The organism is Kluyvera ascorbata, assembly GCF_023195735.1.
GTDB classification, from domain to species: domain Bacteria; phylum Pseudomonadota; class Gammaproteobacteria; order Enterobacterales; family Enterobacteriaceae; genus Kluyvera; species Kluyvera ascorbata.
Genome location: NZ_CP096201.1, coordinates 3,904,034 through 4,019,376 on the forward strand (window position 1 = coordinate 3,904,034; position 115,343 = coordinate 4,019,376).

The 115,343-nt window shown below is 53.2% G+C and carries 101 protein-coding genes, 1 tRNA gene and 3 pseudogenes; 38 read left to right on the forward strand and 67 right to left on the reverse strand.

Going from position 1 to position 115,343, the window contains the following annotated elements:
* Positions 1 to 109: 109 nt before the first annotated feature.
* The 8 genes from hpaA to hpaG form a co-directional block, all read right to left on the reverse strand.
* Positions 110 to 1,000: a 4-hydroxyphenylacetate catabolism regulatory protein HpaA gene (gene hpaA / locus MY052_RS18765; protein ID WP_115074539.1), complete on the reverse strand. Its 891-nt coding sequence runs from the start codon at positions 998 to 1,000 to the stop codon at positions 110 to 112.
* 12 nt (positions 1,001 to 1,012) lie between these two features.
* Positions 1,013 to 2,389, reverse strand: coding sequence for a 4-hydroxyphenylacetate permease (gene hpaX, locus MY052_RS18770; RefSeq protein ID WP_248537613.1), 1,377 nt, complete (start codon positions 2,387 to 2,389; stop codon positions 1,013 to 1,015).
* Between the two features lie 111 nt (positions 2,390 to 2,500).
* Positions 2,501 to 3,292, reverse strand: a complete 792-nt coding sequence (gene hpaI, locus MY052_RS18775; RefSeq protein WP_248538965.1) for a 4-hydroxy-2-oxoheptanedioate aldolase — start codon at positions 3,290 to 3,292, stop codon at positions 2,501 to 2,503.
* 15 nt (positions 3,293 to 3,307) lie between these two features.
* Positions 3,308 to 4,111 (reverse strand): 2-oxo-hept-4-ene-1,7-dioate hydratase, encoded by an 804-nt coding sequence (hpaH, locus tag MY052_RS18780; protein WP_248537614.1) that lies wholly within the window; start codon positions 4,109 to 4,111, stop codon positions 3,308 to 3,310.
* Positions 4,112 to 4,244: 133 nt separating this feature from the next.
* Complete coding sequence (locus tag MY052_RS18785; RefSeq protein WP_035896716.1) at positions 4,245 to 4,625, reverse strand: 5-carboxymethyl-2-hydroxymuconate Delta-isomerase; 381 nt, start codon at positions 4,623 to 4,625, stop codon at positions 4,245 to 4,247.
* 9 nt (positions 4,626 to 4,634) lie between these two features.
* Positions 4,635 to 5,486 carry a 3,4-dihydroxyphenylacetate 2,3-dioxygenase gene (hpaD, locus tag MY052_RS18790; RefSeq protein WP_123649974.1) on the reverse strand — a complete coding sequence of 284 codons (852 nt, stop codon included), beginning with the start codon at positions 5,484 to 5,486 and terminating at the stop codon, positions 4,635 to 4,637.
* Between the two features lies 1 nt (position 5,487).
* On the reverse strand, positions 5,488 to 6,954 hold the full coding sequence (hpaE, locus tag MY052_RS18795; protein ID WP_035896718.1) for a 5-carboxymethyl-2-hydroxymuconate semialdehyde dehydrogenase: 1,467 nt from the start codon (positions 6,952 to 6,954) through the stop codon (positions 5,488 to 5,490).
* Positions 6,951 to 8,228 carry a 4-hydroxyphenylacetate degradation bifunctional isomerase/decarboxylase gene (gene hpaG, locus MY052_RS18800; RefSeq protein WP_248537615.1) on the reverse strand — a complete coding sequence of 426 codons (1,278 nt, stop codon included), beginning with the start codon at positions 8,226 to 8,228 and terminating at the stop codon, positions 6,951 to 6,953. Before hpaG ends, hpaE begins: the two co-directional genes overlap by 4 nt.
* A 264-nt stretch (positions 8,229 to 8,492) precedes the next feature.
* Between hpaG and hpaR the strand changes: the two genes are divergently transcribed.
* Positions 8,493 to 8,906, forward strand: coding sequence for a homoprotocatechuate degradation operon regulator HpaR (gene hpaR, locus MY052_RS18805; protein WP_035896721.1), 414 nt, complete (start codon positions 8,493 to 8,495; stop codon positions 8,904 to 8,906).
* Between the two features lie 400 nt (positions 8,907 to 9,306).
* The gene (locus MY052_RS18810) at positions 9,307 to 10,575 is read left to right on the forward strand and encodes an MFS transporter (protein ID WP_248537616.1); all 1,269 of its coding nucleotides are present in this window, start codon (positions 9,307 to 9,309) and stop codon (positions 10,573 to 10,575) included.
* Positions 10,576 to 10,665: 90 nt separating this feature from the next.
* Here the strand turns inward: MY052_RS18810 and nanQ are convergent, their stop codons facing one another.
* From nanQ to MY052_RS18830, 4 genes and pseudogenes are all read right to left on the reverse strand, one after another.
* Complete coding sequence (gene nanQ / locus MY052_RS18815) at positions 10,666 to 11,133, reverse strand: N-acetylneuraminate anomerase (protein WP_248537617.1); 468 nt, start codon at positions 11,131 to 11,133, stop codon at positions 10,666 to 10,668.
* Positions 11,130 to 12,005 (reverse strand): annotated as a pseudogene (nanK, locus tag MY052_RS18820) (N-acetylmannosamine kinase). The gene nanQ and the pseudogene nanK overlap by 4 nt, the downstream one beginning before the upstream one ends.
* On the reverse strand, positions 12,002 to 12,691 hold the full coding sequence (locus tag MY052_RS18825) for an N-acetylmannosamine-6-phosphate 2-epimerase (RefSeq protein ID WP_248537618.1): 690 nt from the start codon (positions 12,689 to 12,691) through the stop codon (positions 12,002 to 12,004). Before MY052_RS18825 ends, nanK begins: the two are co-directional and overlap by 4 nt.
* Positions 12,692 to 12,743: 52 nt before the next feature.
* Positions 12,744 to 14,234, reverse strand: a pseudogene (locus tag MY052_RS18830) (sialate:H+ symport family MFS transporter).
* Between the two features lie 321 nt (positions 14,235 to 14,555).
* On the opposite strand from MY052_RS18830, the gene MY052_RS18835 reads away from it, so the two are divergent.
* Positions 14,556 to 15,443: a MurR/RpiR family transcriptional regulator gene (locus tag MY052_RS18835; RefSeq protein ID WP_035896732.1), complete on the forward strand. Its 888-nt coding sequence runs from the start codon at positions 14,556 to 14,558 to the stop codon at positions 15,441 to 15,443.
* Positions 15,444 to 15,565: 122 nt separating this feature from the next.
* The gene (locus tag MY052_RS18840; RefSeq protein WP_248537619.1) at positions 15,566 to 16,456 is read left to right on the forward strand and encodes a dihydrodipicolinate synthase family protein; all 891 of its coding nucleotides are present in this window, start codon (positions 15,566 to 15,568) and stop codon (positions 16,454 to 16,456) included.
* A 148-nt stretch (positions 16,457 to 16,604) separates the two neighbouring features.
* Here MY052_RS18840 and MY052_RS18845 read toward each other — a convergent pair whose 3' ends face one another.
* Complete coding sequence (locus MY052_RS18845) at positions 16,605 to 17,786, reverse strand: amidohydrolase (RefSeq protein WP_248537620.1); 1,182 nt, start codon at positions 17,784 to 17,786, stop codon at positions 16,605 to 16,607.
* 12 nt (positions 17,787 to 17,798) lie between these two features.
* Positions 17,799 to 18,992 carry an MFS transporter gene (locus MY052_RS18850; protein ID WP_248537621.1) on the reverse strand — a complete coding sequence of 398 codons (1,194 nt, stop codon included), beginning with the start codon at positions 18,990 to 18,992 and terminating at the stop codon, positions 17,799 to 17,801.
* A 137-nt stretch (positions 18,993 to 19,129) separates the two neighbouring features.
* On the opposite strand from MY052_RS18850, the gene MY052_RS18855 reads away from it, so the two are divergent.
* The gene (locus tag MY052_RS18855) at positions 19,130 to 20,038 is read left to right on the forward strand and encodes a LysR substrate-binding domain-containing protein (protein ID WP_248537622.1); all 909 of its coding nucleotides are present in this window, start codon (positions 19,130 to 19,132) and stop codon (positions 20,036 to 20,038) included.
* Between the two features lie 89 nt (positions 20,039 to 20,127).
* On the opposite strand, the gene urtE is transcribed toward MY052_RS18855, so the two are convergent.
* From urtE to urtB, 4 genes are read right to left on the reverse strand one after another with little or no spacing between them, the layout of a single operon-like run.
* The gene (gene urtE / locus MY052_RS18860; protein ID WP_035896802.1) at positions 20,128 to 20,826 is read right to left on the reverse strand and encodes an urea ABC transporter ATP-binding subunit UrtE; all 699 of its coding nucleotides are present in this window, start codon (positions 20,824 to 20,826) and stop codon (positions 20,128 to 20,130) included.
* A 1-nt stretch (position 20,827) separates the two neighbouring features.
* A complete protein-coding gene (gene urtD / locus MY052_RS18865) occupies positions 20,828 to 21,619 on the reverse strand; it encodes an urea ABC transporter ATP-binding protein UrtD (protein ID WP_248537623.1) in 792 nt (263 codons plus the stop codon).
* A complete protein-coding gene (urtC, locus tag MY052_RS18870; protein ID WP_248537624.1) occupies positions 21,612 to 22,688 on the reverse strand; it encodes an urea ABC transporter permease subunit UrtC in 1,077 nt (358 codons plus the stop codon). The genes urtD and urtC overlap by 8 nt, the downstream gene beginning before the upstream one ends.
* The gene (gene urtB / locus MY052_RS18875) at positions 22,688 to 24,277 is read right to left on the reverse strand and encodes an urea ABC transporter permease subunit UrtB (protein ID WP_248538966.1); all 1,590 of its coding nucleotides are present in this window, start codon (positions 24,275 to 24,277) and stop codon (positions 22,688 to 22,690) included. Before urtB ends, urtC begins: the two co-directional genes overlap by 1 nt.
* 541 nt (positions 24,278 to 24,818) lie before the next feature.
* On the opposite strand from urtB, the gene iutA reads away from it, so the two are divergent.
* Positions 24,819 to 27,020 carry a TonB-dependent receptor gene (gene iutA, locus MY052_RS18880; RefSeq protein ID WP_248538967.1) on the forward strand — a complete coding sequence of 734 codons (2,202 nt, stop codon included), beginning with the start codon at positions 24,819 to 24,821 and terminating at the stop codon, positions 27,018 to 27,020.
* A gap of 669 nt (positions 27,021 to 27,689) precedes the next feature.
* Here iutA and urtA read toward each other — a convergent pair.
* The 4 genes from urtA to atzF all read right to left on the reverse strand — a co-directional run bounded on the left by urtA (position 27,690) and on the right by atzF (position 35,148).
* Entirely contained in the window at positions 27,690 to 28,961 is a 1,272-nt protein-coding gene (gene urtA / locus MY052_RS18885; RefSeq protein WP_248537625.1) for an urea ABC transporter substrate-binding protein, read from the reverse strand.
* Positions 28,962 to 29,026: 65 nt separating this feature from the next.
* Positions 29,027 to 29,725, reverse strand: coding sequence for a GntR family transcriptional regulator (locus tag MY052_RS18890; protein WP_248537626.1), 699 nt, complete (start codon positions 29,723 to 29,725; stop codon positions 29,027 to 29,029).
* Between the two features lie 10 nt (positions 29,726 to 29,735).
* Positions 29,736 to 33,353, reverse strand: coding sequence for an urea carboxylase (gene uca, locus MY052_RS18895; RefSeq protein WP_248537627.1), 3,618 nt, complete (start codon positions 33,351 to 33,353; stop codon positions 29,736 to 29,738).
* On the reverse strand, positions 33,346 to 35,148 hold the full coding sequence (gene atzF, locus MY052_RS18900) for an allophanate hydrolase (RefSeq protein ID WP_248537628.1): 1,803 nt from the start codon (positions 35,146 to 35,148) through the stop codon (positions 33,346 to 33,348). Before atzF ends, uca begins: the two co-directional genes overlap by 8 nt.
* Before the next feature lie 410 nt (positions 35,149 to 35,558).
* Between atzF and MY052_RS18905 the strand changes: the two genes are divergently transcribed.
* Positions 35,559 to 37,022, forward strand: coding sequence for a T6SS phospholipase effector Tle1-like catalytic domain-containing protein (locus MY052_RS18905; RefSeq protein WP_248537629.1), 1,464 nt, complete (start codon positions 35,559 to 35,561; stop codon positions 37,020 to 37,022).
* A gap of 88 nt (positions 37,023 to 37,110) precedes the next feature.
* On the opposite strand, the gene MY052_RS18910 is transcribed toward MY052_RS18905, so the two are convergent.
* Positions 37,111 to 37,845, reverse strand: a complete 735-nt coding sequence (locus MY052_RS18910; RefSeq protein ID WP_248537630.1) for an SDR family oxidoreductase — start codon at positions 37,843 to 37,845, stop codon at positions 37,111 to 37,113.
* A gap of 96 nt (positions 37,846 to 37,941) precedes the next feature.
* Between MY052_RS18910 and MY052_RS18915 the strand changes: the two genes are divergently transcribed.
* Positions 37,942 to 38,778: a LysR family transcriptional regulator gene (locus tag MY052_RS18915; RefSeq protein ID WP_123649956.1), complete on the forward strand. Its 837-nt coding sequence runs from the start codon at positions 37,942 to 37,944 to the stop codon at positions 38,776 to 38,778.
* A 96-nt stretch (positions 38,779 to 38,874) separates the two neighbouring features.
* The gene (locus tag MY052_RS18920) at positions 38,875 to 39,501 is read left to right on the forward strand and encodes a LysE family transporter (protein ID WP_035896736.1); all 627 of its coding nucleotides are present in this window, start codon (positions 38,875 to 38,877) and stop codon (positions 39,499 to 39,501) included.
* Between the two features lie 100 nt (positions 39,502 to 39,601).
* On the opposite strand, the gene MY052_RS18925 is transcribed toward MY052_RS18920, so the two are convergent.
* The 3 genes from MY052_RS18925 to MY052_RS24195 all read right to left on the reverse strand — a co-directional run bounded on the left by MY052_RS18925 (position 39,602) and on the right by MY052_RS24195 (position 48,186).
* Positions 39,602 to 40,942 carry an HlyD family type I secretion periplasmic adaptor subunit gene (locus tag MY052_RS18925; RefSeq protein ID WP_115074533.1) on the reverse strand — a complete coding sequence of 447 codons (1,341 nt, stop codon included), beginning with the start codon at positions 40,940 to 40,942 and terminating at the stop codon, positions 39,602 to 39,604.
* The gene (locus MY052_RS18930) at positions 40,929 to 43,061 is read right to left on the reverse strand and encodes a type I secretion system permease/ATPase (RefSeq protein WP_420828647.1); all 2,133 of its coding nucleotides are present in this window, start codon (positions 43,059 to 43,061) and stop codon (positions 40,929 to 40,931) included. Before MY052_RS18930 ends, MY052_RS18925 begins: the two co-directional genes overlap by 14 nt.
* A 328-nt stretch (positions 43,062 to 43,389) precedes the next feature.
* Positions 43,390 to 48,186: a retention module-containing protein gene (locus MY052_RS24195; RefSeq protein WP_276522978.1), complete on the reverse strand. Its 4,797-nt coding sequence runs from the start codon at positions 48,184 to 48,186 to the stop codon at positions 43,390 to 43,392.
* Positions 48,187 to 49,499: 1,313 nt separating this feature from the next.
* Here MY052_RS24195 and tdcA point away from each other — a divergent pair.
* The 5 genes from tdcA to pflB all read left to right on the forward strand — a co-directional run bounded on the left by tdcA (position 49,500) and on the right by pflB (position 56,448).
* Positions 49,500 to 50,438: a transcriptional regulator TdcA gene (gene tdcA / locus MY052_RS18945; RefSeq protein ID WP_035897037.1), complete on the forward strand. Its 939-nt coding sequence runs from the start codon at positions 49,500 to 49,502 to the stop codon at positions 50,436 to 50,438.
* Positions 50,439 to 50,537: 99 nt separating this feature from the next.
* Positions 50,538 to 51,527, forward strand: a complete 990-nt coding sequence (gene tdcB / locus MY052_RS18950) for a bifunctional threonine ammonia-lyase/L-serine ammonia-lyase TdcB (RefSeq protein WP_123649952.1) — start codon at positions 50,538 to 50,540, stop codon at positions 51,525 to 51,527.
* Between the two features lie 31 nt (positions 51,528 to 51,558).
* Positions 51,559 to 52,890, forward strand: coding sequence for a threonine/serine transporter TdcC (tdcC, locus tag MY052_RS18955; RefSeq protein ID WP_248537632.1), 1,332 nt, complete (start codon positions 51,559 to 51,561; stop codon positions 52,888 to 52,890).
* A 26-nt stretch (positions 52,891 to 52,916) separates the two neighbouring features.
* Complete coding sequence (gene tdcD, locus MY052_RS18960) at positions 52,917 to 54,125, forward strand: propionate kinase (RefSeq protein WP_248537633.1); 1,209 nt, start codon at positions 52,917 to 52,919, stop codon at positions 54,123 to 54,125.
* 28 nt (positions 54,126 to 54,153) lie between these two features.
* Positions 54,154 to 56,448, forward strand: coding sequence for a formate C-acetyltransferase (gene pflB, locus MY052_RS18965; protein ID WP_115074523.1), 2,295 nt, complete (start codon positions 54,154 to 54,156; stop codon positions 56,446 to 56,448).
* 102 nt (positions 56,449 to 56,550) lie between these two features.
* On the opposite strand, the gene MY052_RS18970 is transcribed toward pflB, so the two are convergent.
* The gene (locus MY052_RS18970; protein WP_248537634.1) at positions 56,551 to 57,141 is read right to left on the reverse strand and encodes an NUDIX hydrolase; all 591 of its coding nucleotides are present in this window, start codon (positions 57,139 to 57,141) and stop codon (positions 56,551 to 56,553) included.
* Positions 57,142 to 57,223: 82 nt separating this feature from the next.
* Between MY052_RS18970 and MY052_RS18975 the strand changes: the two genes are divergently transcribed.
* The 6 genes from MY052_RS18975 (at position 57,224) to MY052_RS19000 (ending at position 64,683) form a co-directional block, all read left to right on the forward strand.
* Entirely contained in the window at positions 57,224 to 57,976 is a 753-nt protein-coding gene (locus MY052_RS18975; RefSeq protein WP_115074519.1) for a DeoR/GlpR family DNA-binding transcription regulator, read from the forward strand.
* A gap of 144 nt (positions 57,977 to 58,120) precedes the next feature.
* Positions 58,121 to 59,773: an ATP-binding protein gene (locus MY052_RS18980; RefSeq protein WP_115074517.1), complete on the forward strand. Its 1,653-nt coding sequence runs from the start codon at positions 58,121 to 58,123 to the stop codon at positions 59,771 to 59,773.
* On the forward strand, positions 59,766 to 60,464 hold the full coding sequence (locus tag MY052_RS18985) for a response regulator (RefSeq protein ID WP_115074515.1): 699 nt from the start codon (positions 59,766 to 59,768) through the stop codon (positions 60,462 to 60,464). Before MY052_RS18980 ends, MY052_RS18985 begins: the two co-directional genes overlap by 8 nt.
* Positions 60,465 to 60,684: 220 nt before the next feature.
* Complete coding sequence (locus MY052_RS18990; RefSeq protein ID WP_115074513.1) at positions 60,685 to 61,773, forward strand: ABC transporter substrate-binding protein; 1,089 nt, start codon at positions 60,685 to 60,687, stop codon at positions 61,771 to 61,773.
* Between the two features lie 77 nt (positions 61,774 to 61,850).
* The gene (locus MY052_RS18995) at positions 61,851 to 63,620 is read left to right on the forward strand and encodes an ABC transporter permease (protein WP_115074511.1); all 1,770 of its coding nucleotides are present in this window, start codon (positions 61,851 to 61,853) and stop codon (positions 63,618 to 63,620) included.
* The gene (locus MY052_RS19000; RefSeq protein ID WP_248537635.1) at positions 63,613 to 64,683 is read left to right on the forward strand and encodes an ABC transporter ATP-binding protein; all 1,071 of its coding nucleotides are present in this window, start codon (positions 63,613 to 63,615) and stop codon (positions 64,681 to 64,683) included. The genes MY052_RS18995 and MY052_RS19000 overlap by 8 nt, the downstream gene beginning before the upstream one ends.
* Positions 64,684 to 64,726: 43 nt before the next feature.
* Here the strand turns inward: MY052_RS19000 and MY052_RS19005 are convergent, their stop codons facing one another.
* Both MY052_RS19005 and MY052_RS19010 read right to left on the reverse strand, forming a co-directional pair.
* Entirely contained in the window at positions 64,727 to 65,044 is a 318-nt protein-coding gene (locus MY052_RS19005) for a putative quinol monooxygenase (RefSeq protein ID WP_248537636.1), read from the reverse strand.
* 95 nt (positions 65,045 to 65,139) lie between these two features.
* Positions 65,140 to 65,760, reverse strand: coding sequence for a LysE family translocator (locus MY052_RS19010; RefSeq protein ID WP_115074505.1), 621 nt, complete (start codon positions 65,758 to 65,760; stop codon positions 65,140 to 65,142).
* Positions 65,761 to 66,118: 358 nt separating this feature from the next.
* Between MY052_RS19010 and MY052_RS19015 the strand changes: the two genes are divergently transcribed.
* The 3 genes from MY052_RS19015 (at position 66,119) to MY052_RS19025 (ending at position 67,569) form a co-directional block, all read left to right on the forward strand.
* On the forward strand, positions 66,119 to 66,376 hold the full coding sequence (locus MY052_RS19015) for a YjhX family toxin (protein WP_004131894.1): 258 nt from the start codon (positions 66,119 to 66,121) through the stop codon (positions 66,374 to 66,376).
* A 60-nt stretch (positions 66,377 to 66,436) separates the two neighbouring features.
* Positions 66,437 to 67,183 (forward strand): SAM-dependent methyltransferase, encoded by a 747-nt coding sequence (locus MY052_RS19020; protein ID WP_248537637.1) that lies wholly within the window; start codon positions 66,437 to 66,439, stop codon positions 67,181 to 67,183.
* Positions 67,184 to 67,359: 176 nt separating this feature from the next.
* A complete protein-coding gene (locus MY052_RS19025) occupies positions 67,360 to 67,569 on the forward strand; it encodes a zinc ribbon domain-containing protein (protein WP_276522981.1) in 210 nt (69 codons plus the stop codon).
* Positions 67,570 to 67,786: 217 nt separating this feature from the next.
* Here the strand turns inward: MY052_RS19025 and MY052_RS19030 are convergent, their stop codons facing one another.
* Genes MY052_RS19030 through MY052_RS19040 form a run of 3 tightly spaced genes read right to left on the reverse strand, consistent with a single transcriptional unit; the run spans position 67,787 to position 69,075 of the window.
* A complete protein-coding gene (locus tag MY052_RS19030; protein ID WP_248537638.1) occupies positions 67,787 to 68,272 on the reverse strand; it encodes an Hcp family type VI secretion system effector in 486 nt (161 codons plus the stop codon).
* Positions 68,273 to 68,290: 18 nt separating this feature from the next.
* The gene (locus tag MY052_RS19035; protein ID WP_248537639.1) at positions 68,291 to 68,623 is read right to left on the reverse strand and encodes a DUF1493 family protein; all 333 of its coding nucleotides are present in this window, start codon (positions 68,621 to 68,623) and stop codon (positions 68,291 to 68,293) included.
* Positions 68,617 to 69,075, reverse strand: a complete 459-nt coding sequence (locus MY052_RS19040; protein ID WP_248537640.1) for an STM2901 family protein — start codon at positions 69,073 to 69,075, stop codon at positions 68,617 to 68,619. Before MY052_RS19040 ends, MY052_RS19035 begins: the two co-directional genes overlap by 7 nt.
* A gap of 412 nt (positions 69,076 to 69,487) precedes the next feature.
* Between MY052_RS19040 and MY052_RS19045 the strand changes: the two genes are divergently transcribed.
* Together MY052_RS19045 and MY052_RS19050 are read left to right on the forward strand one after the other, a co-directional pair.
* The gene (locus MY052_RS19045; protein WP_248537641.1) at positions 69,488 to 70,690 is read left to right on the forward strand and encodes a site-specific integrase; all 1,203 of its coding nucleotides are present in this window, start codon (positions 69,488 to 69,490) and stop codon (positions 70,688 to 70,690) included.
* A 58-nt stretch (positions 70,691 to 70,748) separates the two neighbouring features.
* Positions 70,749 to 71,108, forward strand: coding sequence for a hypothetical protein (locus MY052_RS19050; protein WP_097427649.1), 360 nt, complete (start codon positions 70,749 to 70,751; stop codon positions 71,106 to 71,108).
* A 25-nt stretch (positions 71,109 to 71,133) separates the two neighbouring features.
* On the opposite strand, the gene MY052_RS19055 is transcribed toward MY052_RS19050, so the two are convergent.
* A complete protein-coding gene (locus MY052_RS19055) occupies positions 71,134 to 71,346 on the reverse strand; it encodes a hypothetical protein (protein WP_248537642.1) in 213 nt (70 codons plus the stop codon).
* A 42-nt stretch (positions 71,347 to 71,388) separates the two neighbouring features.
* On the opposite strand from MY052_RS19055, the gene MY052_RS19060 reads away from it, so the two are divergent.
* The 3 genes from MY052_RS19060 to MY052_RS19070 are packed head-to-tail and all read left to right on the forward strand — an operon-like array spanning position 71,389 to position 72,580.
* Positions 71,389 to 71,931: a tyrosine-type recombinase/integrase gene (locus MY052_RS19060; RefSeq protein ID WP_248537643.1), complete on the forward strand. Its 543-nt coding sequence runs from the start codon at positions 71,389 to 71,391 to the stop codon at positions 71,929 to 71,931.
* A 24-nt stretch (positions 71,932 to 71,955) separates the two neighbouring features.
* Entirely contained in the window at positions 71,956 to 72,375 is a 420-nt protein-coding gene (locus tag MY052_RS19065; protein ID WP_248537644.1) for a hypothetical protein, read from the forward strand.
* A gap of 10 nt (positions 72,376 to 72,385) precedes the next feature.
* On the forward strand, positions 72,386 to 72,580 hold the full coding sequence (locus MY052_RS19070; RefSeq protein ID WP_248537645.1) for a hypothetical protein: 195 nt from the start codon (positions 72,386 to 72,388) through the stop codon (positions 72,578 to 72,580).
* Here MY052_RS19070 and MY052_RS19075 read toward each other — a convergent pair.
* The 3 genes from MY052_RS19075 to MY052_RS19085 all read right to left on the reverse strand — a co-directional run bounded on the left by MY052_RS19075 (position 72,567) and on the right by MY052_RS19085 (position 74,104).
* Entirely contained in the window at positions 72,567 to 72,998 is a 432-nt protein-coding gene (locus MY052_RS19075) for a hypothetical protein (protein WP_050870422.1), read from the reverse strand. The two genes, MY052_RS19070 and MY052_RS19075, sit on opposite strands and share 14 nt — an antisense overlap.
* Before the next feature lie 3 nt (positions 72,999 to 73,001).
* Positions 73,002 to 73,604: a hypothetical protein gene (locus MY052_RS19080; protein ID WP_248537646.1), complete on the reverse strand. Its 603-nt coding sequence runs from the start codon at positions 73,602 to 73,604 to the stop codon at positions 73,002 to 73,004.
* 221 nt (positions 73,605 to 73,825) lie between these two features.
* Positions 73,826 to 74,104: a hypothetical protein gene (locus MY052_RS19085; protein WP_039695365.1), complete on the reverse strand. Its 279-nt coding sequence runs from the start codon at positions 74,102 to 74,104 to the stop codon at positions 73,826 to 73,828.
* Between the two features lie 917 nt (positions 74,105 to 75,021).
* On the opposite strand from MY052_RS19085, the gene MY052_RS19090 reads away from it, so the two are divergent.
* Positions 75,022 to 75,498 (forward strand): DUF4231 domain-containing protein, encoded by a 477-nt coding sequence (locus MY052_RS19090; protein ID WP_103627064.1) that lies wholly within the window; start codon positions 75,022 to 75,024, stop codon positions 75,496 to 75,498.
* A complete protein-coding gene (locus MY052_RS19095; RefSeq protein WP_248537647.1) occupies positions 75,495 to 76,043 on the forward strand; it encodes a hypothetical protein in 549 nt (182 codons plus the stop codon). The genes MY052_RS19090 and MY052_RS19095 overlap by 4 nt, the downstream gene beginning before the upstream one ends.
* On the opposite strand, the gene MY052_RS19100 is transcribed toward MY052_RS19095, so the two are convergent.
* Positions 75,978 to 76,675 (reverse strand): IS1 family transposase gene (locus MY052_RS19100; protein ID WP_248537139.1). Its coding sequence is split into 2 segments (ribosomal slippage): positions 75,978 to 76,426 and positions 76,426 to 76,675, totalling 699 coding nucleotides; the frame shifts between segments, so codons are not numbered across the junction. The two genes, MY052_RS19095 and MY052_RS19100, sit on opposite strands and share 66 nt — an antisense overlap.
* A gap of 180 nt (positions 76,676 to 76,855) precedes the next feature.
* Here MY052_RS19100 and MY052_RS19105 point away from each other — a divergent pair.
* Both MY052_RS19105 and MY052_RS19110 read left to right on the forward strand, forming a co-directional pair.
* Positions 76,856 to 77,359, forward strand: coding sequence for a nucleoid-associated protein (locus tag MY052_RS19105; protein ID WP_248538969.1), 504 nt, complete (start codon positions 76,856 to 76,858; stop codon positions 77,357 to 77,359).
* The gene (locus MY052_RS19110) at positions 77,359 to 78,348 is read left to right on the forward strand and encodes a GTP pyrophosphokinase (RefSeq protein ID WP_021553250.1); all 990 of its coding nucleotides are present in this window, start codon (positions 77,359 to 77,361) and stop codon (positions 78,346 to 78,348) included. The genes MY052_RS19105 and MY052_RS19110 overlap by 1 nt, the downstream gene beginning before the upstream one ends.
* Before the next feature lie 53 nt (positions 78,349 to 78,401).
* On the opposite strand, the gene MY052_RS19115 is transcribed toward MY052_RS19110, so the two are convergent.
* The 12 genes from MY052_RS19115 to proB all read right to left on the reverse strand — a co-directional run bounded on the left by MY052_RS19115 (position 78,402) and on the right by proB (position 88,093).
* The gene (locus tag MY052_RS19115; RefSeq protein WP_248537648.1) at positions 78,402 to 79,877 is read right to left on the reverse strand and encodes a relaxase/mobilization nuclease domain-containing protein; all 1,476 of its coding nucleotides are present in this window, start codon (positions 79,875 to 79,877) and stop codon (positions 78,402 to 78,404) included.
* Positions 79,858 to 80,247, reverse strand: a complete 390-nt coding sequence (locus tag MY052_RS19120) for a plasmid mobilization protein (RefSeq protein ID WP_103627060.1) — start codon at positions 80,245 to 80,247, stop codon at positions 79,858 to 79,860. The genes MY052_RS19115 and MY052_RS19120 overlap by 20 nt, the downstream gene beginning before the upstream one ends.
* Entirely contained in the window at positions 80,214 to 80,507 is a 294-nt protein-coding gene (locus tag MY052_RS19125; protein WP_052945334.1) for a hypothetical protein, read from the reverse strand. Before MY052_RS19125 ends, MY052_RS19120 begins: the two co-directional genes overlap by 34 nt.
* A 191-nt stretch (positions 80,508 to 80,698) precedes the next feature.
* Positions 80,699 to 80,881: a hypothetical protein gene (locus tag MY052_RS19130; RefSeq protein ID WP_021553256.1), complete on the reverse strand. Its 183-nt coding sequence runs from the start codon at positions 80,879 to 80,881 to the stop codon at positions 80,699 to 80,701.
* A 480-nt stretch (positions 80,882 to 81,361) separates the two neighbouring features.
* On the reverse strand, positions 81,362 to 81,637 hold the full coding sequence (locus MY052_RS19135; RefSeq protein ID WP_071780659.1) for a hypothetical protein: 276 nt from the start codon (positions 81,635 to 81,637) through the stop codon (positions 81,362 to 81,364).
* An 11-nt stretch (positions 81,638 to 81,648) separates the two neighbouring features.
* The gene (locus MY052_RS19140; RefSeq protein ID WP_020231154.1) at positions 81,649 to 81,936 is read right to left on the reverse strand and encodes a hypothetical protein; all 288 of its coding nucleotides are present in this window, start codon (positions 81,934 to 81,936) and stop codon (positions 81,649 to 81,651) included.
* A 1,288-nt stretch (positions 81,937 to 83,224) separates the two neighbouring features.
* Positions 83,225 to 83,500, reverse strand: coding sequence for a hypothetical protein (locus MY052_RS19145; protein ID WP_000711964.1), 276 nt, complete (start codon positions 83,498 to 83,500; stop codon positions 83,225 to 83,227).
* Positions 83,501 to 83,622: 122 nt separating this feature from the next.
* Positions 83,623 to 83,823, reverse strand: a complete 201-nt coding sequence (locus tag MY052_RS19150) for a helix-turn-helix transcriptional regulator (RefSeq protein ID WP_020231157.1) — start codon at positions 83,821 to 83,823, stop codon at positions 83,623 to 83,625.
* A gap of 326 nt (positions 83,824 to 84,149) precedes the next feature.
* Complete coding sequence (locus MY052_RS19155; RefSeq protein WP_241912730.1) at positions 84,150 to 85,364, reverse strand: tyrosine-type recombinase/integrase; 1,215 nt, start codon at positions 85,362 to 85,364, stop codon at positions 84,150 to 84,152.
* Between the two features lie 175 nt (positions 85,365 to 85,539).
* A tRNA-Thr gene (locus tag MY052_RS19160) sits at positions 85,540 to 85,615 on the reverse strand.
* Between the two features lie 113 nt (positions 85,616 to 85,728).
* Positions 85,729 to 86,979 carry a glutamate-5-semialdehyde dehydrogenase gene (gene proA / locus MY052_RS19165; protein ID WP_248537649.1) on the reverse strand — a complete coding sequence of 417 codons (1,251 nt, stop codon included), beginning with the start codon at positions 86,977 to 86,979 and terminating at the stop codon, positions 85,729 to 85,731.
* A 10-nt stretch (positions 86,980 to 86,989) separates the two neighbouring features.
* The gene (gene proB / locus MY052_RS19170) at positions 86,990 to 88,093 is read right to left on the reverse strand and encodes a glutamate 5-kinase (RefSeq protein WP_035896573.1); all 1,104 of its coding nucleotides are present in this window, start codon (positions 88,091 to 88,093) and stop codon (positions 86,990 to 86,992) included.
* A 286-nt stretch (positions 88,094 to 88,379) separates the two neighbouring features.
* Here proB and phoE point away from each other — a divergent pair, with 286 nt between their 5' ends.
* A complete protein-coding gene (gene phoE / locus MY052_RS19175; RefSeq protein ID WP_202216407.1) occupies positions 88,380 to 89,465 on the forward strand; it encodes a phosphoporin PhoE in 1,086 nt (361 codons plus the stop codon).
* Between the two features lie 161 nt (positions 89,466 to 89,626).
* Here phoE and crl read toward each other — a convergent pair whose 3' ends face one another.
* From crl to gpt, 3 genes are all read right to left on the reverse strand, one after another.
* The gene (crl, locus tag MY052_RS19180) at positions 89,627 to 90,028 is read right to left on the reverse strand and encodes a sigma factor-binding protein Crl (protein ID WP_035894438.1); all 402 of its coding nucleotides are present in this window, start codon (positions 90,026 to 90,028) and stop codon (positions 89,627 to 89,629) included.
* A gap of 57 nt (positions 90,029 to 90,085) precedes the next feature.
* Entirely contained in the window at positions 90,086 to 91,330 is a 1,245-nt protein-coding gene (gene frsA / locus MY052_RS19185) for an esterase FrsA (protein ID WP_035894439.1), read from the reverse strand.
* A 105-nt stretch (positions 91,331 to 91,435) separates the two neighbouring features.
* Positions 91,436 to 91,894, reverse strand: coding sequence for a xanthine phosphoribosyltransferase (gene gpt, locus MY052_RS19190; protein WP_035894440.1), 459 nt, complete (start codon positions 91,892 to 91,894; stop codon positions 91,436 to 91,438).
* 257 nt (positions 91,895 to 92,151) lie between these two features.
* Between gpt and pepD the strand changes: the two genes are divergently transcribed.
* The gene (gene pepD / locus MY052_RS19195; protein ID WP_035894442.1) at positions 92,152 to 93,609 is read left to right on the forward strand and encodes a cytosol nonspecific dipeptidase; all 1,458 of its coding nucleotides are present in this window, start codon (positions 92,152 to 92,154) and stop codon (positions 93,607 to 93,609) included.
* Between the two features lie 90 nt (positions 93,610 to 93,699).
* Here pepD and MY052_RS19200 read toward each other — a convergent pair whose 3' ends face one another.
* The 4 genes from MY052_RS19200 to lafU form a co-directional block, all read right to left on the reverse strand.
* On the reverse strand, positions 93,700 to 94,143 hold the full coding sequence (locus MY052_RS19200; protein ID WP_123652794.1) for a GNAT family N-acetyltransferase: 444 nt from the start codon (positions 94,141 to 94,143) through the stop codon (positions 93,700 to 93,702).
* Positions 94,144 to 94,145: 2 nt separating this feature from the next.
* Positions 94,146 to 95,201, reverse strand: a complete 1,056-nt coding sequence (gene dinB / locus MY052_RS19205; protein WP_248537650.1) for a DNA polymerase IV — start codon at positions 95,199 to 95,201, stop codon at positions 94,146 to 94,148.
* 67 nt (positions 95,202 to 95,268) lie between these two features.
* Positions 95,269 to 95,913 carry a DNA primase gene (locus MY052_RS19210; protein ID WP_248537651.1) on the reverse strand — a complete coding sequence of 215 codons (645 nt, stop codon included), beginning with the start codon at positions 95,911 to 95,913 and terminating at the stop codon, positions 95,269 to 95,271.
* Positions 95,914 to 95,973: 60 nt separating this feature from the next.
* Entirely contained in the window at positions 95,974 to 96,816 is an 843-nt protein-coding gene (gene lafU / locus MY052_RS19215) for a putative lateral flagellar export/assembly protein LafU (protein ID WP_051910757.1), read from the reverse strand.
* Here lafU and MY052_RS19220 point away from each other — a divergent pair.
* Together MY052_RS19220 and MY052_RS19225 are read left to right on the forward strand one after the other, a co-directional pair.
* Positions 96,791 to 98,509, forward strand: a pseudogene (locus MY052_RS19220) (flagellar biosynthesis protein FlhA); the annotation flags it as partial. The gene lafU and the pseudogene MY052_RS19220 overlap by 26 nt on opposite strands.
* A gap of 111 nt (positions 98,510 to 98,620) precedes the next feature.
* Positions 98,621 to 98,932: a hypothetical protein gene (locus MY052_RS19225; RefSeq protein WP_147281561.1), complete on the forward strand. Its 312-nt coding sequence runs from the start codon at positions 98,621 to 98,623 to the stop codon at positions 98,930 to 98,932.
* Here MY052_RS19225 and MY052_RS19230 read toward each other — a convergent pair.
* The 8 genes from MY052_RS19230 to MY052_RS19265 form a co-directional block, all read right to left on the reverse strand.
* The gene (locus tag MY052_RS19230) at positions 98,929 to 99,690 is read right to left on the reverse strand and encodes a C40 family peptidase (protein ID WP_248537652.1); all 762 of its coding nucleotides are present in this window, start codon (positions 99,688 to 99,690) and stop codon (positions 98,929 to 98,931) included. The genes MY052_RS19225 and MY052_RS19230 overlap by 4 nt on opposite strands.
* 148 nt (positions 99,691 to 99,838) lie before the next feature.
* Entirely contained in the window at positions 99,839 to 100,054 is a 216-nt protein-coding gene (gene nqrM / locus MY052_RS19235; RefSeq protein WP_185064570.1) for a (Na+)-NQR maturation NqrM, read from the reverse strand.
* A gap of 2 nt (positions 100,055 to 100,056) precedes the next feature.
* Positions 100,057 to 101,280, reverse strand: coding sequence for an NADH:ubiquinone reductase (Na(+)-transporting) subunit F (gene nqrF, locus MY052_RS19240; RefSeq protein ID WP_248537653.1), 1,224 nt, complete (start codon positions 101,278 to 101,280; stop codon positions 100,057 to 100,059).
* Positions 101,281 to 101,292: 12 nt separating this feature from the next.
* Positions 101,293 to 101,889: an NADH:ubiquinone reductase (Na(+)-transporting) subunit E gene (gene nqrE / locus MY052_RS19245; protein WP_185669670.1), complete on the reverse strand. Its 597-nt coding sequence runs from the start codon at positions 101,887 to 101,889 to the stop codon at positions 101,293 to 101,295.
* Between the two features lie 6 nt (positions 101,890 to 101,895).
* Complete coding sequence (locus MY052_RS19250) at positions 101,896 to 102,534, reverse strand: NADH:ubiquinone reductase (Na(+)-transporting) subunit D (RefSeq protein ID WP_035894452.1); 639 nt, start codon at positions 102,532 to 102,534, stop codon at positions 101,896 to 101,898.
* Positions 102,527 to 103,321 carry a Na(+)-translocating NADH-quinone reductase subunit C gene (locus tag MY052_RS19255; RefSeq protein WP_248537654.1) on the reverse strand — a complete coding sequence of 265 codons (795 nt, stop codon included), beginning with the start codon at positions 103,319 to 103,321 and terminating at the stop codon, positions 102,527 to 102,529. Before MY052_RS19255 ends, MY052_RS19250 begins: the two co-directional genes overlap by 8 nt.
* The gene (locus MY052_RS19260) at positions 103,314 to 104,552 is read right to left on the reverse strand and encodes an NADH:ubiquinone reductase (Na(+)-transporting) subunit B (RefSeq protein ID WP_248538970.1); all 1,239 of its coding nucleotides are present in this window, start codon (positions 104,550 to 104,552) and stop codon (positions 103,314 to 103,316) included. Before MY052_RS19260 ends, MY052_RS19255 begins: the two co-directional genes overlap by 8 nt.
* 3 nt (positions 104,553 to 104,555) lie before the next feature.
* Positions 104,556 to 105,899 carry a Na(+)-translocating NADH-quinone reductase subunit A gene (locus MY052_RS19265; protein ID WP_248537655.1) on the reverse strand — a complete coding sequence of 448 codons (1,344 nt, stop codon included), beginning with the start codon at positions 105,897 to 105,899 and terminating at the stop codon, positions 104,556 to 104,558.
* A 559-nt stretch (positions 105,900 to 106,458) separates the two neighbouring features.
* Here MY052_RS19265 and dpaA point away from each other — a divergent pair.
* A complete protein-coding gene (gene dpaA, locus MY052_RS19270) occupies positions 106,459 to 107,199 on the forward strand; it encodes a peptidoglycan meso-diaminopimelic acid protein amidase (RefSeq protein ID WP_035894455.1) in 741 nt (246 codons plus the stop codon).
* On the opposite strand, the gene MY052_RS19275 is transcribed toward dpaA, so the two are convergent.
* Positions 107,170 to 107,937 (reverse strand): class II glutamine amidotransferase, encoded by a 768-nt coding sequence (locus MY052_RS19275; RefSeq protein ID WP_123652784.1) that lies wholly within the window; start codon positions 107,935 to 107,937, stop codon positions 107,170 to 107,172. The genes dpaA and MY052_RS19275 overlap by 30 nt on opposite strands.
* A gap of 41 nt (positions 107,938 to 107,978) precedes the next feature.
* Positions 107,979 to 108,560 (reverse strand): D-sedoheptulose 7-phosphate isomerase, encoded by a 582-nt coding sequence (lpcA, locus tag MY052_RS19280; protein ID WP_035894459.1) that lies wholly within the window; start codon positions 108,558 to 108,560, stop codon positions 107,979 to 107,981.
* A 238-nt stretch (positions 108,561 to 108,798) separates the two neighbouring features.
* Here lpcA and fadE point away from each other — a divergent pair, with 238 nt between their 5' ends.
* The gene (gene fadE, locus MY052_RS19285) at positions 108,799 to 111,243 is read left to right on the forward strand and encodes an acyl-CoA dehydrogenase FadE (RefSeq protein ID WP_035894460.1); all 2,445 of its coding nucleotides are present in this window, start codon (positions 108,799 to 108,801) and stop codon (positions 111,241 to 111,243) included.
* A 147-nt stretch (positions 111,244 to 111,390) separates the two neighbouring features.
* On the opposite strand, the gene MY052_RS19290 is transcribed toward fadE, so the two are convergent.
* A complete protein-coding gene (locus MY052_RS19290) occupies positions 111,391 to 115,203 on the reverse strand; it encodes a calcium-binding protein (protein ID WP_248537656.1) in 3,813 nt (1,270 codons plus the stop codon).
* Between the last annotated feature and the right edge of the window lie 140 nt (positions 115,204 to 115,343).

Consider the following 115,343-nt stretch of genomic DNA (forward strand, 5'->3'; position numbering starts at 1 on the left):
CCCTCTCCCCATAGGGGCGAGGGGGAAAAGCAAAACGGCGGCGCTGTAGGTGAAAACCGCACGGTCGGTCCCCTCTCCCCTATGGGGAGAGGGTTAGGGTGAGGGGCAACTACGACACCGGTACTTTCTGCGCACGAAACGCGCTCGGCGAGCATCCCACTAAGCGGTTAAAAAAACGGGCAAAATAGGCCGGGTCTTTAAACCCAAGCTGCCAGGCAATCTCGCTCACCGCACTATCAGAAAACAGCAGCAGCCGCTTGGCCTCACGCAATTGCCTATCGAAAATCAGCCGCTTCGGCGGACGGTTGGCAAACCGACGGCAGATATCCGTCAGCCGGGATTCCGTCAGGTGCAGTTCGCTGGCGTAGTCCGGCACCGTCCAGTGACGGTGATAGTGGTTATCAATCATCTGGTTAAAGCGCTGGAACAGCTTCAGTTCGCCCCGCACGCCGCTGGCAGCGTGGTCGTCCAGCGGCGCATTACGCAGCAGCAGTGTGAACACCGCCTGCGCGAGCAGCACCAGCGTATGCTCGCGCCCCGGCAGCTCAGACGTCGACTCGCGCTGAATCAGCCGCCAGTAGTGTGCCAGCGCCGCCAGTTCATCGGGCTTATCCGCCAGCGACAGGCACATCCCAGGCAGGCCGAACGCCTCGCGGGTGCCGGGGTACAGCACCTCCAGCAGCGGCCAGACCAAATCTTCCCGCACCGTCAGCACGTGGCCGTCGCTGTCCGACTGAGTAATAAACGCGTGCGGCACCGAAGGCGGCGTCAGCACGAACAGCGGTGCCTGCACCGAATAGCGATGATCGTCGAGCTGCAGCTCAATCTGCCCGGTATCAAGAAAGTGCATCTGGAAAAACTGATCGTGTCGATGCGCCTGCATATCGCGACCAAAAAACGCCGCCATGCGGGCGAATGACTGATAGTGCACGTCTTTACTACCGAGGCTCTCTTCGTACTCGGTACTGATATCGATATTGGTAATCGCACGCTGGCACATGGCGTCGGCTCCTTACGGCGTGGCGCGCGGGCGTGAGGATTTCATCGGGATCGCCCAGATAATCACCGACCCCAGCACCAGCAGCGCGGCGACAAACCACAACCCGCTGTTAAAGCTACCGGTCACATCCTTCAGCCAGCCGATCATAAACGGACTTAATGCCGATCCGATGTTGCCGGTGGCGTTGATCACCGCAATACCGATCGCGCGAGCGCGCAGGCTGATCGATTGATCCGGCGTGGTCCAGAAGATCGCCATCGCACTGAATGAGCCCGTCGATGCCATCACGATCCCCAAAAGTTGGATCAGGCTATGGCTGGTCGCCGAGGCCAGCAGCCAGCCCGCGGCGGCAAACAGGAACGGCAGCGCCGTGTGGTGCTTACGCTCCTGATATTTATCGGAATGGCGGCTCCAGTAAATCATGCCGAGAATGGTGCACACCTGCGGAATAGCCGCCAGCAGGCCGATGGTGATGTTACTGCTGCCCTCGTTAAAACTTTTGAGGATCTGCGGCGTCCAGATGCTGATGGCGCTGAGCGTGTTGGTCAGGCAGAAGTAGGCCAGCGTGTACATCAGGACGATCGGCGTAAATACTTCGCGCCACAGGCTGCGCTTTTGCATGGCGCTGTGGCTAACCGCCCCTTCCGGCTGCACCAGCGTCAGATGGTCTTTATCCATCATCTCCTGTAAGCACTTTTTATCCTCGTCGGTCAGCCATTTGGCCTTCGCCGGGGAATCATCAAACCAGTACCAGACCATCACACCGAGCAGCACCGCCGGGAAACCTTCCAGCAGAAATAGCCACTGCCAGCCGTGCATGTTCAGCAGACCGTCCATCGACAGAATATAGCCCGAGACAATTGAGCCCAGCGCGGTGGTCACCGGCATGGCAATCATAAACAGGGCGTTGGCGCGGGCGCGGAAGAACGCCGGGAACCAGTAGGTTAAATACAGCAGAATGCCAGGCAGGAATCCGGCTTCGGTGATGCCCACCAGCATGCGCAGCACGTAGAGGCTTTTTGGCCCGACGGCGAACATAGTGGCGGTAGAGGCAATGCCCCACAGCACCATAATGGTGGCAATCCAGCGCCGCGCGCCGACGATGCTCAGCATGATGTTGCTGGGAATGCCGAAAATCACATAGGTGGCGTAGAACAGCGTGGTAGCAAGGCCGAACATGGTGGCGTTGAGGCCGAGATCCGCCCCCATCGTCAGCCCGGCAAAGCCGATATTAATACGGTCTAAGAATGAGAAGATAAACAGCACAAACAAAAACAGAACCAGACGACGAAACAGTTTGTTGATAACCGATTGTTGGCCCGCCGTCAGCTGCTTATGCTGGTCGGCCGGGTTGAGTTGCTCCGGAATGGCAGGTGATGTATCGCTCATTATCCTTTCCTCTGATGGGAATTTGCGTAGGGTGAAGCAGGGTTTTCCCGAGGCGCTTTGCTTGCCGGGCCTACGGGTAGGCCAGATAAGCGCAGCGCCATCCGGCAGGGGTTAATACACGCCGGACGAACCCAGCGAGGTTTTCTCCGCGCCAAAGCGCGCCGCCAGCGCTTCTGCGCCGCGGGCCAGCAGCGTGGTATCGACGCCGACGGCGACAAACAACGCCCCCAGCTCCAGATAACGCTTCGCCAGCTGTTCGTTGGCCATCAGAATGCCCGGCGCTTTCCCCGCCGCACGAATCTGCACGATGGCTTTTTCAATGGTCGCCTGCACTTCCGGGTGCTGCGGATTACCGGCAAAGCCCATATCGGCGCTGAGATCCGCCGGGCCGATAAACACGCCGTCCACGCCGTCGACATCGAGGATCTGCGCCAGGTTACTCACCGCTTCGCGGGTTTCAATCTGCACCAGCACGCACATCGCCTCGTTGGCCTGATGGATATAGTCCGGCACGCGGTTCCAGCGGGATGCACGCGCCAGCGCGCTGCCAACACCGCGAACGCCCAGCGGTGGATAGCGCGTCGCTGCCACCGCCGCCCGCGCTTCATCGGCGTTCTGCACCATCGGCACCAGCAGGGTCTGCGCACCCACGTCGAGCAGCTGTTTAATCTGCACCGCATCGTTCCAAGACGGACGCACCACCGGCTGACTGGGGTATGGCGCAATCGCCTGTAGCTGGGTCAGCACCGTCTGGACGTTGTTCGGCGCGTGTTCACCGTCAATCAGCAGCCAGTCAAAGCCCGCCCCCGCCAGCAGTTCAGCGCTGTAGCTGCTGGAAAGCCCTAGCCACAGGCCAATTTGCGGCTGGCCTGCTTTCAGCGCGTCTTTAAAACTGTTCTTCATCATCGTCATTTCCTTTTATACGAACCGGCAGGTGATCGCGCCCATGTTGCCGTAATCGACGTGGAAGGTGTCACCCTTACGCGCCGGAACCGGACGGGTGAACGAGCCACCGAGAATAATCTGCCCCGCTTCCAGCTGAACATCGTACGGTGCCAGCTTGTTCGCCAGCCACGCCACGCCGTTCGCCGGGTGGTTAAGCACGCCCGCAGCGACGCCGGTCTCTTCAATCACGCCATTGCGATACAGCAGCGCAGAGATCCAGCGCAGGTCCAGTTCATCGGGCTTAATCGGGCGGCCGCCAAGGATCACGCCCGCGTTAGCCGCGTTATCGGAGATGGTGTCGAACACCTTACGCGGGCGCTGGGTTTCCGGGTCTACGTTGTGGCTGCGGGCATCAATCAGCTCCAGCGCCGGGATCACGTAGTCGGTGGCGTTATAGACATCGAACAGCGTGCAGTTCGGTCCGCGCAGCGGTTTTGCCAGCACGAACGCCAGCTCCACTTCAATGCGCGGCACGATAAAGCGGTCGGTCGGAATATCGCTGCCGTCGTGGAAGAACATGTCGTCGAGCAGCGCGCCGTAGTCCGGTTCGCTAATCTGCGAGCTGGCCTGCATCGCTTTTGAGGTCAGGCCGATTTTGTGGCCCTTGAGCGTACGCCCTTCGGCAATTTTCATCTCAACCCATTCGCGCTGGACGGCATAGGCGTCTTCAATGGTGATGTCCGGATAATCCAGCGAGACGGCACGGATCTGCTCACGCTGTTTTTCAGCCTGATTCAGCCGCCGGGCAATCAGGGTACGAGTCTGTTTATCGAGCATAGTGATTCCTGTGGCTGTGTTTTCTCCCTCTCCCTGTGGGAGAGGGCCGGGGTGAGGGCATCAGGCCGCAGAGATCTCCCCCTCACCCTAACCCTCTCCCCAAAGGGGCGAGGGGACTGACCGTGCCAATGTTTTATTTAAATAACGCGTGCACGTTGTTCTGTTTGTAATTGAGCGTTGGGTGCAGTTCGTCTATCTCAAACGACAGCGCCAGATAGCGGCTGTCCATCAGCGCGGCGAAGTGGGCTTTAATCAACCCAAACAGCATCTCCCCCACCTCCTGACGGCTTTCCAGACTGCGACCGGTGCCAATTTTCAGCGTCATGTGCACAAACGCGTAATCGTGCTTCCCGTCAGCCATCTGCCAGGTATCCAGCCAGTGGGCGCGGCTGCGGATACCGCCGATCGGGAAAATCCCGGTGGCAGCCAGCGCCTCGTTCACCTTGCTGAACAGGCCCGGTAAATCAGCCTGTTCGCGGATGTTGGTCGTGCATTCAGCAATAAAGTGCGGCATGGTCGTTCCTCACGCAGGCAGCGGGAATACGGCGTTCACCTGCCCGGTTCCTGAGCTGGCAAACAGGTCGGTGATAAACTCCACCTTGCCGTCGTACTTATCCCAGCCCAGCATCCCCAGCAGCATCACGGTGTCGTGCATATTGCCTTCGCCGTAGCAGTAGTCGGCGTACTCCGGCAGCATGGTGCAGAACTCTTTGAACTTGCCTTCGCGCCACAGCTTGACCACACGCTCGTCCATCTGGTGGTCGAACTCGCGGGTGTAGCTGTTCATCCCCTCTTCCGCACGCTGATCATCGATAAAGCGGTGCGACAGCGAGCCGCTGGCAAACACTGCCACCGTTCCGTCGTATTTCTCGATGGCCTTCAAAATGGCTTCACCCAGCCTGCGGCTGTCGGCAAAGTCGTGCACGGTGCAGAACGCCGAGATGGACACGACTTTGAAGTGCTTGTCGGCATTCATATAGCGCATCGGCACCAGCGTGCCGTACTCCAGCTTCAGGCTCGGAATGTTGTGCGCTTTAGCGCGCACGCCCAGCGCGACGGCTTCTTCGGCAATCAACTGACCCAGTTCCGGATTACCGTCATAGTCGTAGGTCATATCGCGGATAAAATGCGGCAGCTCGTTGCTGGTATAGATACCCTTAAAGCTCTCCGCGCAGTTGATGTGGTAGGCGCTGTTGACCAGCCAGTGGGTATCGAACACAATAATGGTGTCGACGCCCATCTCGCGGCAGCGCTTGCCAATCTCTTTGTGACCATCAATGGCTGACTGACGGCAGCCGAAGTTTTTCCCCGGAATTTCAGAAAGGTACATCGACGGCACGTGCGTGATTTTTGCTGCTAACGCTAACTTACCCATATCAGACTCCCCATTTCGGGATTGGATGATCGCCCATCGAGATGCAGACGTTTTTCATTTCCGCAAACACCTCGAAGCTGTACTCTCCGCCTTCACGGCCCGTGCCAGAGGCCTTCACGCCGCCGAACGGCTGGCGCAGGTCGCGCACGTTCTGGGTGTTGACGAATACCATCCCGGCTTCGATACCGCGCGCCAGACGCAGTACTTTGCTGACGTCCTGGGTCCAGATATAAGAGGCCAGACCGTATTCAATGTCGTTCGCCAGACGCAGCCCTTCCGCTTCGTCTTTGAACGGCAGCAGACAGGCTACCGGGCCAAAAATCTCTTCCTGGGCTACGCGCATGCGGTTATCGACGTCCGCCAGCACCGTTGGGCGCAGGAAGTTGCCGTTCTTAAGATGCGCCGGCAGGTCGGTCGGTTTTTCCGGGCCACCGGCCAGCAGGGTCGCGCCCTCTTCAATGCCGAGGCGGATATAGCCGGAGACTTTTTCCCAGTGCTGTTGGCTAATCAGCGCGCCGACCTGGGTATTCGGGTCGTTCGGGTCGCCCACGCGCAGACGGTTGGCGCGTTCGGCAAAGCGTTTAACGAACTCCGGGTAGATGCTCTGCTGGATAAAGATGCGCGAACCGGCGGTGCAGCGTTCGCCGTTGATGGAGAAGATGGTGAACAGCGCAGCGTCCAGGGCGCGTTCAATGTCGGCATCTTCAAAAATCAGCACCGGTGATTTACCGCCCAGCTCCATTGAATATTTCTTCAGCCCGGCGTTTTTCATGATATTGCGTCCGGTGGCGGTGCCGCCGGTAAAGGAGACGGCGCGCACATCGTGATGACGCACCAGCGCATCACCGGCGCTAGCGCCGTAGCCCTGTACCACGTTCAGCACGCCCGCCGGAATGCCGGCTTCCAGCGCCAGCTCGCCCAAGCGGTCGGCGGTCAGCGGCGACAGTTCGGACATCTTCAGCACCGCGGTGTTGCCCAGCGCCAGGCACGGTGCCACCTTCCAGGTCGCCGTCATAAACGGCACGTTCCACGGCGACACCAGCGCGCACACGCCCACCGGCTGTACGAGGGTGTAGTTGAGCATCTTGTCGTCGACCGGGTAGGTTTTGCCGTTCATCTGCTGGCACACTTCGGCGAAGAACTCGAAGTTGTGTGAGGCGCGCGGGATCAGCACGTTTTTGGTCTGGTGAATCGGCAGGCCGGTGTCAGCGGTTTCCATCGCCGCGATTTCCGGCACGTTCTGGTCAATCAGGTCGCCCAGACGACGCATCAGGCGCGCACGCTCTTTCATCGGCAGGTTGGCCCACTTCGGGAAAGCCTCTTTCGCGGCCGCCACGGCCTGGTTCACTTCCGCCTCGCCGCCGGAAGCGACTTCCGCCAGCACGTCACCGGTGGCCGGGTTAGTGGTGTGGAAATAGTCCTGGCTGGCGACGTTTTTGCCGTTGATCCAATGGTTAATTTTTTTCATTTTGCAGACTCCTCGCTGACAATCCGGTTCACCAGGCGACCCACGCCCTCCACTTCCACTACCACTTCATCGCCCGGCACCACGTCGGATAGCCCTTTCGGCGTGCCGGTGGCGATCATGTCGCCCGGTTGCAGGGTCATAAATTCGCTGAGGTAAGAGACGAGGAAAGGCACGCTGAAGATCAGATCCGCCGTGGTGCCTTCCTGACGCAGCTCGCCGTTAACGTAGGTGCGCAGGGTTAAGTTATGCGGGTCGGGAATCGCCGCTTTAGGCACGACGTTAGGGGAAATCGGCGTCAGTCCGTCGCGGCTTTTTACCCGCAGGTTCGGGCGATAGTAGTTTTCCAGATAGTCGCGGATAGCGTAGTCGTTGCAGACCGTATAGCCCGCGACGTAGTCCATTGCATCGGCCTCGCTCACCTTGCGCGCGGTTTTGCCAATCACCACCACCAGCTCAGATTCATAGTGCATGTACTCGACGTTGTCCGGGCGTACTGAAGTTTGGTTGTCGCCGTTGAAAGTGTTAGGCGCTTTGATAAACACCAGCGGCTCTTCCGGCGGTTTAAAGTCCAGCTCGCTGGCGTGGTCAGCGTAGTTCAGCCCCAGCGCGAACAGGGTACCGTGGTCGTGCGGACGCGACACCGGACGGGCATCCGCTTCGGCAACCACCGGGTTTTCCAGCGGCGGGAAGCCTTCCGCCAGCACGCGTACCTGGTCACCGGGGCGCAGTGCGACGTGGTTGTGCGGGGTACCGATCAGAATGGCATCGCCTGGGTTCAGGGTAGCGAAATCGCTCAGGGCGCTCAGCAGCTCGGCGGCGCTGCGCTTGAGGTCGGCGGTGTTCCACTGGTCGGCGTGACGACCGTTAATTTCGGTGATGATGGTCAGGTTGTCGACGTTATCCACGCTCACCACGTCGCCCAGCGGGCAGAAACCATCGCGGCATTTGGCTTTAATCGCCGGGCGGTAGAAGCTCTCTTCCGGCAGGCTGACTTCGTTTGCCAGCGCGTAACCAGCGATATAGTCGGCGGCTTCCTCTACGCGGACTTTACGGGCCGTTTTGCCCACCACCAGCGCTACCGTCGCGCCGCTTAATACCGTCTCACCCTGCGGGAACGGGATCGGCTGACCGCCTTCGGTGACGGTATTGTGCGGTTTGATAAACCAGACGGCGGTCTTAGGCGGTGCCTTATAGGGGGCCTGCTCGAATGCGTCGCGCCAGGCATCAAGCTGGCTGCGGTGGTTGAGCGCCACGGCGAAAACGGTACCTTTCATTTACAGCTCCTCAGGACAGCGAACAGTTCATTAATATGTTAATGATGTGTTTTATGCTTCCGCTACTCATTTAGCAAACGCATGTCATTTTTTTGTGACTCGATTAACAATAATTTCACACACAATAAATGTAGTTATTATTTATCAATAAGTTATAAAAACAACGTTGCGTTAACGGCTGTTTTTAGGTAAAAATCTCCTGTTGATAAAAGCAACATTGCTTTATTGTTCATATATTAATGATGAGAAGGCTTGAGAGGCAGAATGCACGATTCTTTAACCATCGCCCTGATGCAGGCGCGGGAAGTGGCAATGACCTATTTTCGGCCGATCGTAAAGCAGCACAACCTGACGGAGCAGCAGTGGCGCATTGTCCGCGTGCTGGTCGATAACCCGTCGATGGATTTCCACGACCTGGCCGCCGCCACCTGTATTTTGCGCCCCAGCCTGACCGGGATCCTCACGCGCATGGAGCGCGATGGTTTGGTGCTGCGCTTGAAGCCGGTTAACGATCAGCGCAAGCTGTACGTTTCGCTAACCAAAGAAGGGTATGCGCTTTACGAGCGCGCGCAGGCGAAAGTGGAAGAGGCCTATCAACAAATTGAAAAGCAGTTCACGCCAGAAAAAATGAAGCAGCTCACCGCCCTGCTGCACGAATTCATCTCCCTGAGCAAATAATCCGCACGCCCCCTCCGGCAATCTGTGCGCGGTCGTCAGGATGGCGCTTCGCTTACCCGGCCTACCGCTGCAAAAATAATTTCCGAAACCTGCCTGTTTATTGATGTAAATCAGGCAGTACCACGCTCTCTTCACGCCTCATTACGCTATTACTTACCTTGATACACTTAGGTGGTATGCCATCTTAATTATTTTGAATTGGATCACAAAAAATTCTGAAACGTAGGTTTAGTATTCGGAAAAAATGTGACACGGATTCACAAAATCTCATAAATGGACCGCAGTACGTTGCTCCAGCCTCTTTCTGGCCCGGCAAATTATCTTCTCTCTGTATGACCAAAACTGTGCCTGTCCACCCAACACAGGCCGTTTCACATTCTAAGAAGTAAAGGAAAGTTTTATGCGCACCACTGGTCATACGCGCTGGTTTATGGTGGCTCTTGTCACGCTTGGCACGATTCTGTGTTACTTAACCCGCAATACTATTTCTGCCGCAGCGCCAACGCTGCAGAGCGATCTTCACGTTACTACCCAGCAGTACTCCTGGATTGTGGCAACCTTCTCCGCTTGTTACACCATCGCACAGCCTATCGCGGGCTATGTGCTGGATACCCTTGGCACCAAAGTCGGCTACACCCTGTTTGGTGCCATGTGGGGCATTTTCTGCATTGGCGCAGCCTTCACCAATAGCTGGCAGGGTCTGGCGCTGTTCCGCGGCCTGGGCGGTTTTGCCGAGAGTGCGATGATCCCCGCCGGTCTGAAATCCGTCACCGAATGGTTCCCGGATAACGAGCGCTCCGTCGCCGTTGGCTATTTCAACGTTGGTTCTTCCATGGGGGCGATTATTGCGCCGCCGCTGGTTGCATGGGCCATCTTCATTCATAGCTGGCGTCTGGCGTTTATCATCGTCGGTATCGCCAGCATGATCTGGGCGCTGGGTTGGTATCTGGTTTATAACCGCCCGGGGCAGTGCAAAAGCCTGAGCAAAGACGAATTCGACTACATCACCAGCGGACAGCCGGAGCGTAAGGTGGTGGATAAGGTGCACATCGGCCAGCTGCTGCGTCAGCGTAAATTCTGGGGTATCGCCCTGCCGCGCTTCCTGGCTGAACCGGCATGGGGGACGTTTAACGCGTGGATCCCGCTGTTTATGGTGCACACCTACGGTTTTAACCTGAAAGATATCGCCATGTTCGCGTGGATCCCGATGCTGTTCGCCGATATGGGCTGCATCATTGGCGGCTATCTGCCGGGGATTTTCCAGCGCGTCTTTGGCGTGAATATCGTGGTATCCCGCAAACTGGTCGTCACCATGGGCGCGGCGCTGATGATCCTACCGGGTATGGTTGGCCTGTTCAGCAGCCCGTTTGTCGCGATCGCCCTGCTGTGCGTCGGCGGCTTTGCCCACCAGTCGCTGTCTGGCGCGCTGATTACGCTCTCTTCCGATATGTTCGACCCGGGCGAAGTGGCCACCGCCAACGGTTTTACCGGCATGGCAGCATGGACCGCGAGCACGCTGTTCGCCTTAGTGGTTGGCGCACTGGCCGACACCTTAGGCTTCAGCCCGCTGTTTGCGGTACTGGCGGCGTTTGACGTGATTGGGGCGATTATTCTGTGGACGCTGCTGCGTTCGCCAGAGCCTGAGCTGGAAGTGAACCCGGCAAGCTGACCGGCTCCCCCCAGCGGCGCTTCGCTTGGCCGGGCTACTTCTCCTGTAGCCCGGTCGAGGTGCCAGCCGGCCCTGAGGTGGCTCGAAAGCCTACCGCTCAAGCAGCTTTCGATGCACTTTCACCACCGCTTTCTTTATCTCTGCGGGAGCCGTCCCCTGAACGCCCGGCTTATGCGGTTCGCCGGGGAAAAACACCGCAAACATCCCGGCCTGCAACGTGACAGACTGCATCGCCGCAATCTCATCACACAGCTGGTAATCCTCTTCACGGTGCCATTCATCGCACTGCCGGGCGCTGTCGACAAGCCCAAAATCAATGCGTTCTTCTCCCGCCAACAGGATCTGTACATCAATATATTCCGCGTGCAGTTCGGCTCGCTTAGCCTGCGCAGGCTGCGTCATAAACTGCATCACATTCATAAAGATATCATCGCCTTGTAAAACGTGGCAGCCCGGTTCGCACTCTTGAGGATTCGCCTCTAATGCAAACTTCAGCGCCGCCAGCAGCGTGGGAGATAACCCCGCCTTTTCGGGGTTACGGCTATCGCCAATAATCATAATGGAAACTCCTCTGCCCACAGCGCCGCGCCGCGTAAACCAGCATCGTGCTGGTAATGAGCTGCGAAAACAGGGGTGTGAAACGCCGCCGGTTCCTGCGCCAGCCGAGCGCAAACCAACGACAGATAACCGTCGGCCAGACCGACGCTGCCGCCAAGCACCACGCATTCACAGTCGTTGCTGGCCTTAAGATCGGCAATCAGCCGCGCCACGGCGTGGGCCGAACGTTCAATCAGTCTTATTGCCTGCGGATGGCCCTGCTGATAATGCGCGTAGAGGGCTTTGGCATCCAGCCCCTGTAAATCATCTACGGCCTGAGCGGCAATCGCCCGGCCCGATGCCACCGCCTCTACGCAGCCTCTGCGCCCTCAGCCGCACATCGGTCCGTGCGGGTCTGCCAGCGTGTGGCCGATATGCCCCGCCAGCCCCTGACGACCCGAAAGCAGCTTGCCATTGCTGACAATACCCCCTCCCACGCCGGTGGAGACGGTAATAAACGCCATGTCGCGAACCTCGCCCGGCAGCGCACAATACTCCGCCCATGCCGCCGCCTGCGCGTCATTGATTGCCAGACACGGCAGCCCGCTGAGCTGTTCCAGCGTCGCTACCAAAGGAAACTGCGCCAGCCCGCCGAGGTTATCCGGGTTAAGCGCCGTCAGTACGCCGTGGCGAATAATACCGGTTGAGGCGACGGCTACACGCTCAGATCGCCCCACGAGCGGAGCAATCAATGACTGAAGCGCTTCACGCAGCGCGCCCGGTGTCTGGCTAGCTGGTGTCGGTAGCGTCTGACGTTCGACTATCTGCCGCTGTGCGTTGATAAGCGCTGCGGCGAGTTTGGTCCCGCCAATATCAATCGCCAGCGTGTTCATACTGCGCCCTCGTTTATCGCGTCGCGATACCACTGGCAAATGTGCTCAAGGCGAGTAATCGCCGACCCCACGGTCACCGCCCAGGCGCCGCACGCCATTGCCTGCGCCGCCTGCGCCGGAGCGTTAAACCGCCCTTCGGCAATCACCCGATAACCCTTCGCGCTGAGCGCGGCCACCAGCGGTAGATCCGGCTCCTTTGGCACCACGTCGCAGGTATAGCCAGAGAGCGTGGTACCGATAATATCCGCCCCCAGCTGATGACAGAACGCCGCATCCTGCTGCGAGGAGCAGTCGGCCATCGCCACGCGCTGATGGTGGTGGATCCGGGCGATGGTTTCCGCCACGGCAACCGGGCGGACGCGTTCGGTGCCGTCGAAAGCAATAATATCGGCCCCGGCCTGCGCGAGTGCATCGACATCTTCGAGATACGGCGTGATGCGTACCGGGGAATCGTCGAGGTCGCGCTTCACAATCCCGATAATCGGCACCGCAATCAGCGGGCGCGTTGCCTTCAGGTTTTCAATCCCCTCGATTCGCACCGACACGGCACCCGCCTGTACCGCCGCTAGCGCCATTGCCGCGACGATATCGGGTTTATCTAACGGGCTGCCGGACACCGGCTGACAGGAAACGATAAGCCCACCGTGCTGTTTAATTGCTGCATCCATCTTCTCTAACAACGACATAAGTACATCCTTAACTTCAATATGATCGCCCGGCGCGTCCGGGCGCCTTGAATTAATGCTTACCGCAAACCGGAACGGATTTTTCACTCTGGCGCATCACTGCGCCGCTGAACGGCTTACCGTCGATAGCATCATGCGTGCGCAGCGCTTCCGGGCGCAGCCAGCGCTGAACGCGGGACGGCATATCCAGACCAATGAGCAGGATCACCACGAAGGTCAAACCAAAGGAGAGCGAGCAAAGCGCGGAGCCAAGGCTCAGGTGCTGCGCCACCAGCGCACCGATGACCGTTGCCGCTGCGCCGCCGAGCGCACCAACGTTGTAGGTAAAACCCAGCCCCGCCGCACGCTGGTCGGTATCGAAATAACCGCCAATCAGCTTTGGCAAAATCCCGGCAATCCCCTGTCCCAGCATCTGCTGGAAGAACAGCAAGACACCGAGCCCCCAGATGCTGGAGCCGCCAATAGCAAAAACGGGAATAATCAAAACCTGGGAAGCCAGCAGGCTGTATACGTAGGCTTTGCGGGTACCAAGCCAGTCGCCAAGGAAGCCGCCAACGATACAGCCCACCGCCGCGCCAAAGCCGCTAAAGAACAGCACCTGCGCCACGGTCGCCGGGTTGTAGCCCAGTTCGCTTTTCAGATAGGTTGGTAACAGCGCCTGAATAGGCCAGGAATAGAGGAAGGCAAACAGCACCACCACCATCAGCATCACGCCCGTCGGCCAGCGCTTGCCGCTGCTTTGCACCATAAAGCTGACAAAGATGACGGTACATACCAGCGCTAACAGCATAACGATCGCCGGGTTGTGCAAATTACCCGCGAAGCAGAACCACAGCGCCGCGATAGCCATACCGCTCATCACGATATTCAGCACGCGAAGCCGACCGCGATAGAGGATATCGACCATGGTGCGCACCGGGGTTTTACTCGCCTGACGCACCTTCCAGTCGTCGGTTTCGGGGATATTTTTCCGCAGCCACAGCGCGAAGATAATCGGCAGAATGCCAATGAAGAACAGCGCGCGCCAACCCCAGAGCGGCACGATCAGACTGTAAGCCTGCGCCGCCACCACCGCGCCGACGGAAAAGCCAGAAATCAGGAAGCCGCTGGCCTTATTACGTAAATGCTTTGGCCAGCTTTCAATCACATAGGTGGCGCTGGAGCCATATTCCCCCGCCATCCCCATACCGATAACCATACGGGCAATAAACATCGAGGCGTATCCCGGTGCGAGGCCGCAGGCCAGCGTGCCGACCTAGAAGAGAATAATGCTGGTGACCATTGAGAGACGACGGCCATAGCGGTCGCCCATCGCGCCCAGCAGCAGGCCGCCAAACCAGCGAGAGATAAACGCCGCAGAAATAATGCTCGCCGCCTGAACGGTGGTGAGCTGAAACTCGCTTTGTACTTCCGTCAATACCAGGGCAATTAAGACAAAATCAAAACCATCAAGCAAATAGCCAAGCCATGCGGCAGAGAAAGCCCGCCACTGGGATTTATTAAGGTGTTTGTACCATGGAATGGCCTTTGTAATTCCACTCATGTTGCGCTCCTGTGATGAGCAAATTTCACGACCTAAGTGCCAGGAAGAAGAGTGCGTCGCACTCAAATGAAGCAAAACTCCATTTAATTTATTTACAAGAAGCAAAGCACCACAAGTGAGCATAATGAAATGTGTGAACAACGTCATAGGGGTAAGCGTAGATGAGGAGGAAAAGTCGATCTGGGTCACAACATTCCCAATATTCGCCAACGGAGCGGGTAAAATGGCGGCGATTACGCGCTTTTTACGCCGATTTTCTTGCCTGACAACAGGCGCTGCCCCATCATGAATACCCACAGTCAGCGTGAAGAGCAGGAAGCAATGGAGAGTCCGAATTCACCGGTCAAAGCCGGAAAAATACTTGATACTCTGGGGGCCATGCAGAGCAGTCTGACCCGCGTCGGACAACGTATTGCCCACTACATCATGACTTCCCCTCACAAGGTGACACAGCTTTCCATCGCCGATCTCTCACAGGAGATCAACGCCGGTGAAGCTTCGGTGATCCGCTTTTGTCGGCTGCTCGGCTACAAAGGGTTTCAGAACTTCAAAATGGAGCTCGCCATTGAGCTGGCGATGGTCGACAGCGACGACAGCAGCACCCTGCTGGATGCCGAGGTAGTGGAAAATGATGATGCCCATACCATCGGCCTGAAGCTGCAAGGGGTGATTGCCAACGTACTTTCCGAGACGCTAAATCTGCTCGATATGCAGCAGGTCGAGCAGGTCGTTGATGCCCTGTACACCTGCAATAGCACCTATATATTCGGCGTGGGCGCCTCCGGTATCACCGCTGAAGATATGAAGCACAAGCTGATGCGTATTGGCATGCGCGTGGATGCGCTGACCAACAACCACTTCATGTATATGCAGGCCTCCTTACTGAAACCGGGCGACGTCGCCGTCGGCATCAGTCATTCGGGCCACTCGCCGGAAACCACCCACGCGCTGCAGCTGGCCAAAGATGCCGGTGCCACTACCGTTGCGTTGACCCACAACCTCGGTTCTCCGCTGAGTAAAGTGGCTGATTTCACGCTGATTAACGGTAATCGACAAGGGCGGCTGCAGGGCGACTCTATCGGCACCAAAACCGCGCAGCTGTTCGTGCTGGATCTGATCTACACCCTGCTGGTGCAAAAAGATCCGGAACGCGCAAAGGCCAATAAGCTGCGGACCATGGATGCGCTGACGGTGCCTCGCCAGGCCTGATTTAGTGCTATCGATCACACTCTGATACTCTCGCTTTTCGCCATGGGTATCATTTAATCGCAAATTGGAGTTATGCTTCATTTAACTTTTAGTTAAGAAGAAAAACACCAATTGAGGTTTACATGGAAAAGCTAACAGGTCTTATCGCCGCACCGCATACCCCTTTCGATGCCCATGGTGAAGTGAACTATCCGGTCATTGACCAGATTGCCGAGCATCTCATTGGCCAGGGCGTCAAGGGCGTGTACGTTCTTGGCACCACCGGCGAAGGCATCCACTGCTCCGTTGCCGAGCGTAAAAAGGTTGCCGAGCGCTGGGTTGCGGCAAGCCACGGTAAGCTCAGCATTACGCTGCATACCGGCGCACTGAGCATCGCCGACTCGCTGGAGCTAAGCCGTCATGCGGAGACGTTAGATATTTTCGCCACCTCGGTCATTGGTCCTTGCTTCTTCAAACCTTCAAGCGTGGACGACCTGGTGGAATACTGCCGACTCAACGCCGCTGCCGCACCGTCGAAAGGTTTCTATTACTATCACTCGGGGATGTCCGGGCTGAGCCTGGACATGGAGCAGTTCCTGATTGCCGCAGCGGATAAAATCCCGAATCTGTCCGGGATGAAGTTTAACTCCGGCGACATGTACGAATTCCAGCGCTGCCTGCGGGTCAATAACGGCCAGTTTGATATTCCGTTCGGTGTGGATGAGTTTTTACCCGCGGGTCTGGCCTGCGGCGCGGTCGGCGCGGTCGGCAGCACCTATAACTATGCGGCACCGCTGTATCATCGCCTGATCGACAGCTTCAATCAGGGCAATCATCAGGACGTTGCAGCCTGCATGGATAAAGTGATCGCCATTATTCGCGTGCTGGTGCAGTACGGCGGCGTGGCGGCTGGGAAGCTGGCGATGCAGCTGCACGGTATTGACGTTGGCGACCCGCGTCGTCCGCTGCGCCCGATGACGGCGGAGCAGAAGCAGGATGCGCTGGCGAAGTTTCGCGCCGCTGAGTTTATCTAAATGTGAGGGTTCGGCACGTGCACCCTCACCCAGCCCCTCTCCCTGAAAGGGAGAGGGTGAAAGTCCCGCCTGTTTTGAGCACTGTACTTTCTAGCCGCACATTCGGTCCCCTCGCCCCTTTGGGGAGAGGGTTAGGGTGAGGGGAAATTTACTCAATATTCAACAGCTGACTCACCAGCGCAATATGGGTCTTAATCCCCACCGCCAGCGCATCCTCATCAATGCGGAAATGCGGGTTATGCACGTTCCACGTCGCCCCTTTCTCTTTATTACCGCAGCCGATAAACAGGAACGTCCCCGGAATTTTCTCCTGATAGGAGGAGAAATCTTCACTGCCGAACAGCGCCTTCTCTTCCAGCTTCAGCGTACCCGCCGGGAAGTGGTGGCCAATCGCTTCGCGGGCAATCGTGTTGGTCACCTCATGGTTATTACCCACCGCGTAGCCTTTCTGCCACTGGATATCGCAGCCCGCGCCGTGCGCCGCTGCAATGCCGTTCACAATCCGCGACATCAGCCCCGGCACAGTTTCCCGCACCTGCTGATTGTGGGTACGCAGCGTGCCCGCCAGGCGCGCGCTGTCGGGGATAACGTTATAGCTATCACCCGCCTGGAAGGTGGCGATGGTCAGCACCGGCGCGGTGCCGGGGTCGATATTGCGGGCCACAATCTGCTGCAACGCCCCCACCATTTCAGCGCCGATGGTCACCGGGTCGATACAGTGCTGTGGCATTGAACCGTGACCGCCCTTGCCGCGAATGGTGATATCAAAGTTGTCGCTGGAGGCCACATAAACGCCCTCTTTTAAGGCGATCGTCCCTACCGGGCTGGTCGGAAAAACGTGCAGCCCAAAAATATGCTCCACATCGTCCACCACGCCCAGTTCCACCAGTTCACGCGCCCCGCCCGGCGGGACTTCTTCAGCAGGCTGGAAGATAAACTTGATGCTACCGTGCAGCCGATCGCGGAGCTGGCAGAGCACTTTTACCGCCCCCATCAGCATCGCCGCATGGGCATCGTGACCGCAGGCGTGCATCACGCCGGGTACGGTTGAACAGAAACTTTCACCGCTCTCTTCCTGTAGCGGCAGCGCGTCGATATCGGCGCGCAGCGCCCACATTGGGCCAGGATGCGCACCGCGCAGCACGGCAATCACGCAGTTCTCCACCGGGCGACTGATTTCCAGACCGGCAAATGACGCCAGTTCGCGGGCGATATAGTCCGCCGTTGGCTTCTCCTGAAATGATAAATCCGGGTGGGCGTGAATATGGCGACGCCAGCGCAGCGCATCTTCAAAGGCCGCGGAGATTAACTGTTCAGTGGTGTGATTCATCAGATTATCCTTCTACTCAACAACAGGCAGGCTGGCGACGGTGCGGCGCTTCATCAGCGGCAGCACCGCCAGGGCGGAGCAGACCATCGCCAGTGACAGAAACGTAAACGCGCTGGCGTAACCGTGGGTGTTCTCCACCAGGTAGCCAATCACGATAGGTGAGACAAAGCCGCCCAGCGTGCCGCCGGTATTAATCAGGCCAATCGCCGAGCCCATCATATTCTCCGGCAGGCGTTTCATCGGCAGCGTAAAGGCGGTGACAAACGTCGACATCAGGAAGACCTCACCGACAAACAGCAGCAGGCTGGCAGTCAGCGGCGTCGTAGCATGGAAGATAGAAAAAATGGCCGCGGCGCTCAGCAGGGCGCTAATCACAATCACCAGCGGTTCGCGATTGAGGAAGTATTTGCCCACCAGCCAGCCGGTGCCGAGCGAGGAGATCCAGATCCCAAGACCGCCCGCCGCCACCACATAGCCGGAAGCCGACAGCGACATCCCCATATGCTGGACGAAGAATTTCGGCAGCCACGCCATCAGGCCGTAGCTGGGAATATTGACGCAGAAAATCGACAGAAACAGCAAGATAACCGTTGGGTTACGCCACAGCGACGCGCCGGAAACGGCCTGCTTTTTCACGCTCGGCGTTACCTGCTGGCGCGGTACGCGCAGGGCAATCAGCGCGGCAATCACGCAGACCATCACCCCCAGTACGGTAAACGAGGTATGCCAGCCCATCATCGCCAGGGCGTTCACCGCGATAATCGGCCCGATAGTCATCGCCAGCCCCGCGGATGAGAGCAAAATCGACTGGGCGAAGGTGCGCTTCTCAACGCTGAAATTACTGACCACCGCCTTGGCGCACGAGCACGGATAGCCGGAATGGCCCACGCCGGAGAGAAAACGAAACAGCAGCAGCAGGCCAAAACTCGCGCCCAACGCGCCAAAGCAAAGTGCGAAAATGCCCAGCGCCGCCAGCGACATCACCAGCATGGTTTTGTAGCCAATGCGATCGTTCAGCCAGCCAGCAGGCACCTGAAACAATGAATAAGCAAGGAAGAAGATCCCGGTGATATAGCCCAGTTGCTCGGCGTTAAGGCCAAACTCTTTTTCGATAGGCAATAAAGCAAAGCCGGTCACGGTCTTGTCGATGTAGACAAATACGTAGCCAATAAACAGCAAAAAGATCATTTGAGACTGACTTTTCATTATTTTTTCCGCCTTGTGTCTCATTGGAATAGATGTTGTGTGAGGACGATTGCCCCTACGTATCCTGGCGCTTTACCCGAAAGGCGGGAAGATGTAATTTTTCTATAGGTGATGCTTTTTTCTGATAGGGGTAAGCGGTGAAATATTTACCAAAAGTGAACCAGCTACAGGCGCTAAAGCAGGTAGCGCGCAGCGGCAGCATCCGTGCGGCCGCCCGCGAGTTGGGGCAGTCTCAGCCCGCGCTCAGCCGCACGTTGCGTGAGCTGGAGCAAACCCTGGGGACGCAACTTTTATTACGCAGCAAAGAAGGCATCACCCTGACCGAAGCAGGCTGCGCGTTTTCGCAGCGTGCAGAGTGGGTGCTGGAGGAGCTGCGTCGCGCCGCCGATGAGGTGGAGCAGATAAACCATGCGACTCACGGTCGGCTGACCATCGGCTACTCGTCGCTCATTGCGCTGACGGTTTTTCCCGCCGTTGCCGACGCCTTTAAGCAGGCGCTGCCGCAGGTGGCGCTCACGCTGAAGGAAGGGCAGCTTTCTTCGCTGTTGCCCGGCGTACGTAGCGGTGAGATAGACCTGGCCGTTGGCTCCATCGACCCGATGCACCCGCCGGAAGGGGTGATGATTGAGCCGCTGTTCACCACCCCGTTTTGCGTGGTGGCGCGCCAGGGACATCCGCTGGCAAATGAGGGGGATTTAATGGCGCTGCGGCGGGCAAAATGGCTGCTGCCGGAGTCGCCGATGGGCTACTACCAGCAGCTACAGAACGAGCTGTCTCACTTTTATCGCCAGTTGGCGATTGCACCGCTGCGCACCGATTCGGTGATAACCGGGCTGAATATGGTGCTGGAATCCGACTATCTGACCATCGTCGCCCGCGCCATGAGCCAGCCGCTGCAGCTGGAGGGGAAAATCGTCACGCTGCCGGTTTCGACCCTGCCCGCCGCGCAGTATTGCGCGGTCTGGTCGCAGAAATCGGCGCTCACGGCTAATGCCCAGCAGTTTTTATCGCGGCTGCGCGAAGCATGCCAGGGGTATAACTGGTAGGACTGATAAGCGTAGCGCCATCAGGCAATTCGGCGCACATTGCCGGATGGCGGCGTTGCCTTATCCGGCCTACAACGGCCACCCCACTGTTATATCGCGACTAACTGACGCACGCCCTGCGCTTCCATTTCGTTACCGCGCCCGCGCTGCACGATGGTGCCGCGTGACATCACCAGGTAGCTGTCCGCCAGCTCGGCGGCAAAATCATAAAACTGCTCCACCAGCAGAATCGCCATATCGCCCCGGTTGGCGAGGCTGCGAATCACCGCGCCGATCTCTTTGATCACCGACGGCTGGATCCCTTCGGTTGGCTCGTCAAGGATCAACAGCTGCGGCTTGCACGCAAGCGCTCGGCCGATCGCCAGCTGCTGTTGCTGCCCGCCCGAGAGATCCCCACCCCGCCGCTGCTTCATTTCACGCAGTACCGGAAACAGCGCGTAGATCTCCTCCGGTACGCTTTTGGCCTGCGCGCCAGAAAAGCGCGACAGCCCCATCAGCAGGTTCTCTTCGACCGTCAAACGCGGGAAAATCTCGCGCCCCTGCGGTACATAGGCAATCCCCTGCTGCACCCGCTGGTGCGGCTTGCAATGGTTAATCAGCTTACCCTGCCAATGCAACGTGCCAGATTTCGCCGGGATGATGCCCATCAGGCATTTCAGCAGCGTGGTTTTGCCCACGCCGTTGCGCCCTAGCAGACAGGTAATCTCGCCCGGCGTGGTCTCAAACGACAGGCCGCGCAGAATATGGCTGCCGCCGTAATACTGATTTAAATCATTCACCTGTAACATATTAGCGCCCCAGATAGACTTCAATAACCTGCTCATTGGCCTGCACATCACGCAGCGAGCCCTCGGCGAGCACCTGCCCTTGATGCAGAACGGTGACGTGGTCGGCGATGGTCTCGACAAAGCCCATATCGTGCTCCACCACCATCAGCGAATGCTTGCCCGCCAGCCCGCGAAACAGCTCGGCAATATAGTCCGTTTCAGCGTCGGTCAACCCGGCGGCGGGTTCATCAAGCAGCAGCAGATGCGGTTCCTGCACCAGCAGCATGCCAATTTCCAGAAACTGCTTTTGCCCGTGGGAAAGCAGCCCGGACGGGCGATGACGATGCGCGGTCAGCCGCAGCAGCTCCAGCACTTCGTCAATACGATCTCGCTGAGAGCCATTAAGCGTGGCGCGCAGGCAGGTCCAGACCGATTTATCCATTTTCAGCGCAATTTCGAGGTTCTCCATTACGCTCAGCGCCTCAAACACCGTCGGCTTCTGGAATTTGCGGCCAATACCCGCGCGGGCAATCTCCACCGACGACAGCCCCATCAGGTCGACGTTCTGGTCGTAGGTCACTTTGCCGCTGTCCGGCCGGGTTTTACCGGTGATCACATCCATCAGCGTGGTTTTTCCCGCGCCGTTCGGGCCAATGACGCAGCGCAGTTCACCGACGCCAATCGACAGCGATAGGTCGGTCAGCGCACGAAACGAGTCGAAGCTGACGTTGATATTTTCCAGCTGCAGCACCGGGTCGGTGGTATCGCGGTAGCGATCCTGAGGCTGCGGCTGGGTGAACAGGGAATCAGTCATGCTTTCTCCTTTTGAGCAGGCCAATCACGCCTCGCGGCAGGAACAGGGTGACGAGAATAAACATCAGGCCGAGGAAAAAGAGCCAGAAGTCCGGGAAGGCGACGGTGAAGAAGCTTTTCGCACCGTTAACGATCCCCGCGCCGAGGATCGGGCCAATCAGCGTGCCGCGCCCGCCAAGCGCTACCCAGATGGCGGCCTCAATCGAGTTGGTTGGCGACATTTCACTGGGGTTAATAATCCCCACCTGCGGCACGTATAGCGCGCCCGCCAGCCCGCACAGTACGGCGGAGAGCGTCCAGACAAACAGCTTGAAACCTTTCGGGTCGTAGCCGCAGAACATCAGGCGGTTTTCCGCGTCTCGAACCGCAGTCAGCACCCGACCAAACTTGCTGCGGGTGAGCATCAGGCCAATCGCTAGCGACCCCGCCAGCAGCAATACGGTGGCGACAAACAGCGCGATGCGAGTGCCGGTCGCTGACACCGGGAAACCCAGCAGCGTAGTAAAACCGGTAAAGCCGTTATTGCCGCCAAAGCCCGTTTCGTTGCGGAAAAACAGCAGCATCCCGGCGTAGGTCAACGCCTGAGTCATGATGGAGAAGTACACATCTTTAATGCGTGAGCGGAAGGCGAAATAGCCGAACACCAGCGCCAGCAGGCCGGGGACGAGAATAATCAGGCAAAGCGCCCAGGCAAAATGCTGGGTGCCGGCCCAGAACCACGGCAGTTCGGTCCACGACAGGAACGACATAAACGCGGGAAGGGCGTCGCCAGAAGCCTGGCGCATCAGGTACATCCCCATCGCGTAACCGCCAAGGGCAAAGAACAGCCCATGGCCCAGAGACAACAGCCCGGCGTAGCCCCAGACCAGATCCAGCGCCACGGCCACCACCGCATAGCAGAGGATTTTGCCCATCAACGTCAGCGTGTAGGTTGAGATAGCCAGCGGGTTTTCCGCCGGCAGCAATGCCAGAAACGGCAGTACCAGTAGCGCTACCAGCGCCAGCGCCGCCAGCGAGCAGGTCAATCGCGGCGCACGCCGCGCGAGAGTTAACGTAATAGGTTGGCTCATCAGTCAATTACCCGCCCTTTGAATGCGAACAACCCCTGCGGCCGCTTCTGAATAAACAGCACGATCAGGACCAGAATGGCAATTTTGCCCAGCACCGCGCCTATCTGCGGCTCCAACACTTTGTTCAGCACGCCCAGCCCCAGCGCGGCGACTACGGTGCCAGCCAGTTGCCCCACGCCGCCGGTGACCACCACCAGGAAGGAGTCGATGATGTACCCCTGTCCCAGTTCCGGGCCGACGTTGCCAAGCTGCGATAGCGCCACGCCACCCAGCCCGGCAATGCCGGAACCGAGGCCAAACGCCAGCATATCGACACGTCCGGTGGGCACCCCGCAGCAGTCCGCCATGCGGCGGTTCTGCGTCACCGCTCGCACGTTCATGCCAAGGCGGGTTTTGTTGAGCAGCAGCCAGGTCAGCGCCAGCACGCCAATCACAAAGAGGATCACCGCAATACGGTTGTATGGCAGCACCAGGTTTGGCAACACGTTCCAGCCGCCAGAGAGCCAGGAAGGGTTCGCCACTTCAAGGTTCTGCGTGCCGAACAGCACGCGCACCAGTTGGATCAGCATCAAGCTAATCCCCCAGGTTGCCAGCAGCGTCTCCAGCGGGCGGCCGTAGAGGTGGCGGATGATGGTACGTTCCAGCAGCATCCCCACCGCCGCAGTGATAAAGAAGGCTACCGGCAGCGCCACCAGCGGATACAGCGCCAGCCACTCCGGCGCCAGACGTTGAAACGCGTCCTGTACCATCCAGGTGGCGTAGGCGCCGAGCATCAGCATTTCGCCGTGGGCCATATTGATAACGCCCAGCAGGCCGTAGGTGATTGCCAGCCCCAACGCAGCAAGCAGCAAAATGGAGCCGAGCGAAATGCCGCTAAACGCCTGCCCAAGCCAGTCGCCCCACTTCAGGCGCTGCTGTACCTGCTTAAGGCTTTCGGCAGCGGCGGCTCGCACCGCCGGGTCGGGTTCATTTTGCGGCTGAGTCAGTCGGCTGAGGCTCACCTGCACCTGCGGGTCGCTGGCTTCGCCTAAGAGCTTCACGGCGCTAAGGCGCTGCTCGGCCCGGCTATCGGAGAGCTGTAAATTGGCAACGGCGATTGCCAGCGCGGTGTGCACTCCTGCATCAGTTTCCACCGCCAGACGCTGTCTGAGCATCGGTAGCTGGTCCTGCTGAGCGCTATTTTGCAAGGTGAGCGCGGCGTTCAGACGCACTTTTACGTCGTTGCTGACCAGTTGGTGCGAGGCTAACGCACTGGCCACCAGTCCGCGAATGCGGTTATTCATAAACACTTTTTTGGTACTACCAGAAGGTGCAGCGCTCCCTTCCAGCGGCGTTAACTGGCCATTTTTTTCAGTAAACAGTTGGCCCTGCGCATCGCTCACCACCGCTTCCTGGCTCAGCGCCTGCAATAGCGGCAAACGGTCAGCCTGCGGTGCGGCCGCCCACGCCTGAAGCAGCTGCGCCTGCTCGGTGCGGCTAGCATGACCATAATCGGCCGCCGCACCGGCTCGCGCCGGAAGGCTGGTCAACAGACCGCTTAAAAGGAGAAAGAGCAAGGCGGGGAAGTAAAGCGCCGCGCGTTGTCCCATTATTATATTCATCGTTGAATTCCTGTTGGTATACAAGATGGAATTCAATTAGCAATGCCCGTGCCAAATATATAAGAAACTGATTTTAATGAAATTAAAATAAAAACAACGTCATCATTAAATATTCCACCGCACCGCCAAAGCACATCCGCGCACGGTAATAGCGCAGTTCGTCATAGGAAAAATAAATAGGTTAATCAGCGAGTCAAAATAATTATTTATATCCATCCCACCGCTTATTCCATGTTATTTGCATGGTTATTTCAGGACGAAAAAAAATTATTCAAAATGTGAAGGAATATGCAACTATCAAAATCAGTTATTGATAATGAGAAACGTTATCTACAAACTTCCCATTTTCATTTTTCGCCTCACTTGCTGCGTGCCGATCCTCCCCGCTATCGGACGCGGTAGCACCAGTCTCAGGCAATCGCCGTTCCCCTCGAACGCCGCTTGCCGGGAAACATGCAGCACCGCGCTGCTTCTTTAACTCACTACGCGCATCTTTGGGCCGATCGTTGTCTGCCCGTGCGCAGGAATGATGATGATTAATAAGAAATATACTCTCTGGGCGCTTAACCCCTTGCTGCTTGCCATGATGGCGCCCGCCGTCGCCCAACAAAGCGATGACGAAAATATGGTGGTATCTGCCAGCCGTAATAACCGCACCGTAGCCGAGATGGCGCAAACCACCTGGGTTATCGAAAATGCCGAATTGGAACAACAGATTCAGGGCGGTAAAGAGCTGAAAGACGCGCTGGCCCAGTTGATCCCCGGCCTGGACGTCAGCAGCCAGAGCCGCACCAACTACGGCATGAACGTCCGCGGTCGCCCGCTGGTGGTGCTGATTGACGGCGTGCGTCTCAACTCATCGCGCACCGACAGCCGCCAGCTCGACTCCATAGACCCGTTCAATATCGAACACATTGAAGTGATCTCCGGCGCCACTTCGCTGTACGGCGGCGGCAGTACCGGCGGGCTTATCAATATCGTGACCAAAAAAGGCCAGCCGGAAACCCAGGTTGAGTTTGAAGCGGGAACGAAGAGCGGCTTTAACAGCAGTAAAGATCACGACGAGCGTATCGCCAGCGCCGTCTCCGGCGGTAACGAACATATCTCCGGGCGCATGTCGGTGGCCTATCAGAAGTTTGGCGGCTGGTACGACGGCAACGGCGACGCCACCCTGCTGGACAACACCCAGACCGGGCTACAGTATTCCGACCGTCTGGATCTGATGGGCACCGGGACGCTGAATATTGATGAAAACCAGCAGTTACAGCTGGTGACCCAGTACTACAAGAGCCAGGGCGATGATGATTATGGCCTGAATCTGGGGAAAGATTTCTCCGCCATTTCCGGCACCAGCAAGCCGTACGTCAGCAGCGGGATGAACTCCGATCGTATTCCGGGCACCGAACGCCACCTGATGAGCCTACAGTATTCCAACAGTAGCTTCCTTGGTCAGGAGTTGGTCGGGCAGATTTACTATCGCGATGAGTCCCTTAAGTTCTACCCGTTCCCGTCCGTCGACAAGAATATGAAGTTAACCAGCCTCTCGTCATCTCAACAGGAAACCAATCAGTACGGCGCCAAACTGACGCTGAACAGTACGCCGCTGGATGGCTGGCAACTCACCTACGGGCTGGATGCCGATCACGAGCGCTTTACCTCAAACCAGATGTACTTCAATAAAGATCTGGCGAACGCTTCCGGCGGGATGAACAACCAGCAGATTTACACTACCGGGCGCTATCCTTCCTACGACATCAGCAACCTGGCGGCGTTTTTACAGTCAAGCTACGACATCAACGAGATCTTTACCCTCAGCGGCGGCGTGCGCTACCAGTACACCGAAAACAAGGTCGATGATTTCGTCGGTTACGCCGTACAGGAGCAAATTGCGTCTGGCGCTATCAAATCTGCCGATGCGATTCCTGGCGGTTCGACGGACTACGACAACTACTTGTTTAACGCCGGTCTGTTAATGCACATCACCGAGCGCCAGCAAACGTGGTTTAACTTCTCGCAGGGCGTAGAGCTGCCGGATCCGGGCAAGTATTACGGTCGCGGCGATTATGCGGCGGCGGTGAACGGCCATCGGGCTCTGACCAACAGCGTCAACGTCAGTGACAGCAAGCTACAGGGCATCAAAGTTGACTCTTATGAGCTTGGCTGGCGCTACACCGGTGACAACCTGCGTACCCAAATCGCGGCTTACTACTCACTGTCTGATAAGAACGTGAAGGCGAATAAAGATCTGACCATCAGCGTCGTAGACGACAAACGTCGCATTTACGGCGTGGAAGGTGCGGTGGACTACTTTATTCCAGACACCAACTGGAGCACCGGCGGTAACTTCAACGTGCTGAAAACCGAGTCGAAGGTGAACGGCAGTTGGGAAAAATATGACGTGAAGGTCGCGAGTCCGTCGAAAGCCACCGCCTATATCGGCTGGGCGCCAGATCCATGGAGCCTGCGCGTACAGAGCACAACGTCGTTTAAGCTGCGTGATGAAGCGGGCAATGAGATTGATGGTTACACCACTATCGACCTGCTCGGCAGCTACGCTCTGCCGGTTGGTAAGCTGAGCTTTAGCGTTGAAAACCTCTTCGACCGTGATTACACCACCGTGTGGGGTCAGCGTGCGCCGATGTACTACAGCCCTGGCTATGGCCCGGCTTCGCTGTATGACTACAAAGGTCGTGGACGGACGTTTGGGTTGAACTATTCGGTGCTGTTCTGATAGCCGAGTCGTGCAGTTCGCTCTGTCACGATGGAAAAAACCTGATATTTGTTAGTGAGGTGAAGGGTTCCGTTCACTTTACGTCGGGTGGAATATGAAGTTCCATCACCGGTGAACGGGCCAAGGGGGGCGGCCGCGCCCCCCTTCGCAATCCCCGCGGCCCCGCAGGGAAATCGGTGCTTCGCACTGCGCTCACCTACGAACTCCAGCCTGCGGCACGGCGAAACTCGACGTCCTGTCTCGGTTCGCCTCAGTCCGCCATCCATGGCGTCCTGACCTTGCCTTCCATTCTCCGGCTCGCCGATTTCCAGCGGGGACTCATCGGTTTCAGTGACATTCGTGTATTTTTTGCCGTTAACTTAAAGACCGCACGGTTTTTGGTGGCGTCTAAATCGCCGAAGCGTTTCCCGTAGGCCGGGTCAGCCCACAGGGATGTGGGCTGAGGGCGTGGTTCACAGGGATGTGAACTCGCGCCCGACCCGAAGCCGGAGGGAATAAGCTGAGGGAACCGCGAAGCGGCGATTTTGCCGCCAGAGCCCGGGGGTGCAGGGGGCGGCGGCGATTGGCCGCCCCTTGCGCGCTCCCTGCACCCGCGCAATTTATGCGGCTGGAACTTGAAGGGAGCGCAACGGTGCAATCAACCCCAATACATCACCCACTCCCCCCCCCTTACTTCCCACCCGTTTTCACCGGCGTATCCGGCTTCTTATCATTCCCCGGAATGTAAGGGCTCCACGGCTGCGCACGCACCGGCTTATCGGTGTTCCACACCACGTTAAACTGACCGTTCTCTTCAATTTCACCAATCATCACCGGCTTATGCAGATGGTGGTTCATCGCGTCCATAGTCAGCGTAAAACCGCTCGGCGCAGCGAAAGTCTGCCCAGCCATCGCCGCGCGGACTTTATCCACATCGGTCGTCCCCGCCTTCTCTACCGCCTGCGCCCACATATGAATACCCACATAAGTCGCTTCCATCGGATCATTGGTCACCACGGTATCGGCATTCGGCAGCTTGTGCGCTTTGGCGTAAGCGCGGTAATCAGCGACAAACTTCTCATTCACCGGGTTGCTCACCGACTCAAAGTAGTTCCACGCCGCCAGATGCCCCACCAGCGGCTTGGTATCAATACCGCGCAGCTCTTCTTCACCAACGGAGAACGCCACCACCGGTACGTCGGTGGCTTTGATGCCCTGGTTGGCCAGCTCTTTGTAGAACGGCACGTTAGAGTCGCCGTTGATGGTGGAGATCACCGCCGTTTTACCGCCTGCGGAGAATTTTTTGATGTTAGCCACGATGGTCTGGTAGTCGCTATAACCAAACGGCGTGTAGACCTCTTCAATGTCTTTATCCTGAACCCCTTTCGAGTGCAGGAAGGCGCGCAGGATCTTATTGGTGGTGCGCGGATAGACGTAGTCGGTGCCGAGCAGGAAGAAGCGCTTCGCGCCGCCGCCGTCTTCGCTCATCATATATTCCACCGCCGGAATCGCCTGCTGGTTTGGCGCCGCGCCGGTGTAGAAGACGTTTGGCGACATCTCTTCGCCTTCATACTGCACCGGATAGAACAGCAGGCCGTTCAGCTCTTCAAACACCGGCAGCACCGATTTACGTGATACCGAGGTCCAGCAGCCAAACACCGCCGCCACTTTATCCTGCGTCAGCAGCTGACGCGCTTTCTCGGCAAACAGCGGCCAGTTGGAGGCCGGGTCAACCACTACCGGTTCAAGCTTTTTACCCAGCACGCCGCCCTTGGCGTTAATCTCATCGATGGTCATCAGCGCCACGTCCTTCAGCGGCGTTTCGGAAATCGCCATGGTGCCGGAGAGCGAATGCATAATGCCGATTTTAATGGTGTCTGCTGCGTACGCCTGCAAAGAGAAGCCCATGCTCAAAAAGGTGGCCGACAGGGCAAATGCTTTCAGTAAAGAACGTCTTTTCATGACCAAAACCCCTAAACGATATTGAGTGATAAATGTTCCCCACCGGGATGGGGCGGATGCCGCAACTACGGTGAAACGGGTTGTAAACGGGCCTGCTGAAGCCGGTGTAGGGTTATTTTTCTGACCTCGGCCTTACTCTGTGAAATATGCGCAGTGAGGATCCGCTGCGCCTCTTCGGTTTGCTGCTGCTCAATGGCGCGAAGCACCTGCGCGTGTTCGCTGTAGGTCGCGTCCACGCGGTCCTCGCGGGTAAAGTCGAGGTGGCGAATAATGCGCATTTTTTCCGTCAGCTCGACGTGCACCCGCGCCATCTCACCGTTTCCGGTGGCACTCACCAGCGCGGTATGAAACGCCTCGTCGTGACGTGAGAGTTCCTTGCCCGGCGGCATCTGCGGCGCATCGCACCAGAAGGCGAGCAGCGGCGTGAGATGGGCCGCACGCGCAGGTGTCGGCATGGCACACAGGCGCTTCACCGCCTCCATTTCCAGCACGATGCGAAAGTCGTACAACGCTTCGAAATAGGTGAAGTCGAACGGTTTCACCTGCCAGCCGCTGCGCGAATAAACCTGCACATAGCCCTCATGCTCCAGCCAGAACAGCGCCTGACGCACCGGCGTGCGGCTGGCCGCCATACGTTCGGAGATTTCGTTTTCACTAAAGTGCTCGCCGGGCATCAGGCGGAAATCAAAAATGTCGTTTTTCAGCGCCAGATAGATACGCTCCGCCAGCCCCACCGTGCGCTTTTTGCCGTTCGCTTGCGTCATACGCCGCTCCCTATTCCAGCCACAGCAGCGCGTCGCCAGGGCTCACCGGGCGGCCCGGCTGACAGCCGATGCGTTTAACAATGCCCGCCTGCGGGGCGTGAATGGCTAGCTCCATTTTCATCGCTTCCACGATGATGAGTGGCTGACCGGCTTCCACCGCCTCGCCCGGCGTGACCAGCACTTTCCAGATATTGCCGTTCATATCGGCAGCCACCGGCAGCGCACCATCGTCGATGTCCTCTTCCTGCATCGGTAGCAGGCTTTCAACGTCGGCCTCCTGGTCGTCCAGGTGCCAGCGCTCGACCTCCGCTTCAAATGCCGCAGACTGAAGCTGGCGGAAACGAGCGATATCAGCGGCATTGTCATCAAGGAACTGCAGGTGCTCGGCGAAGTCGAACACCGTCTCTTCAATGCGCACCGCCGCGCGGCCTTCGCGGAAATCGTCGCGCAGCACAGAGAGCTCCGCTTCGCTCACCGGATAGAAACGCACCTGGTCGAAGAAGCGCAGCAGCCACGGCTCGCCGTCGTTGAACTGCTCATTTTTGAGGAACTTGTTCCAGATGGGCAGCGTGCGCCCCACCAGCTGATAGCCGCCCGGCGAGTCCATGCCGTAGATGCACATGTACATGCCGCCAATGCCCACCGTGCCTTCAGCGGTGAAGGTGCGCGCCGGGTTGTACTTCGAGCTCAGCAGGCGGTGGCGCGGGTCGATTGGTACCGCACACGGCGCACCGAGATAGACGTCACCCAGCCCCAGAATCAGGTAGCTGGCATCAAACAGGGTCTCCATCACCGCTTCACGGTTCGGCAGGCCGTTAATGCGCTGGATAAAATCGACGTTGTTCGGCAGCCACGGTGCGGTCGCACGCACGGTATCGGCGTAGCGGCTGACAGCATCCAGCGTGGCGCTGTCTTCAAAGGCCATCGGCAGATGGACGATGCGCGACGGCACCTTCATACGGCTGACGTCGCCAATGCGCGCCTCTTGCTCCAGCAGCAGCGCCACCAGCGCGGGCTGGCTGATTTCACGGCTGTCGTAACGCACCTGTAGCGAACGTACGCCAGGGGAAAGCTCTTTAATGCCCGGATGCGCCAGTTCGCGCAAATGCTCCATCAGCACGTGAACGCGCAGTCGCAGCGCCAGATCCAGCACGTTTTCGCCGTACTCAATCAGGATGTAGTTGTCGCCCGCCTGACGATAAACGATCGCCGGGGTGCTGAAGGTGGCGGGCAGCGACACCAGCCCGGCGGCGGAAACGCCGTCACGGTCGGCAAGCGACGGCATGGCAAATTCACGCAGCGCGGTGGTTTGCAGAGTTTCAACGCTGCGGTCCTGGGCGTTTTCCCGCGCCACCGCGTCTTCCACGCTAATCGGGTAGAAGCGAATGCGGTCGCCCGGCTTCACCTGCCCCACTTTCCACAGCTCCGCTTTGGCGATGGTCACCGGGCAGACAAAGCCGCCGAGGCTTGGGCCATCGCGGGTGAGGATCACCGGGAAGTCGCCGGTAAAGTTGATCGCGCCAATAGCGTATTCGCAGTCATGAACGTTCGACGGATGCAACCCCGCTTCGCCGCCGTTCGGCCGCGTCCAGCTTGGTTTTGGGCCCACCAGACGGACGCCGAGACGGTTAGAGTTGTAGTGCACCTGCCAGTCGCTGGCAAAGAACTCGTCGATAGACTCCTGAGTGAAGAAGTCCGGCGCGCCGTGCGGCCCGTAAAGCACGCCAATACGCCAGACGTCGCCGTATTCAGGGATTAATGCCGCAGACAGCGCCTGTGGTTCAGAAACCGGCGCGGGCGTGGTGCAGGCGGCAATATCCGGACGCGAAATAGACAGCAGATCCGCGACCTTCAGCGTGCGCCCCGCGTGACCACCAAACTGACCCAGCGCGAAAGTGGAACGGCTGCCGAGATAGACCGGCACATCAAGGCCGTTACGCACCGCCAGATAGCCACGGCAACCGCTCTGCGCGCGCCCGAGGCTCAGGGTTTGCCCCGCTTTCACCGTCACCGGTTGCCACATCGGCACCTCTTCATCGTCCAGCTTCGCCTGACAATCGGCCCCGGTCAGAGCAATCAGCGCATCAGCGTGGAATTGCAGCACCGGCCCTTGCAGGGTGAATTCCAGCCCAGCCGCCGATTCATGGTTGCCGACAATCCGGTTCGCCAGACGGAAGGCAAAGTCATCCATTGGGCCAGACGGCGGCACGCCGATATCCCAGTAGCCCTGACGGCCCGGATAATCCTGCACGCTGCTCCAGGTGCCGGGTTGCAGTACTTCAATCATTGGCGATTGCGCCACCACGCTATCCAGCATCCGCGTCCAGGCGGTACCGCTGACAAAGGCCTCGCTGGCGGTTATCTGCCGCAGGTAGTCGAGGTTGGTGGCAATGCCGTGCAGCCGCGTGGCGTCGAGCGCTGCCGCCAGTTTTGCCAGCGCCGCGGCGCGGGTCGGTGCATGAACAATCAGCTTGGCGATCATCGGGTCGTAAAACGCGGAAACTTCGCTGCCGGTGGTGACGCCGGTATCAATGCGTACATCGTCAGGGAAGACCACTTCGCTCAGTACGCCGGGGCTCGGCTGGAAGTTTTTCAGCGGGCTTTCGGCATAAATACGCACTTCAATCGCCGCCCCTTGCGGCGCCTGCGCCAGACGCGCCCAGTCGATAGGCTCGTCTGCCGCCACGCGCAGCATGCACTCCACCAGATCCAGCCCGGTCACGCATTCGGTCACCGGGTGCTCAACCTGTAAACGGGTATTCACTTCGAGGAAATAAAACGCGTCCAGCGCGGCATCGTAGATAAATTCCACCGTCCCGGCGCTGCGGTAGTTCACCAGCTTACCGAGCTGCACCGCGGCATCGAGAATCGCTTTGCGGGTCGTCGCCGGGAGGTTCGGCGCCGGCGTCTCTTCCACCACTTTCTGGTTGCGGCGCTGGAGCGAGCAGTCGCGCTCGCCGAGCGCCACCACGTTGCCTTTACCGTCGCCAAATATCTGCACTTCGATATGGCGTGCGCGATCCACGCAGCGCTCAACAAACACTCCGGCATCGCTAAAGAACTGCTCGCCCAGACGGCGTACGCTTTCCCAGCCCTGCGCCAGCGCCTGCGCATCGGCGCATCGCGTTAGGCCAATCCCGCCGCCGCCCGCCGTGCTTTTCAGCATTACCGGATAGCCAATGTTCTGCGCGGCTTCCAGCGCGTCGTCGAGGGAATTGAGCAGCCCGGTCCCCGGCGTCATCGGGACGCCCGCTTCGGCGGCCAGTTCGCGAGCACGGTGCTTCAGGCCAAATTCGCCAATCTGCTGGGCGGTTGGGCCGATAAACACGATGCCCGCCTTGTCACAGGCATCGGCAAACGGCAGGCTTTCTGAGAGAAAACCGTAGCCGGGCCAGATGGCCTGCGCCCCGCTTTCCCGCGCGGCGGCAATAATCGCGTCAATCTTCAGGTAGCTGTCGCTGGCCTTTTCGCCGCCCAGCGCCAGCGCGATATCGGCCTGCTTAACGTGTTCAGCGTTTTTATCCGCGTCGGAGTAAACCGCAACGCTGGTAATACCCAGACGTTTCAGGGTTCGGATCGCGCGGCAGGCAATTTCACCACGGTTGGCAATCAGCACGGTGTTAAACATGATGGTTCTCCTTACGGGCAACCCAATGCCGCCAGCCCTTAAATTCGGTAATATCCACGGCGTCATTCAGCGCCGCCGGTTCACAGATAAAGCCTTTCACCCAGCGGCCATCGCAGAGCTCCAGCGAGCCAATACCCAGCGGCGATGGTATTTCCGCCACGAACTCGCCAAAGCGCGCCAGCGGGATATCCCACAGCTCCACCTCAATCGCCGCGCCGGATGCGTCGCGAGCCAGCCCCGGCTTTTGCGGCTGGGTATTCGCCAGCGCGTAGAGGCGATAGGTCGCCGCCGTCTGCGTGGCTTCGACAAAGACCGCGTTGCGGGTGGTGAGCTGGAAGTTGAGCGGCATACCGCGCAGGTGCGCGCCAACCACGGCAATGCGCACGTGATGCGGCGACGACGGCAGCGCGGCGTCGCCTGGCGTTAACGGCAGCTCGGTCGCCCCCAGCGGTAGCGCAAGCTGCTGCTGCCAGCGGCGGCCAAAATCTGCCAGCGCCCGGTCGTGCCACGCGGGGGCAATCAGGGTGATCCCCGCTGGCAGACCATCGGCGCGGAACGGCGCGGGCAGCGCCAGCGCGCTGAGGTCAGCCAGATTGGTGAAGTTGGTGTAGGTACCAAACTGGGAGTTGAAGCGAATGGGCTCCTGCTCCATCTCCTTTAAGGTGTGGATGGTTGGCGATGTTGGCACCACCAGCGCGTCGACTTCGCCCAGCGTCTGCTGGATTTTTTGCGCCAGCTCGGCGCGCAGGTATTCGGCGTTGTAGGCATCCACTGCGCTGTAGTTGAGGCCCGCAGAGACGATGGTGTAAACGGTCGGGTCCATCAGTTCAGGATGCTGAATCATGTCGCCCACTGCCGCCGTACGCTCGGCCACCCACGGCCCCTGATACAGCTGTTCGGCAAGCTGAGTAAACGCTGAAAAGTCGATAGGTTTCAGCGTGACGCCGCTTTCACACAGCGCATCGATAGCCTGTTCCCAGGCCGCCTGCGCCTGAACGTCGCCGAAAAAGTTCAGCGTTTCCGGTACGGCGAAGGTCGGGGTCGATGGCAGCGCCGCAGGCGTGGTCGCAGGATGTGCGCGCGAGTAGGCGTCTTCACTATCTACGCTGCCCGCCAGCGAGGCGATATAAAACGCGTCGTCCACCGTCAGGGCAAAGACCGACAGCGTGTCGTTGAGGCGACAGGCAGGCACCACGCCTTTAGCTGAGAGCCAGCCTTTGGTCGGTTTGAGGCCGACGATATTGTTAAACCCGGCTGGCACGCGCCCAGAACCGGCGGTGTCGGTGCCAAAGGCGAACGGTACCAGGCCACGCGCCACCACGGAGGCCGAGCCGGAGCTGGAGCCGCCGCTGACGTAATCGGGATTGAATGTGTTGACCACAGCGCCGTAGGGGGAGCGCGTGCCCACCAGCCCGGTAGCGAACTGGTCGAGGTTGGTTTTGCCGATAACAATCGCCCCGGCGGCTTTCAGCCGGGCAACCGCCGTCGCATCCTGCTCCGCAATATATTCAAACGCCGGACAGGCCGCCGTGGTCGGCCATCCGGCCACATCTACGTTGTCTTTAACCGCAAAAGGAATACCGAATAATGGCAGGGCGTCGGGGTTATTCTGATAAAGCGGTGTTAACACCGCTAATTGTGCTTTCAGCTGCGCTTCGTTGGCTATCATCAGCCATGCGTTATCTTCCGCCGGGAAGGTATTAATATGTTCAAGTAAACGAGTAAGAACAGATTCACTGTCCTGACTGATTTGCTGACGCCACGCGGCCAGCGTTTGTCCTGTCATTAATGCCATCGTTGAATCCCTGTTGGTATACAAGATGGAATTCAATTAGCAAGGCACATGCCAAATATTTAACGCACTGATTTAAATTAACTTTTAAATAAAAACGCAAAGTAATAAGAATATTTCGGCGCACCGTAAAAGGACATCAAGCGCAATAATAGTGCAGCAGGTCATAGGAAAAACAAATATAACAAAGGAGGGTCATAATAATTATTTATGAAGATGGCCGCAGCGATAACGCCGACATTGATGTGTCTATTACATTTTATTTCACGGGCAATCGGGAGAACGCTTAGCTGCAAAACCCTGGTTGGTTACGCCTCCTTACAAACAAACGAATGCGCGGTATAGCCCCTTTTTTATCTGTTATGCCATATTGGGCACGATTGACAGAATATCCTTAAGGATAAGGGGGTTTTATGGAACAGGACGAGAAAAAAATGCGGGAAATCACGCTGACCATCGGCGTGTTTTTCGATGGCACGGGCAACAATGCGAACAATAGCTGCAGCCGTCAGACGGCCAGCACGGCAGAACCTTCTGCAACGAACGCCGTTCAGAAACTCTGCGGCACGGCAGCGGGAAGTTATCTCGGTTATTACACCAACATTCACTGGCTCCATACGCTGTACAACCAGGACATAACGCCTGATACAGGGGCCGGTCAATACGCTATTTATATCGAAGGTATCGGAACCGAAGATGGCGCGGGGGACTGCACGTTCGGGATGGGGACTGGCCTCGGCAGAAGCGGTGTAGTGAGTAAAACCGACAAGGCCGTTGCGGCACTCGCGGCCTGTATCCAGAGCTACGTAAGCCAGCATGCTAAAGCGCGTTCCTGCGTCATTAAAGAGGTACAGTTTGATATTTTCGGCTTCAGCCGGGGAGCGGCGGCGGCACGACATTTTGCCAACCGGGTATTCGCCCAGGAAAACGCGATTATCGCAGCCATTAAAGCCGGGCTGAAAGGGCTTGAATTTACCGGCACGCCCGGCGGTAAAACACGCTTTCTGGGGATATTTGATACCGTAGCGGCTATCGGTACGCCGGCTAATGGCCTTAATCCGCATAGCGCCGATACCGGGGATGTTAATCTGCAGCTGCGCCCAGGCGTGGCTCAGCGCGTTTTCCACATCACCGCGCAGCACGAATGTCGGTTTAATTTCGTGTTGAACAGCGTAAAACCGGCGTGGCCGGAACTGGCCCTGCCTGGTGCGCATTCCGACATTGGCGGCGGCTATAACCCTGATGAACACGAAACCTACTTCCTTACCCGCCCTCAGTTTGAAACCGTCCCCCTTTCCACTCCCGATACCAAAACGCGCATTTATCAGCAGACCGGCGAGCAGCTCAGCGCGATGGGGAGCTACCCAACCATTGCGCCGCTATTGCATACGGTGGCGATAAATACGGCGACCTGGTATGACGATCGGATGCCCACCGACCGTTACGGCACATTTCAGAAACGAAGCGCGGCGGCGGCCGTCATCGACCGTCCCACGCGCAATGACTGGTCAAAGGTGGTGCTGCGAGTGATGCTGGACGCGGCGCAGGAGGCGGGCGTGATATTTTATCCAATCGATGAAACCGCTGGTGATTTTGCGTTACAAGCGGAGCTCAGAAACCTGTGTGACAAAGCTATCATGATGGGGCGCGCCGCCCGCAACGGCCGGTCTGCGATGGGCTTTACGACGCCGGAAATTGAGATGCTGGCAGAAAAATATATTCACTGTTCAGCGAACTGGAACAGCGTGGAGCGGGATAGTCGCGGCATGATAACCGGCGCGGTCTGCCCTGCGGAGCTGGTGACCTTCACTAACCGGCCAGATGAACGCTGGCAGCGAACGGTCTACGACATGGATGGAAACAAAAGAGGAAAATAGACGTGAGGAACGGTTAACGGTTCCTCACGTCTGCGTGGCCAAAAATCAGCTTTATTATCCGCTGATTTTTGGCATCAATCCTGACTTATCACGCGCCCTGGCGGGTCGCCGCCAGCACAATTTCACGGATACAAACGTACTGCGGCTGGGAATAGGCGTATTCAATGGCGTGCGCCACATCTTCCGGGCTCAGCACTTTACCGCCCATATCCTGTTTCCAGCTCTGGTAACCGGCTTTGATGTCGTCGCTGGTGGTATGGCTCAGCAGTTCGGTTTCCACCGCACCCGGGGCAATCACCACCACGCGCACGTTGTGCGGCGACAGCTCTTCACGCAGGTTTTCGGACAGGCCGTGCACTGCAAACTTGGTACCAACGTAGACCACGTGGTTCGGGAAGGTTTTGCGCCCGGCAATGGAGCTGATGTTGATGATGGTGCCCACTTTGCGCTCAATCATCCCTTTGGTTACCGCGTGAACGCCGTTCAGCAAACCCTTCACGTTCACGTCGATCATCTGCTCCCATTCGTCTGGGTTTTGGCTGTCGATATTGCCCAGCAGCATCACGCCCGCGTTGTTGACCATCGCGTCAACCGGCCCAAACTGCTGTTCCGCTTCGGCAACAGCGTCGGCCACCGCCTGACGGTTAGTGACGTCCACGGCGCGACACAAGGTGCGCGGCAGGTTCAGCGCCGTCATACGATCCACGCGACGCGCCAGCAGCAGGAGCGCATGTCCACGTTCTGACAGCAGTTTTGCGGTGGCCAGGCCAATCCCGGAGCTGGCGCCGGTAATCACGACTAATGGTTTAGATGCAGCGTTCATTTGACTTCCTCATAAATAAAATTGATGGCGCTACTTTAAATCCGGATAAGAATGGTGAAAAATGGTTTGTTTTTTTCACAGCCATAAAATAAATCTATGGATAAGCGACAGCTCAGCGCCTTCATCTGCGTATTCGAAGAGCGCAACATTACCCGTGCGGCTGAACAGTTAAGTCTGACACAGCCTGCGCTCTCCGCCACCGTGAAAGCGCTGGAAGAGGAACTCGGCACGCAGCTTTTTGTGCGTAAGCCCCGCGGCGTGGAGGTGACGGAAGATGCGCGCGCGCTCTATCCGCACGCCTGCCGGATGCTCCAGGAGATGGCGGCCCTCACCTCACGCTTTCGTAAACGTCAGGATGGCATGCCGCTGAGTATCGGCGTGGAGCAGGACGTTGCTTCGCCGTGTCTGGCATCGCTGCTGGAAAAAATTCATCTTGAAATGCCGGATATGCTGGTGACGCTCGATCCGGGCTGTACCGGGGATATCCGCCTTGGCTGTGAGAGTTTGCGCTGCGAAGACGAGCTGTTTATGCCGCTGTTCGACGAGCACTATATGCTGGCCTTTCCGAGCAGCCACCCGCTGGCGCAGGTGGCGGAGCTGACGCTGGAGCAGCTTTATAGCCACCCGTGGGTGATGTACCCGGCCCACGATTCTCATCAGCGCTTCCTGCCGTTTTACGGCACGGCGGCCGGTGCACCCAGCGCCAATGCGGGCAGCTTTACGCTGGCGCTGGATCTGGTCGAAGCGGGGTTTGGTCTGGCGATTGCGCCGCACTCGCTGATAGAAACCCGCTGCGACCTCAGCGCAAGGCCGCTGCCGGGGTATCCGTTGTTACGACGAATTGGCATTTGTTATGCCGTACAGGCGGTGGAGAATCCGGCGGTTAACCGGCTGCTGGAGCGGCTCAACGAGGTGACAGCGTTGGCGGGATAAAGCCCGGAGGATTACGCGGAAACCTTGATTCTGGTCATAGTGACTTTTGTGATCCCGCTCTAATTTATTCGCCTTCCTGATAAGAGACCACCCCCAATGTTCATACCTTCCATTGGTGCAACGGCCTTCGTTGCATCTATTGCTACGCTCGGCATTTTATCACCCGGCCCGGACTTCTTTATGGTCATTAAAAACGCCGCGCGCTATCGCCGACTGCCCGCCATGATGACCGCCTTTGGCATCACCTGCGGCGTGCTGACGCATATGTCTTACTGCGTGGCGGGTCTGGCGGTGGTCATCACCACCACGCCGTGGCTGTTTGATATTCTGAAATACGCAGGCGCCGCTTACCTTATCTGGGTGGGGCTACTGGCTCTGCTGGCGCGCGGGCATAAGAGTATGGATATGACCGGCGTCACTTTGCAGGAAACCTCGCTGAAAAAGGCGTTTCTCCAGGGCTACTTGTGTAACCTGCTGAACCCGAAAGCGACGCTGTTTTTCCTCTCTATTTTTACTCAGGTACTGAACGTGAATTCCGGTTTCCCGGAGAAACTGTGGTACGCCGGGGTGATCCTCACCGTGTCCGTTATCTGGTGGCCGATGCTGGTGGTGCTGATTCAGAGCGCGCCGGTACGTCGTGGGCTGGCTAAGGCGCAGAAGGTTATCGATAAGATGCTGGGCGGGCTGCTGATTGCGCTGGGGATTAAGGTGGCTCTGAGCTAGCGCCTGACATCGCAGGGACAAATATCACCTATCGCTCCCCTCTCCCTTAAAAAGGGAGAGGGGGCTGATTGTGCTCGTATTTTCGTTTTTTCGTTTAGTCTTAACGTTCCCGGAACGCTTCCGCCTTCGCACGCAGAATTGGCTTCAGCAGATAGCTAAGCACCGTTTTCTGCCCGGTCATGATATCTACCGATACCACCATACCCGGTATAATCAGCAGCGGTTTTTCTTCGCTGCCCAAATAGTTGCGATCCGTGCGCAGCCGAATCTGGTAAAAACTATGCCCCTCTTTATCGGTAATGGTGTCGGCGCTGATGTGCTCCAGCGAACCTTTCAGGCCGCCGTAGATGGTGTAGTCATAGGCGGTGAATTTGATCATCGCTTTCTGCCCAGGATGCAAAAACGCAATATCCTGCGGGCGAATTTTGGCTTCAACCAATAGCGTGTCGTCCAGCGGAACAATCTCCACCAGCTCGCTGCCGGGTTGGATAACCCCGCCGATGGTGTTGACCAGCATCTGCTGGATAATCCCGCGCACCGGCGAGGTCACCAGCGTACGGTGAACCCGGTCCTCGATGGCTTTGCCGGAGGCCTCTATTTTCGCAAGGCTAGTGCGCGCTTCGTTAAGCTGGCCCAGCATTTCGCTACGATAACGGCCTCGCGACTCGGCAATTTTGTTTTCAATTTCCTTAACGGCTGACCGGGCACGAGGAATGGCGAGCACCACCGAGTCAAGCTGCCCGCGCGTGTCCACTTCGGAGCGGCGCAGGCGCAGGATTTCTACTTTAGAAATAGCCCCGGCACTGACCAGCGGCTGGGACATATTAACTTCCTGCTGAATAAGCCCCAGGCTGCGGCTGAACTGCGTTTTTTTCGCTTCAAAATCCAGCAGTTCCTGCTTTTTCTGCGCCAGCTGTTCTTCCAGCCCGGCGATTTCATTACGAAAACGTGCGCCCTGGGATTCAAAGAGCCCCCGCTCCCCGCTGGCGATCCCCGGCGCTTCCTGCTCGATTTCCGGGCTCAGCGATAAGGGCTTGTCGTCTAGTTGCGCCTGCAGGCGTGAGATGCGGGCCATCAGCGCATAGCGGTCAGCTTCGCTTTCACCGACGGTTGACTTAAAGCGCGTATCGTCAAGGCGCAGCAGCGGTTGACCAGCGTCGACAATTTGCCCTTCGTGGACGAAGACTTCGGAGACAATCCCGCCTTCCAGGTTCTGGATTTTTTGCAGCCTGGATGAGGGGATCGCTTTCCCATCGCCGCGGGTGACTTCATCGATGGGGGCGTTCGCCGCCCAGACAATCAGCGCAATAAAAAATCCAAAGCAGGCCCACAGCGTCACGCGTCGCGAGCGCGGCACGTCGCTCATCACCGCGCCGTTAATGCCGTTGACCGTCAGGGAGTCGTCCGTTTTACCGAGACCAAACCATTTAGTTACCCCCATGGATTTGCCCCTTCTTCAGTGCCTCCAGCACACTATCGCGCGGCCCATCGGCCACCACGCGCCCACGTTCGATGATGATAAGCCGGTCAACCAGCGCCAGCATCGAGGCGCGGTGGGTCACCAGCAGCAACGTGCGCCCGCGGGTTGACGCCATCAACGCCCGACGGACGGCATCTTCGGTGGTGTTATCCATCGAGCTGGTCGGCTCATCAAGCAGAAGAATCGGTGGCTCGAGCAGAAGCGCGCGCGCCAGCATCACCGCCTGACGCTGACCGCCAGAGAGGTTAAGCCCACGCTCGCCAACCTGCATGTGATAGCCGTCCGGGTGCTTACGGGCAAAATCATGCACGCCGGCCAGCTGCGCCGCCCGCAGCATGGCGTTGTCGTCGACGTAGGTGGCTCCGCTTATCAGGTTGTCGCGCAGCGTACCGCTGAACAGGTAAATATCCTGCGGCGCGTAGCCGATATTGTGGCGAAGGTCGTTGACGTCGATTTGGTTGGCATCCATGCCGTCAACCAGGATCTCTCCTGAGTCCGGCTGATAGAAACCGATTATCAGCTTCGCCAGCGAGCTTTTTCCCGACCCGCTGCGCCCGATAATCCCCACCCGTTCACCCGGCGTGATGGTAAAGGAGACGTTAGTCAGTGACGGTCGCTTTTGGTCTGGATAGGTAAAGGTGACGTTCTGGAAGGCAATCGCGCCTTCCAGGGTGTCGCGGGCCACCAGCGCCCTGTCATCCTGACGCTCCTGCGGCAGCTCCATCATCTGTTCGGTGGTATTCATGGTCATTCTTGCCTGCTGATAGCGCGTCACCAGACCACTAAGTTGCCCCATCGGCACCAGCGCGCGGCCGTTCAGCATGTAGCAGGCGATAAGTCCGCCCATACTGAGGCTACCGCCGATAATCAGATAAACCCCGGCAACAATCATCGCCACGCCGGAAAACTGCTGGAGCCAGGCGGTAAAGTTCACCGCAAAGGTCGAGAGCGTTTTAACCCGTAACTCTTTTTTGCTTAGCGTCACCAGCGTGCTTTCCCACATAAACTGGCGCTCGCTTTGCGCGTTATTCACCTTCATGGCGTCCAGCCCGCCAAGAGTTTCAATCAGCACCGCCTGACGTTCTGAGGCGAGGCGCATCGTCTCTTTTATCGTGTCGTTGAGCGGCTTCTGAATCGCCCAACTCACCACCAGCGCCACCGGGAAGGCCACCAGCGGGATAAACACCAGCGGGCCGCCGATAATGGCGATCACCAGCAGCATCAGCAAGGTGAACGGAATGTCGATAAGCGTCGCCATGGTGAGCGAAGAGAGAAAATCACGCAGCGACTGGATTTCATGAATATTCTGCGCAAAGCTCCCCAACCGCGCCGGACGCGCTTTCATCGCCACGCCGGTAATGCGCTCGAAGATGGAGGCCGAAACAATCATATCGGTCTTTTTGCCCGCAATATCGAGGCAGCGGGTACGCAGAGTTTTCAGCAGCAGATCAAACAGGAAGGCAACGGTTATCCCTATCGCCAGCACCCATAACGTGGCGGTGGCCTGGTTGGGCACCACGCGGTCGTAGACGTTCATCACGAACAGCGGCGTACACAGCGCGATAAGGTTAATCAGGAAGCTGGCAACGATGGCATCAACGTAGAGAAAGCGCGATAGCTTCAGCGTGTCGCGAAACCAGGTCCGCGTGCGCGGCAGCAGCGAGGATTTGGTGCGTTCGCTTTGATGGATGGGCTGAATAAACAGCGCCGTACCGGAGTACTCTTGCGCCAGCGCGGCTGGGTCGACCAATATTTCCCCGCCGCCGACCTCTCCGGTCTGCGCCCGGGCCTGCCCTTGTTCATTCCAGCCAAAGAGTACGGCAGTGCGATGACTCTCCAGTACCAGTACGGCGGGCAGTGACAGCGCGGTGATATCCTTGAGCTCACGCTTGAGCATTCGCACGCGCAGCCCGGCGCGCGCGGCGGCGCGCGGAAAAACGTCGAGGGTCAGTTGGTTATTTTTAAGCGGTAGGCCTGCGGTCAGCGAAACGCGGGTGGCCGCTTTTCCATAGTGCGAACAGACCGCCAGCAGACTATCGAGCAGCGCGTCGTCCTGAAGCTCGCGCTGATCGACTTTCATCTCTTTTTGCCATTCTACTGCGTCATTGCCACCTGCAGCCGGGGAATGTTGTGCCATATGTTATATCCTTAATAACAGACCCGAATCATAAGTTCATCCTGAATACCGGGTAATTGCGACTGAAGCACAAGCGTGTCAGAAATTTAAATTAGCACAGTCAAATATGACATTCATTAATAATGAGAATTTATAATGCTTTATAATTAGGCATAATAGAAATACCGTAGGATACAATAAAGTAATCACTCGTTTATTTTTGTAAATTTAAATTCAGCGCATTCAAAATAATAAAAAGCACCCTGCCGGTAAGACAGGGTGCGGTTCAGGGTTAAACCAGGGTATCTGGCTTAGCAATCAAACTGTCTATGTTTGTTGAAGTACAACCTTCAACGGTAATCTGTACTAGCGTGTCACTACTGCCATAGTTCAAGCCTTCGGTATTAACAGTTATCACCGTATCTTGACCATGAACAGCAATATCGACGTAATCGGAGAATTTACCCTCAAGCCCTTTGAGCAGGTCGGTTAAATCGATTTTGTCATTTTTGATACTAAAATCTTTAATAATATCCTTACCGTAATCGCCTTGTTCCCATTTAAAGGTGTCGTTACCGTTGCCGCCCCAAAGAATATCATCGCCTTTACCGCCGATAAGAATATCGTTGCCATTGTCACCGTAAAGCGTGTCATTGCCATCACCGCCGTAGAGAATGTCTTTGCCATTTCCACCATAGATGATGTCATCACCATCGGTGCCGATAAGAATGTCATCATGCACGGTTCCTTGAATGGTTTTACCCGGTACTGAAGTCGGCTCATTCTCATCAGCCGTGGTGTCGCTTCCACCCGTCGTTGATTCGTTTCCTCCAGGGATTATTGGGGTATCAGGCCCGTCACCGCTCTCAGCCGCTCCCTCATTGCCAGAGATGCCGCTTTCTGCTGATTGGATCGGGATAACCGCAAAGGAGCCTGAACTGCTGTCACCATCACCGTCAGTTACAGTTATTTTGAAATCAATCTGGTTGTCATCACCAGGCTGCTGCATCTCCTGGTACTGATAGAACTCCCATTTGCCGGTTTCAGGGGTGAACTCCATGCGAAAGACCAGGTCTCCATGTTCATCGGTAGCCAGAACGGTGTTCCCATCTTGTTCAATAACAATTTGCTGGCCCGTGCTGGTTAACAGCCCCAGTTCATATCCCGTCAACGTCATACTGCCCTTGCCATCTGCACCCCAGTCTACGCCCACTTCACCGCTGGCATAGGCGATGGCATCCGGTGTGTCAGGGCCAATAAAGGTCACCTTTTTCACCGTCAGGTCGCTGTTATCTATCTTGTTGGTATTGCCGTTGTTGGTGGCTTTAATCACCATCGTATCAAAGCCGCCTTCCTGAACCGTAAAGTTCGCCGCGTAGTTACCGCTAGCCTCGTTGGAGTTAAACGGCTGACTCGCAATCAGTACGCCATCGCGATAAAACTCAACGATGCCACTTTCCAACTCACCGCCGTACATTTTGCTGAACTCGATATTGACGCCATAAGCCACCAGCCCCTCATTGAGGGTAAAAATCAATTCTTCAGAGGCAGAAGTGCCATTGTCAAAATGGCGGAAGTCGATTTCGTTGTCGATGTTATGGTAGGGGCTCGCAACGCTCTTCACACCCAGCCCTTCCGTCGACTGGTTTACCTCCGCATCAATAAGGTTGGAGTCGGTGGCAGAAGTAAAACCTTTTGCCGTCACCGTGAAATCATTAAACTTCATGCTGTTGGCGTTAGCGACCCCATTCCCCCACAGCGCTTGCTCGCCCACTAAAGGCGTCGGAATGTTGGTGCTTTCGGCCTCGACGGCACCTTGGTTTCCGATGGTAGGAATATCATCTTTGATGGTAATAGGTAACGTCGTTTCCGTCGTAGCCTTGTCATCTGTAACCGTCACCGAGATATCAAGAACAAGGTCATCCTCACCTTGAAGCGGGTGATCAATCGGGCCTTTCAGCGTCACCTCATAGGACCATTCTCCCTTACCGCTGCCGTCTGGAGCAGTGAGCGAAACTTCTACCACCGTTTTCTCGTTTCCGGTGTCACCAATGTAGCCAACCAACTTATTGCTCACCGGATCCCATTTCCAAGTGATGGTCTCACCACCAGATTTCAGCGTACTGCTTGGGCCGCCAAGGGAAACACTGAGCGTATCGCTGGAGTCAATATCACCGACGTTGAATTTACCTACAGCGTGAGCAGAATAATCGGAACTCACCAGACCATGTTCTGACAGACTCGCCTCCACGACACTTTCGATCGTTGGCGCGTCGTTCGTTCCAGTTATCGTAATCGTGACGGTCTCCATAACCGGAGTGCCGTGACCATCATCCACCGTCACCTGATAGGTCAGCGTTACCGTCTCGCCTGCTGCCAGGAACTGCGTTGCGGCGTTCGAAATGGAATATTCCCAGCCCGTTTTCGCGTCATTCAGCGTAAATTCACCGCCGCGCAGCGCTGCTTCTACTCCTTCCGGCAGCGAGTCAGAATGGCTCCATTTAAGATCCAACAGTTCGCCGGTGGTCGACACGATGTGCGAATCTGAAGAGTCCACATCGGTGAAGCTGATAGCGCCCTCGGCCGTCAGGTCAGCCGGGATATCCTGATGCCCTTCCGGCAGCCCGTTATCTTCGGTGAGTGCAGCATTGTCGGCACTGACTACCGGTAAATCGTTGGTCCCGGTGATGGTGATCACCACATCCTTGTTCACCAGCACGCCATGTCCATCGTCCACTGTCACCTGATAGGTCAGCGTTACCATCTCGCCTGCTGCCAGGAACTGCGTCGCGGCGTTCGAAATGGAGTATTCCCAGCCCGTTTTCGCGTCATTCAGCGTGAATTCACCGCTCCGCAGCGCCGCTTCCACTCCCTCCGGCAGCGAGTCAGAATGGCTCCATTTCAGATCCAACAGTTCGCCGGTGGTCGACACGATGTGCGAATCTGAAGAGTCCACATCGGTGAAGCGGATAGCCCCCTCGGCCGTCAGGTCAGCCGGGATATCCTGATGTCCTTCCGGCAGCCCGTTATCTTCGGTGAGTGCAGCATTGTCGGCACTGACTACCGGTAAATCGTTGGTCCCGGTGATGGTGATCACCACATCCTTGTTCACCAGCACGCCGTGTCCGTCATCTACCGTCACCTGATAGGTCAGCGTTACCGTCTCGCCTGCTGCCAGGAACTGCGTCGCGGCGTTCGAAATGGAATATTCCCAGCCCGTTTTCGCGTCATTCAGCGTAAACTCACCGCTCCGCAGCGCCGCTTCCACTCCCTCCGGCAGAGAGTCAGAATGGCTCCATTTGATCCCCATCAGGTCGCCGGAAGCTGACACGACGTGCGAGTCCGAGGCGTCCACGTCGGTAAAGCGGATAGCCCCCTCGGCCGTCAGGTCAGCCGGGATATCCTGATGCCCTTCCGGCAGCCCGTTATCTTCGGTGAGTGCCGCATTGTCGGCACTGACTACCGGTAAATCGTTCGTCCCGGTGATGGTGATCACCACATCCTTGTTCACCAGCACGCCATGTCCGTCGTCCACCGTCACCTGGTAGGTCAGCGTTACCGTCTCGCCGGCTGCCAGGAACTGCGTTGCGGCGTTCGAAATGGAGTATTCCCAGCCCGTTTTCGCGTCATTCAGCGTGAATTCACCGCTCCGCAGCGCCGCTTCCACTCCCTCCGGCAGCGAGTCAGAATGGCTCCATTTGATCCCCATCAGATCGCCGGAAGCTGACACGACGTGCGAGTCCGAGGCGTCCACGTCGGTGAAGCGGATAGCGCCCTCGGCCGTCAGGTCAGCCGGGGTATCCTGATGCCCTTCCGGCAGCCCGTTATCTTCGGTGAGTGCCGCATTGTCGGCCGTAACTACCGGTAAATCGTTGGTCCCGGTGATGGTGAGCACCACGTCCTTGTTCACCAGCACGCCGTGTCCGTCGTCCACCGTGACCTGATAGGTCAGCGTTACCGTCTCGCCTGCTGCCAGGAACTGCGTCGCGGCGTTCGAAATGGAGTATTCCCAGCCCGTTTTCGCGTCATTCAGCGTAAACTCACCGCTCCGCAGCGCCGCTTCCACTCCCTCCGGCAGCGAGTCAGAATGGCTCCATTTCAGATCCATCAGTTCGCCGGTAGTCGACACGACGTGCGAATCTAACGAGTCCACATCGGTGAAGCTTAGCGAGCCTGAAGTCGTTAGCTCTGCCGGGATATCCTGATGCCCTTCCGGCAATCCGTTGTCTTCAGTAACCGAGCCGTCGTCAGCGCTTAGAACGGGCAAATCATTACGCCCGGTAATCGTAATCGTCACCGTGTGTTCGGTGCCGTCGGCGCTTTTTACCACGAAGGTTTCAATTTTCGTTTCGCCTTCGGCGAGATACTGCACATCGGCGTTATTAACCTCATAGCGCCATGAGCCATCTCTAGCGAGGATCAAGTGACCCAGCGCACCGTCGCTGGCTTTGACAGAATTCGTGATAAACCAGGACTGTGCTTCATCGGGATCGTGAATTGACAAACGGCCGCTGTCGGCAAGGGTTGGATCGCTATCGTCTTCGACAACGGAACCTGTATCGTCGCCGCCGATGATGGCGGGGTTATTAAGATCAACGGCATTGGTGCCGAACAGTGAGGTATCTTCTTCCACGCGGTCAGGACGCCCGCTACCCAGCCCATCGGTGGGATAGCCCGCGTTAGGGTCAAGGATTTGTCCAGTCAGTTCCAGCATCACGAAGGAGTGTCGTCCTCCCTCGCCTGCTTCGCCCTGCGCATCGGTGATAATCGGATTCCCAGCGGCGGTTGCTTCCAGTATTTGCGTTGGGTCAGCGCCCTCGGTAATGGCCTGCTGCACGGCAGCAACGTCCTGGGTTGCTGTCGCATCAGCCGTCGCGGTTGCTGCGCCGCTGCCGCCCCACTGGCTCATACGCCCCAGATCCAGATTTTTACCATCCGGCAAGGTGACGGTCACCGCCCCCTGCTCGGTCACGACCTGCTCGCCGCGCATAACCTGCTCACCTTCCATTGCCTGGCGTCGGCTGCCGTCCGCCGCTTCAATCCACGCCTGGCCCATCATGACTTTGATCGTTCCAATTACCGTTGGCATAGCATCTCTCCCTGGTTCGCAAATACCGGAGCGTTTCACAAAACGCTCCAATTAAACTCGTTAGGTAAAAACTGAACTTCTATCCTTATTCATTGAGGCATTGAATTAACACCCACTTTCACCCATTAGCAAAATATATTCATTAATAATCGCATTAGTAATAATAACATTTGGTGATTTTTGTAAAACAAGCCATATATTGAGTGATTGGAATACGTATCTTTCAGTCAATAGCGTGATCCGTCACTCATATGACAAAAGTAATCACAAATATTTCACCACACTTAAAATAAAAAATAACTCATTAAAATCAATAAATTAAACAAATAAAATCCAATGTGAAAACGTTAAAAAACACTCACTTAAATATTTCTAAAGATAACTTATAAATATCACCAAGGAATAAAACAAAAACCAATTAAATATTACTTATTATTCCATTGCTTTTGCTCTAAACGGTAGGTATTAACTATTCATAAACCTTTCTTACCAAATCGATAAATCAATGACCTGCGCTTATTCCAGATACCAACACAGGATTATCGTATGGAGAATCAATTATTTTTTCTGATGCATTGCCGTCGTGGAACGGAGAACAATGCCCTGCGAAGCAGGGTCCCCTGAGCAGAACTGCTTATGATTAGGTCTGGCTGGTATACGCGCAGCATACGGCCCTGCCGTCCTTCAATTACGCAATGCAATAGAGGGTAAGATGACAAGAGTGCAGATCTGTGAACATCAACACAAAACACTACTCTTATTGGTTTTATCAACACAAAACAAAAGAAACCGATTTCTTATACCAAACTAACACCTAAAAAATAGACCAAAAGCCACAGTTAATTAAATGTTAATTATGACAATAAATTGTTGCCGATATTTTTAGCATTAATAACTAATACGTATCTTTCAGAACAATTATGGAAAAAAAGTGTGACCCCAGGCATTCTTTAATAAGGATAATGCTTCATTTAAAATTTAATTTGATAAATTACACATTAAATTTAATCCATTTTCTGGCCGTTAATTACTCGATAATTGCTTGAAAGATCGCCAAATGGCGATTATTAACAACGTCAAAAAATAGTCACCGTTATCGGCATAAAATATTTTTATCCCCCCATTATTTTTTGATAAAAGTCAGATGAAAGCGTTATATATAAAACATAACATATTGATATTAAATGATTTTTAAGAAAACGCATAGCGTGTAATAATTCACCAAAAGGCAATTTGTGAGTACTCGCACAAATCCCCAGTCAATTAATTTGTTACACTTCTTCCCGTCAACGAGGCAATTAACACGGATCGTTATGAACACATTAAATCTCCCAAAAATACAAAATCTGGTGGTTTTTCAGGAGGTGATCCGGAGTGGTTCTATCGGCTCAGCGGCAAAAGAATTAGGATTAACGCAGCCCGCGGTCAGTAAAATCATTAGCGATATTGAAGCTTACTTTGGCGCAGAGGTCATCGTCAGAAAAAATACCGGCGTAACGTTGACTCATCCGGGCCAGGTACTGCTGACCTGGTCTGAGTCCATCACCCGTGAGATGACGAACATGGTGAATGAGATGAACAGCATGACGGACGATGCCGCTATTGATGTCTCCTTCGGTTTCCCTTCGCTGATTGGCTTCACCTTTATGTCTGACATGATTCAGAAGTTTAAAGAGGTGTTCCCGAAGGTACAGATCTCGATGTTCGAAGCGCAGCTCTCCTCGTTCCTGCCTGCGCTGCGCGATGGCCGTCTGGATTTCGCCATCGGCACGTTGAGCGACGAGATGAAGCTACAGGACCTGCACGTCGAACCGCTGTTTGAATCAGAGTTTGTCGTCGTGGCCAATAAGTCCCGAACGTGCGCCGGCAATACCCCGCTGGAATCACTGAAAGAGGCGCAGTGGGTATTGCCACAAACCAATATGGGTTACTACAGTGAGCTACTTATTACGCTACAGCGAAACGGCATCAGCATCGAAAACATTGTTAAAACGGACTCCGTTGTCACCATTTATAATCTTGTTCTCAATGCCGATTTCCTGACGGTTATTCCCTGTGATATGACCGCACCTTTTGGCTCCGACCAGTTTATTACGCTCGAGGTTGAAGAAACATTACCCATTGCGCGCTATGCCGCAATATGGTCAAAGAATTACCGGATTAAAAAAGCCGCATCAATTCTGGTGCAATTAGCGAAGGAATACTCAGCCTGTAATGGACGCAGGCGAAAGCAAATAATAAATTCAAAATAAGCCAGTAATTTTAAATATCTAATACCTATACCGCCGATCGTCATATCGGTCAGCGGTGACGAATATCTATTACCCTAACACTCTGGTTATGAGGTTATAATGCATATTACATACGATCTCCCGGTTGCTATTGAAGATATTATTGAAGCCAAAAAACGCCTCGCGGGTAAAATTTATAAGACCGGCATGCCTCGCTCTAATTACTTTAGCGAACAGTGCAAAGGCGATATTTTCCTTAAATTTGAAAACATGCAGCGTACCGGCTCATTTAAGATTCGCGGTGCCTTTAATAAACTGAGTTCCCTGACTGAAGCCGAAAGACGTAAGGGCGTTGTCGCCTGCTCTGCGGGTAACCATGCACAGGGGGTTTCGCTCTCCTGTGCGATGCTCGGTATTGATGGCAAAGTGGTGATGCCAAAAGGCGCGCCGAAGTCTAAAGTCGCCGCCACCTGCGATTACTCGGCTGAAGTGGTGCTGCACGGCGATAACTTCAACGATACCATCGCTAAGGTTAGCGAAATTGTCGAAATGGAAGGCCGCATTTTTATCCCGCCGTACGACGACCCGAAAGTCATTGCCGGGCAAGGCACCATTGGTCTGGAGATTCTCGAAGACCTGTATGACGTGGATAATGTAATTGTACCTATCGGCGGCGGCGGTTTAATTGCCGGTATTGCTATCGCCATTAAATCAATTAACCCTACCATTAAAGTGATTGGCGTACAGTCAGAGAACGTTCACGGCATGGCCGCCTCTTATTATGCCGGAAATATAACCACGCACCGAACGACCGGCACCCTGGCGGATGGCTGTGACGTTTCCCGCCCGGGTAATTTAACCTACGAAATTGTTCGTGACCTCGTGGATGATATTGTTCTGGTCAACGAAGATGAAATTCGCAAAAGCATGATTGCCCTTATTCAGCGTAATAAAGTCGTCACCGAAGGCGCTGGCGCTTTAGCCTGTGCGGCATTATTAAGCGGCAAATTAGATAGCTATATCAAAAACCGAAAAACGGTCAGCATTATTTCTGGCGGGAATATCGACTTGTCTCGTGTATCGCAAATTACCGGTTTAGTTGACGCTTAATTCTACTATTTAACTTCGTTGAGGATAGGATATGAGTACTACTGAAAGCATTATATCCAGCCAGACCAAACAGTCAGTCTGGCGTAAATCAGATACAACGTGGACACTGGGTTTATTTGGTACCGCTATCGGTGCCGGGGTGCTGTTCTTCCCGATTCGCGCCGGGTTTGGGGGGCTGATTCCCATTCTGCTGATGCTGGTGCTGGCTTACCCCATTGCGTTTTATTGCCACCGTGCGCTGGCGCGCCTGTGCCTGTCGGGGTCAAATCCATCCGGTAACATCACCGAGACGGTAGAAGAGCATTTTGGTAAGACGGGGGGCGTGGTGATCACCTTCCTGTACTTCTTCGCCATCTGCCCACTGCTGTGGATTTATGGCGTCACCATCACCAACACCTTTATGACCTTCTGGGAAAACCAGCTGCAAATGCCGGCGCTGAACCGCGGCTTCGTCGCCCTGTTCTTGCTGCTGCTGATGGCCTTTGTTATCTGGTTTGGTAAAGATCTGATGGTGAAAGTGATGAGCTACCTGGTCTGGCCATTCATTGCCTGCCTGGTGCTGATTTCCCTGTCGCTGATCCCTTACTGGAACTCTGCCGCTATCGATCAGGTCGACCTCAGCAATATCGCGCTGACCGGGCACGACGGCATTCTGGTCACCGTGTGGCTGGGTATCTCCATCATGGTGTTCTCCTTCAACTTTTCGCCAATCGTCTCTTCATTCGTGGTCTCCAAGCGCGAAGAGTATGAGAAAGACTTCGGCCGTGAGTTTACCGAGCAGAAATGTTCGCAGATTATCTCTCGCGCCAGCGTCCTGATGGTGGCCGTGGTGATGTTCTTCGCCTTTAGCTGCCTGTTTACGCTCTCCCCGCAGAACATGGCGGAAGCCAAAGCGCAGAACATTCCGGTGCTCTCTTATCTGGCAAACCACTTCTCTTCCATGGCGGGCACGAAGTCGACCTTCGCCACCACGCTTGAATATGGCGCTTCCATCATCGCACTGGTGGCTATCTTCAAATCCTTCTTCGGCCACTACCTTGGCACGCTGGAAGGGCTGAACGGTCTGGTGCTGAAGTTTGGTTATAAAGGCGATAAAACCAAGGTCTCCTCCGGGAAACTGAACACCATCAGCATGATCTTCATCATGGGCTCCACTTGGGTTGTCGCTTACGCCAACCCGAACATTCTGGACCTGATTGAAGCCATGGGCGCACCGATTATCGCGTCGCTGCTCTGCCTGCTGCCAATGTACGCCATTCGTAAAGCGCCATCGCTGGCGAAATACCGTGGTCGTTTAGATAACGTGTTTGTCACCGCTATTGGTCTGCTGACCATTCTGAACATCGTGTACAAACTGTTTTAATCTGTGAACTCAGGATGAGTCGTAAAATGAATGAATTCCCGGTCGTATTAGTCATTAACTGTGGATCATCTTCAATTAAGTTTTCAGTATTGGATGCAACCAACTGCGATGTATTAATGGCGGGTATTGCTGACGGTATTAACACTGAAAATGCGTTCTTATCCGTAAATGGAGGTGAGCCAGCCACGCTGGCTCACCACCGCTACGAAGGCGCATTAAAGGCGATTGCCTTTGAACTTGAAAAGCGTGATTTAAATGACAGCGTGGCCTTAATTGGCCACCGAATTGCCCACGGCGGAAATATCTTTACCGAGTCGGCCATTATTACCGACGAGGTCATTGATAATATTCGCCGGGTCTCTCCGCTGGCTCCACTCCATAATTATGCCAACCTCAGCGGTATTGAATCAGCGCAGCAACTTTTCCCCGGCGTGACCCAGGTAGCGGTATTTGATACCAGCTTCCACCAGACCATGCCGCCTGAGGCTTACCTGTACGGCCTGCCGTGGAAATATTACGAGGAGCTCGGCGTGCGCCGTTACGGCTTCCACGGGACGTCGCACCGCTACGTTTCCCAGCGTGCTCACGACCTGCTTAGCCTACCGGAGCAGGACTCCGGCCTGGTGGTCGCCCACCTTGGTAATGGCGCCTCTATCTGCGCGGTGCGCAACGGGCAAAGCGTTGATACCTCAATGGGCATGACACCGCTCGAAGGGCTGATGATGGGCACCCGCAGCGGTGATGTCGACTTCGGCGCCATGGCGTGGGTAGCGAGTGAAACCCAGCAGACGCTCGGTGACCTGGAACGCGTGGTGAATAAAGAGTCCGGCCTGCTCGGTATTTCTGGGCTCTCTTCCGACCTACGGGTGCTGGAAAAAGCCTGGCACGAAGGGCATGAACGCGCACAGCTGGCGATTAAAACTTTCGTGCACCGCATCGCCCGCCATATTGCCGGACACGCCGCGTCATTACATCGCCTCGACGGCATTATTTTTACCGGCGGGATTGGCGAAAATTCGGCATTAATTCGTCGACTGGTGATTGAACATCTGGAGGTGCTGGGCGTGAATATCGACAGCGACAGAAATAGCTTACCTAATTCCTATGGTGAGCGAATTATTTCCAGGGAAGATGCACGCGTTATTTGCACCGTCATTCCAACCAATGAAGAAAAGATGATTGCCCTCGATGCGATTTATTTAGGCGAAATGAGCGCCAGCGTCGAATACGCATAATTAACGGTTAGTCAGCAGAGAGAATTCCATGAAGGTAAATATCGATACCGGCGAGAGTCTGTACGCCGACGCGTGGCAGGGATTTAACGGCACGGACTGGAAAGAAGAGATTAACGTCCGTGATTTTATTCAGCATAACTACACGCCATATGAAGGCGATGAGTCTTTCCTGGCCGAAGCAACGTCCGCGACCCTCGCCCTCTGGGAGAAGGTAATGGCCGGTATTCGCATCGAAAACGCCACACATGCGCCGGTCGACTTCGATACCAATGTTGCCACCACCATTACCGCCCATGACGCGGGCTATATCGACCAGAGTCTGGAAAAGATTGTTGGTCTGCAAACCGATAAACCGCTCAAGCGTGCGCTGCACCCTTATGGCGGCGTCAACATGATCAAAAGCTCGTTCGATGCCTACGGTCGCGAGATGGACCCCAGCTTCGAATACCTGTTCACCGAGCTGCGCAAAACCCACAACCAGGGCGTGTTCGATGCTTATTCTCCGGATATGCTGCGCTGTCGTAAATCCGGCGTGCTGACCGGTTTACCGGATGGCTATGGCCGCGGACGTATCATTGGCGACTACCGCCGCGTAGCGCTGTACGGCATTCAGTACCTGGTGCGCGAGCGCGAGCAACAGTTTGCCGACCTCCAGTCTAACCTTGAGTGGGGACAACAGCTTGAGGCCACCATTCGTCTGCGCGAAGAGCTGGCGGAACACCGCCGTGCGCTGCTGCAAATGCAGGAGATGGCCGCAAAATACGGCTGCGATATTTCACGCCCGGCGCGCAACGCACAGGAAGCGGTGCAGTGGCTCTACTTTGCCTACCTCGCGGCGGTGAAATCACAAAATGGCGGTGCCATGTCGTTGGGGCGCACCGCATCGTTCCTCGATATCTACATTGAGCGCGATGTTAAAGCCGGGCTGCTGAACGAGCAGCAGGCGCAGGAGCTTATCGACCACTTTATTATGAAGATCCGCATGGTGCGCTTCCTGCGTACGCCGGAGTTCGACACGCTGTTCTCCGGCGACCCTATCTGGGCCACCGAGGTGATTGGCGGTATGGGGCTGGACGGCCGGACGCTGGTCACCAAAAACTCGTTCCGCTATCTGCATACTCTGCACACCATGGGGCCAGCGCCGGAGCCAAACCTGACGGTGCTGTGGTCAGAAGCGCTGCCGGTGGCGTTTAAAAAGTATGCCGCCCAGGTTTCTATCGTCACCTCTTCCTTGCAGTACGAGAACGACGACCTGATGCGCGCCGACTTTAACAGCGATGATTATGCGATTGCCTGCTGCGTCAGCCCGATGGTTATCGGCAAGCAGATGCAGTTCTTCGGTGCGCGCGCCAACCTCGCCAAAACCTTGCTGTACGCAATCAACGGCGGCGTGGACGAAAAGCTGAAGATTCAGGTGGGGCCAAAAACCGCCCCGCTGATGGACGAGGTACTCGACTACGAGACGGTGATGGATAGCCTGGACCACTTTATGGACTGGCTGGCGGTGCAGTACATCAGCGCGCTGAACATCATCCATTACATGCACGATAAATACAGCTACGAAGCCTCGTTGATGGCGCTGCACGATCGCGACGTTTATCGCACCATGGCCTGCGGCATCGCCGGGCTGTCGGTAGCGGCGGACTCCCTCTCGGCCATTAAATACGCGCAGGTGAAACCGGTGCGCGACCATACCGGGCTGGCGGTCGATTTTGTAATTGAAGGGGAATATCCGCAGTACGGTAACAACGATGAGCGCGTGGACAGCATTGCCTGTGATTTGGTCGAGCGCTTTATGAAGAAAATCCAGGTGCTGCCAACCTACCGCAACGCCGTACCAACGCAGTCCATTTTGACCATCACCTCCAACGTAGTGTACGGCCAGAAAACCGGGAATACGCCGGATGGCCGCCGCGGCGGCACGCCGTTCGCGCCTGGGGCAAACCCAATGCACGGACGCGACCGTAAAGGCGCCGTCGCCTCGCTCACCTCCGTGGCAAAACTGCCGTTCACCTACGCCAAGGACGGGATTTCCTACACCTTCTCCATTGTGCCAGCGGCGCTGGGCAAAGAAGACGCGGTGCGGAAAACCAACCTGGTCGGGTTGCTCGATGGCTACTTCCACCACGAAGCCCACGTCGAAGGCGGGCAGCATCTGAACGTGAACGTGCTCAACCGGGAGATGCTGCTGGATGCCATCCAACATCCGGAGAACTATCCGAACCTGACGATTCGCGTTTCAGGCTATGCGGTGCGCTTTAATGCGCTGACGCGCGAGCAGCAGCAGGATGTTATCTCAAGGACGTTCACCCAGGCGCTGTAACGCAGGAAGTCTCCATTGTAGGCCGGTAAGGCGTTTTTTAGTGAATTGGAGTGTGTTTGTCTCTCCTTTAGGTGCACGGTTGTGCACCTTTTTTTGCTTTGGCTATTCACCCAACGTTCTATTTAACGCCAGATATTGCAGTAGCATAATGGTCTTCGCATCCATTATCTCGCCGCTCGCCACCGCCTGAAGCGCGCGTTCCAGCGGCCACTCCAGCACCTCAATATCTTCGCCCTCTTCTTCCACACCGCCGCCGCGGCTAACGCGATCCTCATCCCGGTACTCCGCAATAAAGAACCACAGTTTTTCCGTCACCGAGCCCGGGCTCATAAAGGCGCGAAAGACCGGCTCGATGTGCGTAATGCGAAACCCAGTTTCCTCTTCCGCTTCGGCGATAATGCGGGTTTCTGGAGAAGCGCTGTCGAGCAACCCCGCCGCCGCTTCGATTAACAGGCCGTTGCCGTCATGGAGGTAAACCGGCATTCTGAACTGACGCGTCAGGACAACCGTTTTTTTGCGGCGATTGTACAGCAGCACCACCGCGCCGTGGCCGCGGTCATAGGCTTCGCGGCTCTGCTGCTGCCAGGTTCCGTCGCGGCGACGCAGTTCAAACGTGTATTTCTTCAGGGTATACCAGTCGTCAGAAAGCAGCTGAGAATGAATATTTCTCACTAACGGCTCAATAGCGCTCATTTTTTCTCTCCTGTAGATGACATTTTGCAAGCTACCATGCACAATCATGCAACATCAAGAAAAAACACGCATGAGAGAAAACATGTTAGCCAGCCAACGAAAACAGCAGATCCTGGCGATTCTGGCCCGGGATAAGCAGGTACACTCCACCGAGTTAAGCCAACAATTTCAGGTATCAGAAGACTCGATTCGCCGTGATTTAAGAGAGCTTGCCGCCGCCGGGCTGTTACAGCGCGTCCATGGTGGAGCGCTGCCGGTTTCTGCCGCCATTGCGCCGTTTGAAGCAAGAAAAAGCGTGCAGATAGACGCAAAAAAAACCATCGCCCAGAAGGCCGTATCGCTTATCGGCGCAGGCCAGGTTGTGATTATTGATGGCGGTACAACCACCACCGAAATGATCAAACTGCTGCCACACGACCTGCCCTTCACCGTTGTCACCCACAGCCCGAGCATTGCGGTTGGGCTGATTGATTACCCGGCCATTGAAGTGATTTTGCTGGGCGGGACGCTATTTAAACACTCCGTTGTCACCACCGGCTCTGCTCTGAGCGAATCAGCGAATCGCATTAACGCCGACCTGTTTTTTATGGGCGTGACCGGGGTCCATCACCGCGCGGGCTTTACCACCGGCAGCTTCGAAGAGGCGGGCGTGAAGCGTCTGCTCAGCGAGCGAGCTTCGGAAACCATCGTCATGGCCTCGCAGGAAAAAATTAACGCCGCTTCGGCCTTTGCCATTGGCGACCTGAACCTGGCAAGTACATTAATTGTCGACTGTGAGCTGGATGCGCCGCTGAAGAGCGCATTAGACAGCCACGGCGTGTCCGTTATCGTGTAGTGCCGTTTCTGTTTCCCGTTTATAGTCTGGCTTTGACCCGGAGAATGTAGGCAGCTCACAACTCTGTGGTCACCCGATTACGGTTCGTATTTTCGCATGATAGGCTTTTCAGATGATCCTCTCTGCTCTGGCCACGGCGACCGTATGAAGCACAGATTGACCTTTCAGATGAAGCTGTTTCTTTCGCTGCTGGCCTTCTCCTGCCTGCTACTGGCGCTGCTCGGCGCGCTGCTGTTTCACTTTATCGACCGCCAGCTACACCATGATTTAGGGCAGCGGGCGCGGATACAGGCCAGTGAAATTGCGCTGATGCCGGGGTTGGCGCAACTGGTCGAGCAGCGGGATATTCCGGCTATCGCACGGCTCATTCAGCCGCTGCGGGCCGAAAGTGACGCCAGCTACATTGTGGTGGGCGACGCCCGCGAGCAGCACCTTTACCATTCGGAATCACCAGAGCGGCTCAACCTGCCGATGATCGGCGGCGATAACGCCGAAGTACTGCAGGGCAAAACCATTATCTCGATACGCAAAGGCGGGATTGGCGTTTCGCTTCGCAGCAAGGCACCCATTTTTGATAGCCAACATCAGGTGATCGGCATTGTCTCCGTCGGCTATCTCACCTCGTATATCGCCAATATCAACGCCCGCCTGCTGTGGCGTACCGGGCTGTACGGCATTGCTCTGCTGTTGCTGCTGTTTATGTTTTCCTGGGTGCTGGCCCGCACGCTAAAAAAGCAGATGTTCGGCCTCGAGCCGAAAGATATCGCCCAACTGGTGCTGCAACAAAAGGCGCTACTGGAGGCGATGTACGAAGGGGTCTTTGCGGTCAACGCCGATAAACAGCTCATCCTCATCAATCGTGCCGCCCGAGAGATGCTTAACCTTCGCCAGAGTGAGCAGGCGCTGCTCGGCAAGCCGCTGGATGAGGTCATTCAACTGCCTCCGGCCTTTTTTGCGCCGGGTAATACGGCCTATGATAGCCGTCATCACGATCACATCACCGTCCTGAATCATCGGGAAACCATCGTCAACCGCGTCGCCATTGAGGTAGAGCCGGGTACGCAAAGCGGCTGGGTTTTCAGCTTCCGTGACAAAAACGACATTACGACGCTCAGCAGCCAGCTAAGCCAGGTGACCCGCTACGCGGATAACTTGCGCATGATGCGCCACGAGCAGCTTAACTGGACCGCGACGCTGGTTGGCCTGCTGCAAATGCAGCGCTACGACGACGCCCTGCGCTATATCCGGGTGCAGTCGGAAGGCGCTCAGCAGGCGCTGGATTTCCTCTCAACCCAGTTTACCTCCCCGGCGCTGTGCGGCCTGCTGTTGGGTAAATACGTTGGCGCACGAGAAAAAGGCATTACGCTGACGTTCGACCCGGCCTGCCAGCTTTCGCGCCTGCCGCAAGGAATGAGCGAGACGGAGTTGATGTCGGTGATAGGTAATCTGGTCGATAACGCGATTGACGCCACCCTGAACACCCCGGCGCGCAATACGCCGGTCGAAGTGTATATTTCTGACCGCAACCACGAGCTGGTGATTGAGGTCGCCGACCAGGGCGGTGGCGTTGATGAAGCGATGAAGCCGCACATCTTTGAGCAAGGGTTTACCAGTAAGCCCGCCGACGGCAGCGAGTTAACCGGGTCAGAGCACGGTATCGGTCTGTACCTGGTTGCCGGCTACGTGCGCCGGGCGGGCGGCAGCATCGAAATCAGCGATAATTCCCCGCAAGGGACCGTGTTTTCGGTTTTCATCCCATTCCAGCCCCCTCTGGCCGCAGGACTTTCTCATGACTGATATCCGCCCTCTTGAGGTTGTTATTGTTGAAGATGAACCGCATCTGGCGCAGCTGCATCGGGAGTTTATTGAGCAAAACTTCCGTCTTCGTGTGGTGGGGATAGCCAGCACGCTGGCGCAGGCGCATGATCTGATACTCCGCCATCGACCGCGTCTGGTGCTGCTGGACAACTATTTGCCGGACGGCCAGGGCGTCGAGCTTATCGGCAGTCCTCTGCTCAAGCAGTTTGAGTGTTCAGTCATTTTCATTACCGCCGCCAGCGATATGCAGACCTGTAGCCATGCGATGCGCAGCGGGGCCTTTGATTATCTGATAAAGCCGGTGTTCGCCCACCGTCTGCAGGCGTCGCTGGAGCGGTTTATGCTGCTGGAGCATACGCTGCGACAGGTGAAAGTGGTGGATCAGCACGCGCTGGATAAGCTGTTCAATTTGCCTGCTGGGGAGGCTGCGGGGCAGCCGTCGACCAAGGGGATTGAGCCTGCGACGCTGGCGCGGGTGCAAAGGATTTTTTGCGACCATCCGGCGGTGAGTTGGTCGGTTGAGCAGGTGGTCGAGGAGGCGGGGATCAGTAAGACGACGGGGCGTCGGTATCTGGAGTACTGCGTGGAGATTGGGTTTGTTGTGATTGAAATTCAGTATGGGAGTATTGGGCATCCACGGCGGTTGTATCGAAGGGGAGCTCAGGAGTAGCAATTGCTGTATGCCGGATGACGCTTCGCTTATCCGGCATATAACGGCGAGCATTCCGTTCTTTCAAATCCCCACACTCGCGGTTTCTATGGTGTTAATTGCCGAAACAACGCCAACAATCACATTTCCACCAGCCGGTTATCTCCCCCCTATTGCCTCCCTCTCCCCATCCGCTATGTTGACTTTTAGTTCTTCAAACGTAACTAAAAGGTTAATAATAATGTCGAACACTTTCCGTATCTCCCTACTCTCTGCTACCGTTTTCATGTCGTTCTCCGCCCTGTCAGCGCTACCTCAGGGCTATCCGGCCGACTACCAAAAAGTCGTCGATGCCGCCACCAAAGAAGGCAAAGTGGTTATCTACTCCACCACCGACACCAAAGCGGCCGGGCCGCTGATTCAGGGCTTTGAAGCCGCCTACCCGGGCATCAAAGTCGAATACAACGACATGAACAGCACCGAACTGTACAACCGCTTCATCAGCGAGCAAGCCTCCGGCGGCGGCAGCGGTGATGTGGTCTGGAGCTCTTCCATGGACACCGCGATGAAGCTCGCGACCGATTACGCCATGGAGTACGTTTCTGCCGAACAAAAACAGCTGCCGAAATGGGCGGTCTGGCATAACAAGGCCTACGGCACCACCTATGAACCGGTGGTGTTTATCTACAACAAACGCCTGATCCCAGCGGCTGACGTGCCGGACTCACACGCCGCGCTGGCGAAGTTGGTTGCCGGTCAGGTCGATAAATTCAAAAGCAAAGTCACTACCTACGATATCGAAAAATCCGGCGTTGGCTTTATGCTGTCAGTTATGGATTACAAAGCCGATCCTAACTACTTCAAAACGCTGGCCGACGTAGCCAAAGGCGGCTTAGCGGTGCAGTCCTCCACCGGCACGATGATGGAAAGGGTCTCTTCGGGTGAAAACCTGATTGGCTACAACATCCTCGGCTCCTACGCCGAAGCGCGCGCCAAAACTGACCCGTCACTGGGTATCTCCTATCCGAAGGATTACACCCTGGTGCTGTCGCGCGTCTCCTTCATCAGCCAGCAGGCCGAGCACAGCAACGCCGCCAAGCTGTGGATGGACTACGTGCTGTCTGAAAAAGGGCAGAACATTCTGGCAAACCAGGCGGATATCCCGTCTATCCGCAACGATATCGAAGGCAAAAACGACATCGATGGGATGACCAAAATGCTGGGTAACGCGCTGAAGCCAATCCCGGTTGATGAATCATTACTGGAATACCTACAGCCGAAAAAACGCCTGGACTACATCAAACAGTGGCGTGAAGCCGCGGCCAAATAAGCGCCTGAATCACGCGCGCCTTCGCTGGCGCGCTGTGTTCTCGCTTCCTGAATTCGTGTTATCGGATCTCTTCGCTTATGAACGCATTACGTAGAAAGTGGCAGAGCCTGCCGCGCGGCATCGTCGTGCTGATAACCGCGCTGGCAATCTACACGCCGCTGTCGTTTATCGTGATACAAAGCTTCCTGTCCGCGCCGTTTTTCTCCCCGGCAAAGGCCTGGAGCCTTGAATCTTTTGGCTTTATTTTTACCGACCCTGACTTCTATAAGGCGCTGAAAAGCGGGTTTATCCTCGCCTTCGGCCTGGTCATCATCGCCATTCCGCTGGGCGGCATTCTGGCCTTCCTGATGGTGCGTACCGACCTGCCCGGCAGACGGTTGATTGAGCCGCTGATCCTGGTACCTATTTTTGTCTCGCCGATGGTGCTGGCGTTTGGCTACGTGGTCGCCGCTGGCCCGGTGGGCTTTCTGTCACTGTGGACACAATCACTGATTGGCTTCGTGCCGTGGAACATCTACGACATGTCGAGCATCGTGGTGATTGCCGGTCTGACGCACGTGCCACACGCCTACCTCTATATCTCGTCGGCGCTGCGAAGCGTCAGTTCGGACGTGGAAGAGGCCGCGCGTATCTCCGGCGCTTCCCCGCTACAGGTGATGACCTCGGTCAGCCTGCCGATGGTTCGGCCATCGATTCTGTACGCCGTCGTGCTGCTGTTTTTCCTCGGTCTGGAAGTGTTCGGCCTGATGCTGGTGCTGGGCGACCCGGAAGGCAACATGGTGCTAGCGACCTACCTGTACCAGTTAACCAACAAGCTCGGCACGCCGTCGTACCACCTGATGGCGGCAGTCGCCGTGGTGCTTATTTGCCTGACCATTCCGCTGGTGATGCTGCAACGCCGCCTGATGCGTACCGCTAACCGCTTCGTCACGATGAAGGGCAAGGCTTCACAGGCCCGCGCGCTGCCGCTTGGCAAATGGCGCTGGATAGCCGGTGCCGTGGTGGCGTTCTGGCTAACCATCACCATCGGTGTGCCACTGATGGGCGTGGTGCTGCGCGCCTTTATCTCCAACTGGGGCGTAGGCGTTTCGCTGTGGGATGAGCTATCGCTTAGCACCTTCCGCACCATCTGGGAGCAGCCTAACCTGCTGCGCGCCATCGTTAACTCGATGGCGATTGGCGTAATCGGCGGCGCGCTGGCGGTAGGCTGCTATCTGTTTATCGGCATCGCCATGCACCGAAAACCGGATAACACCACCCGCTTCCTCGACTACAGCGTGCTGGTTCCCCGCGCGGTCCCCGGCCTGCTCGCCGGTCTGGCGTTCCTGTGGGTATTCCTGTTCTTACCGATGTGGCTCGATAACGCGCTGAAATCCGGCTGGCTTTCCGGTATGCCATGGTCGCAGTGGCTGCGCGATAACCTGATTGTCTGGCTGCGCGGTCTTCGCAGCACCATGTTCAGCGTCTGGCTGGCCTACACCGTCGTGTGGATGGCCTACGGCCTGCGGCTTATCTCCTCAACGCTGCTGCAGGTGGGGCCAGAGCTGGAAGAAGCCGCGCGCAGCACGGGAGCCTCGCGCGGGCAGATCACCCGCCACGTGACCATTCCGCTATCGCGCTACGGGTTGATTGGTTCCTGGCTTTTGATGTTCCTGATTTTTGAGCGCGAGTACTCAACGGGCGTCTATCTGCTGTCGCCGGGCACGGAGACCATCGGCTCGATGCTGGTTTCTCTGTGGGCGGCGGGCGCTATCGACATTGTTGCCGCGCTGTCGTTTATCAACATTGTGTTGGTGGTGATTGGCCTGGGTATTGCCCTTCGTTTTGGAGTGAAATTACATGATTGAATTATCGGTCGAGAACCTGCACTTAACCTACGGCGATAACCCGGTGTTAAAAGGCGTGACCATGAACCTCAAGCGCGGCGAAGTCGTGTCGCTGCTGGGGCCATCGGGCAGCGGTAAAACGACTCTGCTGCGCGCCGTCGCGGGATTAGAAAAACCGACGCAGGGGTCGATTACTATCGGCAACAACAAGGTTTACGACGGCACCCCGCGTAGCGAAATCCCCGCAGAGGAGCGCAATCTGGGACTGGTGTTCCAGTCCTACGCCCTGTGGCCGCATAAAACCGTGTTTGAGAACGTGGCCTATCCGCTCAAGCTGCGTAAAGTGCCTACGCAGGAGATCAACCAGCGGGTGCAGGGCGTACTGGATCAGCTTGGCCTTGGCCATCTGGGCAAACGCCATCCGCACCAGCTTTCTGGTGGCCAGCAGCAGCGCGTGGCGATTGGCCGCGCGCTGGTCTACAACCCGCCGGTGATTCTGCTCGATGAGCCGCTGTCCAACCTCGACGCCAAGCTGCGCGAAGAGGCTCGCGTGTTCCTGCGCGAGCTTATCATCAAGCTCGGCCTCTCGGCGCTGATGGTGACGCACGATCAGAACGAAGCGATGTCGATTTCCGACCGCATTCTGCTGCTTAACAATGGCAAAATTGAACAACAGGGCACGCCGCAGGAGATGTACGGCTCGCCGAAAACGCTGTTCACCGCCGAATTTATGGGCAGCAACAACCGTCTGCACGGCAAAGTGACTGAAATCCGCGACGGTAAAGCGCGAGTAGAAGGTAGCGGCTGGGCGCTATGGGGCCAGGCCGGAGAAGGCGTGCAGGTGGGCAATGAAGGCACGGCGGTGATCCGCGTCGAGCGCGTGGTGATGGTCGATGGGCCGGGAGATAATCAGCTTGAGCTGCCGTTGGTCACCAGCATGTACCTCGGTGACCGCTGGGAGTACCTGTTCCGTACCTCAGGGGATGATTTTGCCATCCGCGCCTACGGTAACGAGGTGCGCGACCCGCAGCACTGCCACCTGTCGCTGCCGGAAAATCACGTCTGGGTGTTCCCAAAATCCTGATGTTCCAGGGGGCGGCGCTTGCCGCTCCCTTGTCCTTGCTGATTTATAGCGATCTCAGCCGCTGTACGTTCAAACTTTCCAGCTTGCCATCCAGAATCGCCAGAAAATCGTCGTGATAGGACATAGCGACATGCTTTTTCAAATCGTCCTCTGATTTCCAACGCTCAATAAACACGAACGACACTTTGCCTTCGTTTGCCAGCACGCGTACGTCCGCAATCGCCCTGCTTTCGTGAAGATCGTACTGCAGACATCCCGCTTCCTGATGGGTGAGCGGCACCATGGCTTTCGCGGCATGGCGGACGGCGTCGAGGTGTTCGGGGAGAGGCGTGAGTGTGGCTACGATCTTAACTTCGCTCATGAAAGAAGGCCTTGGTTTGAGTGAATGACATCATAAAGCGTAGTTGGGGAGAGACGGTGTAGCCAGAAGATTGCCCCCGTCACTCCCCTGCTTTCTCAGCGTCGGCTCATCGCCAGCTTCGCGGCAAACAGCAGGAACAGGCACCCGGTAGTGCGATCCATCCATTTCACCACAGCAGGCTTTTTCAGCACTCCAGAGGCGTAGCGAGTGGCAGTAATCAGCGTCAGCGACCAGAGCGTGCCGATCAATACGTGGATGGTGACCAACAGGAACGTCCAGCCGATGGGTGAATGCCCGGTCGGGATAAACTGCGGCAAGAAGGAGACGTAAAAGATGCCCATTTTCGGGTTCAGCACGTTCCCCAGCATCCCGCGCAGGAACCAGTTGTTTGACGAGTTCGCTTCCCCTTGATTGAGGCTGAACTGCTGGCGCGGGCGCAAGAGTAGCTGAATACCTAACCAGCAAAGGTATGCCGCCCCGCAATATTTCAGCAGCGTGTAGGCAAACTCAGACACCGCCAGTAAAGCGCCGAGCCCAAAGGCCACCAGCGCGCCCCAGATAAAACATCCCGCATCAATGCCTAACGCAGCATGGAACGCTTTTCGACCACCTTCAACGGTCGCAGTACGGAGGATGAGCGCGGTATCAAGGCCCGGGGTTAAGGTCAGAAGCGTTGCGGCGAGGGTATAGGCAAGGAGTGCATCGGTGACGGACATGTTGTGGCTCCGAAAGAGATGAGGTTACTGGAGGCGGGGTGGTTTTGCAACGGGCAAGATAATAGTGCTCACTGAGGGACAATATCGGTGTTCGCACAGCAAACAGCCAAATAACGTTTTCCGAACCCGGTCACACTTTTCCGCCTTGCGGATACCCCTTCAAAAACGACGTGTTATCATTCACCGCGTAAATACCTTTCAACTCAACCCGAGGCTTTGATGCTGGAGAATGTAATCATCCGATAATCAGCTTCCCGACCTTTTCAGGCCGGACTGGTTATCAATGCGCCGAAATCGAATGCGGACACCGCGGTGTGTTTGCATGTTTTGCACATGATGATTAAACAGGTTTTCCAGTATGAATTTATCCCGTCAGGAACAACGTACCTTACACGTTCTCGCCAAAGGTGGCCGAATCGCGCACGTCCGCGATGCATCAGGCCGCGTCACCGCCGTTGAATGCTACACCCGAGAAGGGCTGTTGCTCACCGACTGCACCCTCGCCACGTTCAAAAAACTCAAAACCAAAAAGCTCATCAAGTCCGTCAACGGTCAGCCCTATCGTATCAACACCACCGGGCTGAATAACGTTCGCGCTCAGCTTGATAACCGCTAAGGAGAGTTTCTATGACAGTACGCCCTTTCACATGCCTAACCCGATAACAGGAATTCACTCATGGATATCCCACGTATTTTTACGATTAGCGAAAGTGAACACCGCATTCATAACCCCTTTACCGCAGAAAAATACGCCACGCTGGGCGGCGTATTGCGCATGAAGCCTGGGACGCGAATCCTTGACCTTGGCAGTGGTTCGGGGGAGATGCTCTGCACCTGGGCCCGCGATCACGGCATTACGGGTACCGGCATCGACATGAGCCCGCTCTTCACCGCGCAGGCAAAGCGGCGTGCGGAAGCACTCGGTGTTAGCAGCCGGGTTCATTTCATTCATAACGACGCCGCCGGATATGTGGCAGGAGAAAAATGTGATGTAGCCGCCTGCGTTGGCGCAACATGGATTGCCGGTGGGTTTTCCGGGACGGTCGAGCTGCTGGCGCAAAGCCTTAAACCGGGCGGGATCATGCTCATCGGCGAACCTTACTGGCGTCTGCGACCAGCATCAGACGAGATAGCTCAGGCCTGTGGCATCAGCTCTCTCGCCGATTTCCTGACGCTCCCGGGGCTTATCAGCGCGTTCGATGACCTCGGCTACGACGTGGTGGAAATGGTCCTGGCCGACCAGGAAGGATGGGACCGGTATGAAGCGGCAAAATGGCTGACCATGCGCCGCTGGCTGGAAGCTAACCCTGACGACGACTTCGCAGCGGAAGTCAGGGCCGAGCTCAACATCTCGCCGAAACGCCACGTCACATACACGCGGGAATACATTGGCTGGGGCGTTTTCGCGCTTATCGCCAGATAACAACAGGTTCCCGGCCTCTCTAACACAGAAGGTTGGGAACACAAGATTTCACCTGAGCGTTGATCTGATGCATCACCTGCACAATACACATTCAGTATGTTTATTAACCAGAATATCACCCTAAGGAGCATCCTATGTCACAACATGAACAGTTCTGCCAGGCTTGCGGCATGCCAATGTCGGCACCCGATGCACACAGTGCCAGTGATAAATATTGCGCGTACTGTAGCGACAGCAACGGTAATCTGAAATCCTGGGAAGAAGCGGTGTCAGGCCTGGCAAGTTTCCTCGATTCCTGGCAGAAAGTCGGCCCGGAAGAAGCGCAAAAGCGGGCAAAACGTTATCTGACGGCAATGCCAGCCTGGGCACATAAAGCGGACGAGTGAAGAGAGAAGCCAAGATGGTTTTGGGGGATTCTCTTCGGTCTACTGGAGTAGCTTATAGGGCTATACACCCTAGTACAAAGGGAAGACAAATACGCCCACAGCGGTGAAGTTGACCAGACAATAAGGCTTCCAGCTATGACGGGTAGCCAACTGAAAGCCCTGCTTGATTACATACCGGCATTGAAAGCATGATCAGAGGGGGCGCAATGCCCCCTTTTTACGCTTGTTTCTTCTCGTTCCAGGCGTCAGAGTGAAGGATGTTACCGTCTTTATACAGATGGGTGATTTTCTCATAGCTCAAGGAAACATCTTCCATGTGGCCCGTACCCGTTGCCGTTCTGGTGTCGTGCATAACAGGGTTATGGCTTACCACTTTCACATTCTCCAACGTGATCGAGTAATAAATCTCTTCTTGTCCACTGTAGTTAATGCGATAGAAATTGAATTCAGCGCTTTTAAGCGTCTGCCCTGTCGCTACAGCTTTGAACAGATACGGCGATGAACTATCAATCTCTTTGGTGAAGTTGAAAGCGCAGTGTTGACGGGGGCCAGTAACTTTACCAGTGAGGGGATCGGTAGGGATAATTACGCCATGCTGTAAGCTACGGAGTTCTATGGTTCCATCACGCCCATGAACATCACACGACCCCATGATTTGCGATCCGCCATCGTCTTTTAAAATCAGGTGTACAGGTACAGCCATTTTTAACGCTCCTTGTAATTAGTCATATAACCATTTCCCGGCTTTGGCTGACTCGATCAGCATACCGATAGTGAAATCTGGAACGGGTACGGGTTCCATTTTCTTGAAAGGGTTCCAAGAGATAGGAATATCGGGGTAATACGTTTCTATCTTGAAACTGCCCCTATCAACCTGGAATTCTTTGAAAAACTCATCCATTAAATCTTCTGCTTCTCCAACATCTAACGTCATATCCGTGTCAAAGTCGGTATCCAGCGTTAACTCTCGTTGCCTCTTTTCGTTATTGAATAAATAAACGCCATCGTAACGCCTTACCAGCGCGAATATCCGTTGTTCAATGTCATCTACCATAGCTTGTCGTTGCCTCGTGCTATGCGGTTATAATCGCGTACAGAGCAGTAAGTGATTTGGCATACGTCAGAGACTAAAATGACTTCACCGATAAGGGGGATTGTTCGCCCAACAAAGGTACTGATTTTCGCAACCATTCGGCGCTCTGCCGTCCACGGCGTATAACCACCTACCCAAGTTGGCAGCTTAATACCAAAAGGGAATTTAGCGGTTTTGAAATACTTCCTCATTGCTTTAGACACTCTGGAAGTACCTTCCTTTGCGCCTTTGGGCTTCTGTCGAGTAGTCTGATTATTCGCGCCGCTGTAAAGCGCAGCCACCGCCACAACATCATCAATCCCGAAATGATTAGCAGTTGTCTCGCAGAAAATCATAAAAAAGAGTCCGGCAGCGGTGAGGTTAGATCTACCTGCATAGAAGTATGTTCCGTTTAGTTCCTCTACTGTATCCATCAGTAACCCTTTACTTTACATAGGTATTGATCGTTAATCGTACACCTACGTAATCAGATAGGGGAAATCTTTCTTCCGAAAAACTTCTGATTTTGGCATAACAAATGCGCATTACTGGAACAGAAAGCACATGCTTCTACAGGTTGGATGCTTCGCCGCAATGCACACTGATAATCGCCAATACATCACACAGGCGTTTAGACGTGTAAAGACAGGATAAAAAGTGACGGGGGAAATTACAGAAGCTTTTGATTTTTTTGAATGGTGCGATAATAGGAGTCGAACCACTTAGCGATTAAAATCGCTGCGACCTTCGCAAGCCATTGATTATTCGAACCGAATGCGCTGCTCCTGAAAGGCAAAACTAACACAACTGATCACAGTTGCCCCTGAATATTAGATCGGGGGAAAGATGAAATACAAGCCTAATGAGTATCTTGTTAAAGAAAACTCTTCGGTGTACTCCGTCAAGGTCACCATCCCGCCTTATATGCGTTCCCTTTTTGGGAATCGAACAGCGTTCATGCGTACCACTGGCACGGCAGATATCAGGGAAGCCCGAATAATCCGCGATAAAGTCATGCACGAATTTTTTGCTATCAGAGACAGGCTCAAGCCAAAACCACAACGTAACAGTGTTGATCGCGTCCTGGTGGAACTTCGTTCTATCAACCAGCATGTAAGCCAAAATGATGGGATCAACTTTGCCACGGCCCGTGTGTGCCCCTCCCTTGTCCAGTTACGTGATGAATTTATCGTTCAGCACAATGATAGTCGCAAGCTGTCCACGCTCAGCAAGTACATTAAGGCGGTGGAGGTCTTCACGGCTCATTTCCGGCGTAAGGATTTCCAGTTGCAGGAAATCAACAGAACGATGGTTACCGATTGGTTAGACAGCGCCAAGCAGGAGAAAGCCAGCCAGACGCTGGCGAATTATCTTGGCTGTCTGTCCCAGCTAGTGGCACAAGCCCAAAACCGCTATCACGACGCGCCGAAGGCCAATGTATTCACGGGCCACAAGCTGGACGTGCGCCATGATCGGGAAAGCTACGAACCCTTTAGCGGTGACGAACTGGCTAAGGTGTATGCGGTGCTTGATGAAGAGATGAAAGCCGTTGCGATGGTGGGAATGTATAGCGGTATGCGCCTTAACGAAATCTGCTCTCTGCAAATCAGCAATATCAAAACCGTTGAGGGGGTATGGTGTTTCGAGGTGACGGAGGGTAAGACACGCAATGCGGCGCGGTTGGTTCCCATTCATAGTAAGCTGGTCGCTCTCGTCAAACAGCTTATCCAGGATAACCACAATGGCTTCTTATTCTACCATGCCAGCATCACAGAACGTGCAGACGGTAAGCGCTCAACGTGGCATACACAGCGATTCACACGAGCTAAACGTAAGGTGTTGGGAGAGAAAGGCATGGAGCGGAAGGTTTTTCACAGCCTGCGGGGGATGTTCATAAGCCAGCTTGATCGGCATGGTATACCAGAGGACAGGATCGCTTTAATAGTGGGCCATGAGCGCGGGAAAACGGAGAGTTTCAGAACCTACAGCAAAGGCGCGGGGATGAAGGAACTATCGGAGTATGTCGAGTTGAACCCCACTCTTTTTTAATAGATTGTTTTTAAAGAAAAAGTAGGGTAAAAAAAATACTTTCACATAGGAGATAAATATGTCTAGCAGTGTCTTTGTCTTAGGTGCATTCCGTGAACTACACGATATCAACGTCTCAACAAATCAAGGCAGGATGTTTATAATAAATATATTTAAAGAGAATAATGGATTCTCAGGTGATATAGCAATATTAGATAAATTATCTAACAATAGCTCATACTATGTGATATCTAATTTACTGCCTAGTGCTTCTGATATTTTCTCCTCGGGCATTGATGCAGTGCTAACTTACTTATCACAATATAATGACAAAATCAACGATATACACAACCCTTGCAATACCCCATTTATAAATTCCCAAGCCCAAAATACAATCATTCAGAATAAAGGCCTCAACCTGACAGTCAGGGTTAATTAAAATATAGTCGGGATTAACCCGGTTCTTAAGTTTTCAGTTTTCGTTGTCGCTGTAGGTTGAGGTAATGCTTGATAGCAGAATCGAACCCGTAGGCCTGAATGCGGTCAAGTAGACTGGAACGACTGCACCCAAGCCGACGCGCCAGCGCTGACATGTTGATGATGGCATCATCGTTTGTGCCGTCTAAAATCCACTGCATCAGCGGCAGATTGCCAGTCCCGATTAAAGCTAGTTTCATGTTGTGTATCTCCTTTCCTTTGCCTCGCCAGCAGCGGGGGCAATGCGCCCCCAATCACTGCTTAGTGGTTCTTACGCTGCGTTACGCCAGCATAACAGCAGCCCGATCTATGGCGATTTGTGGGTGTTCCTGAACCAGACAGCGTCGCGAGTTGGTGACGCTCTCAGGTTGCGTTATACCGACTTTAATCACATCGAAGGGAATGTGTTGAAACTAAAGGAACAGAAGACAGGGAAAATTCGCTCGATCATGCTGACTACGAAGGCGCTCGAACTGGTTGCACAACGCCGTGCTGATAATCCTGGCCATGAATACCTATTCGAAGTGGACAGCAACCGGGCCAAAGGGAAACCGATCAGCCGGGTGACGGTCTCGGCCAAATTCAAAGAAGCCGGGGATATGCTCAATTTGCACATTGCGGCGCACAGTCCACGCAAGAACCTTGGCTATCACGCTATAAAACGTGGGGTAAGTCTGCCAACGCTCACGAAGCTGTACGGGCATTCATCACAAGCGGTCACGCTGGCATACTGTGGGATCATGGATCGTGATGTCGAGAACGTATATAACGGGATCGACTACTAATACCGATGTTAAAGGAGATAATTAGTGGGTGAATTTATAGTAAATATATTGAAAAGCGACTTCTTTATAAACTTGTTGATGAGCCTTGCCACAGGCGGCTACATGGGTATTGTAGTATCAAAAGCTGTCGCCTTTTCTAACATTAAAAAGGAAGCGTTACGCATCGTTCGAACCATTGATACACTTGGACCAAATGGTGCAGTATTTCATAAAACTGAGAATGTCACGACCTTGCTTCTATTAGGCTCTGAACTTCTGGGTCTTAAACATAAAAAGGCAGCAGGCATTATCAACGATGTTTTTATCGATATTAACAAGGAGATCTTCAGTCCTTCCTTAGATTCATCTATCAGGGATGAAATCCTCGCTAATGCTCAAAAAAACATCAGGAACTTACCTGCCAGTAAGCTTGTTCTCTTCAATCCTTTTGACTTCAGTTTATAAGGTTTAAAAAATGAAAAAGATTTTACTTTGTGCGCTGGCACTGCTGCCATTGGCGGCTCATGCTTTGACAGTTACTTTGATACTTCAGGATGTAATCGAAGCGGCAGACGGTAAGATCTGCGTGTATGGTGACCATTTACGAACCGAAACTATCAAGATCCGTAATGGTCAGTGCAGCCATACGAAAATTTTCATGATCGATTGAACGTCGTTTTGCAAACTCTGCAATACCAATTTGGCATCGCAACAGTGGAGCCAAGACCAGCATATGCTCTTTCACGAGATACCATATGTATTTTTTTATTCTCGTTTTCATAGCATTTGGGACAGAAAGCTGTAGTATCACCTTCAGCCCAAAACACCCCATGATGGAAAGTGAATGCTGTTTTATCCTTCAGTTGCTCTTCAAGCTGCTTGTTCTTTTGTTCAGCATCAAATAGTAGCGCTTGGGTTGTGATAACTTCCATCTTGACACTGGCAAGCTCGGACATGAGATTTGCAAGCTCAAGCTTGAGTGTTGCCTTATCAAGTTCACCGCTATCATCAGCGAGCTTCTTCGCGATACCAACAGCTTTATCAATTATTCCTACAGCAGCAGCAGTGCTTGCTAACATTCCAGACATTAATCATTCCTTTCGTATAAATAATCTATCGTAATCCTCATCATTTCTAATTTTATTTCTATTGAGTGTATCAATGATGATTGAATCTTCAGGGAGCGGGAGTCCTGCCAGCGTTCGTAAACTGGATGAAACGTTATAAAAATAAATCGCAAGGTCTGTCAATTCCTTGGCACGTATTGTTGTAGGATAATCATCGTTTAAATGTTCATCAAATTCTTTCCATTCCTTAGCGAAGCGTTGCCTTGCATTGTTAACTTTTGTGGGAAGTGTAAAAATTTCATGCATTAATTTCACAGGTAACAACTTCCAATCGATGCCTTCGAAATTCCCAAGGTTAAACTCTGGAAATTCAATGCGATAACCTCTGAACAACGAACCTGAGCACCTACCTTCATCTTCATCATAATACTCGCGCCCATCATCTTCTGAACACTCCAAGCACAGTGCAACATAACGCTCTAGTTTATAAGTCAGTTTTAGGGCTAACACTTCTAAATCTTTTTTATTCTTCGAACGGTTCTTACGCCAATCCGTAAACCAGGCGAAGCCTCCTGTGATGATTGCACCTACAACCGTACCAATAAGACCAGCATAACTATCTGACATAAGCGCCCCTGTTTTTTTCGCATAGTACATCATAAGCCCCGTTGGTGGTAAGACAATAAGCGGAGCTGTCAGCCGACAGCATCAGGGTTATGTCAGACTGTGGAATTTATCATGATCATGTACCTGAAGGAGCGAGAACGTAGCTACTTGGAACGGGTTTGAATATAGGCAGAAGTTCCCGAGGAGCGCTCCTGCCCAAGTGTGAAGACTTTTAGTGATGGTTAACTATCGACTTCAACTAAGTCAAAAACTGTACCATCATTTCTTGTAAAGGTTCTTTTCTCAAAATCGACATCAAAACCAATATTCTTGACTTGTGATTCCAAAAGGGTCTTTCCGTCTTGTTTTTGGATATTAACGGTCGTAATGTCCATAGATATCTTCCCATCTACGATCGGGTAGACGAAATTCCAACGCCGGGTTTCAAATGCCCCCTCTTCTACATATCCGTAAACTATGCCTTCTCGTTTAACTTCGAAACGTTTCATATTATCAGACATTTATTCACTCCTTGCTGTGTCAAAGTAACCTTCAGACTAGAGCATAAACATTAAAAATCAAGGCAATAGAAACCATAAAGCCCCGTTAGTGGTAAGGAGACAAGCAGAGCGTAGCGACTTCATCAATGTTCAGAAGGATCACACCTTATCAGGGTGCTCGTGTACCGTTAGGAGCGTGAGCGAAGCGCTGGCAGAGCCGGATCTGTAGCTACCGGGGCATTATCACTATTCACCTGTTTACGCAGCCGTAAGGCCGCACATCGGGCTTAAATGCGTGTGATCAATCTGTTTCGGGAGGATTTAGAGACGTTGGCAGCGTCATCAGCTTCGAGTTGATAGCGGTTCGTGTGGACTGTTCGCGCCTTGTACCTGTTCGAGCTTTACAACTACAGGCCGCTACGTGCTAACATCCCTGAATAGCCACTGTTAACCATAGCGGCAACTGTTGGTCATAGAATCCCTTAAAAAAAGATCGTAGCTTGAGAGCTAAATACTCCGCAAGTTATTGTTTTTAATGGGATTTGTTGTGTTGGTGCGATAATAGGATTCAAACAAGGAAGGCATATCATTGATTCTACATGGGAATGTTTCATTTCATCTTTTATATACCCCCAAAAATACCCCCATTAATCTAGTTGTCTTGTCTGCGGGAAATCAACCTGAACTTTAGACTAACGTGGATTCCATATGCCATCCTAAGGAAACACATTCGCAAATAGTAATGCTTGGTTACTATATTCATTTGTATTATTGCCACATCAACCATTAGTTCTATTGAAAAGAGCAACTCTAAGAAAAACATACAGAATAGTGAAGTTCGAGACAAAATAATATGAAAAGAATTGACATTTTCAATCAAATCAATAAATTGCTCTATAACTTAGATAAATATACTTTCATTTTTCTGGTTAGACTACATGACAAGCAATACAGCAAGAACCATACTTATGGACATGGTTGACACCAAAATAACCACCATCAAAGCTAAATGCAGAAGAAATAAGCGTTTTTTTCAATTTTTTACAGCTGGTTCTATAATTTTAAGTGCATCGATTACCGTTGTAGTTGGTTTAGAATGGCCTAATCATGCTGCTATTCAAAAGAATATTGCACTTATAATGGGTGTATTATTAACTCTCATTAATGGTTGGGTAGCTATTTTTGATTTTAAAAAACTTTGGATGAGACAAAAAAATACACTTTTTGGTTTATATCTTATAGATAACGAATTAAAAATCCTCACTGATAGCGATGAAGATAAGTTGAGAGTTAAAGAACTTTTCAATGCTTATCAAGCAGTTTGGGAAAAAGACGGCAGTGAGTGGGCAAATATTTTCAGTTCCGACATTGAATCATCGAAAATAACACAAAATATCAAAGAGTTGCAATCATGAACTTCGTGCATTTAAAAGTTGATAAAATAGCTATTCATCAGATCTTTCCAAGAGGTGAAGATGGGAAGGAAGTATTACCGGGCAAAGGCACGGAGTTAATAAATTTTGATGAAGATGCTTTGAGCGATTTTAAACAAAGAATTTATAACTCTCTTGGGCATGATTCTTCTGCTGTGGAAATGGTGATAACAAACGAAAAGACAGAAAGCACTCCGTTTTACGTAAATATTCTACATGGTTGTAATGATGTGGAATTTATAAATAACAGTTATGAAATTGCTAAAAATTTATCAAAAGCACAAACACGTAGAGGCATGTCCGGAGGTATACTTGTTGTTTTCAGCGCCACCTATCAATATAACAAGCTTCCTTTTGTAGGCATTATCAAAGCTGACTTATACAGTGGATACGAAAAATGGCAAGATAAAAAAACAGGCATTATTTCTTTAAAACATGTAAAAGAGGGTAATGACTCCAACTTACTGATAGTGTTTTATGTTCAGATAATGCCCGATGACCTTGTCATGCAGCTCCAGCGATTTTGAGAACGACAGTGACTTCCGTCCCAGCCTTGCCAGATGTTGTCTCAGATTCAGGTTATGTCGCTCAATGCGCTGAGTGTAACGCTTGCTGATAACGTGCAGCTTTCCCTTCAGGCGTGATTCATAAAGCGGCCAGCCATCCGTCATCCATACCACCACATCAAAGACCGACAGCAGCTCCAGAAGACGCTCCAGTGTGGCCAGAGTACGCTCACCAAAGACGTGTGCCACCACCGTCCTGCGCATCCTGTCATAGGCGTAAAATAACCAGCGCTGACATGATTTAGCCCCGACGTAGCCCCACTGTTCGTCCATTTCCGCGCAGACAATGACGTCACTGCCCGGTTGTATGCGCGATGTTACCGGCTCCGGCCTGAGTTTTTTAAGTGCCGTAAAATCGTGTTGAGGCCAACGCCCATAATGCGGGCACTGGCACGGCACCCAACCCCATTCATAGCCATATCAATGATTTTCTGATGTGTACCGGGTTGAGAGGCGGTGTAAGTGAAGCTGATTTGCCATGTTTTACGGCAGTGAGAGCAGAGATAGCGCTGATGTCCGGCAGTGCTTTTACCGTTACGCACGACGCCTTCGGTAGCTGAACAAGTGGGACATCTGATGGAAATGGAAGCCACGCAAGCACCTTAAAATCACCATCATACACTAAATCAGTAAGTTGGCAGCATTACCTAAAAGAGCTACTACTTACGCCTTCAACCAAGCTTTATAAGTCTGCCGGATTTTTTAAACGTGAAAACGTAAAAAATGATAGCACCTTAAGTGAACAATGGGCCGTACATATTTCTGATTATCAGATTGATAAATCTGACGGTAAAGCTGCGGCTCAGTATTTTTATCAAACTTTCCTCGGTTGTGATTACCCAGCAACCAGTGCCAGAACAACAAAACGTTATTTTGAAATAGCATGTGATTTTATAAATCAAATGGATATTGATGAAGAAGAGCGAACCCACTTACACAACGTCTTATACGCAGACCTAAAAGCAGGTAAATCACAAAAAGTTGATCCTATGGCATTTGCTGGCTCATATATGTCAACAGCAGATGTAGATAATTTTAGGAACTATTTAGACGATTATGATTTTCCGGTTGGTCCATTCATAAAAGATACGCAGTATATCTCTAGCAAATTAAAGAATAGGCGTTTAAAATTTAGTAAAAACATTCGAATCAGCGCACCATCAGAAATCTTTGAAGAGTTTGTTTCTATTGAAACTGTAGAGGGTGAAGCAGGTCAAGATGGTTATAGACCAACTTGGACAAAAATTCTTGTTAAAGACAGAATAGTAGATCAATAATGACTGAGACTGAATTCCTCAAGCAATGGCATTCCGAGAAGGCGATGTATGGCGCTTGGGGTCAGTATATTGTTAATTCTATATCAGAAGCGCTTATCAAATCTCTTAAGGTAGATCTTAAGAATTATCTTAAAATACCAGTAAATCACAGAGTTAAAGATGATGGGTCTTTAGTTGATAAAGCCTTATATCGTAATAAAGCGTACAAAAATCCTTATAATGATATTGAAGATAAGGTAGGTGTTCGCTTTGTCGTAATGCTCCAAACTGACGTTGAAAAAGTATGCGAGGTTATTAAACAAGTTGCCGTTCAAGAAGGTTGGGATGCTACGCAGTGTAGAAACTATAATGAGGAGCGTAGAGAATCGCCAATGCTCTTCACCTATCAATCTCATCATTTTATCATCCGAAATAAAAGAGCATTTACACATGGAGGTATTCTCATTCATGAAAACACCCCTTGTGAGGTTCAGGTACGGTCTCTGCTTCAGCATGCATATGCTGAATTAACCCATGATGCCATTTACAAGAAAAAAACAATTATAGAACCTGATGTTGTTCGTACCGTTGCTAAAACAATGGCTTTTATCGAAACGGCAGATGAATTCTTTCAAAAGGTTGTGGATAGAACTGAGTCGGAAAATATACTCAAAAATGAGTCATTTTTGGATACTCTCTTTGAACAAATAACAGGCGTACAACCTATAAAACAAAACTCATCTGTTATTATATATGATACCTTTGAGCATATTATTAATGACAACTTTGAAGAGGAGATGATTAAGTTTATTGGGAAGAATCCCCAACTTGGCGAAACTATTAAGGAAAAAATGGCTACCAATAAATTTTATCAACAGAGCGTTGTTTTATTTGTTTATTGGTTAATTCGAAGGAGAAAAAGCACCCTTGAATCTGAATGGCCATTACCATGGGATATAGTTAGTGATATGGCAATGGATATTGGCGTCGCGCTTAGTAGGGTGACTTAATTACTTCAAAGATGACTAATGCCGCAAATGTGTTTTTAACGCAAATCCTTTATTTACCATAGTTTAAATCCACCGTAGTATAGATTCTGTTCGTCTTTCTGTTGCGTTTTAGTTTGTTCTTTCTTGAGATTTTCTTTTAGTTTCGATTTGAATCTATTTTCATAATAAAAAGAATAAGATGTTTTTTTCTTTATTTCTTCTTTCATGGTCTTCTCTTTATTTTTAGACTGAATAACTGATTTTTTTATTCCCAGCCTATATCTCATCTCTTCGAGCTTAGTTGCTCTGCTATTGACACGGCTACCGCTCTTGAGTCTAAATTTATTTGTGGCTGCGTTTGCTGTTTCTGCATGATCAAGTATCCTACCAATAGAACCGCTGCTAAGTTTAGAACCCCTACTATTGAAGATACTTTTATTATAAGTTTTGATTGGTTCTTTATGGTATTGTTTTTTAACTCTGTTGAGTACTTGTGCAGCTTTTTGTGTTGTTCTTCTAACTTTTGGGTTTGTTGGTCTATTGTATTTTTCGCTGAGTTTAAAGCGGTTGTTGTTGCCTCTAATGAGTTGTTCACTCTTGTTAGTGTCTGTTGTGTCTGGTTTAAAGCTGTGCTGACTGACTCCGATAATATCATCATCGTTTCTGATAATGGTTCTATCGTCATTGATATTTGGTTCAACAAATGATCGTCTAATACTATTTTCGTCATATGTTTTTCTTGCTGCGAATCTTCTAATGAGTTCATCATCTCTATTTTTGTCATATTTCACCTTGTTTTTTATAGTGTTCCAACTGAATTTTTTACCAAGAGATGACCCCTTGAAGAAAATATTTTTTTCATTATTTTTGATACCAAATGATACTCCGGCGACGTTGCCATTAGAAGCAACGTTAAATGCCGGCTCGATGCCTACAGCCTGCAGACGTTCCAAGAACGTAGACAAATCAGGCTTACCGACTAAAGCCGCTTGTAGTGCGTTCTGTAGCACTAAACGGGCTGGTTTCTCACCTGTCCTCAAGGCTTGCTCGATCTCTGCTTTGGTTGGTGCTGATACGTCTGATTTTTGGCCTTTGAGACTTTGTGTAATGGTTAAGCTGTGCTTTACTTCTAAACGTTCACAAGCTGCTATTGTATTAAATGCTGAGTGCTGACCGTGCCATACAGAACCATCTAAGCCAACCCTATTTGCTACAATATGAATATGGTCTTGCTCTGTATCTTTATGGCGCACACAAATATATTGATGTTTTTCTATATCGATATTCATTTCTTTCAAATAGTCTTTTGCTATCTCCTGCCATTTTTCATCTGTTAATTTTTCATCTTTTGGAAGAGATAAAAACGCATGAAACACTGGTTTTTTTATATCTTGCCTAAAACTGCTTACAGTTTTAAACTCATCAGTTAAATCACTAAAATTATTATAATCACTTGCCATATTGCTACAAATGAAATCATGATCATCTTTTAATATATATTTAACTCTGTTTTTAAAAGATTTACCTGATTTAGCTACGTATCCCTTCATAATTTAGATCCTTGTTTATTTCTAATATCCTTCTGCTAACTTGCTTTATATTAAACATAAGTTTATCAACTTCATTTTTTTCAAAATACTCATTAACATTTAGTTTCTTTGTTGCTTGGTTTATATTATTGCCTATGGCTGACAATTGTATATAAGTCTTCTGATTTACTTCCGGCATTTTTCTTTTTACCACCGGTTCAGCTTTTAATATTTCTCTTCTTATATAATGGCCTCGTTCAAGGCCGGATGCTTCAACCAATGATTTTAAATATTCGAACTCTTCTTTGTTTACTCTGAACTGTATCGATATGTCTCGGCGTTCGTCAGCATTTAAATTTATACGCCCTCGTTTTCTGTCTGTTGTTGGCATTTTCTATTCCTCATAATAATGTAATCATCTGTTGCTCTTATGTAGTCGTTATCATTTTCAATAATTAATGCTTCAATAAGCTCATCAGCTTTATTCTCTTGTATGTATCTATGAGCCACAAAATAACATAAATCTCGCTCATCAATATTGATTTCATTAAATGGTATATCTTTGTTTTGTTCTATGTAATAAAAAAATCTTGCCAGTATTTCGAGCTTATATTCTATAGTCATACTATTCATTAAGTTTTCTACATTCATGTTCTATTATTCCTTTTATATTTTATGAGAGCTTTTTTATCGATTATTTTTCTAACATCTGATATTGCTTGTTTTGCTTCGCTTGAAGAGTTTGTTTTACCAGTACAGCTACGGATCATAAAACCTCCCAACATAATACAAAGTATTACCATGGCTACAGACATAAGCATCATATTTATTTATCCTCTTCTTTAATAATCATCACGATCAACATCTAACTTTGACTCTATTTTAAAAAGCCTTCGTTTTAATGATATAATATCATCGTCTTTATTCTTTGCTTCTGTTATTGAATTTGATATAGCAGTAAATAGAGATAAAACAATAATACCAATACCGATCACCGACCAAATAACACAAACTAACGTTATCATATATAACCCCTTATTTTATTATTAACGTAAACGTAAACGTAAAGCTATCAGCTTTACCGCTTCCCCTTGATAGGGGAATAAGCGGAAGGGTAGATCTTTTAACAACCCTCCGAACGAAGTGAGAGGGGGCAATCCGAAGGATTGGGTATAATACCGGCTACGGGATTACACCTTGCCTCAGTTTCCGAAAGCTAAAAAATAAAAGCTGAACTCAACTTATATTTAAATAAATAACCGTTCTAAAAAACTAGTCAATAGCGGCTACATAAATAAATACACTGCACGATAAATAAAATGCAAATAAAAATAGGGTAAATAATATATTGTCTTTATGACAACTTTGGGGGGGGAATCGTCAAGGGCTAAATCGTGGGGTCCCGCTTGCGGGTTCCGATTTAGTGCTTGATGATATAGAGGAGGAAATAAAATTTATATGGGTGATGGTTCGACACTTCGAGCCATCACCTTGGAGGACGTATTTTACATTCTCCTTCTGAAAGAAATCCTGTCAGAAAAAACCAACTTGCTAATAATAAACCCAACAATCGCAATGACAAATAAACTAATATTACCAGCCATTATTCCTGAACTCATGCCGATCAAAACTGATAATATTAAGGTGCTGAATACTATTAAAAATACACACCAACCCGGCGGAGCACCGTATAATACAGTTGCTTGACATCCAGTGCATACGTGAACCCCTTTCTGACTTTCTTTTAGACAGTATGGGCATTGAATGGTATTATTTTCCATTTCCTATTCCTCTAATCTTTCTTAAAAACCGCACCTTGGTAAACAACTCCATCTTTGACTTTTTCGATTTTAAAAGTCCAAGATCCGAGATTTTTGTTTTGCGTTTTGGCGATATAGATGGGTTTCTTGCTTTCATCCCAGCTTTTAACGGTAAAAACACCATCGCGAAACTTGATCACATCTTTCTGAATATCAAGCCTGACGCCGAACTGTTGATTAACATAGTTGCCATAGATGCCATCATCGCCACACCCTGCTAGCAGGACGGCAAGACCTGCCACTAACATAAATTTCCGCATACCTTTTCCTTCACCAATAGCACAGATCTACGATTGACCTGTAAACGCCTTAGGATTCAATTATTTTCATGTCTAGTCATATCGTTTGTACCGATCGAAAAAATAAGCAATAATAGATAAAAACTATCAAAATAGAATAACCGATCGTTTAAATCAATTAATAACGATCGATTTAGTGCCTTTTGATTGTTAAAACCTATCAATATTAATATATCGATCTTTTATACCGATCTATTTCTGTTAAGGATTTGGATCTTGAACGGACAACAGCGGGAAAAGTTCTATGGTGGGATATCTGGAACGAGACTTTTTTTATATTTTTTAGATATATTTTCCTTTTTACTTTATTAGCCCTCGTTTTATAGTTTTTTTGATCTAGCTCTGCTTTATATTTTATTAGTGCCATATAAAACAAGGCACCTTTACTATAAATAAACTTAGCTTTACTGAGAGCTATATACTGCCTTGTGTTCGCCCCCGAAAATGGGACTTCACCCAAGGCTTCGCCTCCTGAAATTTTCAACTTATTTTGTTGAAAATCTATCAAGATTGGCGAAAACCAAGATGAAAAATATGACTTCACCCAAGTTGATCTGGCTTAAAGCTCTACATCGTTTCCAATGTAGGACACCCTACGACACCCCCAGATTCGTTCATGCAGATTAATGTATTGTTATCCCCTATTTATGCTTTCAACAAAGGTAGGGCTTTCTCATAGCTATTCCATATACAACTTCACTTATCTGTTTAGAACTTCGCTTCGGGTTGGTATTACGTCGCTTCCCCTTCTATACCTACAATCAACAAAACATACGGACATCTCTCATTAGCGACTCGCGCTCAATTGCTCCACATATGCAGACCTGATACAAAGGTTTATAATTTGATTGCTTTTGAGGACATTAAAGATTCTGGAAATGGTATTCAAAAGACTTGTAAAAAGCTCAGATTTAGATTTGACAAATATGAAAAGATTATTTAATACTTTATTATATTTGTAATCACGTTAATCCTCTAACTGATTACAAGACTTAAAAAAGTCAGCGAAAACTTTTTTAGTCCTTAAAAAGTCAGATTTAACATCTGGCTTTTTTTGTATCTTTACTTTTTATAGATCTTATATTTTAATAGTCAATAGGAAGATAGGAGATATTTCACAAAATCATTTTGGTTAACGATAGCAGACTTAATAAAGGTCAGATATATATCTGACCTTTTGCTTAAGATATCAATATTATTCATATAAAATCTCTAAACGCTATACAATCCATTTTGATATGTTTTATTTTCACATATAACAAATCATAATGGCCTCTGTATGCATACACATTATATTTATTCTAACCTCTTCAAAATCTATGTATCTATGCTGACTTTGATCAATACTCTTCTTCGTTTTTTCAATAATATCATCGTAAACGGTTTCCATATAATATTTATCAGTAAATAGATCGAATACTTCATTAGCAGGCTTCGCAAGCACTTTCTTGGTAAAGCGAGAGTATTCTAACAATGCTGTAAGTTCTGCTGAGTTCTGACTATTACATTTATTTTCTTTTTTCATTTTTGGTTCCTTATTTAATCGTTAAGTAAATATCCCCCTACACTTTCATGTATTATTTAAAAGGGATTGTTGTATTTTATAAATATATGTTTATATTGCTTTCACATACTACCCATATATTATTATGCAGCTGTATTACGTGATGAATAGATCAGTTGTTCAATCCATTCATCAATCTCACTTTCAACAAAGGCACTGGCTCTTATTCCAATCTTAATCGGCTTAGGGAAATCCCCCTTACTAATAAGTCTATAGATCCATGCTTTGCTAAATCCTGTTTTATTGATCACTTCCGGCATGCGAATAAGTTTTTTTGTTGTCATATATTTCTCCGTTGTTGTTTTGATGAATGTAGTATCTTCAGATCGCTTATGACGTTCAACCCTCGGAAAATCAGAATTGAACTCGAATTGAGTGTTTTTCATACAAAAACAGATGAAATGGCGGGAGAGCTGTCACTGGGCGGGGTGTAGAGCGATTTAGCAATAAGTGCTATTTATTTTCCTGTTTCAAGGTATTTTATAATTTTCATATTAATCAATTAGTTAATAAACATCAGTTTAAATTCTGACTTAATTCTTATCTGCATTAGCCAAGAAAAAGGGCTATGGCCGTTAAGACATAACCCTTCTTTCATCAGCAGTTATCCTTACCCACACCGATTAAACGTTCCCTGTACGGCATTACCGCCTTTCTCAAGGCTTACCATGTAGTCGGCATACCATTGCAGCATCTCGCGTCTGCCATCGAGATATTGCGCATGGTTGTAGGTGCCACGGATAGCATTCTTATCAACATGGGCTAGTTGGGTTTCAATCCATGCGGTGTTGTAGCCCTGTTCATGAAGAACGGTGCTCATGGTATGACGGAAGCCGTGACCCGTAACCCGTCCTGTATAGCCGATTCGCTTAAATACCTGATTGATACTGGCTTCGCTCATGGTCTTACTTGGATCATTGCGGCCCGGAAACAGCAAAGGGAATTGTCCCGTCATTGCTCTGATCTTTTCGATAATGGCTAACGCTTGGGTAGATAGCGGGATGATATGAGGACGGCGCATTTTCATGCGTTCAGCAGAAATTTCCCATAGCGCTTTCTCGGAATCGATTTCCGACCATAAGGCACCACGCAATTCACCCGTTCTTAGGCCAGTAAGGATCAATAATCTTGCTGCCAACACCATCAATTCACTACCAGAGTAGCCAGCAAGGGCTTTAAAAAAGGCAGGAAGCTCTTCGGTGGTCAGGAACGGGTAATGTGTAGATTCATGCCCCTGCATGGCACTGGTGAGATTAGGAGCGGGATTATACTCGGCTCTGCCTGTCACGATGGCATAGCGAAACACTTCACCACATCGTTGGCGCACTTTCTTTGCTTTCTCTGTTGCACCTCTGGCTTCGATTTTTTTAAGCACATTAAGAAGCTCTAATGGCTTAATGTCCGCAACAGGCCGTTGACCAAGAAAAGGAAAAATATCTTTATTGAAAGCTTCCAGAATGTCAGAGGCATACCCAACTGACCATTTTTTCACTTTCATGCTGTGCCATTCGAGCGCAATTTGCTGAAAGGTGTTTTTGACCTGCGCTTCACGCTCAGCTTTATGTTCTTTCTTAAGCTCTAAAGGATCGATACCCCCAGCGATACCTTTTCGAGCTTCATCACGCTTTGCTCTGGCATCAGCCAAAGACACATCGGGATATACCCCCAGCGCCAATAACTTTTCCTTTCCATCGATACGATACTTTAAACGCCAGTAGCGTGACCCGTTAGTTTTAACCAATAAGTAGAGGCCACCACCATCAGCCATCTTGTAGGGTTTATCTTTGGGCTTGGCAGTCTCGACCTGTCTGGCATTGAGCTTCATCTGGGGGTATCTCCTTTAGACCGAACAGCGAATACCCCCATTGATACCCCCAACTCACCGTAGATTTCTGTGAACGTGAGTAGACGAGCAGAGACAACAAGGGCCGTGAAACCGCGTATTATAAGGGTTTAAAGGGTATTTGAGTAGACTTAAGGAGACGTTAAAATAGGTAGGATGGTGCCGATAATAGGAGTCGAACCTACGACCTTCGCATTACGAATGCGCTGCTCTACCAACTGAGCTATATCGGCCCTGCAAGACGTGTTCACGAACGTGAATCACGGGACGAAAGGTTAAAACTAACCGGGCGATGCGTCAATAGTCAGGTTAATCAACCGCCTATTTTTGCATCGCCCGCTATCAATTACGCACGAATGGTATCATCGCCGAAGCCGATCCACTTGTAGGTGGTCAATGCTTCAAGGCCCATTGGGCCACGTGCGTGGAGTTTCTGCGTACTCACCGCCACTTCTGCGCCCAGGCCGAACTGGCCGCCGTCGGTGAAGCGGGTGGAGGCGTTGACGTACACCGCTGAGGAGTCCACTTCGTTGATGAAACGGTTGGCGTTGCTCAGGGTGCGGGTCAGGATCGCATCGGAGTGCTGGGTACCGTGTTGACGGATATGTGCGATGGCGCTGTCGATATCCGGCACCAGCACCACGTTGAGGTGCAGCGACAGGTACTCGTTATCAAGCTCTTCTGCCTGCAGCGGTACCAGCTTCGCAGGGCCTTGCAGCTCGCGCATCACGGTATCGTCGCCGTGCAGCGTAATGCCGCTTTCGGCCATCTGCTGGCTCAGCGCTGGCAGGAAGCGGTCGGCGATGGACTGGTTCACCAGCAGCGTTTCCACGCTATTACAGGCGCTCGGGCGCTGAGCTTTCGCATTGACGATAATCTTCAGCGCCGCTTCAATCTCTGCGCTGTCATCGATATAGATATGGCAAACGCCGATACCGCCGGTGATAACCGGAATCGTTGACTGCTCACGGCACAGCTTGTGCAGGCCAGCACCGCCGCGAGGGATCAGCATGTCGATATACTTATCCATGCGCAGCATCTCGCTCACCAGCGCGCGATCCGGGTTGTCGATGGCCTGAACGGCGGCTTCTGGCAGGCCGCACTCTTTCAGCGCACGTTGGATAACGCCAACGGTAGCGGCGTTGGTGCGATACGTCTCTTTACCACCGCGCAGAATGGCGGCGTTGCCGGTTTTCAGGCACAGCGCCGCCACGTCAACGGTAACGTTCGGGCGGGCTTCATAAATCACGCCAATCACGCCCAGCGGGACACGGCGGCGTTCGATGCGCAGGCCGCTGTCGAGCAGCCCGCCGTCAATCACCTGCCCTACCGGGTCGGCCAGTACACAGACCTGACGGACGTCATTGGCAATCGCCGCCAGACGGGCTGGCGTCAGCGCCAGGCGATCGAGCATGGCTTCGCTCAGGCCGTTTTCGCGCGCCTGGGCTAAATCTTCGGCGTTCGCCACGAGAATCTCTTCACTTTGAGATTCCAGATGATCGGCAATAGTTTCCAGAACCCGGTTTTTCTCACGGCAGGATAACTGCGCCAGTGTATAGGAGGCCTGCCTGGCGGCAATGCCCATTTGTTCCAGCATGTTGAACTCCTTAGCGGGTAATCATGTCGTCGCGATGCACGGCAACCGGGCCATACTCGTAGCCGAGAATGGCGTCAATTTCCTGCGAGTGGTGCCCGGCGATAAGGCGCAGCGCATCGCTGTTGTAACGGCTTACGCCGTGAGCGATGTCGCGGCCTGCAAGGCTACGAATACGGATTACTTCACCACGAGAGAAGTTGCCTGTCACGTTTTTAATGCCTTTTGGAAGTAATGAACTTCCGCGCTCCAGAATGGCGGCCGTCGCACCTTCATCCACAATCAGTTCACCGGCTGGCGGTGCGCCGAAAATCCAGCGTTTGCGGTTTTCCAGCGGGGTATCCTGGGCGTGGAAACGGGTGCCGACGGAGACATTCGCCATCACGTCGCCAATCACGCCTGGCAGGCTGCCTGCGGCAATAATGGTGTCGATACCGGCGCGGCAGGCAACGTCTGCGGCCTGCAGTTTGGTGCCCATGCCGCCCGTGCCCAGACCAGACACGCTATCACCGGCCACGGCACGCAGTTCGTCGTCAATGCCGTAGACGTCTTTAATCAGCTCGGCGTCCGGGTTACTGCGCGGGTCGGCCGTGAACAGCCCTTGCTGATCGGTCAGCAGCAGCAGTTTATCGGCACCGGCCAGAATCGCCGCCAGCGCGGAAAGGTTGTCGTTATCGCCCACCTTAATCTCGGCAGTGGCAACCGCGTCGTTTTCGTTAATCACCGGAACGATGTTGTTATCGAGCAGCGCGCGCATGGTGTCACGAGCGTTGAGGAAGCGTTCACGGTCTTCCATATCGGCGCGCGTCAACAGCATCTGACCGACGTGGATACCATAAATGGAGAACAGCTGTTCCCAGAGCTGAATTAAGCGGCTCTGACCTACAGCCGCCAGCAGTTGTTTAGAAGCAATAGTCGCGGGCAGTTCAGGGTAACCCAGATGCTCACGCCCGGCGGCAATTGCTCCTGACGTTACGATGACAATTCGATGCCCAGCCGCGTGGAGCTGAGCGCACTGGCGAACCAGTTCGACAATATGCGCGCGATTCAGGCGGCGCGATCCGCCCGTTAAAACACTGGTGCCCAGTTTGACCACCAGCGTCTGACTATCACTCATGATTCTCTGCCGTTAAAAATAGGAAATATAAAACCAGACAAACGTTGTAACAGGAGTCAGGCCGCTTGCCAACAGGCAGCGCAGAATGCGAGGGGTTTTGTTGCGCGGGATCAGGCATGCTAGAGGAGAATATTGACATTTTTATGACAGAAAAACTTTATCATACTTTTTTATATTTAATCTGACATTGTCATAAATTTTTAACACGGGAGGGATAAAAACGTTCCTGTTTTTTCACAGTGGTCTTTCACAGCAATTTTAGAACATAAAAAACCGGGATTGAGAAATGCAAAAAACTACGCTGGCATTAACGATGATGGGTATTATTGCGTCTTCTTCAGCTATGGCCGCAGAAGTTTATAACAAAGACGGTAATAAGCTGGATGTTTACGGCAAAGTAAAAGCCATGCATTACATGAGTGATGACTCCAGCTCCGACGGCGATAAAACATACGTTCGTTTCGGCTTTAAAGGCGAAACCCAAATTAACGATCAGCTGACAGGTTATGGCCGTTGGGAATCTGAATTCTCCGGTAATAACGATGAAAGCACCTCCACGCAAAAAACCCGTCTGGCTTTTGCTGGTCTGAAATTAAAACAGTTCGGTTCTTTTGATTACGGTCGTAACCTTGGCGCACTGTACGATGTTGAAGCCTGGACCGATATGTTCCCAGAATTCGGCGGCGACTCTACCGGTAAGACCGATAACTTCATGACCAAGCGCTCTAGCGGCCTGGCCACCTACCGTAATAACGATTTCTTCGGCGCTATCGACGGTCTGGACTTAACCTTGCAGTATCAGGGTAAAAACGACCGTAGCACCTACGCTACCGCGAACGGCGACGGCTTCGGCACCTCGCTTTCTTATGACTTCGGCGGCAGCGATTTCGCTATCAGCGCGGCGTACACCAACTCTGACCGTACCAACGTCCAGCAGGCAAAATCGCTGGCCAACGGTGGTAAAAACGCAGAGTCCTGGGGCACCGGCCTGAAATATGATGCCAACAATATCTATCTGGCAATGGTTTATACCGAAACCCGTAACATGACCCCAATTAAAGGTCTGGTTGCCGCGGATCAGGGCTTTGCAAATAAAGCGCAGAACTTCGAAGCCGTTGCACAATATCAGTTCGATTTCGGTCTGCGTCCATCCCTGGGCTACGTGCAGATGAAAGGTAAAGACCTGGACAACGGGATCGGCGATCAGGATCTGATGAAGTATGTTGATCTGGGTACGACCTACTATTTCAACAAAAATATGTCCGCGTTTGTTGATTATAAAATCAACCTGATTGACGAAACGGCGGTCACTAAACGTCTGGCGATTATGACCGACAACGTTGTTGCTGTTGGTATGACCTACCAGTTCTAAGACGAGAAATAATAACGCCAGCTGTCTGGCGTTATTTTCTTATAAATATAAAGGCCAGCGAATTCGCTGGCCTTTATATTTAGTATTGCCGGATGGCGGCTTTGCCTTATCCGGCCTACAAAAACGGTAGGCCAGATAAGCGTAGCGCCATCAGGTATTCACTACGCCGTGCGCTTCACCGCTTCATTGGCAAACCCATCAGCGGGTTCCAATGCCAGGTCCAACGTCGCCAGCAGATCTTTTGCCCGGTCGTGGAATCCGCGCAGCGTTTGTTGCAGTCGCTCAACTACCTCAGGATCTTTGATAGCCACCGCCTGCCAGATGCCATCTTTATCGAACAGACCGAACTGGTAACTGTAGGTAAAGCGGCGCTCTTCCGCTTCCATCTCCATCCACCAGCCCCAGAACTCGCGCTTCTCTGGCGCTGGTTTTACGTTTACGCATACCGCCAGACAGTCGAAAAAAAAGCGGTTATCGACACACTGTTCTTCGCGGATATAAGGTCCAAGCGCAGTGAATTTCTTGATCAATCTACTCTTCGGGTGTCCACTCGGTAACGTCATTGCGATCTCCTTTAGTGATGCAACTGTTTTACCAAATCAATAGAATTTATCAATATATTAACAAAATCTATTATTGATCCACCCGGCAATTTCTTTCAGTGCCTTATCGAAATTACGATACACCGGGTTAAACGGAATCGGCATCAGCTTGCCCTGCGAAGATGACGAAACAATTAACCGCGACTCCTCTTCCGGGCTGAACGGATCGTTCTCCCAGAAGCCGGACAGCATTGGCGTTGGGCAGCGTCGACCAAGCAGCCCCTGCGTCTTCAACGAGTAGCGATTAAGCTCAACCCGCAGCGCTTCGTCAGAGGCGTCGTGCATGCCGAGACGCGAGGCCAGTACGTCGAGATACATCTCAGGCACGCGGCCCTGATGCAGCGGATCGTTCAGCAGGCCATGCACCACCGGGCCAAGGCAGGCGACGGCTTTCAGGCGCTGTGCTTCGAGGTAAGCCAGCCGCACGGCGATATTGGCGCCAAAGCGGAAGCCAAATGCCGCCACGCGAGTGTGATCGACCCACGGGATATCCGGCAGTGCGCGCAGCGCGTGCTGATGGAGTATGCTGGAATCCTGGGTCAGCTTCCATTTTGAAGAGAAGCCAATGGAAGGCATATCCAGCGTCAGCATTGCAATGCCGAGTGGCGCAAAGTAACGCTCATAAAGGCTGTAGTAGTCGGTTTGCAGGCCATCCAGCCCGCCGCACATCAGCACCGTCGGGAACGGGCCGTTGCCTTTTGGCATATGCAGAAAACCGGTGACCGGCGAGCCTCCAGGTATAGCGAACTCCAGCTCACGTATTTCACCCGGCAACCGCTGCGCCGCTTCTTCATAGGCGCGGTTGGCCAGCACCTGCGCCTGCTCGGCGAGGTCATCGCCCTTCAGATGCGGGTAAGCGGCAATGCTATAAAGGTTGGAGGCGTGCAGCCAGTGGCGGCCGCTGAGAGCCTGGTCTTGCTCCTGGGTGGCTTTCTGCTGCCAGAGCATCGCTTGGGTAGACCACTCGTAAATCCAGTTACCGCCGCGGTAGCCCACCACGGTGTCATACAGCTCTTCGTCGGTGCGCTCGGCTTTACTCATCACGATACGCGCCTGGACGTCGAGGATCTCCTGCGGCGTCACACCGCGCCAGATCCACATCAGGCGGTTAATCATGCGGTACCAGTGGGGTACGTTATTGCCGCTAAGCGCCGACTGCATACGATCGGTGCTACCGTTATTGAACCGGCGAACCAGCGTTGACGTTTCAGGGTGTTTAAAACGCGGCTTGAATAGCGTTTCGCTGAGATTAGCTTCTGGCATCACAAAACCTCCATAGATACTGTCTTAGGGGTATTGTAACGCGTGGGACGTTAAAAAAAACAACGCCCGGCATAACCGGGCGTTGGAAGCGCATTTATTGATGAATTAACGGCCAGAAATAGGCGGTACGAATACCACGCCCATGTCCCAAGGCTGTTCAATCCAGGTATCCTGCGGGATATCAACAACATAATCGTCAACCAGCGGGCGACCTGCTGGTTTTGCGAAAATGGTAACGAAGTGGGCTTTCGGATACATATCGCGAATCGCTACCGCGGTGCCGCCGGTATCGACCAGATCGTCAATAACAATAAAGCCTTCGCCATCGCCTTCAGCGCGTTTCAGAACTTTCAGTTCACGCTGGTTATCATGGTCATAGCTGGAGATGCATACGGTGTCGACGTGACGAATGCCCAGTTCACGTGCCAGCAGTGCGCCAGGCACCAGACCGCCACGGCTAACGGCGATAATGCCTTTCCACTGTTCAGAAGGCATCAGGCGTGCAGCCAGTTTGCGTGCGTGAATCTGCAACATGTCCCAGGTGACGACGTATTTTTCGCTCATGTGAAGTGTCCCAGCCTGTGTTATACGGCTTAAAAATTGTTCAAGGGGGAAATGGGTTGCGCGAGATTATAGAGATCTGACGCACTAAAAACCAGTGTTAAGCGGAATCCACCGCGCTTTTTACGTGGTTTGTTCTACCGGGAAGGGCAGAAAGTGGTATTCTCAACCCCATCGCGCAAGCCAGAGCTTGTGGTATATGTATGTGCTAACCCTTTACCTGCAAGCGACTTTTGCAGAACGCCGTAAGGAGACTCATCGTGTCTGAACTGTCTCAATTATCCCCGCAGCCGCTGTGGGATATTTTTGCCAAAATCTGTTCTATTCCGCACCCTTCTCATCATGAAGAGCAGCTCGCCGCGCACATCGTTGGCTGGGCAAAAGAAAAAGGGCTTCACGCTGAGCGTGACCAGGTTGGCAACATTCTGATTCGTAAAGCCGCTACCCCGGGTATGGAAAACCGTAAACCGGTTGTGCTGCAGGCTCACCTCGATATGGTGCCGCAGAAAAACAATGACACCGTACACGACTTCGCTAAAGACCCGATTCAACCGTACATCGACGGTGAGTGGGTGAAAGCGCGTGGTACAACGCTCGGCGCAGACAACGGTATCGGCATGGCTTCCGCGCTGGCGGTGCTGTCTGATGAATCCGTTGAGCATGGCCCGCTGGAAGTGCTGCTGACCATGACCGAAGAGACCGGTATGGACGGCGCGTTCGGTCTGCAACCAAACTGGCTGCAGGGCGACATCCTTATTAATACCGACTCTGAAGAAGAAGGCGAAATCTACATGGGTTGCGCCGGTGGTATCGACTTCACCAGCAACCTGCCGCTGACCCGCGAAGCGATTCCTGCGGGCTTCCAGACCTTCAAGCTGACGCTGAAAGGCCTGAAAGGCGGCCACTCCGGCGGTGATATTCACCTCGGCCTCGGCAACGCCAACAAACTGCTGGCACGCTTCCTGGTGGCTCACGCTGCGGAACTGGATCTGCGTCTGGTTGATTTTACCGGCGGTACCCTGCGCAACGCTATTCCACGCGAAGCCTTCGCCGCTATCGCGGTTCCGGCAGACAAAGTCGATGCGCTGAAAGGGCTGGTTGAAACCTACCTGCACATTTTGCAAAACGAACTGTCGGCAAAAGAGAAGAACCTGACGCTGGTGCTGGAAGCGAATACCGTTGAAGGTAAAGCGCTGACCACCGCTTCTCGCGATGCCTTCATTCAGCTGCTGAACGCGACCCCGAACGGCGTGATTCGTAACTCCGACGTGGCAAAAGGCGTGGTTGAAACTTCTCTGAACGTGGGTGTGGTTTCCTTCACTGAAGATACCGCTACCATTCACTGCCTGATTCGTTCCCTGCTCGACAGCGGTAAAGATTACGTGGTGAGCATGCTGGAATCTCTGGGCGCGCTGGCGGGTGCAAAAACCCAGCCTAAAGGCGGCTACCCAGGATGGCAGCCGGATGCAAACTCTCCGGTAATGAAGCTGGTGCGTGAAACCTATCAGCGCCTGTTCAACAAGGTGCCGAACATTCAGATTATCCACGCGGGCCTGGAATGTGGTCTGTTCAAAAAACCGTATCCAGACATGGATATGGTTTCCATTGGGCCAACCATCACCGGGCCACACTCTCCGGATGAGCAGGTTCATATCGAAAGCGTTGGCCAGTACTGGCAGCTGCTGACGGAACTGCTAAAAGCGATTCCGGCGAAGTAAGTTCTGAGCCGTTCCCGACGGCGCTTCGCTTGGCCGGGCTACATTTGACGTAGCCCGGCCAAGTGGAATGACGCCGGGAATATCACCGCCCTACCTGATTTTTTCCATCCGATAGTTCACAAACGTCTCTCCGCGCGCTTCAACCTCTTGTTCTGCCACCACCACGAAACCCAACCGTTCAAAACACGCTTTGGCCGTAATGCTCGCATCTACCGTTAACGTTCCCGTCGGTACTCTGGCGAACAGCGCTTTCAGCAGCGCGCTGGCGACGCCCTGTCGCGCATACGATGGGTCGACAAACAGCAGGTCGATATAGCGCTCAACTGCGGTGACAAAACCGACAGGCGTTTCATCAACCGTTGCAACCAGAACCAGAGAGTCAGCCATTTTTTGTCGCCAGCGCGCATTATCCACCTGCGCCCAGGCGTTTACCTGCGCGGGCGAATAATGCTGACTGGCGGTTTCCCGCACCGCACGCAGGAAAATCTGGCACAGCGTGGAGAAGTCCCCGTCACGGTATTCCCGAATGATCATGGTTAAATCCCTAATAGCAGCTGTCGTTCCAGCTGGGGGTCCAGCAGCGTCACGTGCAGGCCCACCAGACGCACTCCGCGCCCGGCGCGGCGCTCGTGCCAGGCTTTGTAGGCCGTCGCGAGCAGATCGTCTTTGGTCAGCTTCGGCCAGACGTGCTCCTGGGTAGTTTGCTGGAAATCATTAAATTTGAGTTTTATTCCCTGCCTGGCAATGCGCAGGTCGGGCCGGACCTTCGCCAGCCGCCGTTCCAGCTCGGGGTAGAGACGCTCAACGATCGCCTCGCAGTCAGCCCAGTCGTGAATATCTTCTTCCAGCGTACGCTCCACGCCAACCGACTTACGCTGGCGATCGTTATGGATCTCCCGCTCGTCGATCCCCTGGCTGCGCTCCCATAGGATCCGCCCAAACTTGCCAAAGCGTTTAAGCAGCATGGCGAGATCGCTTTTCTGTACATCTTCGCAGGTGCGCAGACCCATACTTTCAAGCTTTGCCGCAGACACCTTTCCCACACCGGGAATTTTGCCAAGCGGCAGAGTTTTGAGAAAGGCGGGCACCTCATCAGGCGTCAACACGAACTGGCCATCCGGCTTATTGAGATCAGAAGCGATTTTGGCAAGAAACTTCACCGGGGCTACCCCCGCCGAGGCGGTCAGAGAAAGCTCTCTAAAGATAGTTTGCCGAATTTCCTGTGCCATCAGCGTCGCTGAGCCGTGGCAGTGCGGGCTATCGCTGACGTCCAGATAGGCTTCATCCAACGAAAGCGGTTCAATAAGCGAGGTATAGCGTGAGAAGATCTCGCGGATATGATTGGAGGCTTCACGGTAGGCCTCAAAGCGCCCCGGCAGCAAGGTGAGATGTGGACAGAGCTTCAGCGCCATTCCCGTCGGCATGGCGCTGCGCACGCCAAACTTACGCGCCGGATAGTTTGCGGTGCTAATCACCCCGCGCTGCACGCGGCTTCCGCCAATGGCGATAGGAATATCACGCAGCGACGGATTATCGCGCATTTCAACCGCTGCAAAAAAGCAGTCCATGTCGATATGGATAATTTTTCGCATCAGGCTCCCCTCACAAATCACTGTTTAAGTATACAGTACATTTATGCATTGAGGAAAGCCGACGCGGCTACATTTTCGGCGAGTTCATCATAAAGCGGGCATCGCACAGGTAGCGCACCGCCTCTTTGCCCTGATCCACCGCCGGGCTCCCCGCCATGCTCACAAACAGCTTGTTCACCTTTCTGACGTGGGAATGCAGCAACTTTTCAATCGTCATCTGCCGAAACGCATCATCCGCCATGCAGAAAAGCTCGTAGTCACCCAAACGCTCGCCGCAGGTTTCACAGTGGTTCATCCAGTACCGCAGCCCAGTGGTTTTACTTTTATCCAGATAGTAATTTCTGGCTTTGATATTCTTTTTTATCGCCTCAGGCAGTTCATTAATATGGAAGACGAAGCTATTACGCTTCACGGACTCCCACCCTATTCCATCCTGACTTTTGCGCAAATAACGGGTAAACATCACCGCAATAATGGAGGTAGGAAGATGGCAACTCCAGCAGGTCATCTTCGTTGAAACCACCAGATAGTAAGGTGCCATTATGTTAAAGCTATCCATATCATAAGCATAACCACCGAGCGCTTCCGTCAGCTCGTGCTCTTCCACATACCATACGTTCGAATCCGCATCGTAATGTGCCCCCTGGCAGACGGCCTGTGCAACGTCGTCGGTGTGAATATCCAGCGGGATGATACGTGCCGCATCAATCACGTTTTCCTCCTGAAAATGTTTCGGCTAAAAAATCCCCCGCATCAGCGGGGGGAGTAAAAATTATGGATTCGTCACCGCCCCTCGTCGAAGCGACGTCACCTTCTGCTGTTTATCCAGTTGACTCACCAGCGGCTGAACAATCTTCTCGCCCTGTTGACCAAAGTACTGATACAGCGTGTCTGACGCGCTCTGCGTCAGCACCATAATTTCAATGCGACGGTTGCCCGCGCTTTCTGGGTTTTTACTGTCCAGCAGCATCTGGTCGGCCATCGCGCTTACCTGCATGACTTTGTCATTCGGCATCCCGGCCTGTTCTAGCACGCGTCGTGCCGAGAGCGCACGGTCGCCAGAAAGGTTCCAGTTGTTGTAGATGTCGCTTTTATAGGCCATCGCATCGGTGTGGCCGGTGATGATGATTTTGTTATCCAGCGAGTCAAAGACCGGAGCCAACTCCACCAGCAACGATTTAAAGAACGGCATGATCCTCGCGCTACCGCGCTCGAACATATTGCGGTTCTGATCGTCTTTAATCAGCACCCGCAGCCCTTGGGGAACGATCTCCATTTCAAGGTTGCTTTCCATGTGCGCGTTGCGCGCAATGGCGTTGATATCGGTTGCCAGCTCACCCAATTCACGGGCCGATTTTTTCTTCAACATCGCCGTTTTCTCGTCCACATCCCTGGCTTTTTTGGCGTTCTCTTCGGTGATTTTCGCCAGCTCTTCCGGGGTGGTCGCCTGCATTTTACGCCTGGCGTTCTTACTGGCCGCCCCTGGTGCGATTGGCTGTTTACCTACCTTATTGAGCGGCGCCATACCGCCGCCGTTGAAAATAGACTGGCCATGCAGCGCCGCCACGATATTCTCACGGTCAGATTTGCTGACGCTGTTAACAATCAACTTCATCGTGGTGACCAAAGGGGCTGAGCGAATTTCCGAAGTCTCCGCCCGCTTCACCCTCGATGCGATGCCAGGCAAACAGATGGCTATCGATGCCGACCTTAACGCCGGGCTTATCAATCAGGCTCAAGCCCAAACGCGACGCAAAGATGTCGCGGGCGAGGCAGACTTCTACGGAGCGATGGACGGGGCGTCAAAATTCGTGCGCGGCGATGCCATCGCCGGGATGATGATCCTCGCCATCAACCTTATCGGCGGCGTGTGCATCGGGATTTTCAAATACAACCTCAGCGCTGATGCGGCCTTCCAGCAGTATGTGCTGATGACTATCGGTGACGGTCTGGTCGCACAGATCCCGTCCCTGCTGCTCTCCACTGCTGCGGCAATCATCGTGACCCGCGTCAGCGATAACGGCGATATCGCCACCGACGTGAGAACCCAACTGCTGGCGACGCCGTCGATTCTCTATACCGCCACCGGCATTATGTTCGTACTGGCTATTGTCCCCGGGATGCCGCACTTCCCGTTCCTCGCCTTCAGCGCGCTGCTGGGCTTTACCGCCTGGCGTATGAGCAAGCGCCCAAAAGCCGCTGAACACGAGGAAAAAAGCCTCGAAACGCTGACCAAAACCATTACTGAAAATGCCGAGCAGGTGGTCAGTTGGGAAACCATTCCGCTGATTGAACCCATCAGCCTTAGCCTGGGGTATAAACTGGTTTCTCTGGTAGATAAGTCGAAGGGCAACCCGCTCACCCAGCGTATTCGCGGGGTGCGGCAGGTCATTTCAGACACTAACGGCGTGCTGCTGCCGGAGATTCGTATTCGCGAAAACTTCCGCCTCAAAGCCAGCCAGTACGCCATTTACATCAACGGGATTAAAGCGGATGAAGCCGATATCCCTGCGGATAAGCTGATGGCGCTGCCATCGAGCGAGACTTATGGCGAAATCGACGGCGTGCTGGGGAACGACCCGGCCTACGGGATGCCGGTCACCTGGATCCAGCCAGCGCAAAAAGCAAAGGCGCTGAATATGGGGTATCAGGTGATCGATAGCGCCAGCGTTATCGCCACCCATGTGAACAAGGTCATTCGAAACCATATTCCCGATCTTTTTAACTACGACGACATCACTCAACTGCATAATCGTCTCTCTTCTATGGCCCCACGGCTGGCGGAAGACCTCAGCGCCGCGCTGAACTACAGCCATCTGTTAAAGGTGTATCGGGCGCTGCTGATTGAAGGCGTTTCACTACGGGATATCGTCACTATCGCCACGGTGCTGGTCGCCAGCAGCGCAACAACTAAGGACCCAATTCTGCTGGTTGCCGATGTTCGTCTGGCGCTACGTCGCAGCATCACCCACCCGCTGGTGCGCAAGCAGGAGCTGACGGTATACACCCTGAATAACGAGCTGGAAAACCTGCTGTCTAACGTTGTGAATCAGGCCCAGCAGAGCGGAAAAGTGATGCTCGACAGCGTGCCGGTTGATCCGAACATGCTCAACCAGTTCCAGACCAATATGCCGCAGGTGAAAGAGCAGATGAAGGCGGCCGGTAAAGAGCCCGTACTGCTGGTCGCCCCGCAATTACGTCCGCTACTGGCACGCTATGCCCGCCTTTTTTCTCCGGGGCTACACGTGCTTTCCTATAATGAAGTTCCTGATGAGCTGGAATTAAAAATCATGGGAGCATTAAGCTAAATAAATAGAGAACGCGGCAGTTAAGTTTCGTCCAAATTTGCCGCTTTATAGTTCTGAACATACCAGGGAAGGTGTGTTTCTCCGGAAATTTTTTATTGCCAGGAATATCACGTGATGAGAGATGAAAAAGTAAAAAGGAATTTTGCTTACCGCTCTGGGCATCATCCGCGGCGCCAATACTCTCCAACTTTTATGGAGTTTGTGCATCGTCAGGAAGAGCGGCGGGAACACCATGAGCAGGAGATGAGTAAACACGCATCTTGCGGTAAATCAGTGGAGAAATCTGCAGACAATCAACGATATCACGCTATCCCAGACACCTTTGATACCCCACCCGTACCGCTGATTAGCGCCTTTGACCTCTTTCTGTCAGCCGCGTTGATGTTTCTTTTCATCACCATGCTGCTGCTATTTATGAATTAAAGCACCGTGTTCTCTGTCAGGGTCCGTCGAGCGCCAAGATAGTGATCCTGCCAGAACATATCTGCTAAATGACTTACACGGATCGTTTCTCCAGTACGCGGAGACTCAATAAAGTCGCCGTTGCCCAGATAGACCCCCATATGATCCGCAAGCTCTTTACTATGAATATGGAAGAAGAGCAGGTCGCCACGACGCAGATCGTTATTTGCTACAATCGTCGCACGACGGTAGTGATACATTTCATTTGCCGTCCGCGGTAATTTTGCCGCAAGGATCTTATTGTAGGCGTAAAATATCAAACCACTGCAATCAAATCCCTGGTCGGGATTTACGCCGCCCCAGACATATGGTTTCCCCAACTGCTGCTCAAGACGGTGAATCGCAACTTCGGTCATATTATGCAGGTGGTCGCTGTTGAGGAAATGCGCATTTTCAGCCAGCGCCTTCCAGTGACGATCGCTGGCTTTAAGCGGGCCTGGAAACCACTCCGGATGCTGCTTAATCAACAGGCGGTTCTGTTGGCGCAGCGCTTTCTTACTCTCTGCGTCGCCCACCACAATATAGCTGGCCTGCTTTTGCAGTTTCGCATGATATGCCCCCCACAGCTTTTCCCGGTTCTGTCGACGCAGCGAAGCGCCATAGCTTAGCAAAGCATGAGGGGCAGGCTTGTGGGTATGCGCAAAAGCAAGCGGACTCAGAGCCATACAGGCCAGCAATGCGGTGGACAGAAAGCGGGTCGATGTAGAAGGGGAAGCCATGAAAACCTTTCAACCGTGAAACGTCGAAACAGTCTACGTTGGCAGGGTTTACGCCAGGATTAATTCTCGATTATTAATCAATTAATAATTATATTTCATGACGTTAAATAACCCGGCAGATGGATATTATACCGGGTTATTCGTCGATTTACAGGATACGGTTCTGCTGGCGTTGCGCTTCCCGAGCCATGCGTTTTTTACGCGCATCACAGGGCTCGGGGCAATCACATACTTTTTCCAACCCCAGCGATGAAATTCCTCCGCAGCTTCCCTGTAGGCTTTTTCGCTTGACCATATAGCCAAGCGACATGCCGAAGATAACCAACAAAAAAATGCAGAAGGTCGCCAGAAAGACCGTTAACATCATCATCCTCCAAAATCATCGAGCATGATGTTCTCATCCTCAACGCCCAGCTCTTTGAGCATTTTGATAACCGCCGCGTTCATCATTGGTGGCCCACACATGTAGAATTCGCAGTCTTCCGGTGCCGGGTGGTCGCGCAGGTAGTTTTCGTAAAGGACGTTGTGAATAAAGCCAGTATAGCCCGTCCAGTTATCTTCCGGCAGTGAGTCAGAGAGCGCAATATGGAAGGTAAAGTTCGGGTTTTCCTGCGCCAGCTTTTCAAATTCATCCTGGTAGAACATTTCGCGCAGGGAACGCGCGCCGTACCAGAAGCTGATTTTGCGGTTGCTATGCAGGCGCTTAAGCTGGTCAAAAATATGCGAACGCATAGGCGCCATACCCGCACCGCCGCCGATAAACACCATTTCGGCGTCGGTTTCTTTGGCAAAGAATTCGCCAAACGGCCCGGAGATCGTCACCTTATCGCCCGCTTTCAGCGACCAGATGTAGGAGGACATAATCCCTGGCGGAACGTCAGGCGCGGACGGCGGCGGCGTAGCGATACGCACGTTGAGCATGATGATGCCCTTTTCATCCGGGTAGTTTGCCATTGAGTAGGCGCGCAGGGTCGGCTCTTTAACGTCGGAAACATAGCGGAAGAGATTGAATTTATCCCAGTCGCCGCGGTATTCATCCGGCACGTCAAAGTCGGCGTAAGCGACCTTATGCGGTGGGCACTCAATCTGAATGTAGCCCCCGGCACGGAATGGCACGCTTTCACCAGCAGGAATAGCGAGCTTCAACTCTTTAATAAACGTCGCTTTGTTATCGTTAGAGATAACTTCGCATTCCCATTTCTTCACGCCAAACACTTCATCTGGCAGCTCGATTTTCATATCCTGGCGCACGGCCACCTGACAGGCCAGGCGACAGCCTTCTTTGGCTTCGCGCTTCGTAATATGCGAAAGCTCGGTCGGCAGAATATCGCCCCCGCCCTCTTTCACCTTCACCCGGCACTGCCCGCAGGAACCGCCGCCACCGCAGGCGGACGAGATAAAAATACCGTTGCTGGAGAGCGTATTCAGCAGCTTGTCACCGGCTGGCGTTTTGATCTGCTTATCGGCTTCGTTGTTGATTTCAATCACCACGTCACCGGCGTTCACCAGCTTCGATTTGGCAAACAAGATCAGCACCGACAGCACCAGCACAATCAGCGTAAACATGACTACGCCAAGTAATATTTCCATAATTAACGACCCTTATAGCTGCACGCCGGAAAACGACATAAAACCTAACGCCATCAGTCCGGTGGTGATAAAGGTGATCCCTAAGCCGCGCAGTCCCGCGGGCACGTTTGAGTACTTCATTTTTTCGCGAATGCCAGCCATAGCGACAATGGCCAGCATCCAACCAATGCCGGAACCAAAACCGTAGACGATGGATTCACCAAAGTTGTAATCACGCTGCACCATGAACGATACGCCGCCGAAGATGGCACAGTTCACCGCAATCAGCGGAAGGAAGATGCCTAATGCGGTGTAGAGTGACGGGAAGTATTTATCAAGGATCATCTCGAGGATCTGTACCAGCGCCGCAATCACCCCAATAAAGGTGATGAAGTTCAGGAAGCTAAGATCCACGCCGTCAACCAGCGCGCCGTCGCGTAGCACCAGGTTGTAGACCAGATTGTTAATTGGCACGGCAAGGCCGAGCACAACCGTTACCGCCACCCCCAGACCGAACGCGGTGGAGACTTTCTTCGACACAGCGAGGAAGGTACACATCCCCAGGAAGAAGGCCAGCGCCATGTTCTCAACAAACACCGCGCGAACAAACAGGCTAATGTAATGAGCCATAATCGGTTACTCCTTTTCCTGCTGTTCAGGCTTCCAGCTACGAAGCGCCCAGATCAGCAAACCGATAATGAAAAACGCGCTCGGCGCGAGCAGGAACAGACCGTTAGGCTGGTACCAGCCGCCGTTCTGCACCGTTTCCAGCACCGTGATGCCAAACAGCTTGCCGCTGCCGATGAGCTCACGCAGGAAGCCAACAATCAGCAGGATAGCGCCGTAGCCCAGCCCGTTGCCGATGCCGTCCATAAAGCTCGCCAGCGGGGGAGACTTCATGGCGTAGGCTTCCGCGCGCCCCATCACGATACAGTTGGTGATAATAAGCCCAACGAATACCGAGAGCTGTTTAGAGGTTTCGTAAGCGAATGCGCGCAGCAGCTGATCGACGACAATAACCAATGACGCAATGATCGCCATCTGAACGATAATGCGTACGCTGTTCGGAATGTGGTGGCGGATCATCGAGATAAACATGCTCGAGAATGCCGTCACCAGCGTCACCGCAATGGTCATCACGAAGGCCGTTTCCAGCTTGGTGGTGACGGCCAGCGCCGAACAGACACCAAGCACCTGCAGCGCAATCGGGTTATTGGCGATAAGCGGGCCAACCAGCACGCGCTTCATCTCTTTCATATCACCCTGCTCAGCCATGATTCAGCCCTCCTTCACGCACCTGCTTCAGGAATGGGCCAAAGCCCAGTTCGCCCATCCAGAACTCAAAGCTGTGCTGCACCCCGTTAGAAGTGAGCGTTGCCCCGGAGAGACCGTCAACTGCGTAGAGATCGCCCTGCGGTGCCGCGCCTTTCATGACGCGTAGCGCCGGTTTACCGTTATCATCCACCACGCGTTTCCCCACAAACTGCGCATGCCAGTTCGGGTTTTCAATTTCACCGCCGAGGCCCGGGGTTTCTCCCTGGTCGTAGTAGGTAATGCCCCGGATGGTACGGCCGTCAGTATCCAGCGCCACGAAGGCGTACATCATCGACCACAGTCCGTTGCCGTACACCGGCAGAACCATCTCCTGTACCTTCTGCTGTTCATCTTTAATAAGATAAATTTCCACGACGTTACTGCGACGGCGAATGCCTGCCGGGTCTTCGCTGGAGGTCAATTCAATGCTTTGTGCCGGGTCTTTCAGCGCCTGGCTTTGGTTAAACTTCGTCGGGTCTTTGTCGAGGACGCTGCCACTTTTTAAATCGACCAGGCGAGGCACCACGCGGGATGCAAATACCTCGGCCACATCGTCTGCCGACATGTTGTCGTGCATCAATCCCGCCACCGCCAGAATATTGCGCTGTTTATCCAGCGCGCGCTGCTCCTGTTGGCGCGGTTTCAGCCCAACGGCGGAGCCCGCCACGACGATAGAGCAGACCAGGCAAAGCACCAGCACCACCAGCAGCGTCTTGCCGATGCTATCGTTACTGTTGTTTTCAGCCACGCGACTTCCTCCGCTTTATGTTGGCCTGCACCACGAGGTAATCAAATAGCGGCGCAAAGAGGTTGGCGAACAGAATCGCCAGCATCATCCCTTCCGGATAGGCTGGGTTAACCACGCGGATTAACACGCACATCACGCCTATCAACGCCCCGTAGCACCACTTTCCTTTGTCAGTAAACGAGGCGGAAACCGGGTCGGTTGCCATAAACATCATGCCGAAAGCAAAACCGCCCAATACCAGATGCCAGTACCACGGCATGGCGAACATCGGGTTGGTATCGGAACCAATCAGGTTAAACAGCGTGGCGCAGGCCATCATGCCGAGCATCACGCCGGCAACGATGCGCCAGGAGGCGACACGGCCAAAGATAATCAGCGCCCCGCCAAGCAGGATCATCAGCGTCGAGACTTCCCCAATGGAGCCTGGGATATTCCCGATAAAGGCATCCATCCAGCTCACCGGCTGGCCAGTTACAACGTTAACCAGCGACTCACCGCCGCGGCTTGCCCACTGGGAGAGCGGCGTGGCGCCGGAGAAGCCGTCGGCCGCCGTCCAGACTAAATCGCCGGAGATTTGCGCCGGATAGGCAAAGAACAAGAAGGCACGCCCCGCTAACGCCGGGTTAAGGAAGTTGCGCCCGGTGCCGCCAAATATCTCTTTGGCAATCACCACGCCAAAGGAGATCCCCAGAGCGGCTTGCCACAGCGGCAGGGTTGGCGGGACAATCAGCGCAAACAGAATCGAGGTGACGAAGAAGCCTTCGTTGATCTCATGCTTGCGCACGATAGAAAACAGCACCTCCCAGAAACCACCTACCAGGAAGACCACCGCATAGATTGGCACAAAGAACACCGCGCCTAGCATCATCATGCTGAACCAGCCAGCATCTGGCGCAAAACTCACGCCCAGCGCCTGCGCTACGCTGTAGTGCCAGTTTCCAGCAATCACCTGCTGGAGCTGTTCAGCGCCGTAGAGCTTGTGCAGCGCCGGAATGGTCTGCAGGCCGACGTTGTACATCCCCCAGAACATCGCCGGGAAAACGGCGAACCAAACGAGGATCATCATACGTTTCAGGTCGATAGCATCACGAACGTGCGCCGCGCCCTTCGTGACGTGACCCGGCGTGTAGAGCAGCGTGGCTGCTGCTTCATACAGCGGGTAGTACTTTTCCAGTTTGCCGCCCTGCGTGAAGTGCGGCTCAACTTTTTCTATTAGCTGTTTTAAGCCCATCACTTAGCCTTCCTGCTCAATTTGCGTTAATACGTGGCGTAGCACCGGCCCGTATTCGTATTTCCCCGGGCAAACATAGGTGCACAGCGCCAGGTCCTCTTCATCAAGCTCCAGGCAACCAAGCGCCTGGGCGCTATCGGTATCGCCAGCCAGCAGATCGCGAAGCAGGACGGTTGGCAGGATATCCAGCGGCATCACCCGCTCGTAGCTGCCAATTGGAACCATCGCGCGTTCGCCGCCGTGAGTATCGGTGGAGAGGTTGAACAGCTTTTTCTTGAGGAAGTGGCCAAGCGTAGTGCGGGTGATAGAGAACTTATCCCGCCCCGGCGCGACCCACCCCAGCAGCTCTTTGTCACGCCCTTCTTTCAGCACGCTCACCTGCAGGTGGAAGCGCCCGAGGAAGGCGTGCGGCCCGACGGCCTGTGTGCCGTTCAGGACAGAACCAGAGATAACGCGGTTTTCGCCATCGTGGAGTTCGCCCACCAGCAGCGCGTCGAGGTCTGCGCCAAGACGAGTGCGCAGCAAGCGCGGCTGTTTCACCTGCGGGCCACCGAGCGCAATAATGCGTTCAGTCCAGAGCACACCATCAAGGAACAGCTTACCGTAGGCGATAACATCCTGATAGTTCAGGTGCCACACCTGTTTGTTCAGGCTCACCGGCTCCAGGAAATGAATGTGAGTCCCCACTAACCCAGCAGGATGCGGGCCAGCGAATTGGTTAAAGGTCACCTGTCCCTGCGGATGCCCACCCAGTTTCCCGCCGCTGCCCTGGCAGACGTGCACTCTGCCGTCGGTCAGGCGCGTCAGCACGGTCAGACCGGCGTTAAAAGCGTCGCGCTGGGCGAGTATAATTGGCTGCGGGTCGGCAGCCAGCGGGTTAGTGTCCATCGCAGTGACGAAAATAGCCGCGGGTTCGGTACCTGGCGCAGGCGTTTTGCTGAATGGGCGCGTGCGCATCGCGGTCCACAAACCGGATTCAATGAGCTGTTCGGTAACCGTTTCACGCGGGAGCGTTGCCAGCTCATCGGGCGCGTAGGCGTTAAAGGCCACGGCATCATCGCCTTCAATATCGATAACAACAGATTGCAGCACCCGACGCTCACCGCGGTGGATGGCGCTGACAATGCCGCTGGCTGGCGCGGTAAAACGCACGCCGGGTATCTTTTTATCTTCGAAAAGCAGCTGCCCTTTGGCGACCCTGTCGCCCTCTTTGACCGCCATCGATGGGCGCAGCCCGATATATTCTTCACCTTTCACCGCGACACGCGTGACCGTCACATCATCAATGCGTTGCCCGTCAGGCAGGCCAGCTATAGGCAGATCGAGGCCTTTGGTTATTTTAATCATACAGTTCGCAGGTATCCGTTAACGACGGCATCAGTTCGAAACTGAAGCCAGCGTTTTGGTTAACGAAACAAAAGAAAGGAGTAAAACCTGAAACCCAATGACCATCCGTGATTGGGCATATGAGAGATTGAAGCATCCTTTCTTACGCTGTTTTGAGAGTCAATACATTCACCACTCGAATGAGCATCCATTTACCCAATTTCTCTTCGAATGATTCAGTAACGAAAGTTTACCATTTTCTCTTTCTTCGATGCAGCAGTTCTGCTTTTGAAGCCGCTAAATTGCGAGCCGATACGCAAAGTGAACGTGTTTCAGACAAAGATAGCTAGTGAATCATCGGCTTATCCTACACTCTTTGTAGCCAATGCTGTCAGGCAGAGAAACAGCACAACGCACCGGGTTCCGGCGGGAATGCACTATGAAATGGTAAACGCTTACCATCCCTCTTGCGAAAAAATGCGGTGGTGCTAAGGTGAGCGCACAAAAAACAGATTTGTCTGCTTTTTTCTCTCTATTGCCTTCCTGGCATGTTGTTATCTTTTATCAAGGAACAAGTAGTATGCGCAAAATCGCATTTGTTATTGCGATGCTTTTGATGCCGTGCGTTTCGTTTGCTGGGTTATTAAGCAGCAATACGCCAACGACGCCTGTCAGCAAAGAATATAAGCAGCAAATGATGGGCTCACCAGTTTACATCCAAATCTTCAAAGAAGAGCGCACACTCGATCTCTTCGTCAAGATGGGTGAAACCTACCAACTCCTCGATAGCTATAAGATCTGCAACTACTCAGGTGGCCTGGGGCCGAAGCAGCGTCAGGGCGACTTCAAAAGCCCAGAAGGGTTTTACTCGGTGCAGCGCAGCCAGTTGAAGCCGGATAGCCGCTTCTATAAAGCGATTAATATTGGTTTCCCAAACGCCTATGACCGTTCTCACGGTTATGAAGGGAAATATCTGATGATTCACGGTGCCTGCGTGTCAATTGGCTGCTATGCCATGACCGACTCCGGTATTGATGAGATCTTTCAGTTCGTGACCGCGGCATTAGTCTTCGGCCAGTCGAGCGTTGAAGTCAGCATCTATCCATTCCGCATGACCGATGCCAACATGAAGCGTCACAAATATTCCTACTACAACGATTTCTGGCAGCAGTTGAAGCCGGGCTACGACTACTTCCAGCAGACGCATAAGCCGCCGATGGTATCGGTTGTTGATGGGCGTTATGTGGTCAGCAAGCCGCTGAGCCACGAAGTGGTTCAGCCGCAGCTGGCCTCAAACTATACGCTCCCCGAGGCAAAATAATCGCCATTCGCCTGGCATAATCTTGTGCCAGGTTTCATTCCCCGTCAGCGGTTGAGTTGCTATCACGGTAACCACATCGTTGGCGGTGGTCTCCTGCTGAAAATCAATTTCCACATCCCTATCCAGAAGTTTTGCCACGCCAAAAGGCGCACGACGCGTTATCCAGTACAGGTTGGTTGAGCAGAATGCCATGACGTAACGGCCATCTGACAGCAGCATGTTAAACACGCCCTTTTCGCGCAGTTCGTCCGCCAGCGAGGCGATGTACTTAAAGACCGCCTGCATATTGCCAGGCGTACGCGGATAGCGCTCGGTGAGCTTGTGCAACAACCAGCAAAAGGCTTTTTCGCTGTCGGTTTCCCCGACCGGGCGGAACTGTCCCGTTTCCAGCGATTTATAGCCGGTAAGCTGCCCGTTATGAGCGTAGGTCCAGTTGCGTCCCCAGAGCTCGCGGGTAAACGGGTGGGTATTTTCCAGCGCCACCATTCCGCGATTCGCCTGGCGAATATGCGCAATGACGGAGCAGGACTTGATGGGATAGTCCTGCACCAGTTTCGCGATAGGAGATTGGTAGCTGGGTTGGGGGTCTTTGAACGTGCGACAGCCTTTGCCTTCATAAAAGGTAATTCCCCAGCCGTCTTTATGCGGCCCGGTGCCTCCGCCGCGCTGGACCAGCCCGGTAAAACTGAAGCAGATATCGGTTGGCACATTGGCGCTCATCCCGAGCAGTTCGCACATAGCACACCCCCACAGCAATCGGGGCCGGAGCCCCGTGAAACTTAAGCTTTAACCATCTCTTTTTCGATAAGCATAATCAGGATATGAATCACTTTAATGTGAATTTCCTGAACGCGGTCAGCGTAGCCAAAATGCGGGACGCGAATTTCGATGTCCGCGGAGCCTGCCATTTTGCCACCGTCTTTACCGGTCAGCGTAATCACTTTCATCCCTTGCGCACGCGCCGCTTCAATCGCTTTGATCACGTTAGCGGAGTTACCCGAGGTAGAGATACCCAGCAGCACGTCACCCGCACGGCCCACGGATTCAACGTAACGAGAGAACACATATTCATAACCGAAATCATTACTCACGCAAGAGAGATGGCTGACGTCGGAAATCGCAATTGCCGGGTAGCCCGGACGGTTTTCACGATAACGACCCGTCAGCTCTTCTGCGAAGTGCATCGCATCGCAATGAGAACCACCGTTGCCGCAGGAGAGCACTTTGCCGCCGGCTTTAAAGCTGTCTGCCAGCAGGACTGCTGCGCGCTGAATCGCATGGATGTTGGCTTCATCCTTGAGGAAATTTGCCAGCGTATCGGCGGCTTCATTCAGTTCGTTACGAATAAGATCCTGGTACATGAGGATAATCCTTCAGCATTAATAAAATTGTCATCGCTAGTGTACCGGATAGCGTTAGCCCAGAGAAGCAAGCACGAATGTATTCACCAGATGTTTGGATTTTTAGTGCGCTAAAAAGAAGCAACAATGTGAGCGAGGTTGTAATTATTTTGTAAACACATTGCTAAATAAAAACAGTTCAACTACAACCATATCATCACAAGTGGTCAGACCTCCTACAAGACAGGGGCATTTCTCTATGATGATTTTGAGTATTGTTTTAACCATTGCCGTACTCGGCGCACTCTTCTACCACCGCATTAGTTTGACGCTCGGCAGCGTAATTCTGCTGGCGTGGACTGCCGCTCTCGGCGCGATTGGCCTGTGGAACCTGTGGCTGCTGGTGCCGCTGGCTATCATCCTGGTGCCGTTCAACTTTACGCCGATGCGTAAAGCGCTGATCTCCACGCCGGTGTTCCGCATGTTTAGCAAAGTGATGCCGCCGATGTCGCGCACTGAGAAAGAAGCGATTGATGCCGGTACCACCTGGTGGGAAGGCGATCTGTTCCGCGGCAACCCGGACTGGAAAAAGCTGCACAACTACCCGCGTCCACAGCTGACCGCCGAAGAGCAGGCGTTTATTGATGGCCCGGTTGAAGAAGCGTGCCGCATGGCTAACGACTTTGCTATCACCCACGAGATGGCTGACCTGCCGCCGGAGCTGTGGGCCTACCTGAAAGAGCACCGTTTCTTCGCAATGATCATTAAGAAAGAGTACGGTGGTCTGGAATTCTCCGCTTATGCCCAGGCTCGCGTGCTGCAAAAGCTCTCCGGCGTTTCCGGCATTCTGGCTATTACCGTCGGCGTGCCTAACTCCTTAGGACCGGGCGAACTGCTGCAGCATTACGGTACTGAAGAGCAAAAAGATCATTACCTGCCGCGCCTGGCGCGCGGTCAGGAGATCCCATGCTTCGCGCTGACCAGCCCAGAAGCAGGCTCTGATGCCGGTGCGATTCCGGATACCGGCGTCGTCTGTATGGGCGAGTGGCAGGGCGAGCAGGTTCTGGGCATGCGTTTAACCTGGAACAAGCGTTATATCACCCTCGCGCCAATTGCGACTGTACTGGGCCTGGCGTTCAAGCTTTCTGACCCGGAAAAACTGCTGGGCGGTGCGGAAGATTTAGGCATCACCTGTGCGCTTATCCCAACCAACACCCCAGGCGTTGAAATTGGTCGTCGTCACTTCCCGCTGAACGTGCCGTTCCAGAACGGCCCAACGCGCGGTCAGGATATCTTCGTACCGATCGACTACATCATCGGCGGGCCGAAAATGGCCGGTCAGGGCTGGCGCATGCTGGTTGAATGTCTGTCCGTTGGCCGCGGTATTACCCTGCCGTCCAACTCAACCGGTGGCGTGAAATCCGTTGCGCTGGCGACCGGTGCCTACGCGCATATTCGCCGTCAGTTCAAAGTATCCATTGGTAAAATGGAAGGGATTGAAGAGCCATTGGCGCGTATTGCAGGTAACGCCTACGTGATGGACGCCGCGGCAACGTTAATTACCTACGGCATTATGCTCGGTGAGAAACCCGCGGTACTGTCGGCTATCGTGAAGTACCACTGTACCCATCGCGGCCAACAGTCCATCGTTGACGCCATGGATATCGCAGGTGGGAAAGGCATTATGCTCGGTGAAGGTAACTTCCTGGCACGTGCTTACCAGGGGGCGCCAATCGCCATTACCGTTGAAGGCGCGAACATTCTGACTCGTAGCATGATGATCTTCGGCCAGGGCGCTATTCGTTGCCATCCATACGTACTGGAAGAGATGGCCGCGGCGCAGAACAAAGATGCCGATGCGTTCGATAAGCTGCTGTTTAAACACATCGGCCACGTCGGTAGCAACAAAGTGCGCAGCTTCTGGTTGGGGATTACCCGCGGCTTAACCAGCCCAACGCCAACCCGCGATGCGACCAAACGTTACTATCAGCATCTGAACCGTCTGAGTGCCAACCTGGCGTTGCTGTCTGACGTTTCCATGGCGGTGCTGGGCGGTAGCCTGAAGCGTCGTGAGCGCATCTCCGCCCGTCTGGGTGATGTGTTGAGCCAGCTGTACCTCGCCTCTTCCGTCCTGAAGCGCTATGACGATGAAGGGCGTAACGAAGCGGATTTACCGCTGGTACACTGGGGCGTTCAGGATGCTCTGCATCAGGCTGAGCAGGCCATTGACGACCTGCTGAAGAACTTCCCGAACCGCTTTGTCGCAGGGGCAATGCGCGTGGTTATCTTCCCGACCGGTCGTCATTACGATGCACCGTCCGATAAGCTCGACCACAGCGTAGCGAAAATTCTGCAGACGCCAAGCGCCACCCGTTCCCGTATCGGCCGCGGTCAGTACCTGACCCCGAGCGAGCACAACCCGGTTGGCCTGCTGGAAGAAGCGCTGGTTGACGTCATGGCAGCCGACCCTATCCACCAGCGTATCTGCAAAGAAATTGGCAAGAACCTGCCGTTTACTCGACTGGATGAACTGGCACGTAATGCGCTGGCTAAAGGCCTGATTAACCAGGAAGAAGCGGCCATTCTGACCAAAGCAGAAGTCAGCCGACTGCGCAGTATCAACGTTGACGACTTTGCACCGGACGAGCTGGCGACCAAGCCGGTAAAGCTGCCGGACAACGTGCGCAAGGTTGAAGCCGCGTAATATTGATGCCGGGTAGCGCAGCCTACCCGGCATATCCCCTAAATAATTCGAGTTGCAGGACAACACGCAAGCGCGGTTTAAACAGCGCTTACTCTGGCCCCGACATCGAATTCTTTCACATCCTTATGGGAAAGCCAGCATTCCAGGCTACCTATTCATCAGCGCATTAACAGATGAGCGCGAAGTGCTCAACATCGGCATGGCATCACCCGCGCTCTCCTCATCGCCGTCATCACTACCCGTAAATGCCACGATCATCTCTCGTACCCGCTGAAGTGATACAGGCGCATCGACCGGCGCCGCCAGCGGCAGCGGAATGTCGTCTTCAAGGTGGTTAAGGATATCCTCCACCAGCCAGTCAGTACCATCGGCAAAGGTGATGTGTTCCACCTGGCTCTTTGATGAAGAGAAATAACTTTTGATAGTGACGCTGTCGATACTGTCTGCAAAGCCGATCAGCAGATCGTTTCCGCTACGCTGGATAAGGGCGTTCTTCGCCTGTAGCGTCTCGCTGAAGCTGAGGGTATCGCTGTTGCTACTGCCTTCAATGAGAGTGTCTTGACCATCACCAGCGCTGAACAGGTAGGTGTCGCTGCCAGTGCCGCCTGACAGCACATCATTCCAGCTCCCAGCATCCAGCGTATCGTCACCCGTACCGCCGTACAGCACGTCATCGTTACTGCCGCCATTCAGAGTGTCATTGCCATCATCGCCGTCATCGCCGTCATCGCCGTCATCGCCGTACAGCTTATCGTTACCATCGCTCCCGTTGAGGACATCGTCACCACCCGCAGCATGTATTTCCGAACTGGTACCATAGCTCTGCAGCGTCTGCGCCTCGTCGGTTCCTGCCTCCAGCATCGCCTTCACCGTCGCCACATCCCAGACGGTGCCGTCGGCAAACACTATCTCCTCTACCCGGTAGCGGTTTCCCTCGCTGTAGAAATAATCTTTCAGACAGAGGCTGTCGGTGCTGTCCCGGAAACTAATCATCAGGTTTTTGCCACTGCGCTGAAGAATTGTGTTTTCCGTCAGCAGACCCTCGCCCAGAATCAGCCGGTCAACGTCATTGCTGTAGCTCGCCTTCTCGACGATCGTGTCCTGACCATCACCAGCATTAAACAGATAAGTATCGCTGCCGTAATGGCCGGTCAGCCAGTCATTACCCCTACCGCCAGCCAGTACGTCATTGCCGCTCCCGGCACTCACCCCATCATTCCCTTCATCGCCATATAACTGGTCTGCCCCGTCATCGCCCCAGAGCTCATCATCACCGCCGCCAGCGTGAATTTCCGTGCCGGGACTATAAGCCGTCAGCGACTGCGCCTCGTCGGTTCCTGCCACCAGCATCGCCTTCACCGTCGCCACGTCCCAGACGGTGCCGTCGGCAAACACTATCTCCTCTACCCGATAGCGGTTTCCCTCGCTGTAGAAATAATCTTTCAGACAGAGGCTGTCGGTACTGTCCCGGAAACTAATCATCAGGTTGTCGCCACTACGCTGAAGAATTGTGTTTTCCGTCAGCAGACCCTCGCCCAGAATCAGCCGGTCAACGTCATTGCTGTAGCTCGCCTTCTCGACGATCGTGTCCTGACCATCACCAGCATTAAACAGATAAGTATCGCTGCCGTAATGGCCGGTCAGCCAGTCATTACCCCTACCGCCAGCCAGTACGTCATTGCCGCTCCCGGCACTCACCCCATCATTCCCTTCATCGCCATATAACTGGTCTGCCCCGTCATCGCCCCAGAGCTCATCATCACCGCCGCCAGCGTGAATTTCCGTGCCGGGACTATAAGCCGTCAACGACTGCGCCTCGTCGGTTCCTGCCACCAGCATCGCCTTCACCGTCGCCACGTCCCAGACGGTGCCGTCGGCAAACACTATCTCCTCTACCCGGTAGCGGTTTCCCTCGTAGGCAAAATAGTTTTTCAACCAGATGCTGTCGGTGCTGTCCCGGAAACTAATCATCAGGTTGTCGCCACTACGCTGAAGAATTATGTTTTCCGTCAGCAGGCCATCACCTAATACCAGACGGTCAACATCGTTGCTGTAGCTCATATCTTCAATAATGGTATCCTGTCCATCACCGGCATTAAACAGGTAGGTATCGCTGCCGTAATAACCGGTCAGCTTGTCGTTACCACTACCACCGACCAACGTGTCATTGCCGCTGCTGCTGTTCAGATTGTCGTTGCCGGCCCCGCCCCAGAGATAATCACTCGTGTCCTTTCCTTTGATAACATCATCACCCTCACCACCAGCGATCAGTAAGTCTCCACGGATCCCCAGACGCTCCCGCTCCTCCGCAAAAGCAGGCAAGTATGTCATCTGGTTATAAAAAACAGTGCGTACCTGTAAATAACGGTTAACATCATTCCGTTTTAAGTCAGCTAAATGTTCTTCGAATGCATGAAAATCCAATGTTAGCCCGCTCAAATCTGGTTTCACAGTTAAACTAATATAAGAAAAGTCTTCAACATAAAGGGTCTGTGATAGTAAGCAAGCTTCAACATAGGAGGCAAAATGGGTAAATTCATCCTCAAGCAATAATGCGGCATTAGGAAGAGGATCGACAGTCCCGTTAGTTCTATTTTTATAAGAACCCCCACTAGCAATCTCTATTACAGCCAGATGTCTTGCATCAATATTGTCCCCTCGACTATCGATAGCAACATCCTGTACCCCGGACCACAGCAGGATAATCTCCTCTAATAGTTCCTCTCCACTATTCTGGGGATCAACTACATAACGTTCTACTAATGTTTTTAGTTCCGGGTCCTTGGTCATCGCTACGTGCAAATCTGGTAAATTACCAAATCCGCGAATATAAGGGAGCATACGGATACTATATGGAATAACAATATCAAGCCCATAATTAGTATAACCTGAATTTATATCAAACCAGACATCAGCAGAGTCATTGACAGACTCATCACTCATAGTAATATTACTAACCTGTTTGTGCGCATTGCCTTGAGCATCAATATATGTAGAGTGATTATACTGCGTCCCAATGCTAATGATTCCAGCCTCTTCCAAAGATAGCAGCTCACCAGCATCAGCTTGCGCATTACCATTCTTATCCTGCCAGACATTAAGCTGCTGCCATGCAGCATCCATATTATTGATCAGTCCATCCTGGTTATCATCCAATTCTTGTAGTGCTATATAGCCATTTTCTGCCAGGGAGCCATCGCTGAGTTGAGTATTGTTACCAAATAGCTCATTACCATTTTCAATTACTCCATTGGTATTCTTGTCAAATACCAATAAGCCATCATCGGTACCTACCCAGCCAGTACTTTCTGCAAACAGATTTCCGTCATGATCAAAAAACACGCCTGAATGGGAAGATCGAGTTTCAATGCCATCACCATCAAGATCTAAAATTATAGGAGAAGTCTGATCTGCTGCAGGTCCATTTGGGTCAGGCGTAATAAGCGGATTGTCTCCAGGAGGAAATATCTCATCGCCAGTGTTCTGGTCATATAAACCGTTTTTATAAATAGCATTTATAATTTGCTGAGCCATTACCTTACCAAGTAAGGCTGGAATTCCTGAGTCAGCGACAACGTTATACACCCCCAGAACGGTTATCACTCCAGCTAATTCAGGAGCAATACCAACAGAAACCATAGCGGTCGCTATTGATTCAGCCGCATCTACCCAGTCCCCTATAGTATCTTCACCATTGATAACTTTATCATATAATAAGGCAAGATCAATTATGCTTTTTACTACATCAAGTTTCTTATTTATATTCTCAATTGCAGCGTCTATATGAATATCATCAGCAATGCCAGGGTCCAGTTTTACAATCTTCGCTGCGTTTACATCTGCAACAATATTCAAACCATCACTAATACTCTGCATAACATCATCATAGAGGTCTTCTAAAGAATAACTTGATTTCGATTCAGCATACATTTTATTTTCTCGGGAAATGTTCATTGGCATTTTAAAACCTCAGACTAATTTTTAGTTATAAATTTGAGCCAAAGTTACGGACAGCATAAAAACACTAAATAAATCAACAAAGCATCAGTAACAGTGGTGTAAAACTTAAAATACAAACACATTTACGCCCAAATATTCAC

Excerpts from the sequence above, each read along its gene's own strand:
- MY052_RS19155 (WP_241912730.1), bottom strand. The coding sequence starts at position 85,364 with ATGAAGCTCAATGCCAGACAGGTCGAGACTGCCAAGCCCAAAGATAAA.
- tdcD (WP_248537633.1), top strand. The coding sequence starts at position 52,917 with ATGAATGAATTCCCGGTCGTATTAGTCATTAACTGTGGATCATCTTCA.
- MY052_RS24195 (WP_276522978.1), bottom strand. The coding sequence starts at position 48,186 with ATGCCAACGGTAATTGGAACGATCAAAGTCATGATGGGCCAGGCGTGG.
- MY052_RS18980 (WP_115074517.1), top strand. The coding sequence starts at position 58,121 with ATGAAGCACAGATTGACCTTTCAGATGAAGCTGTTTCTTTCGCTGCTG.
- hpaD (WP_123649974.1), bottom strand. The coding sequence starts at position 5,486 with ATGGGTAAGTTAGCGTTAGCAGCAAAAATCACGCACGTGCCGTCGATG.
- MY052_RS19050 (WP_097427649.1), top strand. The coding sequence starts at position 70,749 with ATGTCTAGCAGTGTCTTTGTCTTAGGTGCATTCCGTGAACTACACGAT.
- hpaR (WP_035896721.1), top strand. The coding sequence starts at position 8,493 with ATGCACGATTCTTTAACCATCGCCCTGATGCAGGCGCGGGAAGTGGCA.
- nqrF (WP_248537653.1), bottom strand. The coding sequence starts at position 101,280 with ATGGAAATATTACTTGGCGTAGTCATGTTTACGCTGATTGTGCTGGTG.
- MY052_RS19140 (WP_020231154.1), bottom strand. The coding sequence starts at position 81,936 with ATGCGGAAATTTATGTTAGTGGCAGGTCTTGCCGTCCTGCTAGCAGGG.
- MY052_RS19025 (WP_276522981.1), top strand. The coding sequence starts at position 67,360 with ATGTCGGCACCCGATGCACACAGTGCCAGTGATAAATATTGCGCGTAC.
- iutA (WP_248538967.1), top strand. The coding sequence starts at position 24,819 with ATGATGATTAATAAGAAATATACTCTCTGGGCGCTTAACCCCTTGCTG.
- MY052_RS19005 (WP_248537636.1), bottom strand. The coding sequence starts at position 65,044 with ATGAGCGAAGTTAAGATCGTAGCCACACTCACGCCTCTCCCCGAACAC.
- MY052_RS19075 (WP_050870422.1), bottom strand. The coding sequence starts at position 72,998 with ATGTCTGGAATGTTAGCAAGCACTGCTGCTGCTGTAGGAATAATTGAT.
- atzF (WP_248537628.1), bottom strand. The coding sequence starts at position 35,148 with ATGGCATTAATGACAGGACAAACGCTGGCCGCGTGGCGTCAGCAAATC.
- MY052_RS18920 (WP_035896736.1), top strand. The coding sequence starts at position 38,875 with ATGTTCATACCTTCCATTGGTGCAACGGCCTTCGTTGCATCTATTGCT.
- MY052_RS18835 (WP_035896732.1), top strand. The coding sequence starts at position 14,556 with ATGGAGAGTCCGAATTCACCGGTCAAAGCCGGAAAAATACTTGATACT.
- tdcA (WP_035897037.1), top strand. The coding sequence starts at position 49,500 with ATGAACACATTAAATCTCCCAAAAATACAAAATCTGGTGGTTTTTCAG.
- lpcA (WP_035894459.1), bottom strand. The coding sequence starts at position 108,560 with ATGTACCAGGATCTTATTCGTAACGAACTGAATGAAGCCGCCGATACG.
- MY052_RS19095 (WP_248537647.1), top strand. The coding sequence starts at position 75,495 with ATGAACTTCGTGCATTTAAAAGTTGATAAAATAGCTATTCATCAGATC.
- nqrM (WP_185064570.1), bottom strand. The coding sequence starts at position 100,054 with ATGTTAACGGTCTTTCTGGCGACCTTCTGCATTTTTTTGTTGGTTATC.
- MY052_RS18975 (WP_115074519.1), top strand. The coding sequence starts at position 57,224 with ATGTTAGCCAGCCAACGAAAACAGCAGATCCTGGCGATTCTGGCCCGG.
- MY052_RS19150 (WP_020231157.1), bottom strand. The coding sequence starts at position 83,823 with ATGACAACAAAAAAACTTATTCGCATGCCGGAAGTGATCAATAAAACA.
- tdcB (WP_123649952.1), top strand. The coding sequence starts at position 50,538 with ATGCATATTACATACGATCTCCCGGTTGCTATTGAAGATATTATTGAA.
- urtE (WP_035896802.1), bottom strand. The coding sequence starts at position 20,826 with ATGTTACAGGTGAATGATTTAAATCAGTATTACGGCGGCAGCCATATT.
- nanQ (WP_248537617.1), bottom strand. The coding sequence starts at position 11,133 with ATGATTATTGGCGATAGCCGTAACCCCGAAAAGGCGGGGTTATCTCCC.
- MY052_RS19015 (WP_004131894.1), top strand. The coding sequence starts at position 66,119 with ATGAATTTATCCCGTCAGGAACAACGTACCTTACACGTTCTCGCCAAA.
- MY052_RS18910 (WP_248537630.1), bottom strand. The coding sequence starts at position 37,845 with ATGAACGCTGCATCTAAACCATTAGTCGTGATTACCGGCGCCAGCTCC.
- MY052_RS18995 (WP_115074511.1), top strand. The coding sequence starts at position 61,851 with ATGAACGCATTACGTAGAAAGTGGCAGAGCCTGCCGCGCGGCATCGTC.
- hpaA (WP_115074539.1), bottom strand. The coding sequence starts at position 1,000 with ATGTGCCAGCGTGCGATTACCAATATCGATATCAGTACCGAGTACGAA.
- MY052_RS19145 (WP_000711964.1), bottom strand. The coding sequence starts at position 83,500 with ATGAAAAAAGAAAATAAATGTAATAGTCAGAACTCAGCAGAACTTACA.
- MY052_RS19020 (WP_248537637.1), top strand. The coding sequence starts at position 66,437 with ATGGATATCCCACGTATTTTTACGATTAGCGAAAGTGAACACCGCATT.
- MY052_RS19125 (WP_052945334.1), bottom strand. The coding sequence starts at position 80,507 with ATGAATGTAGAAAACTTAATGAATAGTATGACTATAGAATATAAGCTC.
- MY052_RS19085 (WP_039695365.1), bottom strand. The coding sequence starts at position 74,104 with ATGTCTGATAATATGAAACGTTTCGAAGTTAAACGAGAAGGCATAGTT.
- MY052_RS18810 (WP_248537616.1), top strand. The coding sequence starts at position 9,307 with ATGCGCACCACTGGTCATACGCGCTGGTTTATGGTGGCTCTTGTCACG.
- MY052_RS19130 (WP_021553256.1), bottom strand. The coding sequence starts at position 80,881 with ATGATAACGTTAGTTTGTGTTATTTGGTCGGTGATCGGTATTGGTATT.
- proA (WP_248537649.1), bottom strand. The coding sequence starts at position 86,979 with ATGCTGGAACAAATGGGCATTGCCGCCAGGCAGGCCTCCTATACACTG.
- MY052_RS19055 (WP_248537642.1), bottom strand. The coding sequence starts at position 71,346 with ATGAAACTAGCTTTAATCGGGACTGGCAATCTGCCGCTGATGCAGTGG.
- hpaH (WP_248537614.1), bottom strand. The coding sequence starts at position 4,111 with ATGCTCGATAAACAGACTCGTACCCTGATTGCCCGGCGGCTGAATCAG.
- tdcC (WP_248537632.1), top strand. The coding sequence starts at position 51,559 with ATGAGTACTACTGAAAGCATTATATCCAGCCAGACCAAACAGTCAGTC.
- dpaA (WP_035894455.1), top strand. The coding sequence starts at position 106,459 with ATGCGCAAAATCGCATTTGTTATTGCGATGCTTTTGATGCCGTGCGTT.
- MY052_RS18890 (WP_248537626.1), bottom strand. The coding sequence starts at position 29,725 with ATGACGCAAGCGAACGGCAAAAAGCGCACGGTGGGGCTGGCGGAGCGT.
- hpaX (WP_248537613.1), bottom strand. The coding sequence starts at position 2,389 with ATGAGCGATACATCACCTGCCATTCCGGAGCAACTCAACCCGGCCGAC.
- MY052_RS19290 (WP_248537656.1), bottom strand. The coding sequence starts at position 115,203 with ATGCCAATGAACATTTCCCGAGAAAATAAAATGTATGCTGAATCGAAA.
- MY052_RS19230 (WP_248537652.1), bottom strand. The coding sequence starts at position 99,690 with ATGGCTTCCCCTTCTACATCGACCCGCTTTCTGTCCACCGCATTGCTG.
- MY052_RS18990 (WP_115074513.1), top strand. The coding sequence starts at position 60,685 with ATGTCGAACACTTTCCGTATCTCCCTACTCTCTGCTACCGTTTTCATG.
- MY052_RS19000 (WP_248537635.1), top strand. The coding sequence starts at position 63,613 with ATGATTGAATTATCGGTCGAGAACCTGCACTTAACCTACGGCGATAAC.
- MY052_RS18785 (WP_035896716.1), bottom strand. The coding sequence starts at position 4,625 with ATGCCGCACTTTATTGCTGAATGCACGACCAACATCCGCGAACAGGCT.
- MY052_RS18925 (WP_115074533.1), bottom strand. The coding sequence starts at position 40,942 with ATGGGGGTAACTAAATGGTTTGGTCTCGGTAAAACGGACGACTCCCTG.
- nqrE (WP_185669670.1), bottom strand. The coding sequence starts at position 101,889 with ATGGCTCATTACATTAGCCTGTTTGTTCGCGCGGTGTTTGTTGAGAAC.
- MY052_RS19060 (WP_248537643.1), top strand. The coding sequence starts at position 71,389 with ATGCGCCCCCAATCACTGCTTAGTGGTTCTTACGCTGCGTTACGCCAG.
- MY052_RS19035 (WP_248537639.1), bottom strand. The coding sequence starts at position 68,623 with ATGGTAGATGACATTGAACAACGGATATTCGCGCTGGTAAGGCGTTAC.
- urtC (WP_248537624.1), bottom strand. The coding sequence starts at position 22,688 with ATGAGCCAACCTATTACGTTAACTCTCGCGCGGCGTGCGCCGCGATTG.
- gpt (WP_035894440.1), bottom strand. The coding sequence starts at position 91,894 with ATGAGCGAAAAATACGTCGTCACCTGGGACATGTTGCAGATTCACGCA.
- MY052_RS18915 (WP_123649956.1), top strand. The coding sequence starts at position 37,942 with ATGGATAAGCGACAGCTCAGCGCCTTCATCTGCGTATTCGAAGAGCGC.
- MY052_RS19250 (WP_035894452.1), bottom strand. The coding sequence starts at position 102,534 with ATGGCTGAGCAGGGTGATATGAAAGAGATGAAGCGCGTGCTGGTTGGC.
- MY052_RS18905 (WP_248537629.1), top strand. The coding sequence starts at position 35,559 with ATGGAACAGGACGAGAAAAAAATGCGGGAAATCACGCTGACCATCGGC.
- MY052_RS19260 (WP_248538970.1), bottom strand. The coding sequence starts at position 104,552 with ATGGGCTTAAAACAGCTAATAGAAAAAGTTGAGCCGCACTTCACGCAG.
- MY052_RS19115 (WP_248537648.1), bottom strand. The coding sequence starts at position 79,877 with ATGAAGGGATACGTAGCTAAATCAGGTAAATCTTTTAAAAACAGAGTT.
- hpaI (WP_248538965.1), bottom strand. The coding sequence starts at position 3,292 with ATGAAGAACAGTTTTAAAGACGCGCTGAAAGCAGGCCAGCCGCAAATT.
- MY052_RS19135 (WP_071780659.1), bottom strand. The coding sequence starts at position 81,637 with ATGGAAAATAATACCATTCAATGCCCATACTGTCTAAAAGAAAGTCAG.
- MY052_RS18850 (WP_248537621.1), bottom strand. The coding sequence starts at position 18,992 with ATGAAAAGTCAGTCTCAAATGATCTTTTTGCTGTTTATTGGCTACGTA.
- MY052_RS19275 (WP_123652784.1), bottom strand. The coding sequence starts at position 107,937 with ATGTGCGAACTGCTCGGGATGAGCGCCAATGTGCCAACCGATATCTGC.
- MY052_RS19070 (WP_248537645.1), top strand. The coding sequence starts at position 72,386 with ATGAAAAAGATTTTACTTTGTGCGCTGGCACTGCTGCCATTGGCGGCT.
- hpaE (WP_035896718.1), bottom strand. The coding sequence starts at position 6,954 with ATGAAAAAAATTAACCATTGGATCAACGGCAAAAACGTCGCCAGCCAG.
- urtA (WP_248537625.1), bottom strand. The coding sequence starts at position 28,961 with ATGAAAAGACGTTCTTTACTGAAAGCATTTGCCCTGTCGGCCACCTTT.
- MY052_RS18845 (WP_248537620.1), bottom strand. The coding sequence starts at position 17,786 with ATGAATCACACCACTGAACAGTTAATCTCCGCGGCCTTTGAAGATGCG.
- MY052_RS18930 (WP_420828647.1), bottom strand. The coding sequence starts at position 43,061 with ATGAAAGTCGATCAGCGCGAGCTTCAGGACGACGCGCTGCTCGATAGT.
- pflB (WP_115074523.1), top strand. The coding sequence starts at position 54,154 with ATGAAGGTAAATATCGATACCGGCGAGAGTCTGTACGCCGACGCGTGG.
- MY052_RS19120 (WP_103627060.1), bottom strand. The coding sequence starts at position 80,247 with ATGCCAACAACAGACAGAAAACGAGGGCGTATAAATTTAAATGCTGAC.
- frsA (WP_035894439.1), bottom strand. The coding sequence starts at position 91,330 with ATGCCAGAAGCTAATCTCAGCGAAACGCTATTCAAGCCGCGTTTTAAA.
- MY052_RS19010 (WP_115074505.1), bottom strand. The coding sequence starts at position 65,760 with ATGTCCGTCACCGATGCACTCCTTGCCTATACCCTCGCCGCAACGCTT.
- crl (WP_035894438.1), bottom strand. The coding sequence starts at position 90,028 with ATGACGTTACCGAGTGGACACCCGAAGAGTAGATTGATCAAGAAATTC.
- phoE (WP_202216407.1), top strand. The coding sequence starts at position 88,380 with ATGCAAAAAACTACGCTGGCATTAACGATGATGGGTATTATTGCGTCT.
- hpaG (WP_248537615.1), bottom strand. The coding sequence starts at position 8,228 with ATGAAAGGTACCGTTTTCGCCGTGGCGCTCAACCACCGCAGCCAGCTT.
- MY052_RS19040 (WP_248537640.1), bottom strand. The coding sequence starts at position 69,075 with ATGGATACAGTAGAGGAACTAAACGGAACATACTTCTATGCAGGTAGA.
- lafU (WP_051910757.1), bottom strand. The coding sequence starts at position 96,816 with ATGAAGTTGATTGTTAACAGCGTCAGCAAATCTGACCGTGAGAATATC.
- MY052_RS19045 (WP_248537641.1), top strand. The coding sequence starts at position 69,488 with ATGAAATACAAGCCTAATGAGTATCTTGTTAAAGAAAACTCTTCGGTG.
- MY052_RS19110 (WP_021553250.1), top strand. The coding sequence starts at position 77,359 with ATGACTGAGACTGAATTCCTCAAGCAATGGCATTCCGAGAAGGCGATG.
- MY052_RS19030 (WP_248537638.1), bottom strand. The coding sequence starts at position 68,272 with ATGGCTGTACCTGTACACCTGATTTTAAAAGACGATGGCGGATCGCAA.
- MY052_RS18970 (WP_248537634.1), bottom strand. The coding sequence starts at position 57,141 with ATGAGCGCTATTGAGCCGTTAGTGAGAAATATTCATTCTCAGCTGCTT.
- urtD (WP_248537623.1), bottom strand. The coding sequence starts at position 21,619 with ATGACTGATTCCCTGTTCACCCAGCCGCAGCCTCAGGATCGCTACCGC.
- uca (WP_248537627.1), bottom strand. The coding sequence starts at position 33,353 with ATGTTTAACACCGTGCTGATTGCCAACCGTGGTGAAATTGCCTGCCGC.
- urtB (WP_248538966.1), bottom strand. The coding sequence starts at position 24,277 with ATGGGACAACGCGCGGCGCTTTACTTCCCCGCCTTGCTCTTTCTCCTT.
- MY052_RS19080 (WP_248537646.1), bottom strand. The coding sequence starts at position 73,604 with ATGTCAGATAGTTATGCTGGTCTTATTGGTACGGTTGTAGGTGCAATC.
- dinB (WP_248537650.1), bottom strand. The coding sequence starts at position 95,201 with ATGCGAAAAATTATCCATATCGACATGGACTGCTTTTTTGCAGCGGTT.
- MY052_RS18985 (WP_115074515.1), top strand. The coding sequence starts at position 59,766 with ATGACTGATATCCGCCCTCTTGAGGTTGTTATTGTTGAAGATGAACCG.
- MY052_RS19200 (WP_123652794.1), bottom strand. The coding sequence starts at position 94,143 with ATGATCATTCGGGAATACCGTGACGGGGACTTCTCCACGCTGTGCCAG.
- MY052_RS19265 (WP_248537655.1), bottom strand. The coding sequence starts at position 105,899 with ATGATTAAAATAACCAAAGGCCTCGATCTGCCTATAGCTGGCCTGCCT.
- MY052_RS18825 (WP_248537618.1), bottom strand. The coding sequence starts at position 12,691 with ATGTCGTTGTTAGAGAAGATGGATGCAGCAATTAAACAGCACGGTGGG.
- fadE (WP_035894460.1), top strand. The coding sequence starts at position 108,799 with ATGATGATTTTGAGTATTGTTTTAACCATTGCCGTACTCGGCGCACTC.
- proB (WP_035896573.1), bottom strand. The coding sequence starts at position 88,093 with ATGAGTGATAGTCAGACGCTGGTGGTCAAACTGGGCACCAGTGTTTTA.
- MY052_RS18840 (WP_248537619.1), top strand. The coding sequence starts at position 15,566 with ATGGAAAAGCTAACAGGTCTTATCGCCGCACCGCATACCCCTTTCGAT.
- MY052_RS19090 (WP_103627064.1), top strand. The coding sequence starts at position 75,022 with ATGACAAGCAATACAGCAAGAACCATACTTATGGACATGGTTGACACC.